Consider the following 115343-nt stretch of genomic DNA (forward strand, 5'->3'; position numbering starts at 1 on the left):
AGGGCCTGCAGGTCTTCGAGGCGAACAAGCAGATCGCCCGCGACCTCAAGGACGCGGGTCTGCTGCTGCGGCACGAGACCTACGACCACCCGTACCCGCACTGCTGGCGCTGCGACAACGCGCTGATCCAGCGGGCGGTGTCGTCCTGGTTCGTGGCGGTCAGCAAGTTCAAGGACCGGATGGTCGAGCTGAACCAGCAGATCAACTGGGTGCCGGGGCACATCCGGGACGGCCAGTTCGGCAAGTGGCTGGAGAACGCCCGCGACTGGAACATCTCCCGCAACCGGTACTGGGGCTCGCCGATCCCGGTGTGGGTCTCCGACGACCCGAACTACCCGCGCACCGACGTCTACGGCTCGCTGGACGAGCTGGAGCGCGACTTCGGCGTGCGGCCGAAGGACCTGCACCGCCCGGAGATCGACGAGCTGACCCGGCCCAACCCGGACGACCCGACCGGGAAGTCCACCATGCGCCGGGTGCCGGAGGTGCTGGACTGCTGGTTCGAGTCCGGGTCGATGCCGTTCGCGCAGGTGCACTACCCGTTCGACAACGCCGAGTGGTTCGAGCACCACTACCCGGGCGACTTCATCGTCGAGTACAACGGCCAGACCCGCGGCTGGTTCTACACGCTGCACGTGCTGGCCACCGCGCTGTTCGACCGACCGGCGTTCAAGAACGTGGTGGCGCACGGCATCGTGCTGGGCCACGACGGGCTGAAGATGTCGAAGTCCAAGCGCAACTACCCGGACGTCAACGAGGTCTTCGACCGCGACGGCTCGGACGCGATGCGCTGGTTCCTGATGGCCAGCCCGATCCTGCGCGGCGGCGACCTCGTGGTGACCGAGCAGGGCATCCGGGAGGCGGTGCGCCAGGCGGTGCTGCCGCTGTGGAACTCCTGGTACTTCCTTGCGCTGTACGCCAACGCCGAGGGCGTCACCGGTGAGTCCAGGGTGGACAGCCAGCACGTGCTGGACCGGTACGTGCTGGCCAAGACGCACGAGCTGGTCGGCGACGTGCAGGCCGCGCTGGACTCGCTCGACCTGGCCGGGGCGTGCAACACCGTCCGGGACTTCCTGGAGGTGCTGACCAACTGGTACGTGCGGCGCTCCCGCGACCGCTTCTGGGCCGGTGACCGCGACGCCATCGACACCCTGCACACCGTGCTGGAGGTGACCTGCCGGGTGATGGCGCCGATGCTGCCGCTGACCGCGGAGGCGGTGTGGCGGGGGCTGACCGGTGGCCGCTCGGTGCACCTGACCGACTGGCCGCTGGTCGACGAGCTGCCTGCGGACGCGGCGCTGGTCTCCGCGATGGACCAGGTCCGCCAGGTGTGCTCGTCGGCGTCCGCGCTGCGCAAGGCCAACAAGCTGCGGGTGCGGTTGCCGCTGGCCAAGCTGGTGGTGGCCACCTCGGAGGCGGAGGCGCTGCGGCCGTTCGCCGACCTGATCCGCGACGAGGTCAACGTCAAGGAGCTGGAGCTGACCACCGACGTGGCCGCGCACGGCCACTTCGAGATCGCGGTGAACGCGCGGGCGGCCGGTCCGCGGCTGGGCCGCGACGTGCAGAAGGTGATCAAGGCGGTCAAGGCGGGCGAGTGGAGCCGCACCCCGGGCGGTGCGGTCGTCGCGGCCGGGATCGAGCTGCAGGAGGGCGAGTTCACCGAGCGGCTGGTGTCCACCGACCCCGGCGCGGCTTCGGCGCTGCCCGCCGACCTGGGGCTGGTCGTGCTGGACACCGAGGTGACCCCGGAGCTGGCCGCCGAGGGCGTGGCCCGCGACGTGGTCCGCGTCGTCCAGCAGGCGCGCAAGGACGCGGGCTTCGAGGTCTCCGACCGGATCACGGTGACCGTCTCGGCGCCGGAGGAGGTGCTGTCGGCGGTGGCGGCGCACCGCGAGTTCATCGCGGCCGAAACCCTCGCCGACGCGGTCGAGTCCGGTGACGTGTCCGGTGGTTCCACCGGATCGGTGGGCGACGGCACCGAGATCCAGGTCTCGGTCACCCGGGTCTGATCTTCGGAGCGGAGGGCACCCCGCGCGCGGGGTGCCCTCCGCGTTGTTGTGACGCAGACCTCTCCCACGCTTCGGGAAGTGGTGTTGCCCGCTGTGCGGGCGCTTTTCTAAGGTGCTGTTCCGAAGGTCATGAGTGCCAGCGCCAAGCCCCGGCTCGCTGGCCGGCAACCCTCCAACCGCGGTGGGGTGCCCCGGGTGAGGACCTGGCCGGTCGCGCAGGGCGACCCGGCAAGCGCGGACCCCTCAGGACGGGTCCGATGAGGCCCTGGGAGGGGCATCATGACGTCTGCCGTCGTCAACATCCCGACGCAATCCACCTCGGACCACCGCGTGCCCGCCGTGGCCGGGAACGCGCTGCGGGTTCCGCTGGTCACCGGGGGCAGCATCGGTTACGCCAACCTCGACCACGGGGCCAGCGCGCCCTGTCTGGAGAGCGTCCGGACGGCCGTCGACCAGCTGCTGCCGTGGTACGCCAGCGTGCACCGCGGCGCCGGTTTCGCGTCGCAGGTGTGCACGCGGGTCTACGAGGGGGCGCGGGACGTCCTGCGCGAGTTCGTCGGAGCCCGCCGCACCGACTCGGTGATCTTCACCCGCAACACCACCGACGCGCTGAACCTGCTGGCCAAGGCCCTGCCGCGCGGCACGTCCGTCGTCGTCTTCGACACCGAGCACCACGCCGCGCTGCTGCCCTGGGGCGGTCCGCGGGTGCGGCGGATCGAGGCTCCGGAGACCCCGGCCGAGGCGGTGGCCGCGCTGGACGCCGCGCTGGCGGAGTGCCCGGAGGGGCCGCGGCTGGCGGTGATCACCGGGGCTTCGAACGTCACCGGTGAGCTGTGGCCGGTCGCCGAGCTCGCCCGCATCGCGCGCCGCCGCGGTGCGCGGACCGTGCTGGACGCCGCGCAGCTCGCCCCGCACCGCCCGGTGCGGATCACCGAGCTCGACGTCGACTACGTCGCCATCTCCGGGCACAAGCTGTACGCGCCGTTCGGCGCGGGCGCGCTGATCGGACGCGCCGACTGGCTCAACGCCGCGGAGCCGTACCTGGCCGGAGGCGGTGCGACGCGGCAGGTGCACGAGCGCGCGGTCAGCTGGACCAGCGGAGCGGAGCGACACGAGGCCGGATCGCCGAACACGGTCGGCGTGCACGCGCTGGCCAAGGCCTGCGCGGAGCTGTCGGCGAACTGGGCGGACGTCGTCGGGCACGAGGAGGCGCTGCTGCGCCGGTTGCGCGCCGGGCTGCGCGGAGTGCCGGGGCTGCGGGAGCTGAGCCTGTTCGGGGCCGACCACGAGCGGGTCGGCGTGGTGAGCTTCACCGTCGACGGCCAGGACCCCGGGCTGCTCGCCGCCGCGCTCTCCGCCGAGCACGGCATCGGCGTCCGCGACGGGCTGTTCTGCGCGCACCTGGCCACCCGGCGGCTGCTGTCGCGGGCGGGGTCGGACGCCGATCGCGCGGTGCGGATCAGCATTGGCCTGGGCACCACGACCGAGCACGTCGACCGCCTGGTGCACGCTCTGCGGAAGCTGGTCGCCGAGGGCCCGGCCTGGCGCTACGCGCAGGTGGACGGCCGCTGGGCCCCGGTCGACGACCCGCGCCCGCTGCCGGACTTCTTGCCCTGACATCGCACGGTTCACCGAGGTTCTTCCGCGGTCGTCGGGGTGTCGACCGGCGATTTCAATGAGGTTTTTCCAACCTCGTTCTGGGTGGCGGTGCCGGTGGCGGAACCTCAGCGCCCGCCTGGACTCCGGGTGCCCAACTTGATGTATGGCCAATACACGGCAGTTGGGCCGTCCTCGCCAGGCGAACGCTGAGAACCCGCGGCGGTGCGAGTTGCGAGGGTGGGTTATGCGCCTGCGGCGCATGCGACCCTCGCCGACCGGTGCCGGTCGCCCTTCGCAGCTGCGGTCCACGGCCAGGATGAAAAAGGCTCAATGGAAATCGGACGTCTGATTTCCATTGAAATCGCGGAGGTCGTCCTCAGGTCGGACGTCCTGGCCGCCCGGGTGCCGGAAATGTCGGGTATCGCAGTTTCAGTTGAAACTGTGGCGGAGTGCACGGCGTGCGGTGGGACTGCCGGAACCCGGTCGGTGCGGTTCAGGGACAATGGGGGCGTGAGCAGCGACCAGTCCACCCCCAGGCAGTCATCCGCGGAGCCCGCCGAGCCGGGGGAAGCCGCCGAGCAGACGCCCGAGACCCCGGCCGCCGAGACGTCCGGCGAAGCCGGTGAGCAGCCGCGCAAGCCGCGCAAGCTGCTGGCGCTGCTGTTCGGGGTGGCGCTGGTCGGCCTGGGGATCGACATCCTCACCAAGGTCGTCGTGGTCGCCGAGCTGGAGGGCGAACCGCCGGTCGAGGTGCTCGGCGGGCTGCTCTACCTCGACGTGCTGCGCAACCCGGGAGCGGCGTTCTCGCTGGCCACCGGCCTGACCTGGCTGCTGGCGCTGCTCGCCATCGCGGTGGTCGGCGTGATCATCTGGCTGGCCCCGAAGCTGCGCTCGCCGGGCTGGGCGATCGGCCTCGGCCTGGTGCTCGGCGGCGCGTGCGGCAACCTCGTGGACCGCATCTTCCGCGCGCCCGGTCCGCTGCAGGGCCACGTGGTGGACTTCCTGTCGGTGCTCGCGCCCGGCGGCGCGGTCTGGCCGGTGTTCAACATCGCGGACAGCTGCATCGTCGTCGGCGGCGTGCTCGTCGTGCTGCTGTCGCTGATGGGTCGCGACTACGACGGCACGGTGCACCGGAAGAAGAAGGCGGCGGGGAACGAGTCGTGAGCGATCTTCGAAACCTGCCGGTGCCCGAGGGGCTGGACGGCATGCGGGTCGACGCGGGCCTGTCGAAGCTGCTGGGCCTGTCCCGCAACGCGGTGGCCACCCTGGCCGAGTCCGGTGACGTGCTGCTCGACGGCAACCCCGCGGGCAAGTCCGACCGGCTGGTGGCCGGTTCGTGGCTGGAGGTGACGCTGCCTGCGGCGCAGCAGCCGCTGCAGGTCGTCGCCGTGCCGGTGGAGGGGCTGAAGATCCTCCACCAGGACGACGACATCGTGGTGGTGGACAAGCCGATCGGCGTCGCGGTGCACCCGAGCCCGGGCTGGGAAGGCCCGACGGTGGTCGGCGGGCTGGCCGCGGCCGGGGTGCGCATCGCGACCACCGGTGCCGCCGAGCGGCAGGGCGTCGTGCACCGGCTCGACGCGGGCACCACCGGGGTGATGGTCGTGGCCAAGAGCGAGCACGCGTACTCGGTGCTCAAGCGGGCGTTCAAGGAGCGCACCGTGGACAAGCGCTACCACGCGGTGGTGCAGGGGCACCCCGACCCGAGCCGCGGCACCATCGACGCGCCGATCGACCGGCACCCCCGCCACGACTACAAGTTCGCGGTGGTCACCGGCGGCAAGCCGAGCATCACGCACTACGAGACGGTGGAGGCGTTCCGCGCCGCCTCGCTGGTGGACGTGAAGCTGGAAACCGGTCGCACGCACCAGATCCGGGTGCACTTCTCGGCGATCAAGCACCCGTGCGTCGGCGACCTGACCTATGGCGCGGACCCGGTCCTCGCGCGCAAGCTGGCCATCACCAGGCAGTGGCTGCACGCCCGGAGCCTGTCCTTCGAGCACCCCTCGGGCGGCTGGGTGACCTTCGAGAGCGAGTACCCGGACGACCTGCAGCACGCGCTCGACGAGCTCCGCGATCAGGACCGCTGAACCAGGTACCGTTTCCGGACGACCTACCGATGGAGGGGGCTTGGATGGCACAGTCGAGATCGTTCGAAGGCTCGGATGCGCCGACGCCGCCCACCGGCATGCCGGTGATCGACCCGGGGGCCGACGCCGAAACCCCGCCCAGCGGGTTCACCAGCCTCGGCGACGTGATCAGCGCCGAGGACGTGGGTTCGGCCGCGCCCTCGGTCTTCGGCGCCCCGGAGCCCGCGCAGTCGCAGGGCGACGCGGGCGACTGGCCGAAGCTGGAGTACCGCAGCCGCAACAAGCCGGAGCGCCCCAAGCGCCCGAGTCCCCTGGACTTCTTCCGCAAGAAGGAGAGCTGAGGCTCGTCATCCGCGATTTCCATTGAAGTCGGGCGTGCGATTTCTATGAGGTTTTTCCAACCTCGTTCTGAGTGGCGGTGCCGGTGGCGGAACCTCAGCGCCCGCCTGGACTCCGGGTGCCCTGACTGATGTATGCCAATACACGGCGTCAGGGCCGTCCTCGCCAGGCGAACGCTGAGAACCCGCGGCGGTGCGAGTTGCGAGGGTGGGCTATGCGCCTGGCGGCGCATGCGGCACCTGCCGATCGGTGCCGGTCGCCCTTCGCGGCTGCGGTCCACGGGCAGGATGAAAAAGGCTCAATGGAAATCGCGGCGGTCACAGGGCTTTGAGCTCTTCGACGATCTCGCGGACCGAGGACTTGGCGTCGCCGAAGAGCATCGCCGTCTTCGGGTCGGTGTAGAGCGCGTTGTCCACGCCCGCGAAGCCCGCGCGCATCGAGCGCTTCAGCACGATCACCGTTCTGGCCTGGTCGACGTTGAGGATCGGCATGCCGTAGATCGGCGAGCTCGGGTCGTTGCGGGCCGCCGGGTTGGTGACGTCGTTGGCGCCGATCACCAGCGCCACGTCGGTGCGGGCGAACTCGTCGTTGATCTCGTCCATCTCCTTGAGCTGCTCGTAGGGCACGTCGGCCTCCGCGAGCAGGACGTTCATGTGCCCGGGCATCCGCCCGGCCACCGGGTGGATCGCGTAGGCCACGCCGACACCCCGGTCCACCAGCAGCTTCGCCATGTCCTGCACCGCGTGCTGGGCCTGCGCCACCGCCATCCCGTAGCCGGGAACCACGATCACCTGCCCCGCGTAGGCGAGCTGGATGGCCACGTCCGCGGCGCTGACCGAGCGCACCGGGCCACCGCTGGTCACCGGGGCGGCCGCGGCGGTCCCGCCGAAGCCGCCCGCGATGATCGACGGGATCGAGCGGTTCATCGCCTTGGCCATCTGGTCGGTCAGGATCGAACCGGAGGCGCCGACGAGCATCCCGGCGACGATCATCGCCGTGTTGCTCAGCGCGAGCCCGGCCGCGGCGGCGGAGAGCCCGGTGAAGGCGTTCAGCAGCGACACCACCACCGGCATGTCCGCACCGCCGATCGGCAGCACCACCGCGATCCCGGCCAGCCCGGCCAGCACCAGCACCGCCACCAGCAGGAGCTCGACGTCGCTGCCCAGCCCGATCACCACGGCGCACGCCACCGCGCCGACCAGCAGCAGCACGTTCAGCGGAAGCTGCAGGCGGCCCACCGCGATCGGGCGGCCGGGCAGGATCTCCTGCAGCTTGCCGAAGGCCACCAGCGACCCCCAGAACGAGATCGAGCCGATGATCGCGGCGAACAGCGTGGCGATCGGCACGAACGCCGGTTCGCCCTGGAACCCGGGGTTCTCCCGGAACTCGACCCACGCGGTGAGCGCCACCGCGCCGCCGCCGACGCCGTTGAACAGCGCCACCATCTGCGGCATCGCGGTCATCTTCACCTGCCGCGCGGCCGGGATGCCGATCACCGTGCCGACCACCAGGCCGAGCGCGATCAGCCCCCAGTTGCCGAGGCCGGGGGTGAGCAGCGTGGCGACCACCGCGACCGCCATGCCCGCGGCCGCGATCGCGTTGCCGCGCACCGCGGTCCGCGGCCCGGTCAGGCCCATCAGGCCGTAGATGAACAGCGCGAACGCCAGGATGTAGAGGACGGACCGCAGCGTGATCACTTCTCGGCGTCCTTCCGCGCGGGTTCCGGCTTGCGCTTGAACATGCCCAGCATCCGGTCGGTGACCAGGAACCCGCCGACCACGTTGATGGTGCCGAAGATGATCGCCACCAGCGCCAGCAGCTGCGACCCGAGGTCGTCCACACCGGACCCGAGCACCAGCACGCCGCCGAGCAGCACGATGCCGTGGATGGCGTTGGTGCCGGACATCAGCGGGGTGTGCAGCGTGTTCGGCACCTTGGAGATCACCGCGAAGCCGACGAATCCGGCCAGCACCAGGATCGCCAGATCGGCCAGGAACATCGCCCCTCCTCCCAGGACGGGGTGAGGGTCACGGGTGCCCCTCACCTGGGTCTGATCGGGTGATGCAGGTGGCGGCCAGCACCTCGTCGGAGAAGTCCGGGGCGAGGCGGCCGTCGACCAGCACCAGCTCCAGCAGGGCTTGGACGTTGCGGGCGTAGAGCTCGCTGGCGTGCTCCGGCATGGTCGCCGGGAGGTTCAGCGGGGCGGCGATGGTGACCTCGTCCTCCACCACGGTCCGGCCCGGCTCGCTGAGCTCGCAGTTGCCGCCCGCCGACCCGGCCAGGTCGACGATCACGCTGCCCGGCCGCATCCGGCGCACCGCCTCCGCGGGCACCAGCCGCGGCGCCGGGCGCCCCGGGACCAGCGCGGTGGTGATCACCACGTCGAAACCGCTGATCGCCGCGTTCAGCCGCTGGGTCTGCTCGGCGCGCTCCTCCTCGGTCAGCTCGCGCGCGTAGCCGCCCTCGCCGACCGCCGAGACGCCCAGGTCCAGCCACTTCGCCCCGACCGAGCGCACCTGGTCGGCCACCTCGGGCCGTACGTCGTAGCCGGTGGTGCGGGCCCCGAGCCGCTTGGCCGTGGCCAGCGCCTGCAGCCCGGCCACCCCGACGCCGAGCACCAGCACCGAGGCGGGCTTCACGGTGCCCGCCGCGGTGGTCAGCATCGGGAAGAAGCGGGTGCACTCGGTGGCCGCGAGCAGCACCGCGCGGTACCCGGCCACGTTGGCCTGGGAGGACAGCGCGTCCATCGACTGGGCGCGGGAGATGCGCGGCACCGACTCCAGCGCGAACCCGGTCACCCCGGCCTCGCGCAGCCGCGCCACCACGTCGGGATCGGTCAGCGGGGCGAGGAAGCCGAGCAGCGTCGACCCGCGGGGCAGCTTGGCGATCTCCGCCGCGCTCGGCGGGGCGACCTTCACCACCACGTCGGCCGACCACGGGTCGCCGAGGTGCGCCCCGGCCTTGGTGAACGCGTCGTCGGGGATCAGTGCGGCCTGCCCGGCGCCGGGCTCGACGACCACGTCGAGACCCTGCGCGCAGAGCCGCTCGACCACGCCGGGGACGAGCGCGACCCGGCGCTCACCCGGCGTCGACTCGCGCGGAACACCGACGCTGGTGCGCTGCGCCTCCTGCGAGGTCATGCCCAGCAGCCCGCCTCTCCGAGTTTTTCTGCGGTGGTTGCGTCCAGGATCGAACTCGCGTTTCGCGGTTTCTCGTGGCTGGGTTGCATCACGGTCCCCTGAGGTGCGGTTGAGCAGGGCTCCGGCACAAGGGGTGTCATGCCTCCAGCAGTCCACAACGCGGTCTGAACCGCAAGGGCACACGCCCGCAGATCACCAGGACAGACGTACGGTCAAGAGGTAATCCCCAGTATTAACACCGGCTGATCAGAGGTCGGTGATGTCCCACAGCAGGGTGCGCTGGGTGTCGCCGGGGCGGGGCGTCCAGCGGACCGCCGTCAGCTCCGTGGACTCCGGGAGCACGTAGACGGTGTGGCCGCCCGCCGTTTCGCCCGGGGCGACGCCGATGCGGTGCGGGGGCCGGGAGGACAGCGAGACCGGGGACTTCGCCACCGCCGAGCCGTCCTTGGCGATCAGCTCCAGGTACAGGTCGGGCAGCGAGGTGAAGGGCGTCTGGCCGCGGTTGGTCAGCTCGGTGTGCACCACCACCGCGCGCTCGCCCTCCTTGAGCTCGTAGCCCGCCGCGGTGAACAGGAAGTCCGCCGGGTCGACCACCTCGACCAGCAGGATCGTGATCCGCTCGCCCTCCAGGCCGTCCACGTCGAGCTTGCTGCCGACCTTGCCGGTGCGCGCCTGCGGCTGCGGTGCCTGCTGCACGGGCTGGTCGCCGCGCGCCCACGCGGCCGACCCCGGCGGTCCCCAGACGTTCATCGGGTCCTGCGGGGCGGCCTGCTGCTGCGGGAACGACGTCGGCGGCGGGCCGGACGGGACGAACTGCTGCGGCCCGCTGGGGCCGCCGTAGCTGGGTGCGGCGTAACCGCCGGTCTGCCCCGGGTAGCCGCCGGGCGGCGGGTAGGAGCCGGAGTGCTGCGGGACCTGGTGCGCGCCGCTGGGCGGACCGGACACCGGGTGCGGTCCGCTGGCCATGTTCTGCGCGGCCCAGTGCTGCGCGGCGGCGACGGCGTTGCGGATCGCCTGCGCGTCGCACTCGACGCCTACGATCAGCGGGAGACCGGTGGTGGAGAGGGCAGCGAGGCGCGCGGCGACGTCGCGCACGTCCATGCCGAGCCGACCGGCGATCTCGGGGACCGCCGCTCGGCCCATCTCGGCGACGACGCTCAGCAGTCGAACGTCCACGGGATCAGGGCCAGCCACGTCGTGCCACGCTACCCGCTCCGCGGTCCCCGTGCGCACACGGCCACGGGGTTTCGCGGGCCCGCACCTGCTCACCGCACGTTCCGGCGGAAACCGCGCGCAACGCCGGGGGAATCGGCGATCACGTCGGGCGCGCGCGTTAGGCTGGCAGCTCTCCCCACAGCTGTCGCGAAGGAGGACTTTCCCGTGCCTGTCGACCCCTTCGTCCACCTGCACGTGCACACCGAGTACTCGATGCTCGACGGTGCGGCGAAGGTGGGGGCGTTGTTCGCCGAGGCCCAGCGGCTCGGGATGCCCGCGGTGGGGATGACCGACCACGGGAACATGTTCGGGGCCGACGAGTTCTACCAGCAGGCGAAGAAGACCGGGATCAAGCCGATCATCGGCATCGAGGCGTACCTGGCTCCGGGGTCGCGGTTCCACAAGAAGCCGGTGTTCTGGGGTGAGGCGAAGCAGCGCGGCACCGACGAGTTCGGTGAGGGCGGTGACGTCTCGGGTGCGGGTGCGTACACGCACATGACGATGGTGGCGCGCAACGCCACGGGGCTGCGGAACTTGTTCACGCTGTCGTCGCGGGCCAGCTTCGAGGGGATGTACCGCAAGCCGCGGATGGACAAGGAGCTGATCTCGGAGTTCTCCGAGGGGATCATCGCCACGACGGGGTGCCCGTCGGGCGAGGTGCAGACGCGGTTGCGGCTGCGGCAGTTCGACGAGGCGTTGCGGGCGGCGGCGGAGTACCAGGAGATCTTCGGCAAGGAGAACTTCTTCCTGGAGCTGATGGACCACGGGCTGCCGATCGAGCGGTCGGTGCGCGAGGGGCTGCTGGAGATCTCCAAGAAGCTGGGGATCCCGCCGCTGGCGACCAACGACAGCCACTACGTGACGGTGGACCAGGCGGAGTCGCACGGGGCGTTGCTGTGCGTGCAGTCGGGCAAGACGCTCAGCGACGAGTCGCGGTTCAAGTTCGACGGCGACGGTTACTACCTGAAGTCCGCGGAGGAGATGCGCGAGTACTGGGACAAGGAGGTCCCGGGGGCGGCGGACAACACGCTGCTGGTCGCGGAGATGGTCGAGTCCTACGAGGACGTGTGGAACTTCCAGGACCGGATGCCGCGCGTGACCGACGGCAGCGGCCGGTCGGAGCGGGAGCTGCTGGCGGCGGAGATCGAGCAGTACCTGCCGACGCGGTACCCGGACGGGCCGACCGAGGAGTGCCGCAAGCGGATCCAGGTGGAGCTGGACGTGCTGGACACCAAGGGGTACTGCGCGTACTTCCTGGTGGTCGGCGACCTGACGCGGTGGGCGAAGTCGCAGGGCATCCACGTGGGGCCGGGTCGTGGTTCGGCCGCGGGGTCGCTGCTGGCCTACATCCTGCACATCACGAACCTGGACCCGCTGGAGCACGGCCTGATCTTCGAGCGGTTCCTGAACCCGGAGCGCGACTCGCCGCCGGACATCGACCTCGACTTCGACGACCGGCGCCGGGACGAGGTGCTGCAGTACGCGATCAACAAGTACGGGCGGGACAAGGTCGCGCAGGTCATCACCTTCGGCAAGATCAAGACGAAGGCGGCCATCAAGGACGCGGCGCGGGTGCACCACGGGCAGCCGGGGTTCGCGATCGCGGACCGGATCTCCAAGGCGCTGCCGCCGCCGATCGCGGCCAAGGACATCCCGCTGTCGGGGATCGTGGACCCGCAGCACGAGCGGTACGCGGAGGCCGCCGAGGTCCGGAGCCTGATCGAGACCGACCCGTCGGTGTCGCAGATCTTCGACACCGCGCGGGGGCTGGAGGGGCTGATCCGCAACGCGGGTGTGCACGCCTGCGCGGTGATCCTGTCCTCGCAGCCGCTGCTGGGCACGGTGCCGCTGTGGGCGCGCGACGACGGGTCGATCATCACCGGCTGGGACTACCCGTCGTGCGAGGCCATCGGCCTGCTGAAGATGGACTTCCTGGGCCTGTCCAACCTCACCATCCTCGGCGACGCCCTGCGCATGGTGAAGGAGAACCACGACCGCGAGATCGACCTGTCCAACCTCGCGCTGGACGACAAGGCCACCTACGAGCTGCTGGCCCGCGGTGAGAGCTTGGGCGTGTTCCAGCTCGAAGGTGGTGGCATGCGCGAACTGCTCAAGCGCATGCAGCCCACCGAGTTCGCCGACATCGTGGCCTGCAACGCGCTGTACCGGCCGGGCCCGATGGAGGTCAACGCGCACAACGACTACGCCGACCGCAAGAACGGCAAGAAGCCGGTCGAGCCGATCCACCCGGAGCTGGACGAGCCGCTCAAGGACATCCTGGCCGAGACCTACGGTCTGATCGTCTACCAGGAGCAGATCATGGCGATCGCGCAGAAGGTCGCCGGGTACAGCCTCGGTCGAGCGGACATCCTGCGGCGCGCGATGGGCAAGAAGAAGAAGGAGGTCCTGGACCAGGAGTTCGAGGGCTTCCGGGACGGCATGCTCGCGCAGGGCTTCTCCGACGAGGCCATCGAGAAGCTGTGGGCGACGGTCCTGCCCTTCGCCGGGTACGCGTTCAACAAGTCGCACGCGGCGGGTTACGCCCTGGTGGCGTACTGGACGGCGTACCTGAAGGCGAACTACCCGGCCGAGTACATGGCGGCCTTGCTGACCTCCAACGGGGACAACAAGGACAAGATGGCGATCTACCTGGCCGAGTGCCGCCGGATGGGCGTGAAGGTGCTCTCGCCGGACGTCAACGACTCCAAGGACACCTTCGCCGCGGTCGGCTCGGACATCCGCTTCGGCATGAGCGCGATCCGCAACGTCGGGTCGAACGTGGTGGCCTCGATCGTCAAGACCCGCGAGGAGAAGGGCCGCTACACCTCCTTCACCGACTTCCTGGACAAGTCCGAGATCCTGGCCTGCAACAAGCGGGTCATCGAGTCGCTGATCAAGGCCGGGGCGTTCGACTCGCTGGGGCACACCCGCATGTCGCTGGTGCAGCACCACGAGGCCGCGGTGGAAGCGGTGATCGGGCTCAAGCGGCAGCAGGCGATGGGCCAGTTCGACCTGTTCGGCGCCGACGACTCGGCCGACAGCGCGGACTCCTCGCCGCTGGCGCACCTGACCTTCACCGCGGAGGAGTGGCCGCGCAAGCAGCTGCTGTCCTACGAGCGGGAGATGCTGGGCCTGTACGTCTCCGCGCACCCGCTGGACGGCGCCGAGCGGCTGCTGGCGCCCTACCAGGACACCGGCATCGCCGAGCTGGTCGGCGGGGAGCGGGAGTTCGGCGGCGGCAAGGAGCAGATCAAGATCGCCGGGATGATCTCCGGCATCCAGCGCCGCATCAACAAGAACGGCCACCCGTGGGCGATCGTGACCCTGGAGGACCTCGACGCCAGCGTCGAAGTGCTGTTCTTCCCCAAGTCCTACGAGATGTTCGCCGACTGCCTGGTCGAGGACACCGCCCTGGCGGTCAAGGGCCGCATCAACGAGCGCGAGGGCACCATCAGCGTCTTCGCCTCCGACGCGGTGCCGGTCGACATCTCCGCGGCGGAGACCGACCCGGGCACCGACCCGGCGTTCGTGATCAAGGTCCCGGTGGGCCGGGTGGACCAGTCGCTGGTGGCGGAGCTGAAGCGGACCCTCCAGGCGCACTCGGGCACCACCCCGGTGCACCTCAAGCTGCAGAGCCCGCGCGGCGTGACCCGCCTGGCCCTGTCCAGCGACTACTTCGTCTCCACGGAGAACGGCCTGCAGGGCGAGCTCAAGGGCCTCCTCGGCGCGGGCTGCTTCGAGACGGTGTGACCCCGCTCGTGAGTGCGAAAACCGGCTGGAGGCGGTTTTCGCACTCACGACCCCCGGGCGTCAGCCGGCTTCGACGGCGGTGCGCAGGCGCAGGTCGTCGAGGCTGCGGCCGGTTTCCGCGGTGTAGGCGCCGGGGATCAGGCGCCAGGTGTTGACCTCCTCGTCCCAGATCTCGGCGGCGCGGCGGGGGAGCACGACGGTCGCTTCGGCGGTCTCGCCGGGTTCCGCGGTCACGGAGGCGAAACCGGCGAGGCGGCGGGCCGGGCGTTCGACGGCGTCGCCCTCCGGGGTGGCGAGGTAGACCTGGACCACCTCGCGCCCCGCCCGGTCGCCGACGTTGCGCACGCGGACGGTGAGCCTGCCCAGCTCGTCCGCGCCCTGCGGTGCGGTGAGCTCGGCGGACTCGTACTGCCAGTCGGTGTAGCCGAAGCCGTGCCCGAAGCAGTACGCCGGGGCGGTCCCGGACCGCTGCCAGGCCCGGTAGCCGATGAAAACGCCCTCGTCGTAGCGGAGTTCGCCGTCGACCGGCGTCACCTGCGCGACCGGCGCGTCCGCCAGCCGCACCGGCCAGGTGGTGGGCAGCCGACCGCCCGGCTCCTCGACGCCGAGCAGGACGTCGGCCAGCGCGGCACCGGCCTCCTGGCCGGGGAACCAGGTGAGCAGGACGGCCGCGACGTCGTCGCGCCACGGCATCTCCACCGGCGAACCCGAGTTGACCACCACGACGGTGTTCGGGTTGACCGCCGCCACCCGCTGCACCAGCTCGTCCTGCCGCCCGGGCAGCTTCAGGCTCGTGCGGTCGAAGCCCTCGCTCTCCACCCGCTCGGTGGTGGCGACCACGACGATCGCCGTCCCGGCGTCGCGCGCGGCGGCGACCGCCTCGTCGAGGAGTTCGTCGGCGTCGCGCCGCGGGTCCAGGTGCGCGAGGCCGACGCCCACCGAGTCCAGCGGCAGCGGCGTCGCGCTCCGGGGGACGACGTTCAGCAGGCTGACCTCGACGGGCTCCCCGGCGGTGAGCTCCACCTTGCCGCGCTCCACCGGTGCCTCGAAGAACGCCTCGAACGGGTCGCCGCCGTCGAGCGAGTGCTCGCCGTCGAAGAGGACCTCGCCGCCCACGGTGAGCTTGAACCCGCCGAGACCCTTGGTGCCGAAGGTGTGCAGGCCGCTCTCGCGCGGGGTGAACGTGCCGACGATCTCGACGCTGTGCAGCTCGTCGTAGCGCACGCCGTCGGGGAAGTCGCCGTGCCACTGCACTAGGCCGTTGGGCAGCTCCTCCTGGCCCAGCACCCGGCCGTCGGCGTCGCGCACGACCGCCCGCAGGGCGAAGCCCGCCCCGGCGATGCCGAGCTCGTCGCTGGTCTCGGTGCCGACGGCGAAGGTCACCCGGTCGCCGAACGCGGCGCGCAGCCCGTCGATCGGGGACACCACCCGCTCCGGGAACACCTGGGCCGAGCCGCCGCCGAGCACCCGGGCGTCCCGCGCGGCCGAACCGATCACGGCGATGCCGGAAGTGGCGGACGGGTCGAGCGGCAGCAGGCGGTTCTCGTTGCGCACCAGGACGAAAGCGCGCCGGGCGATCTCCCGGGCGAGCGCGGGTCCGTCGATCTCGGCGGGCCGGTCCTCGGGCAGGACGGCGGCCGGTACGCCTTCCAGCGCCCCGACGCGGGCGGCCAGCCGCAGGACGTTGCGCACGGCATCGTCCACAATGGACTCCTCGACCTCGCCCGCGCGGACCGCCGCGGCCAGCGCCTCGCCGTAGACCGTGCGCGGACCGGGCATCGCGACGTCCAGGCCGCCCTTGATCGCCCGCACCGTGTCGCGCGCGGCGAACCAGTCCGAGACGATGTAACCGTCGAAACCCCACTCCCCGCGCAGGACCTCGTTCTGCAGCCGGGCGTGCTCGGTCATCGTCGGGCCGTTCACCGAGTTGTACGCGGCCATCACGCCCCACGGGCGGGCCCGCTCGACGATCATCTCGAACGGCGCCAGGTAGAGCTCTCGCAGCGCCCGCTCGCCGACGACGTTGTTCACCGTGAAGCGCTCGGTCTCCGCGTCGTTGGCGACGAAGTGCTTGACCGTGGTGCCGACCCCGCCCTCCTGCACGCCGCGCACGTACCCGGTGCCGATCTCGCCGGTCAGGTGCGGGTCCTCGGAGTAGCACTCGAAGTGCCGCCCGCCCAGCGGCGAGCGGTGCAGGTTCACCGTCGGCGCGAGCAGCACGTGCACCCCCTTGCGCCGCGCCTCCTGCGCCAGCAGGTGACCGGCGCGCCGGGCCAGCTCCGGGTCCCAGGTGGCGGCCAGCGCGGTGGGGCTGGGCAGCGCGATCGACGGGTCGCCGGCGGTCCAGCGCACGCCGCGCACGCCGATCGGCCCGTCGGACATCACCAGCGGCGCGAGCCCGATCTCGGGCAGGCCGGGCAGCGACCACATGCTCTGCCCGGCGAGCAGCCGGGTCTTGGCGTCCAGGTCGAGTTCGGCGAGCGCCGAGGCGATCGCGTCGTCATAGCTGACCACAGTGGACTCCTCCGGTTCGGGGTTGGCGGAACGGTTCAACGGGTGCCCTTGATGCGGGTGACCAGGAGCGCGCCCAGGAGCGCGGCGACGGCGGCGGTGCCGACCAGCCACGGGCGTCGGCGGCCGAAGCGGGACCGGGTGCGGTCGGACAACCGGCCGAACAGCGGGTTCGCGATCATCGCCAGCACCGCGCCCACGCCCAGCACCAGGCCGAGGGTCGATTCCTTGTGCTGCGGCGCGACTTCCGCGACGCGCAGCGCCATGGTGACCACCACCGGGGTCAGCAGCGCGCTGTAGAGGCCGAGGTTGGCCAGGCCCAGGCGGAGCACGAAGCCGCGCGGGGCGCTCCGGGGGACGTCCGGCGGCGCGGTGCGGGTGGGGGCAGTCGGGTCCACTGCCGTACCTCCTCGTTGAGGCAGGGGAAGGGGAGTTCGGGCAGGCCGGGGACCCGCCGTGGGCAGCATCCTGACCGATCTACCTGTAGATCAGTAGGTGTCGTTATCTTTTAGAAATAATTTGTCCTGCTGCGCGTTCGCGGCGACTACGCTCGGCTCCGTGACAGCGGACCGACCAGCACCACGAGGCAGGGCGCTGCGCGGCGAGAACCGGCGCGCCGAGATCCTGCAGGCCGCGATGTCGGTCATCGCCGAGCGCGGCTACCGGGGCGCCTCGCTCAGCGCGGTGGCCGAGCGCGTCGGCATGACCCAGCAGGGCCTGCTGCACTACTTCCCGACCAGGGAAGCGCTGCTCATCGCGGTGCTGGAAGCCCGCGACGAGTGGGACACCGGCGGCACCAAGGACACCGCGCGGGCCTGGCCGCTGGAGATGTGGACCTTCCTGGTCGACTACAACGCGATGCGGCGCGGCGTCGTGCAGACGTTCTCGGCCCTGCTCGGCGAGAGCGTGACCGACAACCAGCCGGCGCGCGAGTACTTCGCCGAGCGCTACGGGATGGTCCGCGAGCGCGCGGCGGCGACCCTGCGCCACGAGTTCGGCGAGCGGCTCCCCGGCGGGCTGACCCCGGAGGAGGCGGCGCCGCTGGTGGTCGCGGTGCTGGACGGCATGCAGTTCCAGTGGCTGCTCGACCCGGACAACGCGGACATGTCCGCCGCTTTCCGCAGCCTGGTCGCGCTGCTGGGCCGGGAGCGCGGCTGAGGCTGTTCTCAGGTCCGTGTGACAGGGCGTGGTGAACGGGGTTCACTGGGCGGCAGGGGTCACAACTGCCTAGTGCGAAGGAATCCGATGTCCACCACCGAGGCGCACACCGAAGTTCCCGTTTTCGACGCCGACTTCGTGCACGACCTGCACGCGCGGTACGCCGAGATCCGCGACGCCACACCGGTCCAGCGGATGGTCACCCCGAACGGCCTGCCGGTCTGGGTGATCACCCGGTACGCCGACGCCCGCGCCGCGCTGGCCGATCCGCGGCTGAGCAAGGAGGTCACCCGCATCCGCGACGTGATCGCCGAGAACCTGCCGCCGGACTCCGACCACCGGGCGTTCGACGAATCGCTGGCCTCGCACATGCTCAACATGGACCCGCCGGACCACACCCGGCTGCGCAAGCTGGTGGTCAAGGCCTTCACCAGCCGCCGGGTGGAGGCGCTGCGCCCGCGGATCGAGCAGATCACCGCCGGGCTGCTCGACGACATGGCCGAGAAGTCCGAAGTGGACCTGCTGGACGCCTTCGCGTTCCCGCTGCCGATCCAGGTCATCTCCGAGCTGGTCGGCGTCGACGAGAGCCGCCGCGACGACTTCCGGGCCTGGACGAACACCCTGCTGGACGCCTCCGACCGCGACGCGGCGGGCGCAGCGGCGGTGGCGATGGCCCAGTACCTCACCGAGCTCATCGAGCACAAGCGCAGGCAGCCCGCCGACGACCTGCTCACCGCGCTGATCGACTCCACCGAGGACCAGGACCGGCTCAGCGACAAGGAACTCATCGCGATGGTGTTCCTACTGCTGGTGGCCGGGCACGAGACGACGGTCAACCTGATCGCCAACGGGGTCCTGCACCTGCTGCGCGACCCCGACCAGTGGGCCGCGCTGCGGGCGGACCCGGACCTGGTGGCCGGTGCGGTGGAGGAGATGCTGCGCTTCGACGGGCCGGTGATGCACGGGACCTTCCGGTTCACCGCCGAGCCGCTGCCGGTCGGCGGCGTGGAGATCCCGGCCGGGCAGATCGTGTGGGTCGGGCTGGCGGCGGCCAACCGCGACCCGGAGCAGTTCCCGGAGCCGGAGCGGTTCGACATCACCCGCGACGCGCACGGGCACCTGGCCTTCGGCCACGGCATCCACTTCTGCCTCGGCGCCCAGCTCGCCCGCCTGGAGGCGCAGATCGCGCTGCGCGGCCTCGTCGAGCGGTTCCCGAACCTCACTGCCGCGGGCTCGCTGGACGACGCGCAGTGGCGCTTCAGCACCCTGATCCACGGCCTCCGGGCGCTCCCGGTCCGCCCCACCGGGGGCTGACCCGGGGCGTCACTCGGGTTCGCCGCGCTCGCCGAACCAGCGGGCGAGCTTGCCGCGGCGGCTGACGGCGCGCAGGCGCCGCTCCGCCGCCGCCCGGTGCTCCACCGTGGTGACCACGAGCAGCTCGTCGCCGATCTCCAGGTAGCTGTCCGGCAGCGGGACGAAGGCGCGGCCGCGCCGCACGATCAGCGGGATCACCGAGGGCTCGGGCAACCGCAGCTCGACCACGGTCGTGTGGTGCAGCCGCGACCCCGGCGGCACGGTCATGGTCAGCAGCTCGGCGCCGACGACGTTGAGTGGCACCGAGTCGACCTGGATCTCGCGGGTGGCCTCGCGCGGGATGATGCCCAGCAGCCGGGCCAGCGGGCGCAGGCTCGGGCCCTGCACCAGGGTGAAGACCACGACCAGCACGAACACGATGTCCAGCACCCGCTCGGCGCCCGGCACGCCCTGCACGACCGGGAACGTCGCCAGCACGATGGGCACCGCGCCGCGCAGCCCCGCCCAGCACAGGAACAGCTGTTCCCGCCACGGGACGTGGAAGCCCAGCAGCGGCAGCACCACCGACAGCGGGCGGGCCACCAGCAGCAGCACCAGGCCGATGACGAGCGCGGGCAGCACCTCGCCGGGCAGCTCGCTCGGCGTGACCAGCAGGCCGAGCAGGACGAACAGCCCGATCTGGGCGAGCCAGCCGAGCCCCTCGGCGAACGACCGCGTCGCCGAGCGGTGCGGCAGCCGACCGGTGTTGGCCAGGGTCACGCCCGCCAAGTAGGCGGCGAGGAACCCGCTGGCGTGCACGGCCCCGCCCGCGGCGAAGGCGATCACGCAGAGCCCGAAGGTCGCCACCGGGTACAGGCCGGAGGCGGGCAGCGCCAGCCGCGGCAGCAGGTGCGCGCCGCCCCAGCCGATGAGCAGCCCGATCAACGCGCCGGTGGTCAGCTGGTAGATCAGGTTCAGCGCGATCTCCAGCGGGGAGAACTCCAGCGGGACGGTGCTGAACAGCAGCACCAGGATCACCGTCGGCGCGTCGTTGAAGCCCGACTCCGCCTCCAGCAGCCCGGCCAGCCGCCTCGGCAGCGGCAGCACCCGCAGCACGGAGAACACCGCCGCCGCGTCGGTGGACGACACGATCGCGCCCACCAGCAGCGACAACTGCCAGTCGATGCCCAGCAGCAGGTGTGCGCCCAGGGCGGTGACCACCAGGCTGATGCCGACGCCGACGGTGGCCAGGATCGTCGCGGGCGCGATGAGCCGCCTGATGTCGGACCACCGGGTGGCCAGCCCGCCCTCGACGAGGATGACCGCCAGCGCCGCGGTGCCCAGGTTCTGGGCGATCTGGGTGTCGTGGAACTCGATGCCGAGCACGTCCTCGCCGAGCACCACGCCCAGCCCGAGGTACAGCAGCAGGCTGGGCAGGCCGAGCCGGGAGGCGAGCAGCGCGGCCACCGCCCCGGCCAGGAGCACCAGCCCGCCGACGAGCAGCACCAGGTACAACTGCTGCAGACTCATCGCCATCCCCGCTCACCCGCGTGCTCCGGTGGCCCCAAGTACAGCAACACCGCCCCCGATGCGCGGGTCGGACGCGCCCGGGGGGGCGGTTCCACAGTGGAGGCGCACCTCGTCCTCGAGGAGGAGGTCCGCGGGCCCGCGGGCGGATACGTTGGCGCGGTGCGGACTTCAACGACCGAACACCGGCTCGTCGTCGACAGCGCGGTGGCGGTGTTCTGCGGCGTACTCGGGGGCTGGGTGTCGCTGGGCACCCTGCGCGGCGCGAGCGCGGTCGAGGTGGGGGCGGTGGTGGCGGTCCTGGTCGGGCTGACCGCCTGCCTGGCCGTGCGCCGCAGCTGGCCGACGGTCGCGTTCGTCGTCGGTTCCGGCCTGATGCTGGGGCTGGTCGCGCTGCCGAACATCGGCGAGCAGGCCGTCCCGCCGATCCTGCTGCCGTTCTCGCTGATCCACCCGGCCCTGCTGTACTCGGTGGTCGCCTACACGGGCCGTTCCGCGCTGCCGGTGGCCTGCGGCCTGCTCGGCGCCGGGATCGCCGTGGTGCGCGGGGTGATCGGCTTCCCGGTCGACCCGTGGGGCACGGCCGGGGTGCTGGCGGCCGCGGCGTTCGGGTCGGTGCTCGCGGCTTGGGCGCTCGGCCGCTACCAGCGGATCCGGGTGGCCTACGTGCAGTCCCTGGAGGAGCGGGCGGCCCAGGCCGAGCTGCTGCGCGAGCAGCAGGTGCGCGAGGCCATCGCTGCGGAGCGGCGGCTGATCGCCCGTGAGATCCACGACGTGGCCGCGCACTCGCTGGCGGTGGTGCTGGCCCAGGCCGACACCGCCCGCCTGGTCTTCGACCGAGACCGGGAGAAGGCGCGGGAGATGATCGGCACGGCGGTCGACGTGGGGCGGCGGGCGATGGGGGAGCTGCGCAGCATGCTCGGCGTGCTGCGCACCGGGGACGAGCCGGAACCAGCTGGTCAGGACCTCGTCGAGCTGGTGGAGACGTTCCGCCGCGCCGGTGCCGACGTCGAGCTGGTGCAGCGCGGGGAGCCGCGGGAGATCGGCACCGCGCAGCGGCACGCCGTCTACCGGATCGTGCAGGAGTCGGTGACCAACGCGCTCAAGCACGTCGGCCCGGACGTGACCTGCCGGGTCGTGCTGGACTGGGCGGACGACCGGCTCACCGTGACCGTCGCGGACGACGGTCCGGGCACCTCGGCGGACCTGACCGCCGGGGGCGGGTTCGGCATCGTGGGGATGGCCGAGCGGATGCGGCAGATCGGAGGGGAGTTCGACGTGCGCAGCGCACCGGGCGAGGGGACCGAGGTGCGGGCCGGGTTCGGCCCGTTGGGGGCGGCGCGATGACGATCCGGGTGGTGGTCGCCGACGACCAGCAGCTCATCCGCTCGGCGTTGACCACGGTGCTCGGGCTGCACGACGACCTGACCTGCGTCGCCGAGGTCGCGACCGGGCGGGCGGCGCTGGCCGCCTGCCGGGCGCACCGGGTGGACGTGGTGCTGATGGACATCCGGATGCCGGACCTGGACGGCATCGCGGCCACCGAGCTGATCACCGCCGAGCTGCCGGACACCCGGGTGCTGGTGCTGACCACCTTCGACCTGGACGAGAACCTGTTCGCCGCGCTGCGCGCCGGGGCCAGCGGCTTCCTGACCAAGGACACCCCGGGCGAGGAGGTGGTGGCCGCGGTGCGCACCGTCCACGAGGGCCATTCGATCGTCTCCCCGCGCGCCACCAGCAGCCTGCTGGAGCTGGCCCGCAAGTCCGCCCCGCAGCCGCCGGAACCGGCCTGGGAGGCGCTGACCGGGCGCGAGCGGGACGTGCTGGTGGAGCTGGCTCGCGGGTCCTCCAACGTCGAGATCGGCGCCGCCCTGCACCTGGCGGAGACCACGGTGAAGACGCACGTGGGCAGCATCCTGCGCAAGCTCGGGGTCCGGGACCGCCTGCACGCGGTGATCTGGGCCTACGAGAACGGCGTCGTGCGGGGCTGATCTCCTCCTCGCGGAGGAGGTGATCGGTCCGCCGCGGAGGAGGCCCGGGGCGGGGGCTCCCGGCCAGCATGGCGGCCATGACTGGAACCGAGGAACACCGCTTCACCCGCTGCGCGGCCGGGATCGTCGGGCTGGCGCTGCTGGTGATCCCGCTGGTGTGCTGGGCCACCGGCGCACCGAACCCGTTGGCCGCGCCGGGCGACACCTCCGGCCGCTCGCTGGCCTTCCTGGCGCAGCCGACCGCGAACCTGGTGATGGCCGGGTGCGGGCTGCTCATCGCCGCTGCCGCGGTGCTGCGGAGCACCGCTGTGCGGGTCGCCGCGCTCGGCGCGTTCGCGCTGCTGCTGGACGCCGGTGCGCTGGCGGCGATCGGCTACCTGCCGTTCATGGTCTTCTCGGCGGTGACCGGCAACGCCGACAACCTGGCCGCCTACCTGTCGATCCCGCTGCTGATGCAGGTGGCAATGGGCGTGGCCGCAGCGGGTCTGCTGTGGACGTTGGTGGACCGGCCGGTGCCCGGCGGCGCGGGCGCCCACGAGCGCGCTCGGGTCCGCACCGCTCGCTGGACGGCGGTCGCCGTGATCGCGCCCCTGGTCTACGCGGCGACGCGGGTGCTGATGGTGCTGGACGTGCCGGGGTTCGCCGTGCCGATGGACGCGACGGGCAAGGCGGCCGGGCTCGGCCTGGCGCTGGCCGCGATCGGCGGTGCGGTGCTGACCTGGGGGCTGGTCCGGCCGTGGGGCGAGCGCTGGCCGCGCTGGATGCCGAGGGTGGCTGGCCGCGAGGTGCCGACCGACCTCCCGGTGGTGGCCGCGCTGTCGGTGTCGGTGCTGGTGATGGCGGCGGCCAAGGCGATCCTGGGCCTCGTCTCCACCACCAGCTCCGAGCTCTCCGCGCACGCCTGGGCCTGGACGCCGATGCTGCTGTGGCCGCTGTGGTCGGTGTCCCTGGCGCTGGCCGCGCTGAACTACCGCACCCGCCGCACCACTAGCCCGCAGCGCGAAGCCGCGGCCGCGTAGCGGGCACCGCTACCGGCTCACCGCAGCGCGATCACCGTGTACGGGCCGACGTCGCGCTTGACGAACGCGGGCGAGTCGAACACCGCGCGGTCGAAGTACACGTCGTAGTCGCGGACGTTCGGCAGCTGCGGGAACGCATCGCCCTTGAGCTGCAGCACCAGCTTGCCCTCCTCGCCCTCCGGCAGCTCCACCGTCGAGTGCGGGCTGTCCGGGTTGGACAGGATGAACACGTTGGGCGTGCGGAACTTGCTGTCGCGCAGCATGCCGAGGAGCTCGTCGGCGGTCTTCGCGGTGGTCCACCGGTGGATCTCGGCGGCCCGCTCGTCGTAGTCGCCCAACGGGTTCGCGTAGTGCGGCGTCTCCTGCTGGAAGCCCCAGTACGGCTTGAAGGACATCAGCTTGTAGTCGGTGCTCAGCAGCAGGTTCTGCTCCGGGGCGCGACCGGACAGCTCGGCGACCGCGCGGATCTCGTCGTCGGTCCACGAACCCAGCTGGTCCGGGTCGCGCTGCCCCATCGCGTTGTCGCCGGTGGGGTAGTAGTCCTGGTAGGCGGCCTTGACCGAGTCCTGCAGCGCCACCCCGATCGCGCCCTGGTTGATGGTGATCGCGCCGAGCAGCCCCAGCGCGCAGGCGACCATGCTGATCTGCAGCGCGTACCGGACGTCCAGCTTGCGCCGCAGGTACCCGATCAGCTCCAGGAGCCCGAACACACCGGCCACGGCCAGCGTCACGTCCAGGATCACGTTCAGCCGGAACGCCAGCAGCGTGGTCTTGGCGACCAGCGCCAGCGTCGAGAGCACGAACCAGCAGTAGACCGCGATCACGATGGTGAGCATCGAGGCCGCGACCTCGTTGCGGCGGCAGCGCACCAGCAGCCACACCAGACCCGCCAGGCACAGCACGCCGAACGCGGTGCCCTGCATCATCGGCACCGGCAGGAAGGCGCCGTCCTCCGGCAGGTAGTGCAGCGCCGCGCTGCGCGGGTTGTTCAGCAGGAAGCTGGTGGCCAGCAGGTAGGGCAGCCAGCCCACCAGCGCGATCACCAGGCTGACCAGCCCGATCGGCAGCAGCCGCAGGAACAGCTGCCGCACCGTCGGCCACAGGCGGTTGCCCTGGTGCACCCGGAACGCGCCGATGAGCACCGCCATCGTCAGCACCATCAGCACCGCGAAGCCGAAGTGGAGGGTGTAGGTGATCGAGGCGAACCCGACGTAGACGCCGATGCACACCAGCGTCCAGCGCGGCGATTCCCGCCGCCGCAGCGCGTGCCAGGCCAGCACGGCGACCGGTGCCAGCCACGCGGCCGACGGCCAGGCGTAGGGCTCCTCGATGCCGTGCAGCATCCCGGCCAGCGCGGTGGCGATCGCGGCCAGCAGCGCGATGCGGCGGCGCACCACCACGCTCCACAGCGTGAACGCGACGACGGTGGTCACCGCGACCCAGGTCAGCGCGTACGGCTTGTACGCGGCCCAGCCCTCCCAGCCGAGCAGGTTGGCGAACCGGCCGCCCAGCCAGAACCAGCCGCCCGGGTAGTAGGGCGGGGTGTCGGCGTAGTTCATGTCGGCCAGGCCGGGCGTGCTGGCCATCCGCGTCATGTACTGCATGCGGAAGCCGTTGTCCACAGAGGACCCGCCGTAGTAGAACCTGGTGGCCTGCAGCGGAACGGCCAGCGCGAGCGTGCTGAACGCGCTCAGCGACACCCAGGTCCCGAACAGCCGCAGCCAGCGCGGCGAGCGGTGGTGCCCGAGGGCCAGCAGCAGGAACAGCACGGTCAGCACCAGCCCGCTGCCCACCGCGGCGAGCGCCTCGGGGGCGAAGCTGGGTTCGCTGATGCTCAGGCGGGTGGCCGCGAACTGCAGGAACAGGCTCACCACGGCGGCCACCGCCGCGCTCAGCAGCAGTTCGACGACGGTGGTGCGCAGCGGCAAGCGGACTGCTGAGTCCCGCCGCGGTTCGTCGATCGGGCTCGGTCCGGTCAACTTCAGGCTCGGCAGGATTCCCGCCACTTCACGCGTCCTTCGGCGTAGCTGACATGGGGGCTCGCGCAGAATAGTTGATGTGCGGCGCGCACCCCGCCATCGGGTGATGCGGGCGGAGCGCGGCGGACCGCTAGGGTGACCGCAACGGCGGGTCGCCGTTGCGGGGTCGCAGTTTCAATTGAAACTGTGGTCCGGTACCCAGGAGGAAGCGCAGTTTCAGTTGAAACTGCGATCTGGCGCCACGAGGAGGTCGGCGGGTGGCGGACAGTGCCCGAGCACCCCGCGGGGAGTCCCACGGCACTCGTGCCGTCCCGGAGCGGGTCGGGGCCGAGGTGGAGCACCTGCTACCGCAGCTCACCGCTCCGCCGGTGCCGCGCGTGGTGGTCAAGGCCGACCTGCTGCCCGCGGTGAGCGCGGTGTCGCTGGTCGCGCTGGTCGGGCTGCCCGTCGGCTGGGTGTGGTCCCGGCTGGCGCCGCCGCAGCAGAGCGTGCTCGGGCCGAACGGTTCGCTGACCCCGCTGCTGGTGGAGAGCTACCACGCCTTCGACGCGATCGCGATCTTCGTGCTGCTGTCGTTCGGCGTCGGGCTGCTCACGTCCTCGGTGCTCTGGTGGGTGCGCCGCCGCCGCGGCCCGGTGCTGCTCATCGCGGGCGTGCTCGGCTCGCTGGTGGCGTCCTGGCTGGGCGTGCAGATGGGCGCCTCGTTCGCCGCCGGGCTGTACGAGATGCCGCCGAACCCGCAGCTGGGCGACCTGATCACGGTGGCCCCCGAGATCAGCACGAGCTGGGTCCTGGTGGCGCAACCGCTCGCGGTCGCCCTCGGCTACGGCCTGGCGGCGTCCTGGAACGGCCTCGACGACCTCGGCCGCCGCCTCCCCTGACGCGGGAGCGCGCCCCTCGTCAGGGGGCGGCGCGCAGGGATCCGGTCAGCTTGTCGAGGTCCTCCGGGCTGAGGGCGCCTTCCACGCCCTGGTCCGCGGTGGCCATGAGGACCACCGAGCTCTGCCCGTCGCTGTTGGTCGCGACCACGCTGGTCAGCGCGGTCGCCGAATCGCACGGTCCCGGCTTGGGCAGCGTCACGCGCGCGGTGACGCGGACCGCGGGGACGTTGCCGGGCAGCTGGATGTGCTCCGGGGCTCCGGTCTCGACGATCGGCGGGACTCCGTCACGGGTGTGGGCCAGCTGGACGAGCTTCGCCAGCGTCTCGGTGGCGACCGCGGTGTCGTCCGGCCCCTTGCGGGCGCTCACCCCCGAGGTCGCGCGGTAGCTGCGGGGATCACCCGGGCAGAAGCCGACCTGGTAGTCGGCCACCCCGGTCATGGTCACCGGGTCCTCCGGCGGGCCGTAGGCCTGGATGTTCTCCGGGTCGGGGTCCAGCTCCCACCCGCTGATCGGCACGTCGTAGAGCGCGGTGCGCTTGGGCACCCGCACCACCTGCCACCCCGGGACGACCGGGGTCAGGTCCGGGTTGGCCGCGCTCGGCGGCGCGGTCGAGGTGGGGGTGCTCCTGGTGGTGGTCGGGGACTGGGGCGGCGGCGCCGCCTCCTCGCGGCCGGTGGGGACCAGCAGGACGACGACCGTGGTCACGATGGCGATCACGGCCACCGCGGCGAGCGCGATCGCGGTGATCAGCGGGCCGCGGTTCTTCTTCGGCGGTGGCGTCGGGAAGCCGCTGACCATGCCCGGGTACTGCGGCTGCTGGTACTGGGCCTGCTGGTACTGGGGCTGCGGCTGGCCGTACGCGCCGAAGCCCTGGTACTGCTGGGCGTCGGGCTGCTGGTACTGCGCGCCGCCCATCGGCTGACCGGTCAGCGGGTCGTACTGCTGACCGTGGGAACCCCAAGGACCACCGGGTGAGGACATGCGGTGATCCTATCCAGCGTCCGGGGGACGATCTGCCCAGGTCGACGCACAACGGGCGTCAGTTCGCGCTGGTGCGCTGGGCGAACTCGGCGAGCGGGGCGGGCACCGCGCGCAGCTCGCGGAGGAACTCCGCCTCGCGCAGCAGCAACCGGCGGACGTTGCGCAGCCGCACCAGCGGATCGGTCTCGGCCAGCAGGTCCTGCCGGTCCTCCACGGTCAGCACGCAGTCGTCGGCCAGCAGGTAGGACAGCGCCGCGGCATCGGCGTCCGCGCCGGGGGTTTCGCGGCTCCCGCCGCGCAGGCCGGTGGCGTGGTAGCGCTGGTGCGCCGCGCGGGCGGCGGTGGTCAGGTGCTCGCGGCGGGCCGGGGAGTCGTCGGCCGGTTCGGTGTCCGGCAGCCACTGGACCTTCGCGACCAGGTACGGCGCGGCGCTGCGGTCGATCTGCAGCAGCCGGAACCGCCGCTCGCCCGCGGCGCTGACGTCGTAGCGCCCGCCGGGCAGCTGGCGGACCTGGTCCAGCACGGCCGAGCACCCGACGTCGTACATCGAGTCCACGTTGTCCTCGCCGACCTCCCAGCCCTGCTTGATGGCGACCACGCCGAACCGGCGGTCCGGCACGGCTTCGCCGACGAGGTCCTCGACCAGCTGCCGGTAGCGCGGTTCGAAGACGTGCAGCGGCAGGTGACCGCCCGGCAGGAGAACCGACCCCAGCGGGAACAACGGCAAGACGTCCAACACGCCCCCAACCTACTTGCCGCGTGAAGCACCGGCCTCGCGAACGCGCCCCGGAGCACCCGCAGCACGAACATCGGAACGCCACGGACCCCGAAAAAGCCCTCCAGAGCGGGGTGGTGCACCACTCTCGCCTACAACTGACCGAGCCCTCTGCGCGTGGTGCAGTGTCAGGCAAAACTGACACGACGCACCACCCGCCCAGACCTCGGCGAGACCCCTGGGGGCAAGGCGAGCACCGAAGGCGCTTCCAGCGGTGACCAGCAACCAGCGCCCCACCCCCGATCGCACGACCGGAGCCACGGTTCAGCCTGCTCAGAACCCGTGACCACTTTCTGGTGCCACAACCCCAGAAAGCACTCACGACCCATGACCAGCCAAAACAACCCACAACCAAAGCAGAAGCGGCGAGGTGAGCGCACAAGCCGACCACCGCCATCACCGGCAGCCGCAAGGCGAGCAGGAGTGGTGAGGGGAAGTTGATGACTGGCCGTCGTCAGGCAAGCGGCGAAGCCGCTTTCGGCGGTGAACAGCGACCGCAGTGGGCGTCCGGCACCGATCGTTAGGTCGTCGCATGCGCCGCAGGCGCATAACCCACCCTCGCAGCTTGCACCGCCGCGGGTTCTCAGCGTTCGCCTGGCGAGGACGGCCCGGCTGCCGTGTATTGGCATACATAAAGTTGGGCACCCGGAGTCCAGGCGGGCGCTGAGGTTCCGCTACCGGCACCGCCACGCAAAACGAGTTCAAGACAGGGTTTCAGCTCGGTGGGCGGAAGACGGCGAAGGGGTCTGTGACCTGGAGGTCCCGGCTGGTGAAGCGGAACAGCGCGGGCGGGCGGCCGCCAGCGGGTCCGGCGGGGACCGTGCGGCCGGTGGGTTCCAGCGCGCCGCGGCGGGTGAGGACGCGCTGCAGGTTGGTCGCCGCGACCTGGTAGCCGAGCGCTGCGGAGTAGATGCCGCGCAGTTCGGAGACGGTGAACTCGGCGGGGGCCAGCGCGAAGCCGATGTTGGTGTAGGACAGCTTGGCGCGCAGCCGGTCCCGGGCGGCCAGCACGATCTGCTCGTGGTCGAAGGCGGTCGGCGGCAGGTCCTCGACCGGGTGCCACCGGGTGTCGGCGGGGACCTCGGGGTCGACGTCGGAGGGCACCAGGCCGAGGAACGCGGTGGCCACCACGCGGCGGTCGGGCACCCGGTCCGGGGCGCTGAACACCGACAGCTGCTCGACGTGGGACAGCTTGTGCACGTCGACCTTCTCCGCGAGCTGGCGGCGGATCGAGGTCTCCACGTCCTCGGTGGTGGCGAGCCGTCCGCCGGGCAGCGACCAGCGGTGCACGTCCGGCTCCCGGGCACGCTGCCAGAGCATCACCTGTAGGTGGTCGTCGCGCACCTGGAGGACCCCGGCGAGCACTTCGTGACCAGCGTCGCTCTCGTTCGGGTGACCAGCGGTGTTAGGATGTGGCACGTTTTCGATTCTAAGGCGAAAACCTCGGAGCGGTTGATCCGGGGTGTACAGCGGAGCTTCCCGGCCAGCCGACCGGGGGATCCGGCGAGGAGGACGACATGGCCGCTACTGCCACCTGGGAGCGGACCGACGCCGGTTACACGGGAGTGCAGGCCGACGCCGACTGGGCCCGCGAGATCCGCGCGCTGGCCGACGAGCGGGACGCGGTGCTGCTGGCGCACAACTACCAGCTGCCCGAGATCCAGGACGTCGCCGACCACACCGGGGACTCGCTGGCGCTGAGCCGCATCGCGGCCAGCAGCAGCGCGAGCACGATCGTCTTCTGCGGCGTGCACTTCATGGCCGAGACCGCCAAGATCCTCGGCCCGGACAAGACGGTGCTCATCCCGGACGAGCGCGCGGGCTGCTCGCTGGCCGACTCGATCACCGCCGAGCAGCTGCGCGCCTGGAAGGCCGAGCACCCGGGCGCGGTCGTGGTGTCCTACGTGAACACCACCGCCGACGTGAAGGCGGAGACCGACATCTGCTGCACCTCGTCCAACGCGGTCGACGTGGTGCGCTCCATCCCGGCCGACCGCGAGGTGCTGTTCTGCCCGGACCAGTTCCTCGGCGCGCACGTCAAGCGCGAGACCGGCCGGGACAACCTGCACGTCTGGGCCGGGGAGTGCCACGTGCACGCCGGGATCAACGGCCCGGAGCTGGCCGAGCGGGCGGCGGCGAACCCGGACGCGGACCTGTTCATCCACCCGGAGTGCGGTTGCGCGACCTCGGCGCTGTACCTGGCGGGGGAGGGCACCGTCGCCGCGGAGCGGGTGAAGATCCTGTCCACCGGCGACATGCTGACCGCGGCGCGCGACACCGGTGCGCGGTCCGTGCTGGTGGCGACCGAGGTCGGGATGCTGCACCAGCTGCGCAAGGCCGCGCCGGAGATCGACTTCCGCGCGGTCAACGACCGGGCCTCCTGCCGGTACATGAAGATGATCACCCCGGCTGCGCTGCTGCGCTGCCTGCGGGAGGGCGCCGACGAGGTGCACGTGCCCAGCGACGTCGCCGACCGCGCGCGGGCCTCGGTCGAGCGGATGATCGCCATCGGCAAGCCCGGGGGCGGCGAATGAGCTGGGAAGCGGGCGCGGACCTGCTGGTCGTCGGCACCGGCGTCGCGGGCATGACCGCGGCGCTGCGGGCCCGCGAGCTGGGCCTGCGGGTGCTGGTGGTCAGCAAGGACTCGGTGGACGCGGGCAACACGACCTGGGCGCAGGGCGGCATCGCCGTGGTCCGGCCCGACGAGCTGGACCCGGGCGACAGCCTGGCCAAGCACGTCGAGGACACGCTGACCGCGGGCGTCGGGCTGTGCTCGCGCCCGGCGGTGCGGGAGATCCTGGCCGGTGGCGCGGCGGCGATCGCCCGGCTGCGCGGGGCCGGTGCCCGCTTCGACGTCGGAGCCGACGGCGAGCTGGCCCGGACCCGCGAGGGCGGGCACAGCGCGTTCCGCGTGATCCACGCGGGCGGCGACGCCACCGGTGCGGAGGTCCAGCGCGCGCTGGCCGACGCGGTGCGCGGCGGCGGGATCCCGGTGCTGGAGCAGCATTGCGTGGTCGAGCTGCTGCGCGGCGAGGACGGCTCCATCGCGGGCGCGCTCGCGATGGACGCGGAGAGCAGGCCGGGAGTGCTGCGCGCGCCTGCGGTGCTGCTGGCCACGGGCGGCCTCGGGCAGCTCTACGCGGCCACCACCAACCCCGAAGTGTCCACTGCGGACGGTGTTGCGCTGGCGCTGCGCGCCGGTGCCACGGTGGCCGACCTGGAGTTCGTGCAGTTCCACCCGACGGTGCTCTACACGCCGGGCGGCCCGCGCGGTCGCCGTCCGCTGATCACCGAGGCCGTGCGCGGTGAGGGCGCGGTCCTGGTCGACGTGCGCGGTCAGCGCGTCATGGCCGGGGAGCACCCGCTGGAGGACCTCGCGCCGCGCGACGTGGTGTCGGCGGCGATCAACCGCCGCGCCGCGGAAACCGGTTCGGAGTACGTGTTCCTGGACGCGACCGGCATCGGTGCCGGGTTCGCCGCGCGGTTCCCGACCGTGCACGCGGCCTGCCGGGCGGCCGGGATCGACCCGGTGCGCGAACCGATCCCGGTGGCCAGCGCGGCGCACTACTCGTGCGGCGGCGTGATGTCCAGTGTGGACGGACGCACCTCGGTGACCGGCCTCTACGCGGCGGGCGAGGTCGCCTGCACCGGCCTGCACGGCGCGAACCGGCTGGCGTCCAACAGCCTGCTGGAAGGCCTCGTCGTCGGGGCGCGCGCCGCCGAGGCGGTGGCCAAGGACCTGTGCTGCGGCCTGCTGAACCGCAAGCCGGTCGGCGAAGTCGTGCCGCCCGCGCTCGCGGTGGTGGACCGCGAGCTGCTGCAGACCACGATGAGCCGCCACGCGGGCATCGGCCGCTCCGAGGAGGGGCTGGCGGCGGCCACGAAGGCGCTGGACGGCGCGGCGATCGTGCGCCCGCTCAAGACCCGGGAAGCGGTGGAGGACGCGTCGCTGCTGATGACCGCGCAGGCGCTGCTCGCCGCGGCCCGGCAGCGCGCCGAATCCCGCGGCTGCCACCGCCGCACGGACTTCCCGGACACCGACGACCTGCGCTGGCGGCGCAGCACGGTGTTCCGGCTGGACGCCTCGGGTTGGCTCATCCACACCACGGCCGGGATTGCGAGGACCGCGGCATGACCATCGACATCGACGACGCGCGCCAGGTGGTGCGCACCGCGCTGGCCGAAGACCTGCGCTACGGCCCGGACGCGACCACCGAGGCCACCGTCCCGGCCGACGCGATCGCCGAAGCGGGCTTCAACACCCGCCGGGCGGGCGTGGTCGCGGGCCTGCCGCTGGTGCGGCTGGTCCTCGACGAGGTGCTGGGCGCGGACGCCTACGCGGTGCTGTCCGAGCGCGCCGACGGCGACGTGCTGGCCCCGGGCGACTGCGCGCTGCGGGTGAAGGCCCCGGTCCGCGGCCTGCTCACGGCCGAGCGCACAGCGCTGAACCTGCTGTGCCACCTGTCCGGCATCGCCACCGCGACGGCGGCGTGGGTCGAGGCGGTGGCGGGCACCGGCTGCCGCATCCGGGACAGCCGCAAGACCCTGCCGGGCCTGCGGGCGCTGCAGAAGTACGCGGTCCGCTGCGGTGGCGGCGTGAACCACCGGATGGGCCTCGGCGACGCGCTGCTGATCAAGGACAACCACGTGGTGGCGGCGGGCTCGGTGGTGGCCGCGGTCCGCGCCTGCCGCGCGCACGCCCCGGACCTGCCGATGGAGGTCGAGGTCGGCACGCTCGACGAGCTCGACGCGGTGCTGGCCGAGGACGTCTCCCTGGTCCTGCTGGACAACTTCACCCCGGACCAGTGCGCGGAGGCGGTCCGCCGAGTCCGCGAGACCTCCCCGAACACGGAGCTGGAGGCCTCCGGAGGCCTCACCCTCGAAGTAGCGGCGGAGTACGCGGAAACCGGGGTCCACTACCTGGCGGTCGGCGGCCTCACCCACTCCTCCCCAGCCCTCGACCTCGGCCTGGACATGTGATCACTCGGTGGTGAATCCGCATCCCACCGCGTGCCGGGGCCGCGGTGGGTGCGGTGCCCCTGGTTGCGGTCCGAGTGGCGGCCGAAGTCGTCTGGATCCAGGGCATCTTCGGCGTAGCGCTTCGTCGCGGGGTCCAAGCGGTAGCGGAATGTCATCGGCTGGCGGTCGCCCTCGACCCGCCAGAAGCGTTCGATGCCCGCGGCGGCGTACTCGGCAGGTTTGTCGATCCGGTCGGCAGTGGCCGAGCACGCGGACACGACCTCGACCACCAGTCGGCAGTGCGCTGGGCGCAGGACCGCGTCGTCCGGCAGGCCGAGGTCGTGCGCGACGATGTCGGGTTTGCGGATCAGGAGCGGTTCGTCGCGCAGCCTGAGGTCCGCGCTGGTGGTGATCGCGAGCGCGGACCCGCAGATCCGCTCCAGCTCGTTCGCGAGGTGTCGGACGGTGTTCTGGTGCCGACGGGTCGGGCCCGGGTGCACGAGTACGGCGCCGTCGATTACTTCGAGGTACTTGCACGTCTCGTCGGGGAGCGCTTCGTAGGTGGCCGCATCCATCCCTGCGGGCGGCAGGAACAGCCAGTCGGGCAAGGAAGTCATCAGGGGAACACCGAGGTCCGGGGTGGGTTGTGCGCTCGTGGTGCGGTGGGAGATTACTGTGCGTGGTGGACAGGTGTCTTTCGCTGGATCGGGGGGAAGCTTGGTGAGCAGCGCGGAGCCGGACCGGGTTGTGCCGTCGCCGTTGTTGGGTGGGATCTACCGGGCTCGGCGGCCCAGCGGGCCGGTCGTCGGGGTGGTTGTGGTCGTGGTGTGCCTGCTGGTGGGGCAGACCGCTGCCGCGCTGGTGCTATTCCCGCTGCTCGGGGCTTCGGCGGCGGCTGCGGTCGGCGGGACCATGACGTTGGTCGACCAGCTCGCGATGCTGCTCAGCTTCCTCGGCGTCGTCGGGATGCTCGCGTTGTGGGTCCGGCTCAAGGAGCGGCGGCCGTTCGGCAGCGTCGGGTTCTTCCCCGCTTCGCGGGTCGGTGTGCACCTGGGGATCGGCGCGGCCATCGCGGTGGTGCTGCTGGGCCTGCCGGTCGGCGTGAACCTCCTCAGTGGACAGTTCGACGTCGGGGCGGTGCACGTCGCGCAGATCGGCGGGGCGTTCGTCGCGCTCGTCGGGTTCGCCGTGCAGGCCAGCACCGAGGAGATCATCACCCGCGGCTACCTGATGCAGGTGACCTACCGGAAGTGGGGCCTGACCGCCGCCGTCGGCCTGCAGGCCGTGGTCTTCTCCCTGCTGCACGGCGCCAACCCGAACGTGACGGTGGTGGCCCTGGTCAACATCCTGCTCATCGCGCTGCTGCTGGCGTTCTGGGCGCTGGCCGAAGGCGGGCTCTGGGGTGTGTGCGCGTTCCACGCGGTGTGGAACTGGTGCCAGGGCAACGTCTACGGCATCGAGGTCTCCGGGATGGACATCAGCACGACGATGCTGACCACGGCGGGGACCCCGGGCAGCGCCCCGCTCCTCACCGGCGGCGCCTTCGGCGTGGAAGGCAGCCTGCTCACCACTGCCGTCCTCGCCATCGGCACGGCCCTCGCCTACCTCGCCCACCGCCGCGCCCGATCAGCAGCGAGGTGAAAGGCGTCAGGGCTTGCGTCCCAGCCCTGCCAGCGTGGTGGTGTCGCGCTGCGCGAGCTCCGAGGCCTCGGCGCGCCACTGGCCGGACCGGACCACCCCCGGGTCCACCAGCTCCAGGCCGGTGAAGTAACCGGCGATCTCCTCCGGCGTGCGGTGGTTGTACGGGATCGCGCCGGACTCCGCGTAGCGCCGGGCCGCGTCCACCGCCACGGGGTCGCTGTCGTCGACGTCGAACAGCGCCAGGTAGGAACCCGACGGCAGCGCCGCGAGCAACGTGTCCACGATGGACCGTGCGCGGGAGTACTCGGGGATCAGGCCCATGATCCCGAACAGGATCAGGGCCACCGGGCGGTCGAGGTCCAGCGCTTCGCGGGCGCCTTCGACGATCGCCTCGGGCTCGCGGACGTCGGCGTGGATGTACCGGGTGGCCCCCTCCGGCGTGCTCGTCAGCAGCGCGCGGGCGTGGGCCAGCACGAGCGGATCGTTGTCGACGTAGACGATCCGGCTCTCCGGGGCCGCCTGCTGCGCGATCTCGTGGGTGTTCTCCGCGGTCGGCAGGCCGGTGCCGACGTCCAGGAACTGCCGCACCCCGCACTCGGTGACCAGGTGCCGGACCATCCGCCCCAGGCAGCCCCGGCTGGCCTGCGCCGCCGCCCGCATCCCCGGGAACACCTGCAGGAACTCCTCGCCAGCGGCGCGGTCGACCGCGTAGTGGTCCTTGCCGCCGAGCCAGAAGTTCCAGACGCGGGCCGCGTGCGGCACGGTCGTGTCCATCTCGTCGGAGACGGACCCCCGTATCTGGACGTCCTCGGAATCGGGCATACCGGCTTCTCCCTGAAAGCGCTCGACGGCTGCTGACGGCTACTGTCTACCGCATCCCCGTCATGCGCTGCAGGGCATCCGGCGGAACCGGCCGGAACTGCGCCCGAACCGCCGCGAGAAGCAGGGGCGCCCTTCGACGAGCTGGTGAAGGGCGCCCCTGCTTCTCGCTCAGAAGCGGCGGTTGGCGAGGACCGGGATGGCCTGGCGGGCCTGCTCGACCGCGGCCGGGTCCACGTCGACGACCAGGACGTCCGGGGCGTCGGCGAGCTGGGCGTGGACCTGGCCGAACGGGGTGGCGACGAGGCTGTGGCCGATGCCGGTCGGGGCCTTGCCGCTCGGCTCGCGGCCGATGCTGCGCGGGTCGGCCTGGCCGCAGGCCACCACCCACGACGTCGAGTCCAGGGCGCGGGCGCGGACCAGGAGCTCCCACTGCTCGCGCTTGCCCTCCCCGGAGCCCCACGAGGCCGAGGTGACGATCACCGAGGCCCCCTGGTCGGCCAGCGCCGCGTACAGGCCGGGGAAGCGGACGTCGTAGCAGGTGGTGAAGCCGACCTTGGTGCCGCCGAGGTCCACCACCACCGGCGAGGTGCCGGGGGCGACCGTGTCGGACTCGGCGAAGCCGAAGGCGTCGAACAGGTGGATCTTGTCGTAGCTGGTGTCCACGCCGCGGCCGGTGATCAGCAGCGTGTTGGTGACCCGGCCGTCGTCAGCGGGGGTGAACATGCCCGCCACCACCGCGATGCCCGCCTCGTCGGCCAGCCGCCGGACCTCGGCGGCCCACGGCCCGTCCAGCGGTTCGGCCAGCGGGCCGAGCTTGACGCCGAAGCACGCCATGGTCGCTTCCGGGAACACCGCGAGGTCGGCCCCGGCCTCGGCGGCCCGCCGGACGCCGTCGGCCACCAGCTCGAGGTTCGCCTTCGGGTCCGGGCCGGTCACGATCTGGCACAACGCGATCCGCATAACCATCCTCCACAACCGTTACCATGTTTGTATACCAGCGATATGCAAGAGGAGCTGTCGGCGGATGCCGTCCGCGCCTTTGGAAGCGGCGTCAGCCGCTTGCATCCACCTACGAAAGATGACCACCGGCGGGTTCTGAGAGCTTTCCTGGCGAGGACGGCCCCTCCGCCGTGTATTGGCATACATCAGGAGGGGCACCCGCAGTCCAGGGAAGCTCTCAGGTTCCGCTGAGGGACCACCTATCCAGACCATCCACCAACCAGCTCTAAGGGGTACTCGTTGCCGTCCGGACGCGAACTCGCCTACGACCACCTCAAGGACACCGTCCTCAGCGACCCGGCCATGCAGGGGCAGTTCGTCAACGAACAGGCCCTGGCCGACGAGATCGGGGTGTCCCGCACGCCGATCCGCGAGGCCCTGCTGCTGCTCGCCGCCGAGGAGCTGGTGCAGCTGGTGCCCAAGCGCGGTGCCTACATCGCGCCCGTCGGCGGCCGGGAGATCCGCGAGCTGTTCGAGATCCGGGCCATGATCGAGTGCTACGCCGCCCGGCGCGCCGTCGAGCTCGGGGCGGTGCCGGTGGTCGAGATGCGCGCCGAGCTCGACGGCCAGCGCGGGCTCACCGGTGATGACGAGGCCCGCGCCTTCATCGACCGCGACCACCGGTTCCACTCGGCGCTGGTCCGCGCGGTCGGCAACGACATGCTGAGCAAGACCTACGACGGGCTGCGCGCCCGGCAGATCCGCGCGGGCATCGTGGCCCTGTTCTCCCACGGCGACCGCCGCAAGGCGGTGCTGGTCGAGCACGAGGCGATCGTGGAGGCGCTCGCCGCGGGGGACGCGGAAGCCGCCGAGGCGGCGATCACCGCTCATCTCCAGGCCACCCAGCAAGTTCTCATCGAGGGTTGAGCGGTTCGGGCCGCCCCGAACCGCTCGCGGACCTCACTGCGCGTCGCGGCGGCCGAGGGCGAGCCCGATCAGCGTCACCACGCACGTCGCCACCAGGTAGGCGGCCGGGGCCACCCAGGTGCCGAAGTAGGCGAACAGCGACGTGAACAGCAGCGGTGCCAGCGCGCCGCCGACGACGCCCGCCAGCGTGTAGGCCAGCGACGACCCGGTGGAGCGCAGCGCCGGGCTGAACTGCTCGGAGACGAAGGCCGCCTGCGGGCCGTACATGAGCGCGTGCCAGACCAGGCCGACGATCACGCCGACGACCAGCAGCGTCGCCGAACCGCCCTGGACCATCGGGAAGAAGATGAACGGCCACACGCCCGCGCCGATCGCGCCCACCGCGTAGATCTTGCGGCGGCCGATCCGGTCGGACAGCGCACCGGCCAGCGGCATCAGCACCAGCTGCAGCGTCGAGCCGAGCATGACCCCGGTGACCGCCCAGCTCTTGGGCATGTCCAGCTGCTGCGTCGCGTAGGTGAGCACGAAGACGGTGAACAGCGCGTAGAGCACGTCCGGGCCGACGCGGGAGAGGATCGCCGACACCAGCGCCCGGGGTTCGCGGGTGAAGACCTCGCGCACCGGCGCACCGGCCTGCTCGCCCTTCTCCTGCAGCTCCTTGAAGACCGGGGTCTCCTCCAGCTTCACCCGGATCCACATGCCGAACAGCACGAGCACGGCCGAGAGCAGGAACGCGACCCGCCAGCCCCAGGACATGAACTGCTCCTGGGTGAGCGTCGCGGCCAGCACCGCCAGCACGCCGTTGGCCATCAGGTTGCCCGCGGGCGGGCCGATCTGCGCCGCCGAGGCCCAGAAACCGCGGTGCTTCTCGCTGCCGAACTCGCTGGACAGCAGCACCGCGCCGCCCCACTCGCCGCCGATGCCGACGCCCTGCGCGAACCGCAGGACCACCAGCAGCACCGCGCCGAGCGCGCCGACCTGGTCGTGCGTCGGCAGCAGTCCGATGAACACCGTGGAGATGCCGGTGACCAGCAGGGTGATGACCAGCACCTGCTTGCGGCCCAGCACGTCGCCGAGCCGACCGAAGACGAAGCCGCCCAGCGGTCGGGAGACGTAGCCGACGGCGTAGGTCGAGAACGCCAGCAGCGTGCCCGAAAGCGGGTCGTGGCTGGGGAAGAACAGCTGGCCGAACACCAGCGCCGAGGCCACCGAGTAGGCGGCGAAGTCGTACCACTCCAGGGACGTCCCGCTCAACGACGCGACGAACGCCTTGATCAGGTCCTTGCGAGGTGGCCGCGCGGTGGCGGGGAGGGCTTGAGTCATCGAGGTCCTTGTCGAGCTTGCCGCGCTGAGGTGCGGTCTGTTGTGATACTAAATGTATACAACCGGTATGCCGCCTTGGAGGGGATTGTGTTTCCACTGCGTTTCGATGTCAACGGCGAGGTCGTCGAGGTGTCGGTGACGACGCTGCTCAACGGCGGCTACGCCGGTCGCAGCCAGGAGGACGTGGCCGCGCACGTCGCCGAGCTGGCCGAGCTCGGGGTGCCCGCGCCGACCAGCACGCCCTGCCTGTACCCGGTCGCGCCGTACCTCGCGATGCAGCCCGACCAGGTGCCGGTGCAGCACGACCGCACCTCCGGCGAGGCGGAGTGGGCGCTGGTCGTCGCCGGGCCGGAGGAGCGCGACGTGCTGCTGACGGTGGCCTGCGACCACACCGACCGGGCGCTGGAGGTGCACGGCGTCGCGTGGAGCAAGCAGGCCGGGCCGGACGTGCTGGGCCGCCAGGCGTGGCGGCTGGTCGACGTCGCCGACCGCGTCGACGAGCTCACCCTGACCGCGTGGGCCGGTGGCGAGCAGATCCAGCGGGGCACCCTCGCGGAGCTGCTCTCGCCCCAGTACTGGCTCGACGACCTGCGGGAACGCGGCCTGCTCAAGCCGGGCACCGTGCTGCTGTCCGGCACCATCCCGATGGACTCGGCCGTCGACCAGTTCGCCGACACCTGGCGGGTGGAGCTCGGCGACCCGAAGACCGGCGCCACCATCGCCTGCGAGTACCGCCTCGACCGCATGCCCGACCCGGTGGCGTGAGCGCGTCCGGGCCCGTGAGCGCTTTCCGGGGTCCTGACACTAGAAAGTGCTCACGGGTCCCACCTGCCACGACCTCTTCCCGGGCCAGAGCATCCGGCGAGGAAGATCTCAGCATTATTGAGAAACATTTGCAGCAGTGCCTAGAGTTCAGGCGTGCTCAATCGTCGTGGTTTGCTCGTCGCTGTCCCGGTCGCGTTGACCCTGCTCGGTGCCGGGTGCGCCGCGCCGACCGCGCCGGGGTCCGGTGATCCCGGATCCATGCTGCTCGCCGACGGGTTCGAGCCGGAGAGCCTGAACCCGCTGCTGGGCTACGGCGCCGAGGGCGCGGCCAAGTTCTACGACGGCCTGCTGGCCTTCGACGGGCGCGCCGAGCTGCGGCCCGCGCTGGCCGCAGAGCCCCCGCAGTCGTCCCCGGACGCCAAGACCTGGACGGTGAAGCTGCGCGACGGTGTGCGCTTCCACGACGGGACCCCGTTCGACGCCGAGGACGTGGTGGCCACCTACAAGGCGGCGGTCGACCCGGCCTACGCCTCCACCATCAGCTCCGACTACGAGATGCTCGCCGACGTGCGCGCGCTCGACCCGCACACCGTGCAGTTCGACCTGAAGATCCCGTACTCGGCCTGGCCGTCGAAGCTGGTGCTGGGCATCGTGCCGAACGAGAAGCTCGCCACCCCGCAGCCGCAGGAGAACTCCGAGCTCAACACCAAGCCGGTCGGCACCGGCCCGTACAAGCTGGTCGAGTGGCGGCAGGGCGACCAGATGACCTGGGAGGGCAACGCCGACTACTGGGGCGGCGCACCGGCCGTCGGCAAGGTCACCGTGGTCTTTGCCAAGGACGACAACACCCGCGCCCAGCGCCTGGCCTCCGGCGAGTTCGACGGCACGGTGCTGCCGCCGGTGCTCGCCGAGAGCGTCGGCCGCGACGGCTACCGCACGGTGCACCACAGCACCGCCGACTACCGCAGCATCGCGCTGCCCAACACCCACCCGGTCGCCGGGGACCGAGCGGTGCGCACGGCGCTGAACCTCGCGGTCAACCGCGAGGGCATGATCAAGGCGCTGCTGGGCGGGCACGGCAAGCCCGCCTACGCGCCGGTCCCGGAGTCGATGGGCGCCAACTTCGAACCCGCCGCCCGGTTCGACTTCGACCCCGAGCGCGCGAAGGAGCTGCTGGACGAGGCGGGCTGGCGGCCCGGCGCGGACGGCATCCGCGAGCGCGGCGGGGTGCGCGCCCAGTTCACCGTCATGTACTTCGCCGACGACAGCCTGCGCAAGGACCTGGCCACCGCGTTCGCCTCGGACGCCAGGGCGATCGGCATCCAGGTCGACCTCGCCGGGGTGGACCGCTCCGCGGTCGCCGCGCGGATCGGCAACGAGGGCATCGTGCTCGGCGGCGGCAACCCGATCGACCCGGACCCGCAGGTCTACAACAGCCTGCACTCCTCGGTGATCGGCACCGGCACCTACAACAACCCCGGCCAGTACCGCAACGCCGAGGTGGACGCCGCGCTCGACGGGGCCCGCCAGGAGCTCGACCCGGCCAAGCGCGCGGAGCTCTACCGGCAGGCCCAGCGCGCCTACGTCGCCGACCCCGGCCTGGTGTACCTGGCGTTCATCGACCACAGCTACGTGATGCGCGACAGCGGGTGGACCGGCTACCAGCCGCCGGTCGAGCCGCACACGCACGGCACCACCTGGGGGCCGTGGTGGAACATCGAGGACTGGAAGCCGCAGGCATGAGCCGTGCGATCGGCCGCCTGGTGCTGCGGCGGATCGGGTTCGCGGTGCCGGTGCTGGTGATCGTGGCGCTCGGGGTGTTCCTGCTCGCCGCGGCCTCGCCGTTCGACCCGATCTACCAGTACTACGGGGTGGAGATCTTCGGCGCGTCGGCCGCCGACGTCGCGCGGGTGCGCGCCGAGCTGGGCCTGGACGACCCCGTGCTGGTGCAGTTCTGGCACTGGTTGACCGGGGTGTTCGGCGGCGACCTCGGGGTGTCCCGGTCGTTCCGGCAGCCCGTCGCGCAGGTCCTCGCCGAGCGGCTGCCGTGGACGGTCCTGCTGGCCGCGACCGGGCTGGCGCTGGCGGTGGTGCTCGCGCTGGTGCTGGGCACGGTCGCGGCGTGGCGGCAGGGCGGCTGGGTGGACCGGTTCGTCACCGCCATCGGCCACGCCCTGGAAGGCCTGCCGCCGTTCGTGCTGGCGCTGCTGTCCATCGCGGTGTTCTCGCTGGGCCTGGGCTGGCTGCCGGTGGCGGGGCTGACCGACGCGGGGCAGCCCGTCTCGTTCGGGCAGGTCGCCGAGCACTTGGCGCTGCCCGCGCTGGTGCTGGGCATCTCGCAGTCGCCGTGGCTGGTGCTGCACGTCCGGCAGTCGATGCTGACCTCGCTGTCGGAGGACCACGTGACCGGCGCGCGGGCGCGCGGGCTCGCCGAGCGGGTGGTGGTGCTGCGGCACGCGCTGCCGACCGCGCTGCTGCCCTTCGTGACGCTGATCGGCGCGCGGATCCCGGAGCTGGTCACCGGCGCGGTGCTGGTCGAGGAGGTCTTCTCCTGGCCGGGGCTGGCCGCCGCCGTGGTCACCGCGGCGACCGCGGTGGACTACCCGCTGCTGGCGGTCCTGACCCTGGTGGCGACCGCGGCGGTGCTGCTCGGCTCGCTGCTCGCCGACATCGCCGCGATCCTGCTCGACCCGAGGGTGGCCGCCGATGGTTGAGACCGCTTGGCGGCCCGCGGGCCGCTCCCGCACCGCCCGGGCGCACCCGCGGGCCCGGTTCTGGGGATCGTCCGCGGCGCTCGCGGTGCTCGTGCTGCTCGCGTTCGCGGTGCCGGTGCTGTTCGGCAGCGAGTCCGTGCGGTACGACTCGATCCGCCTCGCACCCAGCCCGGCGCACCCGTTCGGCACCGACTCCGGCGGCCGGGACCTGTTCGTGCAGTCGCTGACCGGGCTGCGGATCTCCCTGCTGGTGGCCGGGTTCAGCGCGCTGGTGTCCACTGTGCTCGGTTCGCTGGTGGGCGCGGTCGCCGGTGCCCTCGGCGGGTGGCCGGACCGGTTGCTGATGCGCCTGGTGGACATCGTCAACTCGGTGCCGCACCTGCTGCTGGGCATCGTGATCGTCGCGCTGTACCGGGGGAGCCTGGGCGCGGTGATCCTGTCGATCGCGCTGACGCACTGGACGACGGTGGCGCGCATCGTGCGCTCCGAAGTGCTGTCGCTGCGCAGCCGCCCGTACGTCGACGCGGCGATCGCGGGCGGCTCGTCGCGGTGGCGGATCCTGGTGCGGCACCTGCTGCCCGCGATCGTGCCGCAGGCGGCGCTCTCGGCCGTGCTGCTCGTGCCGCACGCGGTGTGGCACGAGACCGCGCTGAGCTTCCTGGGCCTCGGCCTGCCCCCGCACCTGGCCAGCATCGGCAACATCCTCGGCGCGGGCCGCGAAGCGGTGCTGCTGGGCGCCTGGTGGATCGTGCTGTTCCCGTCCCTGCTGCTGGTGGCCACCACCCTGGCGGTCTCCGGCCTGGCCGCGACCTGGCGCGACCGAGTCGTGCCCCGACGCCGATCGGAGCTGGCCCTGTGACGGCCGAGGTACCCGGGCGAACCGCAGTTTCAGTTGAAACTGCGGATCCACGTGCCTGGAGATCGCAGCTTCAACTGAAACTGCGACCCCGGGAGCTCCCACCTCGGCGAGCGCGGGTGCGGCGGGGGACCGAGGTCTCGGCTCAGGCCGAGGACCTGATTTCCGCGGAAAACGCGCGACTCGTCGGTGCGCCGGGCACCCGGCAGGTCGACCGCGCGCCGGGATCCACGCAATTTCAATGGAAATCAGATGTCCGATTTCAATGGAAATCGCGCGACCCGCACCGAGCAGTGGGGGAGAAGGCATGGTCGGGGGGACGGCGATGAACGACCCGCTGCTCGAACTGGAGCGGTTGTCCGTGCGGTTCATGCTGGGGCGGCAGGCGGAGGTGCGCGCGGTGACCGACGCGACGCTGCAGCTGCGGCCCGGGCGGGTGCTGGCGCTGGTCGGCGAGTCCGGCTGCGGCAAGTCCGTGCTGGCCTCGGCGCTGCTCGGGCTGCTGCCCGGAAACGCCGAGGTGCGCGGGAAAGCGCTGCTGCGCGGCGGGATCGAGCTGCTGTCCGCGCCGGAATCGGTGCTGGCCGGGCAGGTCCGGGGGCGGATGGTCGGGTTGGTGCCGCAGTCGGCGAGCACCCACCTGACCCCGGTGCGCACCGCGCGCAGCCAGCTCGTCGAGACCATCCGCGCTCTGGGCGGCGAACTCGACGCGGATGCGCTCGCCGAACGCGTCGGGCTGGAGCCCGCCGCCCTCGACCGGTACCCGCACGAGCTGTCCGGGGGCATGGCCCAGCGGGTCGCGCTCGCGCTGGCGCTGGCCGGGGACCCGCAGGTCGTCCTCGCCGACGAGCCGACCACCGGGCTCGACCGGCCCCTGGTGCACCGCACCGTGGACCTGCTCGCCGAGTCCGCCACCGAGGACCGCGCGGTGCTGCTGATCACCCACGACCTGGCCGCCGCCCGGCGGGTCGCCACCGACATCGCGGTGATGTACGCCAGCCGCATCGTGGAGGCCGGACCGGCCGACGAGGTGCTGGCCGAGCCCTGGCACCCCTACACCGCGGGGCTGCTCGCCGCGCTGCCCGACGGCGGGTTCCGGCCGATCCCCGGCCACCCGCCCGCCCTGACCGAACTGGACCGCATCGAACGGGAGTGGGGTTGCGTGTTCTGCCAGCGATGCCCGGACGTGCCCGGTTTCGCACCGTGCACGGGTGATCCGGAGCTCATCGACCACGGCGGCCGCTGGGTCGCCGCGCACCCGCCGTGCTGAGCGCGACCGGCGTGGTCGCCGGGTACCGGCGCGGCGAACCGGTGCTCGACGGCGTCGGCCTGGACCTGCCCACCGGCGCGGTGGTCGGCCTGGCCGGGCCCAGCGGCTGCGGCAAGTCCACCCTGGCCAGGGTGCTCGGGCTGCTGCACGAGCCGTGGTCCGGGCAGGTCTCGATCGACGGCGAGCCCGTCGGCGGGTACCGGCACGCCACCCCGAAGGCGCAGCGCGCCGCCATCGGCATCGTCTTCCAGCACCCGCGGCCCGCCGTCGACCCGAGGTTCACCCTGCGCGACATCGTCGCCGAGCCGCTGCGCGCCACCGGGACCACCGGCGACGTGGACGAGCTGGCCGACGAGGTCGGGCTGACCGCGGAGCTGCTCTCGCGGCGCCCGCACGAGGTCAGCGACGGCCAGCTGCAGCGGGCGTGCCTGGCGCGGGCCCTGGCGCTGCGCCCCCGGTACCTGATCTGCGACGAGATGACCGCCATGCTCGACGCCTCCACCACGGCGGCGCTGGTGCAGGTCGTGGACCGGCAGGTGCACGAGCGCGGGACCGGGGTGCTGGCGATCAGCCACGACGAGGACCTGCTCGCCCACTGGGCGGTGCACGTGGTGCGCCTGGACGGCTCCTCGGCGGCGGTGTGATCGCGGCGCTCGCCGTCCCCGATCGCTTGCCAGGGCCGCGAGGCGGTGTGACAAGGTGGGGGAGTGCGCGGTCGCGGGGGACCGCTCGGCAAGTGACGACGGACCCGAGGAGTCGACGGTGAGCGAGGGCGAAGGCACCACATTCATGCAGTGGCGCGAACGGGCCCAGTCCGAGGTGCGCGACGACCGCCCGAAGATGCGCGCGGTCATGATCACCGCAGCGGTCGTGGTGGTCATCGGGGTCGTGGTGGGAGCGCTGTTCCTGCTGCTGTCCTGATCCCTTACCGGACACGGCCCCTCCTGCCCAGCACGGGCGGAGGGGCCGTCGTCGTTCCCGGGCACGTGATATCGGGCCGCGTTCTCGACGGAGCCTGCGGTGGCGAGGTCGCCAATTTCAAGCGAAATCGACGAAGCCGAGGACGCGGGTTCGGGTGCGTTGGTGGCGGCGTCAGAGCTGCCGATCTCGCGAGAAATCGCCACCGGAACGCCAGGGGCTGAGCCCGCTCGACGGCACCGCAGGGGACCGTGACGCGACCCAGCCACAAGAAACCCAGAAAACGCAAGATCACCCCCATCGCAACCGTCAGGACTGGTCTTCGAGGGCGCTGATGAGCAGGCGGGACACCCGGTGGCCGTCCATCGCCCGGACGGTGAAGCGGTGGCCGAGGGCCGCCAGCGAGTCGCCCTCCTCAGGGACCCGGCCGAGGCGGCTGATCACGAAGCCCGCCACCGTGTCGAACGGCCCGTCCGGCAGCCGGATGCCGGTCTGCTGCTCGAACTCGCTGCGGTGCAGCAGGCCGTCGACCTCGTAGCTGCCGTCGGCCTTCGCGCGCACCGGCGCCGCGCTCGGGTCGTACTCGTCCCAGATCTCGCCGACGACCTCCTCCACCAGGTCCTCGACGGTCACGATGCCCGCCGTGCCGCCGTACTCGTCGACGACCACCGCCAGGTGCCCGCTGCCGCGGCGCCGCATCTGGGTCAGCGCGGCCAGCACCGGTTTGCTGGCGGGCAGCGCGGTCACCGGCCGGGTCAGGTCGCCGACCGTGCGCGCGCCGTCGCCGCCGCTGTGCGCCGTGGTCAGCAGGTCGCGGACGTGGATGAACCCCACGACGTCGTCGGCGGTCTCCCGGATCACCGGGTACCGGGAGTGCGGTTTGCCCGCCACCTCCTCGATCGCGTCGGCCACCGACGTGGTGCGGTCCAGGAAGTCCACCTCGGTGCGCGGCACCATCACCTCGCCGAGCACCCGGTCGGTGGCCCGGAAGGCGTCGCTGAGCAGCCGCCGCTCCTCCACGGTCAGCTGCTCGTTGGTGCGCACCATGTCGCGCAGCTCCTCCTCGCTGACCTGCTCCTCGCGCGAGCGGGGGTCGATGCCCAGCAGCCGCACCACCGCGTTGGTCGACTTCGACAGCAGCCAGATGACCGGCCGCGACAGGCCCGCCAGCCGGTCCAGCACCCCGGCGGTGACCAGCGAGACCGCCTCGGACTTCTGCAGCGCGAGCCGCTTGGGCACCAGCTCGCCGAGCACCAGCGACAGGTACGACACGAACAGCGTCACCACGATCAGCGCCAGCGACGCGGCCAGCCCGATCGGCAGCCCCCACCCGGCCAGCACCGGCTCCAGGCGCACCGCGATGGTCGCGCCGCCGTAGCTGGAGGCGAAGAACCCGGCGAAGGTGACGCCGATCTGGACCGCGGAGAGGAACCGGTTCGAGTCGGCCCGCAGCTTCGCGACGCGAGCGCCCCGCTTGTCGTGCTCGGCGAGCCTGCGCACCTGGCTGTCGCGCAGCGACACCAGGGCGATCTCCGCAGCGGCGAAGTACCCGCCGACCAGCACGAACAGCAGCACGAGCGCGAGGTTCCAGACAATTCCGTCCACCTCTCGATTCTCACACCCGCGGCGCGTCCGCGAGAGCTCCCGCGGTCGGCGCGCCGCTCGTGGATGATGTGCCGTGACCTGAGCGAAGAGGGGCCCGTGCTGTGACCCCCTTGGTGCCGACCGGGGTGCTGTTCAACCGCGCCTCAGGGGACCGCGACGCAAGCCAGCCACGAGAACCCGCACGACGCGAGATCGGTCCCGGAGGCAACCACCGCTGAATATCGCGGAGAGGCGGGACTGTGCAGCGGACCTACGAGGAGCTGTCGGCCAAGGGCGTGGAGTTCCCGGAGCCGCCGGTGCAGCAGCCGTGGGGCTGGTGGTCGACGTTCCTCGACAGCGAGGGCAACCGCTTCACCCTCCAGCAGGCCGAGGGCTGAGGTCAGCCGACCGAGCGCCAGTACTGCCGCTGCTTCGCATCGCGCACCACGATGCCGCGCTCGGCGAGTTCAGCGCGCAGCAGCGCGGCTTCCTTGTGGTCGCGCTTGCGCAGCGCGCGCTCGCGGTCGGCCATCAGCGCGTTGATCCGCAGCGGCAGCTCGGAGTCCTCGCCGCTCCACAGCCGGTACTCGTGCGGGTCCCCGTCGCGCCACGGGTACCGGTGCGCGGTGAAGGCCTTCCGCAGCTCCTTGCGGTCCAGTTCGGACCGCCTGCGGGCGAGTTCGGCACCGGCGCCGTCCAGCACGACGAAGTCCTTGCCGTCCACGAAGACCGCGTCGACGTCGTCGCGGTCGAGGTGCTGCTCGGACGTCCCGACGGCCAGCGTGATCCGCTCGGCGTCGACGGTCACGGCCAGCCGCTCCTGCGCGAACAACCCGGCGAACCCGAACCCGATGAGCGCGCCGATCGCGATCGCCCCGATCGTCCCCCACGGATCGGGCACCGAGGCGGCCAGCTCGAACACGCCCTGGAACGGTGCCCACGACAACCCGGCGACCCACCCGGACACCAACCGGAGCAGGAGCACCACGAGCGCCCCGAGCAGCGGAAAGATGATCCAGGTGCCCCGCCGCAGCAGCGCGTGCTCGACCACTGTGGTCGGAGCGGATTCGCCAGCCATGCAGCCATTATCACCACGCCCCACCACCCGGGCCGACACCGCGCCTGCGGGGCCCGGACCGTCAGCTTCCCGACCTCTCGCCAGGCCAACGCAGAAGGGCCCGGGATGCCGTGGCATCCCGGGCCCCGATCCCCTCTCGTGCGGGTCAGGCGCCTGCTTCGCGGAGGAGGATGTCCACCGCCGCGTCGTTGCGGGCCGTCTCCTTCTCGATCACGTCCGCGGGCGGGTAGAAGCCGTCCAGGCCGCCGCCGTTGGCCGGGTACATCTCGAAGGTGTAGGCCAGGATCTTGTGCTGGCCCCACATCCAGTCCAGGCTGTCGCCGTCGGTGACGTAGAGGTCGCTGGACTGCTGCGGGGTGTAGCCGTTGGACTGGGCCATCTCCCCGCCGACCCGCGCGAACCGGTCGTACTCCTCCTGCGTCATGCCCTCGGTGACGTCGTCCTGGGTGTGGCCGAACGGCCAGAGCACCAGCTCGGAGTAGGTGTGGAAGTCGATCGCGGCCTTGATCTGCTGGGTGCCGCCGACCACCCGGGAGTTGATGAAGTCGCGCATCGCCGCGGTCTCCGGCGCCGACCACTCGGCCGTGCCGCGGTAGTCCTCGGCGTTCGGGTCGTCGCTGGAACCGCCGCAGCAGCCCCACTTGTAACCCCAGTTGCGGTTGAGGTCGGTGCCGGTGTCCTGCCGGTTCTTCCGCCAGCCCTGGAACTCGCCGGACTCGACGTCGTAGGACGAGCCGTCCGGGTTGACGATCGGGATCACCCAGATCTCCCGGTTGTCCACGGAGTCCTTGACAGCCGGGTCGGAGGCGTAGCCGTCGGTGAACCGGTTCGCGATGCGCAGGCACATCTCGGTGGTCAGGTGCTCGCGGGCGTGCTGGTTGCAGTCGAACAGCACCTCGGGCTCATCCTCGTCCTGCCCGACGTTGTCGCTGATCTTCAGCACCGGGATGTCGCGGCCCTCGAAGGACTTGCCGATGCTGGACTTCGCCGCGATGTCGGGGTGGTCGCTCGCGATCTTGTCGAGCTCGGCGACCGTCTCGTCGTAGGTGTGGTAGCCCTCGTAGCCGGGCGGGAAGTCGCCGGGCGCGGCCTTGCCGCGGTTGATCCGCTGCAGCGCTTCGCCGATCCCGGTGCCCTCGCCGAGCGCGAACCCGGCGGCCCGCAGCCGCTGCGCCTGGTCGGGGGTGGCCTCCACGGTGGCCACGCCGTCGCGGACCGAGAGCACCTGCGCGCCGGTGCGGTTGATCTCGGTGCGGCTGGTGCTGTCGGTGTTCGGGACGGTGTAGATCGCCGGTTCCTGCGCGGCGGGCGTCGGCTCCGCGGACACGCTGGCCGAGATCGGGGCCAGCAGGGCCAGGCACGCGGCGGCCGCCACGGCCGCTGCCTTGCGCCGTGAGCTGAACATCGGGTCTCCGATCGATCACTGGTGGTGACGTGGAGAGGTTCTAGGAGGGCACCGGTGTTGGCAAGCCACTGGCGAACAATGGTCGCCCGTTGACGTTTTCCCGGATGGCGGAACGGTGTGTGACCGCCGACCGGGTTCGGGGACAGCCCCCGGCGGCGGCGATTACCCTGGTTGGTGCAACCTCGAGGCCTTTGGAAGGACGCTCATGCTCACCCGTACCGACCTGCGCGGTCGCGTTCCGTCCACCGTCGAGCTGCGCGCCACGCTGCCGCGCGCCGAGATGGACGTGGAGCACGTGCTGCACCGGGTCCGGCCGCTGATCGAGGAGATCCGCGACCGGGGTGTGCCGGCGGTCCTGGAGTTCACCGAGAAGTTCGACGGAGTTCGACCGGAACGGGTGAGGGTCGGGGCGGCCGAGTTGCGCCGCGCGCTCGACGAGCTCGACCCGGCGGTGCGCGCCGCGCTGGAGGAGTCGATCAGCCGCGCCCGCAAGGTGCACGCCGACCAGCGCCGCACCGACACCACCACGCAGGTCGTGCCCGGCGGCACCGTGACCGAGCGCTGGGTGCCGGTGGCCCGCGTCGGCCTGTACGCGCCGGGCGGGCTGGCGGTGTACCCGTCCAGCGTGGTGATGAACGTGGTCCCGGCGCAGGCCGCCGGGGTGGAGTCGCTGGTGGTGTGCAGCCCGCCGCAGGCGGAGTTCGGCGGCCTGCCGCACCCGACGATCCTGGCCGCCGCGCAGCTGCTCGGCGTCGAGGAGGTCTGGGCGGTCGGCGGCGCGCAGGCGGTGGCGCTGCTCGCCTACGGCGGTGAGGACACCGACGGCGCCGAGCTGGCGCCGGTGGACATGGTGACCGGGCCGGGCAACGTCTACGTGACCGCGGCCAAGCGGCACCTGCGCAGCCTGATCGGCATCGACTCGGAGGCCGGGCCGACCGAGATCGCGGTGCTGGCCGACGGCACCGCCGACCCGGTGCACGTGGCCGCGGACCTGATCAGCCAGGCCGAGCACGACCCGCTGGCGGCCAGCGTGCTGGTGACCTCCTCGCCGGAGCTGGCCGACGCGGTCGACGCCGAGCTGGAGCGCCAGGTGGCGCGGACCAAGCACGTCGAGCGGATCCGCACCTCGCTGACCGGTGAGCAGTCCGGCTGCATCCTGGTGTCCACGGTGGAGGACGGCGTGCGGGTGGTGAACGCCTACGCCGCCGAGCACCTGGAGATCCAGACGGCCGACGCCGAGGCGGTGGCCGCGAAGATCCGCAACGCGGGCGCGATCTTCGTCGGCCCGTACGCGCCGGTGTCGCTCGGCGACTACTGCGCGGGTTCCAACCACGTGCTGCCCACCGGCGGGTGCGCGCGCCACTCGTCCGGCCTGAGCGTGCAGAGCTTCCTGCGCGGCATCCACGTGATCTCCTACGACGAGCAGGCGCTGCGCGACGTCGCGGACAAGGTCGTGGCGCTCGCCGACGCCGAGGACCTCCCGGCCCACGGCCAGGCGATCACCGCCCGCTTCTGAGGAGAGGGTGAGGTCGTCTTGCTCAGGTGGTCACCTAGCGGAACCTCAGACGCCGTCTGGACTGCGGGAGCCCGTTCTGATGTGTGTCCGATACACGGCGAACGGGACTGGCCTCGCCAAGAGCCCAGTTCGGGCGGGCACGGTCTGAGAACCCGCGGGTGGTCGCCCTGCGAGGGTGGGCTAAGCGGCTGGTGCCGCTCTGAAGACAAACGAAGGTTGAACACATGAGTGACGTGCTGGGCGCCGAGACGACGCTGGCCGACCTGCCGCTGCGGGAGGACCTGCGCGGCCGCAGCCCCTACGGCGCACCGCAGCTGGACGTGTCGGTCCGGCTCAACACCAACGAGAACCCCTACCCACCGCCGCAGGAGCTCGTCGACGACGTGACCGCGGCGGTGCGCGAAGCCGCCGCCGAGCTGCACCGCTACCCCGACCGCGACGCCAAGGCCCTGCGCACCGACCTGGCCGCCTACCTGACGCGGGCGACCGGGGTGCCGCTGGCGATGGAGAACGTGTGGGCCGCCAACGGCTCCAACGAGGTGCTGCAGCAGATCCTGCAGGCCTTCGGCGGGCCGGGCCGCACCGCGCTCGGCTTCGAACCGTCGTACTCGATGCACCCGATCCTGTCCGCGGGCACCCGCACCGACTGGGTTCCGGCGCCGCGCCGCGCCGACTTCAGCCTGGACGGCCCCGAGGCCGCTCGGATCGTCGCCGAGAAGCAGCCCAGCGTGGTGTTCGTGACCAGCCCGAACAACCCCACCGGGCAGTCGGTGTCGCAGGACGACCTGCGCGCGATCCTCGACGCCGCGCCCGGTGTGGTGGTGGTCGACGAGGCCTACGCCGAGTTCTCCGCCCGGCCCAGCGCGATCGAGCTGATCGAGCAGTACCCGGCGAAGGTGATCGTCAGCCGCACGATGAGCAAGGCGTTCGCGTTCGCCGGTGGTCGGCTCGGCTACCTGGCCGCCGCACCGGCGATGATCGACGCGCTGCTGCTGGTGCGGCTGCCGTACCACCTGTCGGCGGTCACGCAGGCCGCCGCGCGCGCCGCGCTGCGGCACGCCGAGGCGACGCTCGGTTCGGTGCAGGCGCTCATCGACGAGCGGGAACGGGTGGTCCGCGAGCTGACCGCGCAGGGCTTCTCGCCGGTGCCCAGCGACGCCAACTTCGTCCTGTTCGGACGGTTCGCGGACGCGCACCGCGCGTGGCAGCGCTACTTGGACGCCGACGTGCTGATCCGCGACGTCGGCATCCCCGGACACCTGCGGGTCACCATCGGCACGCCGGCGGAGAACGACGCCTTCCTGGCGGCCGGCAAGGCAGCGAGCGAGGAGATCCAGCAGTGACATTCCAGCCGGGAACCCGCGCGGGCCGGGTCGAGCGCACCACCAAGGAGTCCTCGGTGCTGGTCGAGCTCGACCTCGACGGCACCGGACAGGTCGACATCGACACCACGGTCCCGTTCTACGACCACATGCTCACCGCCCTGGGCACGCACGGCGCCTTCGACCTGAAGGTGAAGTCGACCGGCGACGTGCACATCGACGCGCACCACACGGTGGAGGACACCGCGATCGTGCTCGGCCAGGCGCTGCGCCAGGCGCTGGGCGACAAGAAGGGCATCCGCCGCTTCGGCGACGCCTGGATCCCGATGGACGAAACCCTCGCGCACGCGGCGGTGGACGTCTCGGGCCGCTCCTACTGCGTGATGACGGGCGAGCCGGAGCAGTACAACAGCTTCACCATCGGCGGGAACTACCCGTTCGTCCTCAACCGCCACGTGTTCGAGTCCCTGGCCTTCCACGCCCAGATCAACCTGCACGTCCGGGTGGTCCACGGCCGCGACCCGCACCACATCGCGGAAGCCCAGTACAAGGCGATCGCCCGAGCCCTCCGAGCAGCGGTCGAACCGGACCCCCGCTTCGCCGGAGTCGTCCCCTCCACCAAGGGCGCCCTGTAGCGCGGTCTGACAGCTGGGGGGCGCCTTCCGCCGCGGCGGAAGGCGCCCCTTTTCATCTCCCCGGGATCGGTCAGTCGAGGGCGGGTTGGGGGGTGGCTGCTTCGAGGCGGGCCGTTTCGGCTCGTTGTTGCGGGCCCCAGGTTTCGGCCGTCATGAGGGTGGCGATGAGGCCGAGGAGGCCGTAGGCGCTGAACAGGAGGGCCGGGCCGATCCAGCCGAAGGCGCTGAACAGCGTCGTGGCCAGCAGGGGCGTGAAGCCCGAGACGATCGCCGAGCCCTGGTAGGCCAGGGAGGCGCCGGAGGTGCGGGTCTTCGTGCGGAACAGCTCGGCGAACCAGGCGCCCTGGACCGCCGCCAGCGAGTTCTGGCAGATTGCGAAGCTGATCACGAAGGTCGCCACGACCAGCGCCGCCACGCCCGTGTTGACCAGCAGGAACATCGGGACGCCGAACAGCACCACCAGGGTGCAGCCGAACAGGTACACCGGGCGGCGGCCGAACCGGTCGGCGAGGCGGCCGAAGCCGAGGGTGGTGAACAGGCCGATCCCGGCCGCGGTGACCACCGCGGTCAGCGTCACCGACTTGTCGGTCAGCGGGTCGTCGCCCTGCACCAGGTAGGTGAGCATGAACGTGATCGCCACCGCGTAACCGGCCGTCTCGGTGATCCGCAGGCAGAACGCGCGCAGGACGTTGCGCCAGTCGCTGCGCAGCACCTCGGTGATCGGGTTCTTGACCACTTCGCCGTCGCCCTTGAGCTCCTCGAACTCCGGCGACTCGGCGATCTTGTAGCGGATCACGATGCCGACGAACACCAGCACCGCGCTGAGCAGGAACGGCACCCGCCACGCCCACTGGTCGCCGAGCGGGGTGCTGGCCAGGAACGCGAAGTTGGCCAGCAGCAGGCCCAGCGGGAACCCGGCCTGCGGGATCGCGGTGTACTGGCCGCGCTTGCGCCACGGGGCGTGCTCGTAGGTCATCAGGATCGCGCCGCCCCACTCGGCGCCGAAGGCCAGGCCCTGTACCACCCGCACCAGCACGAGCAGGATCGGCGCCAGCACGCCGACCTGCTGGTAGGTGGGCAGCAGGCCGATGCACACGGTGGCCAGCCCCATCAGCAGCAGCGACCCGACCAGCACCGGCTTGCGGCCGATCCGGTCGCCGAGGAAGCCGCCGAGCACCCCGCCCAGCGGCCGGACCGCGAAGCCGATGCCCAGCGTGGCGAAGGACAGCAGCGTCGCCGACAGGGGATCGGAATCGGGGAAGAACACGTCGCCGAAGTACAGGGCGGCGGCGGTGCCGAATCCGATGAAGTCGTAGTTCTCGATGGTGGTACCGACACCGCTGCCGATCGCTACCCGCAATCGGTCCGGCGTGCCGTGCACCCGGTGCGGCGTTGCCTGGGCGCTGCTCATGCGTTCTCCTGCTCGGCTGACTGTTGACAGTCGACTGTCGGTCGGCTCATGCTCCGGTCGTGCCGAGCCCGTGTCAACCCCCATCACGGACCGGAGTCGCCGAACAGCGCAGCGCTCAGCCGCCGGGGACACCCCACTGTAAGCCTGCTACCAGCGGGAACGGTGTCCGGTCGATGGTGCGGGGCGGCTTCCGCGGAGTCGATCTCCGCACTGCGCCGCGATCCCGCGCGCCGGAGTCGCGCGAATCGCGTCTCCGGCTCTCCGCACTTTGGTATGACGGTGCGGAGCGCGTTGATCGGCGCTGTCGGCGGAGGAGGATCTGGGTGGCGCGTCAGGAACGTCCGCTGCGGGACTTCGCGGTGCTGATCTACGGCGCGGGACTCGGGTTCCTGACGAACCTCGCGACCAACAGCGCCGACGGCTGGGCGCCGCCGTTCACCCTGATCCGCGACCACTCGGAGCTCCTGATCGGAGCGGGGGTCCTGGTGCCCGCGGGCTACTACGCGTGGCGCCAGCGCAAGCTGCGCACCGAGCACGACTGGGACGCCGGGAAGAACCCGTACCCGGGACTGCAGGCCTTCGACCAGGAGCGCGAGTCGGTGTTCTTCGGCCGGGAAGGCGCCAAGCGCGAGCTGCACGACCGGCTGGACGTCTCCGGGGGAGCGCCGGAGGACCGGTTCCAGCTGGTGGCCGGGCCTTCGGGCTCCGGCAAGTCGTCGCTGGTCAACGCCGGGCTGGCGGTCGAGCTGCGGAAGCGGCGGTGGAACCTCACCGCGCCGATCACGTTGAACCGCGACCCGTTCGGCTCGCTGGTGCACGAGCTGCAGGGCGAGCTGCCGAAGCCGGACGCCGACGCGCTGGTCCGGGACCTGCGCGTCGAGGGGCGGCGCGCCCTGGAGCGGTTGCGGCGCACCGACGACCCGCGCTCGGAGCACCCCGAGGTGATCAACGCGGTGTTCCGCGGGCTGGTCGGCGGCAACCGCCCGGCGGCGCTGCTGCTCGACCAGGCCGAGGAGCTCGTGACGCAGGTCGACGCCCAGACCCGGCAGGAGTTCATGGCCGTCCTGCACACCGCCCTCGCCGACCACAAGCGCCTGCACGTGGTCGCCACGATGCGGGCGGAGTTCATCGACGACTTCCTCCCGGAGCCGAGCGGGGCGCTGCTGCGCGACGCGTACTTCGTGACCCGGCTGAACCGCGCGGAGCTCCGACAGATCATCACCGGCCCGGCCCGCAAGGCGGGCGTGGAGATCGACCCCGACGCGGTCGCGGCCATGGTCGACGACGCGACGGAGGCGGGCGCCGACGTCCTGCCGCTGCTGGCCCACCTGCTGCACAACCTCTACGAGGACTACGGCTCCGACGGCCGGATCACGTTGCAGGAGTACGTGAACTCCGGCCGGGTCGAGCAGGCGATCTCGTCCACTGCGGACAAAGTGCTGGCGCGGTTGTCCCGCCAGCACGACGAGGAGAAGGTCCTGCGGACGCTGCTGCGCTTCGTGTCGTGGGCCTCGCACGCCGAGGACCCGACGCGCAACCGCGTGCGGCTCGACGACCTCGACGCCGACGAGAAGCACATCGTCGACGAGTTCCTGGAAGCCCGCCTGCTGGTGGACGACGAGAACGGCCAGCGCGACCTCGCCCACGAAGCCCTGCTCCGGCAGTGGGAACCCCTGCGCAGCCGCCTGGCCGCGCAGCGCCCGCTGCTGCGCAAGCGCACCACCTTCCAGCAACGCGCTCAGGAGTGGGACCAGGCAGACCGCCGTGCGGACCTGCTGCTGCCGGAGAGCCAGGTCGACGAGGCCGTGGCCGTGACGGAGGCGGTCGAGTGCAGCGCGCTGCTCCGCGAGTTCTGCGCGGCATCGGCGGAATCGCGGCGGAAGGCGCGGAGGAGCCGGGCGATCGCGGCTGCCCAGCAGGCCGATCAGGTCAAGAGCGCGAATCCGCAGCTGGCGCTCGCCGTCGCTCGGGAAGTCGTCGAGCTCAGCCAGGACGATGCCACGACGGCCGCGCTCTGGGCCCGCCTGAACGACCCGCTGGTCTGGAGCATGCGGCGGCACGCCGATCGCATCATCACTGTTCGCTGGGACGACGACGGGCGCTTGTGGGCCGTGGATCGCGATGGCGTCCTCATGGTGCACGACATCGCGCAAGAACAACCCGTGCAGGTCCGCCAGCTGCCGAAGGAGGGGCGTCTGTTCACCGCTGAGTGGACGAGCGCCGAGACGTTGGTCTTCGGTGACGCAGCGGGCTTGAAGCGCTGGGACCTGGCGGCCGGTGAGGTCGAGCTGGTGGACCAGCAGGGGCCGGTGCGCCACCCGCTGGCCATGTCTTCGACCGGGTGGCTCGCCTACGACCGCAACGGCCAGCTGGCCGTGCGGGCCCCCGGCGAAGCGGAGCCCTCCGCGCTGCTGGGGAGCTCGGACGACGTCGGGCACGCCGAGTGGGGTCCGACGGGGAAGCTGGCGATCGGCGACGACGAGGGGATCGTCCGCACCTGGGATCCCGGCACCGGCGAAACCGCGGTCGTCCACGAGCACGTCAGCGGGGTGAACTCCCTCTCGTGGTCGGAAACCGGGCTGCTGGCAAGCGTGGACGACCACGCGGTCCGGGTGTGGGATCCCGCGACCGGGGGGACCGAGGTCCTGCGCGACTGGCGGAACGATCTCCTCGGCGCCACCTGGGCGAGCCGGGAGCAGTTGATCATCGGGGTCCGCTCTGGGCTGGGCAGCGCCTACCGGATCGACGCCTGGGACAGCAGGTCCAAGGCGCTGCGCACGCTCCGGTACTGCGCCGACCAGGTGTGGGCGGTCTTCCCCGCCCCGGGCGGGAACTTGCTGATCTGCATGAACTCCGGTTCAGCGGATCTCATCCGCGCCGATCGCGGCCAGCACGTCGAGCAGCGCCGACCGGCTTCGGCCTGCGGTGGTTCCGCGCGCGGAACCGACCTGCTCACCGTCGGCTCGGACGGCAAGCTCTGGCGGATCGGTGCCGAGGACGCCGCGCGGCTCGGCCGCGATGCGCACTCCGGCACCGCCGACCTGCTGGCCTGGTCGGCGGAGGGCTTGCTGGCCAGCGCGAGGTGGAACTACGACGACTACAGCGAAGTGCGGGTGTGGGACCGCCGCGGGGCGGAGACCTCGCTCGTGAGGTGCGGCAGCGGCGCGATCAACGGCCTCGCCTGGTCGCCGACCGGCTTGCTCGCCTGGAGCGAGCGGGACCAGGTGCACGTCTGGGACGCGCGGAGCCGGGAGTCCCGGACCGTGCTGGAATTCGCCGGGGTGGTGGAAGCTCTCGCCTGGTCCAGCACGGGTCTGCTCGCGGCCGGTACGAGCAACGGCGGGCTCAAGGTCTGGGATTCCGCTTCGGACACCGCCAAGGTGCTGAAGCGGGACGACTACCTGCTCAGCGAGATCGAGACGATCGCGTGGTCGCCGGAGGGCAGGCTGGCCACCGGCGACGACAGCGGTGCGGTGCGCATCTGGGACCTCGAATCCGGCCGGTCGACGTTGCTGGCCGTGCACACCAAGGCTGTGCGGGCGGTGGCCTGGTCGCCTGACGGGCTGCTGGCCAGCGGAGGCGATCAGACGGTGCGGTTGTGCAACCCGGAGAACGGGCAGAACCGGATCGTCGACCAGCAGGACGACGAGCTGAAAGTGCTCGCGTGGTCCGAAGACGGTGTGCTCGCCAGCGGGTGGAGCGACGGCGCGGTGCGGGTTCTGGAGCCGGACGCGGCCGAGTCCCGGTTGGTGCACGAGCACGCTTACGGCGTCGAAGTGCTCGCCTGGTCCGGGGCCGGGCAGCTCGCGGCGAGTTCCGGTGCCCTGGCGGAGCCCGCGATCATCTGGGACCAGAGCACGTCCGAGACGCTCCAGCTCGACTCCGGCAGCGGGTCCAGCTGGCTCGCCTGGTCGCCGGACGGCGAACTGACCACTTCGGACTACGACGACCGGATCCGGTTGTGGAACAGCGGTTTCCAGCAGAGCCGGGCCATCCGGCAGCACGACGGCCCGGCCGACGTCGTCGCCGTGTCCGGCACCGGGCTGGTCGCCTCGGTCGGCTTGGACGGCGAACTCCGCGTGTGGGACGGGAGGACGGGCGACAGCCGCGTCATCTCGGTCGGCGAGAACCGCCTCAGCGCGCTGGCGTGGGATTCGGCCGACCGGCTCGCCGCGGCGCGCACCGACCGCGGGGTTTCCCTGTGGGACCCGACGACCGGTGAGTTCGCCGACCTGACGGAGCGGATCACGCGCGTCAGCGCGATGTCCTGGAGCGCGGGCGGTGTGCTGGCGGTGGGTGGGGACGACTTCGTCGTCCGCCTCCTGGAGCCGGGCAGCGGGCAGGTTCGAGAGCTGCGCAGGCACACGGACGTGGTGCGGGCGCTGACGTGGTTGGACGACGATCGGCTGGTCAGCGCCGGGGATGACGGCCTGCTGATCTGGGACGCGCACCAGGGGCGGGTGCTGACCATCGGGCACGCGGTGCAGGTCCGCGTCCTGGCCTGGACGCCGGGGCGGCCGCTGGCCAGCGCCGACGACGACGGGCGGATCAGCTTGTGGGACCCGGGATCAGGCCACGTCATCACGACCTCCCAGGCGCACGAGGGGGCCGTCACCGTGCTCGGTTGGCGGGACGACGGCCTGCTGATGAGCGCCGGGCAGGACCGCCGGGTGCTCACCTGGAACGTCGACACCGACGCGGAGCGTCTCCTGCGCGAGGCCGAGGAGCGGGGCGTGCGGCGGTTGACCGAGCAGGAGCGGGTCCGGTTCGGGCTGGTCTGACACGGAGCGTAGTCCGGTTGACGCCGGTCGTTGCGCCGTTCGGATGACTCGGGTGGTTCACCGATGCGTCACCGCGGGGTCTCCCGGGCGTGGGTTTCGTCGATAACCATGGCCCGTTGTGACTGAGGTTTCTCGACGTCGGGTGCTCGCCGGTGCCGCTGGTGCGGTCGGCGGCGCCGCTGCCGCTTCGCTGTTGCCGCCTTCACTCCACCGGGCTATGGCCCAGCCGGTGCCGGCGGGCGGGCTGGACGCACTCGAGCACGTCATCGTGCTGATGCAGGAGAACCGCTCGTTCGACCACTACTACGGGACGTTGCAGGGCGTTCGCGGGTTCGGGGACCGGCACCCGCTCCAGCAGCCCGACGGCCGCTCGGTGTTCCAGCAGCCCAAGGCGGGCGGCGAGGTGCTGCCGTTCTCGCTGCGGCAGGGCGCCGAGCGCGAGGGGCGGCCGGTGTCGGACATCCAGTACCTCGGCGACCTCGACCACAGCTGGGGCGGCAGCGGCAAGGCCTGGGCGCGCGGCTGGAACAACGACTGGATCGCCGCGAAGACCGCGGCCACCATGACCTACTACGAGCGGCAGGACATCCCGCTGCAGTACGAGCTGGCGGACACCTTCACCATCTGCGACGCCTACCACTGCTCGGTCTTCGGCTCCACCAACCCGAACCGCAACTACCTGTTCACCGGCACCACCGGTTACGAGCCGGGCAGCACCGAGCGCGCCGTCACCAACGCGGCCTACGACTACGGCCACGCCGGTTACGAGTGGACCACCTACCCGGAGCGGCTGGAGCAGGCCGGGGTGTCCTGGCAGATCTACCAGGAGTGGGACAACTTCACCGACAACCCGGTGGAGTACTTCAAGACCTTCAAGGAGATCGGGCGCAAGGTGCTCGGTCCGGTGGACGGCGAGTACCGCACCACCGAGGAGTTCTACACCGCGCTGTTCGACAAGCCCGCCGAGGAGCAGCAGCGGCTGCTCAAGCAGCTGGACGCGGGCCGCGCTTCGCTGACCGCCGCCGAGCGGAGCCTGTTCGACCGCGCGATGTACCGCAGCGAGCCGGGCACGCTGGTCGACCGGTTGCGCGCTGACATCGCCGCGAACCGGTTGCCGCAGGTCGTCTGGCTGGTGCCGTCCTCCACCGACTCCGAGCACCCGGGCAGCTCGACGCCGGTGGGCAGCGCGAACCTGATCTACCGGGTGCTGGACGCGATCGCCGACCCGAAGGTGTGGCCGAAGACCGCGCTGCTGCTCAACTTCGACGAGAACGACGGCTTCTTCGACCACGTGCCGCCGCCGGTGCCGCCGAAGCCGGAGTCGGGGGAGGGCGACGACTACTACGCCGGGCAGCCGATCGGCCTCGGCCCGCGGGTGCCGATGACCGTGGTCTCGCCGTGGACCATCGGCGGTTTCGTCAACTCCGAGACCTTCGACCACACCTCGGTGCTGCGCCTGCTGGAGCGCTGGACCGGTGTGCAGGAGCCGAACATCAGCTCCTGGCGGCGCACCGCGTGCGGTGACCTGACCTCGGTGTTCGACTTCGACAACGCGGCAGAGCCGCCCAAGCCCGCCGAACCGGGCCCGGTGCCCGACCCGATCAAGCGCTGGCATCCGAAACCCCCTGCGGAGCAAGCGCTTCCGGTGCAGGAGCCGGGCCGCCGCCCGGCCCGAGCGCTGCCCTACCAGCCGCAGGTCTCGGGCGCTCTGAACGGGGAAGCCGTGGTGCTGCGGCTCGGCAACGTCGGTGCCGCGTCCGCGCACTTCGCGATCTACCCGTACGCCGGGGAGCTCCCCGAACCGTCCCACGTGGACGTCCTCGGCGAGCAGGTGGTGACGGTGCCGGTCCGCGACGAGTACCGCCTGGCGGTGCAGGGCCCCAACCGGTTCTGGTTCGAGCTGAGCGGATCGCGAGCCGGGAAGGCGGCGGGCGTCGACGTCCAGACCCGCCACACGGTCCGCGGCCTGGCGCTGGAACTGCGCAACGGCGGCCAGCAGGACATCACGCTCCGCCTGCGCTCGGTCGGCTACGTCGTCCACGAGAAGCAGGTCCGCGTCGCGGCGGGCGGTGCCCAACCGATGGAGTGGCCGACCGATCAGGGCTGGTACGACGTGGAGATCACCACCCCGCAGGACAAGACCTACCGCCGCCGCATCACCGGCCGAGCCGAGAACGGCGCCCCCGGGGTCACCGGCTGAACCCGCTCGGGCTCACCGGGCCACCCGGCGAGTCGCGCGTGGTGGGACCACCGCCGGTTCGTGGCGATCGCCCTCCGGGGCGGTCGCCCGCCGGGCGACCGCGCGGGACAGGCGACTTCGCTCCTTCCGCAATCGAACCAACGCCGTCGCCGCCTCCGGGTGCCCGTTGCGCAGGGCCCGCCGGTGACACCGCTCGGCCTCCTCCCGGTCCCAGCCGGTGAACATGATTCCGAGCCGGTACATCGACTCGACGTGCCCCCGGTCTGCGGCCCGCTTGTACTGCTTCAGCGCCGCAACGCGTTCGCCGCCCGCTTCTGCCAGCACGCCCAGCCGGAACGCGGCTTCGACGTCGTCGTCCGCAGCCCGCAGGTACCAGGACCGGGCTTCCGCGGCATCTCCTTCGTCCTCCGCGAGCACGCCCAGGTTGAACGTGGCGACCGCTTCGCCGCGGTTCGCCGCCAGCTCGTACCAGCCGCGGGCTTCCTGGATGCGCTCGTCGTCCTGGCAGAGCACGCCCAGGTTGTTCATGGCGCGGGCGTGGCCGAGCTTGGCCGCGCTCCGGTACCACTGCTCGGCTTCCTGCTGCTGGCCCCTTTCGTGCAGGAACAGGCCGAGCGCGAAGATCCCCTTCACGCTGCCCTTGGCAGCTGCCCCGCGGTAGTGGAACTCGGCCTCGCGCAACTGCCCGGCCTGCTCCGCCAGCCGCCCGAGCTCGGCGCTGGCGTCGGCGTCCCCGGCGTCGGCAGCGTCCCGGAACTGCCTGCTGTTCCTGGTCTCAGCGCGGCTGGTGCGCAAGGACGCGGCGAAGCCGGCGACGGCTCTCGCCCGGTCGTTCGCCTTCTGCGCGGTGTCGGTCCTGGCGTCGATGCGGCTCAGCTGTTGCCTGAGCTTGGTCATCTCCTGCTCGGGGATGTGCCCGGAGGCCTCGGCGCGGTGGAACCAGCGAAGTGCCTGGGCGACGTTGCCGCGTCGCCCCTCGACGATGCCGAGGTGGAGGATCGCGTCGTCGTCGCCGTCGGCCGCCGCCTGCCGGTACCACTCCTCAGCCTCGGTGGGCGAGCCGTTCTCCTCGTGCAGGGCGCCGAGGTGGTACATCGCGCCGGTGCTGCCGGCTGCCGCCGCCCGCTCGAACCACGGCATCGCCTCCCCGTCGCGGTTCTGCGCCCTCAGCAGGATGCCGAGGTTGAACATCGCTTCGGGCAGGCCGTCCTCCGCCGCTTCGCGGTACCAGGACTCGGCTTCTGCGGGTTCGCCTTCGGCCCAGAACTTCTGGGCGAGCCGCAGCATCGCATCGGGGTGGTGAGCTGTGGCGGCTTGGAGCAGCCAGCTGCTCGCCTCGGCTTTGCGGCCGCGTTCGCCCAGGATGATCGCGTACTTGAACATCGCGTCGGTGTCACCGTTGCGGGCGCCCTGCTCGTACCACTGCTGCGGGGTCGTGGTGTCGGCTTCGACCACCGGCTCGGGTGCGGGCTCGGGTTCCGGCGGCGCGTAGGCCGGGTTCGGCGCGAGGGCGAGCATGTCGGATGTCTGCGTGCCCAGCCGTTGCGGCGGTGGCATGCCGCGGCTGACCAGCACCCGCCGCAGGCCGCGGTAGAGGCTGTCCAGCGTCAGCAGGTGCGGTTCGTCGGCGATTCCGTCGCGCAGCAGCGCGAGCAGTTCGCCGGTGAAGGTGGTGTGCTCGGCGCCCTCGGGAGCGGTGGAGGGCGTGTTGGCCGGTGCGGAGGCCAGCGTGTAGGAGCCGTCGATCTCGATCTGGCCGGTCACCACGGATTCCTGCTCGCCCATGGCCGCGAGCGCGCGCCCGGAGAAGCAGCAGTCGAGGATCATCACGCGGTTGCGCGCGGTGGAGTTCGAGATGATCTCGCTGATGTGGCTGAACGGCAGGGCGGTGAACTTCAGCAGGTCGCGCTGGGTTTCCGGCAGTGACAGGTACAGGTGCCCGCTCTTCGGGTCGACCAGGCCGTGGCCCGCGTAGTAGACCAGCAGCATGTCCTGCGCTTGCGCCGCGGCTTCCTGAAGGTGCGCGCCCAGGGCGCCGAGGCTGTCGGGGTCGGGCAGAACCGTGCAGCGTTCCTCGTCGAGCCCCGCGCCCCGGTCGCTCGTCAGCGCGGCGGCGAGGTCCCGGAGGTTGTTGCGGACCGCGGGCAAGTCGGTCAGGTGGGTGAAGGTGCTGGTTCCGATCAGGACCGCGCGCGAGGCGTCCCGGCGGGGTAATCGCACGTCATCCCCCTTGCTCGGGCCGCGCCTCCGATGGCTGCGCTTCGAGCTGCTGGAGCGCGCTGCGCAGCACCTCCTCGGGGTTCTGGATGCGCTTGGCGTCCACCGTCACGCGCCGCTGCGATCCGTCGTCCTCGATCTCCACGGTGATGTCGGAATGCCGCTGCTGGAGCCACACCGACAGCGAACGGGCCAGCACCGTCACCGCACCGCCAGCGCTCAGCGCGACCACCAGCGCGTCCGCCAGCGTGCCCATCTCGCCGGGGCGCGGCGCCGGTTGGTCGAGCGAGACCTGCCCGCGGAGCTCGTCCTCCAAGCTCAGCCATTGGTGCAGCGACCGCAGCTCTTCGTGCTGATCGCGAGCTTCCAGCACCCGAATTCGCACTGCCATTCGTCCCCCAGTGGACCATCGAGTCGATCTCGTGACTGGCGGTGACACTATTGTCGCGGGTCGCGGACGGCAAGGCTCGGGGCGGCGAACCGCGAGCGGTGTCCGGAGTGCAGGAACCGGCTGGGTACGCTGCCGGGTATGGGCGACGTTCTCCCGATCATCCTGCTCGCGCTGGCGGGCTTCCTCGTCGGCGGCGTCTACGCGACGTGGAAGACGGCGCGCGGCTTCTCGATCATGCTCGCCGTCGCCGCGGTCATGGCCGTCGTCGGCGGCATCGGCTGGATGATCTACGGCTGACCCCCCCGAACGGTGAAGGGCACCTCCGGGCCGCGGTGGCCCGGAGGTGCCCTTCGGTCTTGGGTCAGCTCTTGGCCGTTGCCTTCTCGGCCTCGGGCTGGGGTTCGTGGTCGTCCACGAAGGACTGCTCGTTGAACGGGCTCTCGCCCGCGAAGACCTGCTTCATCTGGTCGCGGTCGATCTCCTTGGTCCAGGAGCCGATGAGGACCGTGGCCACCGCGTTGCCCGCGAAGTTGGTCAGGGCGCGGGCCTCGGACATGAAGCGGTCGATGCCGACGATCAGGCCGACGCCGTCGAGCAGCTCCGGGCGGTGCGACTGCAGGCCACCGGCCAGCGTCGCCAGGCCTGCGCCGCTGACCCCGGCCGCGCCCTTCGAGGCGATCATCATGAACAGCAGCAGACCCACCTGCTCGCCCACCGACAGCGGGTCGCCCAGGGCGCTGGCGATGAACAGCGAGGCCATCGTCAGGTAGATCATGGTGCCGTCCAGGTTGAACGAGTATCCGGTCGGCACCGTGATGCCCACCACCGGCTTGCTCACCCCGAGGTGCTCCATCTTCGCGATCAGCCGCGGCAGCGCCGCCTCCGACGACGAGGTGGACACGATCAGCAGGAACTCGCGGCCCAGGTAGCGCAGCAGCGAGAAGATGTTGACCCGCGCGAACATCCACAGCATCGGACCCAGCACCAGGAAGATGAACAGCACGCAGGTCGCGTAGAAGCCGAGCATGATGACCGCCAGGCCCTTGAGCGCTTCCACGCCGGTCGCGCCGACCACCGCCGCGATCGCGCCGAACGCGCCGACCGGGGCCGCCCACATCACCATCGCCAGCATCTTGAACACCAGGCGCTGGACGTGCTCGATGCCGCGCAGGATCGGGGCGCCCTTGTCGCCCATCGCCTGCAGCGCGAAACCGGCCAGCAGCGCGACCAGCAGCGTTTGCAGCACCTGGCCCTCGGTCAGCGAGGACAGCAGGGTCTTCGGGATGATCCCGAGCAGGAACTCCGTGGTGCTCTGGGCCTCCTCGCTGGCCTGCTCCGCGCCCTGGCCGCGGATCTCGTCGCTGATGTGCAGGCCCTCGCCGGGGTGCAGCACGTTGCCCACCAGCAGGCCGATGATCAGGGCGACCACCGACATGACCATGAAGTAGGCGAGGGCGAGACCGCCGACCTTGCCGACCTTCGCGGCCTGCCGGACGCCGCCCACGCCGAGCACGATGGTGCAGAAGATGACCGGCGAGATCATCATCTTGATCAGCTCGACGAAGCCGGTGCCCAGGGGCTTGAGGGCCTTGCCCAGATCGGGGGCCAGGAAACCGACGGCGATACCGGCCAGCACGGCGACGATCACCGCGATGTAGAGGTAGTGCGTCCGGTCCCGGCGACGTGGTGCCGCAGCGTCTTTGCTTGCCACAGTTGTGCTCCTACCTGGGCGGGCCGGGTCATACTCGAGGTCCACCCGTGGCCCAGGTCACGGTGTGGCCGGGAAGAGACTATCTGCGCCGGGCAACACCGTCGTCACGCTTGTGTTCATTGTGTTCACGAATGTCGCGGATGTCGGGAGCGGCCGCGCAGCGCGATCTCGGCCGCGCGCCGCACCACGTCGGAGGTGCTGTCCGGGGTGGCGAGACCGGCGTGCATGACGGCGTCGATCGCGCCGAGCAGGGCGCCGGTGAGGGCTGCGGCGTGCAGCTCGTCGAGCTCGTCGGGGTAGGCCTCGCGCAGGCCGCGCGCGAGCTGCTGCTGCAGGGACGCGTTGCGCAGCAGCGCGCCCGCGCGCAGGGCCGGAACCTCGGCGATGAGGCGGGCGCGGACGCGGGTGAGCTCGTGGTCGAGCGGGAAGCTCCAGGACTCCGCGGTGCTGAGCTGCTCGATCGTGCGCAGCAGCAGGTCTTCCGGGGATTCGTCGGCGGTGCGGTCGGCGAAGGCCTGCGCGAGCAGTTCGCCGTAGATCGCGTCGTCGGCGAAGACGACCTCGTCCTTGGTGGCGAAGTAGTTGAAGAACGTCGCCGGTGACACCTCGGCGGCCGCGGCGATCTCGGCGACCGTGGTGCTGTCGTAGCCCTTGGCGTCGAACAGCCGGAGCGCGGCGTCGATCAGGGCCTGCTTGGTGCGCCGCTTCTTGCGCTCGCGCAGTCCGCTCATGGGCACCGATCCTACAGCGGATACAAAATTAGAGTCGCTCTAAGTTTCTGCTAGCGTGGTGCCCCGACACCCCCTCGTGTCGAGTCCTGCTCAACCGCACCTCAGGGGACCGCGATGCAACCCAGCCACGAGAAACCGCAGAACGCGAGATCACCGCAGACGCAACCACCACTGAAAAACCCGGAGGGGCGGGACTGCGAGGCGGAACAGACCCAGTGCTGCGTGGTCGGCGGCGGCCCGGCCGGGATGATGCTGGGCCTGCTGCTCGCGAGAGCCGGAGTCCGGGTGACGGTGCTGGAGAAGCACCGCGACTTCCTGCGGGACTTCCGCGGCGACACCGTGCACCCCTCGACGCTGCGGCTGCTCGACGAGCTGGGGCTGGGGGAGCGGTTCGCCCGGCTCCCCGCCGGGCACCTGGAGCAGATGCGGATCCAGGTCGGCGGGACGACCGTGGTGATGGCCGACTTCCGGCGGCTGCGCGGCCCGCACCGGCACATCGCGATGGTGCCGCAGTGGGACTTCCTGGACCTGCTGGCCGCGGCCGCCGCCGAGGAACCCTCCTTCGACCTGCGGATGTGCAGTGAGGTAACCGGCCTGCGCACCGGCTCCGGCCGCGTCACCGGCGTGCGCTACCGCGACGTCGACGGGGTGGAGCGCGAGCTCGCGGCCCCGCTGACCGTCGGGTGCGACGGCCGGTGGTCGGTGGTGCGCCGCGCGGCCGGGCTGCGGTCGATCGACTTCGAGCTGCCGATGGACGTCTGGCAGGTGCGCGCGGCCAAGGCGGACGGCGCCACCGACGGCGAGGTGTTCGGGCGCTTCGGCGGCGGGCGGGCCGCGGTGACCATGGACCGCGGCGACTACTACCAGACCGCCTACCTGATCCCGAAGGGTCATGACGAAGCCCTTCGCGCGCAGGACATCTCGGTCTTCCGGGCGCAGCTGGCCGAGCTGTTCGGCTGGTCCGAGGAGCAGCTGGAACCGGTGCGCTCGTGGGACGACGTGAAGCTCCTGAGGACGGAGATGAACCGGTTGCGGCGCTGGTACGGCGAGGGGGTGCTGTGCATCGGCGACGCCGCGCACGTGATGTCGCCGGTCGGCGGCGTCGGCGTGAACATCGCCGTGCAGGACGCCGTTGCCGCAGCGCGCTTCCTCGCCGAGCCGTTGCGGCGCGGGCACGTGCCCACCAGCGTGCTGGCGAAGATCCAGCGGCGGCGGTCGCTGCCCGTGGTGGTCGCGCAGCAGTCGCAGCGCGGCGAGCACGAGATGCTGCTGCGCCCCGCGCTGGACGGCACGCTCGACGAGCGCAAGCTGCCCGTCCTCTTGCGACTCCTGCGGCGATTCCCGGCCCTGCGCGGGCTGACCGGCTACATCGGAGGCATCGGCATCCGCCCGGAACGCGCTCCCGCGTTCGCCCGGCGGAGCCCGGCCCGGGTGTCCTAGCGGCCGATGCGGCTCCGTTTCCGCTGGTCAGGTCCCGTGAGTGTTTTCTGGTGCGATAACCTCGCAAAACGCTCACGGGCCGTCACCTGCGGAAACCGCTGGTCGGCCGGATTTCCGCAGGTCGCGCGTGGTGTAACCTCCGGAGGTCCGCACCAGATTCGTCCCCGGGTCCGTCATGCCTACCGCCGATGCGCGCAACTGGTTCGGCCGCGTCCGACCGCGGTGGAGCCTGGCCCGCCAGCTGTTCGTGCTGCAGGTCGTCGTGGTGGCCGTCGTCGTGCTCGCCGGAACCGCGCTGGCCTGGTACGACGCGCGGCAGCGCACCGAGGACGCGGCCCGGGACAAGGTCGTGGCGGTGGCCCGCACCCTGGCGGCGCAGCCGGACGTCCGCAACGCCCTGGTCGCGCCGAACCCGACCGCGACGCTGCAACCGCTGGCCGAACGGGTGCGCGCCGACACCGGCGTCGACTTCATCACGATCATGTCCCCGCAGGGCATCCGCTACACCCACCCCGACCCGACGCGCATCGGGCAGCCGTTCCTGGGGCACATCGAGCAGGCCGTCGCCGGGCAGGTGTTCACCGAGATCTTCCCCGGCACGCTCGGCTTCTCGGTGCGCGCGGTGGTGCCGGTCCACGACGACGGGCACCGGCTGGTCGGGCTGGTCTCCGACGGGATCACCGTGCGGTCGATCTCGCTGGCGCTGGAGCAGCAGGTCAGCGTGCTGGTGCTGGTCGCCGCCGGGGCGCTGCTGGTCGGCGGGCTGCTGACCTACCTGGTCAGCGCCCGGCTCCGCCGCCACACGCACGGCCTGCGGCCCGCCGAGCTCAGCCGCATGTACGAGTACCACGACGCGATCCTGCACGCGGTCCGCGAAGGGCTGCTGCTGATCTCGCCGACCGGCCGGGTGACGTTGTGCAACGACGGCGCCGGGCTGCTGCTGGGCCTGGACCCGCTGGCCGTCGAGGGGCAGCGGGTGTCCGACCTGGAACTGCCGGAGTCCCTAGTGGACAGCCTCGGCGCGGGGCGGACGGTGCGCGACGAGGTGCACCTGACCGACGAGCGGGTGCTGCTGGTCAACGTCTCGCAGATCCGCAGCGAGGGCCGCGACCTGGGCACCGTGGTGACGCTCCGGGACCACACCGAGCTGCAGGCGCTGAGCGGGGAGCTGGACTCCATGCGCGGCTTCGCGGAATCGCTGCGCTCCCAGGCGCACGAGTCGGCCAACCGCCTGCACACCGTGGTGTCGCTGGTCGAGCTCGGCCGCGCCGACGAGGCCGTCGCGTTCGCCACCGCCGAGCTGGAGCTCGCCCAGCAGCTCACGGACCGCGTGGTCGGGGCGGTCGGCGAGCCGGTGCTGGCCGCGGTGCTGCTGGGCAAGAGCGCCGAGGCGGGGGAGCGCGGGGTGGAGGTCGTGCTCACCGACGACACCGAGATCGACGACGTCGACCTGGCGCACATCGACTCGCGCGACCTGGTGACGATCCTCGGCAACCTGATCGACAACGCGGTGGAGGCCGTGCTGGAGCGCCCGCAGCCGCGGGTGTCGGTGACCGTCCGGTCCACTTCGGACGGAGTGCTGATCCGGGTCGCCGACAACGGCCCCGGGGTGGACCCGGGAACGGCGCAGCGGCTGTTCGAGCGGGGTTGGTCCACGAAGGACGCGAGCCGCGGCCTCGGCCTCGCGCTGGTCGGGCAGAGCGTGCGCCGCTACCGCGGCAGCATCGAGGTGACCAGCGACGGCGGCGCGGTGTTCACCGTGCGGCTGCCGTCCGGAACGGACGTGGCGCGGTGATCTCGGTGCTGGTGGTGGAGGACGACCCGCTGGTCGGCGAGGCGCACGAGGCCTACGTCAACCGGATCGATGGCTTCGCGGTCGCCGGACGGGTCCGCACCGGCCAGGCGGCCCTGCGCTTCGTCGAGCGGACCCCGGTGGACCTGGTCCTGCTGGACCTCCGCCTGCCCGACATGGACGGCCTGCAGGTGGCCCGGGCCCTGCGCACCGCGGGCAGCAACGCCGACGTGATCGCGGTGACCTCGGCCCGCGAGCTGAAGGTGGTCCGGGCCGCGGTGTCCAGCGGGGTGGTCCAGTACCTGCTGAAGCCCTTCACCTTCGCGGCGATGCGCGAGAAGCTGGAGCACTACGCGAAGTTCCGCACGAGCCTCGGCCACGACCGGGAGGTCAGCGGCCAGGCGGAGATCGACCGGGCCTTCTCGGCCCTCCGCGGGGTGGACCGCGCGGCCCTCCCGAAGGGCATGAGCGACGAAACCCTGGCCGCCGTGGTCTCCGCCCTCCGCGCGGCTCCGGAAGGGGCCCCGGCGGGCACGATCGGGGAATCCGCCGGGGTTTCCCGGGTGACGGCCCGCCGCTACCTCGAATACCTGGTGGACAAGGGGATGGCCGAACGCCGCCCCCTCTACGGGGGTGTGGGCCGCCCGGAGATGACCTACCGCTGGATCGGCGAAGCCTGACTCACCCGACCCCGCGTTCCGAGGCGGGGCGGAGCAGCGGGGCACCGGGGCCGAGCTCGGCGAGCCTGTCGTCGGCGTTGTGCAGGGCGCAGGTGCGCAGGGACAGGCAGCCGCACCCGATGCAGCCGGTCAGCCGGTCGCGGAGGCGCTGCAGGCCGTCGATGCGGGCGTCCAGCTCGTCCCGCCAGCGGCGGGACAGGCGTGCCCAGTCCGCCTTGGTCGGGGCGTGGTCGTCGGGGAGCGTGCCGAGGGCTTCCGCGATCTGCTCCAGGCTCAGGCCGACGCGCTGCGCGGAGCGGATGAACGCCAGGCGGCGCAGGACCGACCGGTCGTAGCGGCGCTGGTTCCCGGTGGTCCGGGTGCTGGAGATCAGCCCGCGGTCCTCGTAGAAGCGCAGCGCGGTCTGCGCGACGCCGCTGCGGTGGGCGACCTCACCGATGGTCAGCATCTTCGGTAGCTTCGACACGTCCGCCAGGCTAGCCGAAAAACCTATAGCATGGTGCAGGTATTTCCCGCGGCCGGGGCCTTGACCTCGAGTGAACTCGAAGTTTCACCCTGGGGCGCATGACGATCACGACAACGCGCGGGTACGCCGATCTCCGGCCGCTGATGAGCGCCATGACGGGCGACGAGAAGCACGACGTCGCCGCCACCTCCACCCTCGACGTGCTGTGGGTGCTCTACGACCAGGTCCTGTCGGTCGATCCGCAGCGCACCGACGACCCGGACCGGGACCGCTTCCTGCTGTCCAAGGGCCACGGCCCGATGGCCTTCTACGCGGTGCTGGCCGCCAAGGGCTTCCTGGACCCCGCCGAGCTGTCCTGCTTCGGCGAGTTCGACTCCCGGCTGGGCTTCCACCCCGACCGCGTGCTGGCCCCCGGTGTGGAGATCGGCAGCGGCTCCCTCGGGCACGGCCTGCCCCTCGGGCTCGGCGTCGTGCTGGGCCTGCGCGCCCAGGGCCGCGAGCGGCCGCGGGTCGTCGTGCTGGTCGGCGACGCCGAGCTCGACGAGGGCAGCAACCACGAGGCCATCCAGGTCGCCGGGCGCTGGGGGCTGGGCCAGCTGACCACCGTGGTGGTGGACAACCGCTCCTCCAGCACCGGCTGGCCCGGCGGCATCGCCGACCGCTTCGCCCGCGAGGGCTGGGCCGTGCACACCGTGAACGGCCGCGACCACGGCGAACTCCGCCGCGCCCTCACCGACACCCGCCCGGACCGCCCGCTCGCGGTGGTCGCCGAAGTCGAGCCCAAGGAGCTGTGATGACCGCCCCGACCACCGCCACCACCATGCGCGAGCAGTTCGTGCGGACCACCACCGAAGCCCTCGACACCGATCCGCGGGTGGCCGTCGTGCTCGCGGAGATCTCCGCGGACCGCTTCGAGGACGCCGCGCAGCGCCACCCCCGCCGCGTGCTCAACGTCGGCATCCGCGAGCAGGCCATGGTCGGCGTCGGCGGCGGGCTGGCGCTGACCGGGCTGCGGCCGGTGGTCCACTCGATCACGCCGTTCCTCGTGGAGCGCCCCTTCGAGCAGCTCAAGCTCGACCTCAGCCACCAGGGCGTCGGTGCGATCGTGGTCAGCACCGGCGCCTCGTACGACTACCCGACGGCGGGGCGCACGCACATGGCGCCCGGCGACGTGGCGCTGATCGACACGCTGCCCGGCTGGACCGTGCACGTCCCCGGCCACCCGGCCGAGGTCGACGCGCTGCTGCGCTCGGCGCTGCCCGGCGACGAGCCGGTCTACCTGCGGCTCTCCGAGCGGGTCAACGCCGAACCGCTGGTCACCGGCCCGGGCTGGCACACAGTGCGCAGCGGGAGCCGGGCAGTGGTGCTGGCCGTTGGCCCGATGCTGGACCCGGTCCTGACCGCCACCGCCGCGCTCGACGTGACCGTGCTGTACACGGCCACCATCCGCCCGTTCGACGCCACCGGGCTGCGCGCGGCCGTGCGAGCGGCGAGCCCCGACGTGGTGCTGGTCGAGCCGTACCTGCGCGGCACCTCGACGCACGAGGTCAACGACGCGCTCGCCGACGTCGCGCACCGGACCCTGGCGCTGGGCGTCCGCCGCGACCAGGAGCTGCGCGCGTACGGGACGGCCGACGAGCACGAGGCCGCGCACGGCCTGGGGCCGACCGCGATCGCCGAGTCCATCCGCGACTTCCTGGACGGAGCTGCCCGATGACCTTCACCCCCGGCGAGATCGAGTACCTGGAGAGCCAGAGCTTGGGACGCCTGTGCACGCTCGGGCCGGACGGGGCGCCGCAGGCCCGGCCGGTGGGCGTGCACCTGGGTCCGGACGGGACGATCGACGTCCCCGGCTACCACAACGCGAAGTCGCAGAAGTGGCGCAACGTGCTGCGGGATCCGCGGGTGACGTTCGTGGTGGACGACATCGCCTCGCGGAACCCGTGGCGGGTCCGCGGCATCGAGATCCGCGGGGAGGCGGAGGCGCTGCTCGGCGTCGGGTCGACCGAGGGCGGCCTCAGCGGTGACGTGATCCGCATCCACCCGACGCGCATCCTGTCGTGGGGCATCGACGCAGATCGCCTCGAAGCCCGGAACGTGGGCTGACCGCCCGCGCCGGTAGCCTGGATCCGTGGCACGAGTCGTCATCTTGGACTACGGATCAGGCAACCTCCGCTCCGCCGAACGCGCGCTGCAGCGCGTCGGCGCCGACGTCGAGGTGACCGCCGACCATCGTGCCGCGATGGAGGCCGACGGTCTGGTGGTCCCCGGTGTGGGCGCCTTCGCGGCCTGCATGGAGGGTCTGCTGGAGGTCGGCGGCGACAAGATCATCGACCACCGGCTGGCGGGCGACCGACCGGTGCTGGGCATCTGCGTGGGCATGCAGGTGCTCTTCGAGCAGGGCGTCGAGCACGGCATGCAGGCCAACGGCTGCGGTCAGTGGCCGGGCACCGTCGAGCGGCTGCAGGCCGACGTCCTGCCGCACATGGGCTGGAACGAGGTCGACGCCCCGGCGGACAGCGTGCTGTTCGCCGGGATGGAGCCGGGCACCCGGTTCTACTTCGTGCACTCCTTCGGCGTGCGCCGGTGGGAGCTGGAGCCCGGGGACTCGATCGCGCCGCCGCGGGTGACCTGGGCCGAGCACGGCGAGCGGTTCGTCGCCGCGGTGGAGAACGGTCCGCTGATGGCGACCCAGTTCCACCCGGAGAAGTCCGGGGAGGCGGGCGCCCGGTTGCTGCGCAACTGGCTGGACACCTTGTGACCCGCCGCAACGGGATGCTCGGCCAGCGGGCGATCAAGCTGATCGCCACCGTGCTGGCGTTCGGGATGATCGCCGGTATCGGCGCGCCCTACCTGCTGCAGGCCGGTTTCGCATTGTGGACGGTGCTGCTGCTGGTGCTGGTCGTGCTCGCGGTGCCGGTGGTGGCGGTGCTGTACTCGGAGCGCTCCCGCCGCTGACTTCGCCGTCCTGCTGCAGGTCAGAGATCGTGAGCACGTGGTGGGGCTATAGCCCCGGAAAGTACTCGCGGGACCTGACCAGCAGTACGACCACCTTCCCCTGCGGACCGCGCGTCCGGCGGGTGACGGCGGTGCGGTCGCGGCCGGTCGGGGCCGGGACAGTAGGGTTGGGGCGTGAGCTTCACGTTGCTTCCCGCAGTTGACGTTGCCGACGGGCAGGCCGTCCGCCTCGTGCAGGGCGCCGCCGGTTCCGAGACCTCCTACGGCGACCCGTTGGAGGCCGCGCTGGCCTGGCAGCGCGCGGGGGCGGAGTGGATCCATCTCGTCGACCTGGACGCGGCGTTCGGCCGCGGCTCGAACCGCGAACTGCTGGCCGAGGTGACCGGCAAGCTCGATGTCAAGGTGGAGCTCTCCGGCGGCATCCGCGACGACGCCTCGCTGGAGGCGGCGCTGGCCACCGGCTGCGCGCGGGTCAACCTGGGCACCGCGGCGCTGGAGAACCCGGAGTGGGCGGACCGCGTGGTCGCCGAGTACGGCGAGCGGGTCGCGGTCGGCCTGGACGTGCGGATCACCGAGCAGGGCCACCGGCTGGCCGCCCGCGGCTGGACCAAGGACGGCGGCGACCTCTGGGAGGTGCTGGCGCGGCTGGACGCGGCCGGTTGCCGCCGCTACGTGGTCACCGACGTGAGCAAGGACGGCACCCTGCAGGGCCCGAACACCGAGCTGCTGCGCGAGGTCTGCGCCCGCACCGAGGCGCCGGTGATCGCCTCCGGCGGGGTGTCCAGCGTGGACGACCTGGTGGCGCTGTCGGAGCTGGCTCCGCTCGGCCTGGAGGGCTCCATCGTCGGCAAGGCCCTGTACGCGCAGAACTTCACCCTCGAAGAAGCCCTCGCCGCCGTCCGCTGACCGAGCCGGTTCGGGCGTAGCGGCCCGGGGGTACGCCCAGGATCCGCTTGAAGTGGCGCGCGAGGTGGGACTGGTCGTAGAAGCCTGCCGCGGTCGCGACCTCGCTCGGCGGTCGGCCGTCGAGGAGCAGGCGGCGGGCCAGGTCGACGCGCCGCGCCGTCAGGTACTGGTGCGGCGCGATGCCGAACGCGGTGCTGAAGGCGCGCACCAGATGCGCCGGGTGCGCGTGCAGCAGCTGCGCGGTTTCCGCCAGTGTCGTGCCCGCCACGAGCCGTGAGTCCAGGAGGTCGCGCAGGTCCTGCGCGATGCCGCGGTCGGTCACCGGGCTGGCGACGGCGAGCCGCGGGCGCAGGTGTTCGCGCAGCCGGTGGCTGATGAGGGCCAACCGGCTCTCCGCCTCGAACTCCTCGCCCGGGGTGGCCAGGGCCGCGTGCAGCTGTCCGATGCGGGTGCGCAGGGCGGGGTCGGTGATCTCCGGGCCGTCCACGGCGGGCCCGATGAAGCTCTCGTCCAGCTGCGTCGCGTCGAGGTAGAGCACGCGCTTGCGGAAACCGCGGGGAGTGGCCGAGGTTCCGTTGTGCGGGACGTGGGGCGGCAGCAGGCTGAGCGTTCCGTCCGGGGTGCCGCGCTGGTGGCGGTCCAGGTCGTAGCGGACCGCCCCGTCGTCGACGATCAGCAGCGTCCAGGCGTCGTGGACGTGCAGCGGGTACGCGTGCTCGGTGAAGTGGGCGTGGAAGACCTCCACGACACCCGGGACGGACGGGCGCCACGCCGTGATCTCCTGCTGGGGCGCCATGCAAAGAACGTACAAGACCGCGGCGGTGCCCGGGGCGCAGCATCGGGGCATGGGAACAGAGCGCTTCGACACCAAGATCGCCGTGCTGCTGCGGGACGACCTGGCGACCTGGCAGCGGCTGAACGTGACCGCCTTCGCGGTCAGCGGGCTCGGCACGGCGGAACCGGAGCTGATCGGCGAGCCGTACGCGGACGCCGACGACGTCGAGTACCTGCCGATGTTCCGCCAGCCCGTGCTGGTCTTCGAGGGGGCGAAGGAGGTGCTGACCGCCGCGCACCGGCGAGCGCTGTCCCGCTCGCTGCGGATCTCGGTGTTCACCGCTGACCTGTTCAGCACCGGCAACGACCGGGACAACCGGGCGGCCGTGCGGGCGGTGGGCACCGATCACCTCGACCTGGTGGGGTTGGCCGTGCACGGGCCGCGCAACGCGGTGGACAAGGTGCTCAAGGGCGCCCGGATGCACCCGTGAGGTTCGCGCCCGGCGCAGTGACCATGCCTTCTACCAGCTGAAATGGGGGTCGGCTAAGGGAGAAGCCCCGAGTCGATCGGGGGTGCGCCCCGCCATGATCGCGATCGAGGTCCGAGATGCGGATCTCGATCGCGAACGCGGTCAGCGTCGCCCGCGACATCGACGCGGTCCGGCGGGCGCTCGGCGAGGAGCAGCTCAGCCTCTACGGCATCTCCTACGGCACGCTGGTCGGCCAGATGTACGCGGAGAACTTCCCCGACCGGGTCCGCGCGCTGGTCCTCGACAGCGTCATGGACCACAGCCTCAGCGCCAGCGACTTCCTCGTCACGGAAGCGGAGACGGCCGAGGACTCCTTCGCCGAGTTGGCGAAGTGGTGCGCGGAGGACGCGCAGTGCGCGCTGCACGGCGAAGACGTCGGCGCGGTCTACGACGAGCTCTACAAGCGGGCCGAGAACGGCGAGCTGCACGCGCCGGGCGACCCCAGCACGCCGATCGGGCCGGTGGAGCTGAGCCGCAGCACGCTCGGCCACTTCTACGGGCCGAACTGGCAGTCGCTCGCGGAGCAGCTCAAGGCGCTGCGCGACGACCGGCCGACGCCGACCGCGCAGGCCGCACCCGAGACCATCCCGTACTCGGTGGCCGCGTTCTGCGGCGACTGGAACACCGACGTCGACACCGCCGAGCAGTACGCGCAGGAGTGGCAGCGGCAGAACGACGTCGCGCCGCACATGCGGTTCGGCCTGGGCGGCGGGGTCGCGTGGGGCTGCATCGACTGGCCCTCGCCGGTCCAGAACCCCCAGCACGTGCCGCAGATCCGCACCGAAGCCCCCGTCCTGATCGCCAACGCCCAGCACGACCCGGCCACCGGCTACGCCTGGGCGACCAATGTGGACCGGCAGATCGAGCAGGCCGCGCTGCTGACCTACGACGGCTGGGGCCACGGCGTCTACTCCCGCAGCGGGTGCACCGTCTCGGCCGTCGACCGGTACCTCGTCGACGGCGTCGTCCCGCCGGAGGGCGCGCGCTGCGCGGCGGTGCCGCCGACGGAGAACCCGCCGGTCCGGCCGTACGTCGGCTGGGGCGGCTGAAACGCCGATCTCGCGCGAAACCGCCGTTTCCCGTGGGGCGCGAGTGGCGGTTTCGCGCGAAATCGCCCCATCCGCCGCGCCGCGCGGCCGTGTCTCTACCCTGGGGGCATGGCCGTTGCGGTGCGTGTGATCCCCTGCTTGGACGTCGATCAGGGGCGGGTCGTCAAAGGTGTGAACTTCACCAACCTCCGGGATGCGGGCGACCCCGTCGAGCTCGCCCGCGCCTACGACGCGGAGGGCGCCGACGAGCTGACCTTCCTGGACGTCACGGCCTCCTCCGGCAACCGGGAGACCACCTTCGACGTGGTCCGCCGCACCGCCGAGCAGGTGTTCATCCCGCTGACCGTCGGCGGCGGCGTGCGCAGCCCCGAGGACATCAACCGGCTGCTGCGCGCCGGGGCGGACAAGGTCAGCCTCAACACCGCGGCGATCGCCCGGCCCGAGCTGCTCAGCGAGGCCTCGCAGCGCTTCGGCGCCCAGTGCGTGGTGCTGTCGGTGGACGCGCGCCGGGTGCCCGAAGGCGGGCAGCCGACCGCGTCCGGCTACGAGGTCACCACGCACGGCGGTCGCCGCGGCACCGGGATCTGCGCGGTCGAGTGGGCGGCGAGGGGCCAGCAGCTCGGCGTCGGCGAGATCCTGCTGAACTCGATGGACGCCGACGGCACCAAGTCCGGGTTCGACCTGGAGATGATCCGCGCGGTGCGGGCGGTGGTGGACGTGCCGCTGATCGCCAGCGGCGGAGCCGGGGCCGTGGAGCACTTCGCGCCCGCGGTGCACGCGGGGGCCGACGCGGTGCTGGCCGCCAGCGTGTTCCACTTCGGACAGCTGAAGATCAGCGACGTCAAGGACGCCATGCGGGCGGAAGGGATCACGGTGCGATGAGTCTGGACCCGGCGATCTCGGCTCGCCTCAAGCGCAACGCCGACGGGCTGGTCGCGGCGATCGCGCAGCAGCGCGGCACCGGCGAGGTGCTGATGATGGCGTGGATGGACGACGAGGCGCTGCACCGCACCCTCACCACCCGCCGCGCCACCTACTTCTCCCGCAGCCGCCAGCAGTACTGGGTCAAGGGCGAGACCTCCGGCCACACCCAGCACGTGCACGAGGTCCGCCTGGACTGCGACGGCGACACGATCCTCCTGGTCGTGGACCAGGAGGGCGCGGCCTGCCACACCGGAGACCGAACCTGCTTCGACGCCGACGTCCTGCTGAGCTGAGTCCCAGCGGCTGGCTTCCGCTGCGGTGCCGTTGCCGTTGGCCGTCCGCAGGCGCTCGGTCTCCGGGGTGCACGCGATTTCAATGGAAATCGGACCTCCGATTTCCATTGAAGTCGCAGGAACCCGGACGACCTGCCCACATCCGTCGGCATGTCGGGCGCCGGACGCGCCGACGGGTGCAGTTTCAATTGAAACTGTGATCCCCCGTGGGTGGGAACCGCGGTTTCAACTGAGCCTTTTTCATCCTGTCCGTGGACCGCAGCTGCGAAGGGCGACCGGCACCGGTCGGCAGGTGTCGCATGCGCCGCAGGCGCATAGCCCACCCTCGCAGCTCGCACCGCCGCGGGTTCACGGTGCCCACCCCTCTGGGGTTCCTTCCGGCGAGGACGGCCCAACTGCCGTGTATTGGCATACATAAAGTTGGGCACCCGGAGTCCAGGCGGGCGCTGAGGTTCCGCCACCGGCACCGCCACGCAGAACGAGGTTGGAAAAACCTCACTGAAACTGCGGTCCGGTGCCTCAGCCGAGGTCGCCGGTGAGGTAGCGCTGGAGGTTGGGGGCGATCGCCGCCACCACCGTGTCGTGGTCGGCTGAGGCCAGGGGTTCCAGGCGGACCACGTAGCGGGCCATGCCCAGGCCGACGATCTGGGACCCGCAGAGCGCTCCGCGCAGGTCCGGCTGGTCCACGTCGAGGGCCTTGATCAGCTTCTCGAACATCACGTTCTGGATGAACTCCCGGAGCATCGCCACCGCGTTCTCGTTGGACGCGATGCTGCGCACCAGGGCCGCGAACTGGCCGCCCTCGGCGTTGTCCCACACCGCCAGGAACCGCCGCAGCAACCGCTCGGCCAGGTGCTCCCGGTCCCCGGTCAGCAGCATCGGCACGATCTCGTCCGGGTTCACCGGGATGTGGACCGCGGCGGAGAACAGCCCGGCCTTGCCGCCGAACCAGTGGTTGACCATCGCCGGGTCGACCCCGGCCTGCGCTGCGATGGCGCGGACCGTCGCCGCGTCGTAGCCCTGCTCGGTGAACACCTCGCGGGCCGCCGCCAGCAGCGCGGCCTTGGTGTCGGCGCCGCTGGGGCGCCGCCCGCGCCGCTTGGGCCCGGTGCCGTTCGTTGCACTGCTCACCCGCTCATCCTGGCCGCAGCGGCGGGGTGGGGGCAAAGCGGCCCGGAGGGCGCGCGCGGGCCGGAACGGGTGCGCGGCACAATGACGACATGGTCGGCGACGGTGATATCGGCTCAATCAGTCCCGGACGCGAGGAGTTCCGCGCCCTGGCCGCGGATCGCCGGGTGATCCCGGTGGTGCGGCGGCTGCTCGCGGACGACGAGACCCCGCTCGGGGTGTACCGCAAGCTCGCCGGGGACCGCCCCGGGACGTTCCTGTTCGAATCCGCGGAGAACGGGCGCTCCTGGTCGCGATGGTCCTTCGTCGGTGCCCGCAGCGCCGCCGCGCTGACCGTCCGCGACGGCCAGGCGCACTGGACGGGCACCCCGCCCGTCGGCCTGCCCGAGGGCGGTGACCCGCTGCAGGCGCTGCGCGAGACGGTCCGCCTGCTGCAGACCGACCCGCTGCCGGGGCTGCCGCCGCTGACCGGCGGCATGGTCGGCTACCTCGGCTACGACGCGGTGCGCAGGCTGGAGCGGCTGCCCGAGCTCACCGAGGACGACCTGCAGATCCCCGAGCTGGTCATGCTGCTGGCCACCGATCTCGCCGCGCTGGACCACCACGAGGGCACCATCACCCTGATCGCCAACGCGGTGAACTGGGACGACAGCCCGGAGCGGGTGGACGCGGCCTACGACGACGCGGTGCGCCGCCTGGACGAGATGACCGAGCAGCTGTGCACGCCGTCGGCGCCCACGGTGGCCGCCTTCTCCCGGCCCGCCCCGCAGTTCGTCCGCCGCCGCCAGCCCGAGGAGCACCACGCGGCGGTGGAGAAGGCGAAGGAGGCGATCCGCGCGGGCGAGGCGTTCCAGGTGGTGGTCTCCCAGCGCTTCGAGATGGCCACCACCGCCGACGCGCTGGACATCTACCGCGTCCTGCGCACCACCAACCCCAGCCCGTACATGTACCTGCTGCGGCTGGAGGCGCCGGACGGCGGCACCCCGTTCGACATCGTCGGCTCCAGCCCGGAGTCGCTGGTGACGGTGCGCGACGGCCAGGCCACCACGCACCCGATCGCCGGGACCCGCTGGCGCGGCGCCGACGAGGACGAGGACTCGCTGCTGGAGAAGGAGCTGCTCAACGACGACAAGGAGCGCGCCGAGCACCTGATGCTCGTCGACCTCGGCCGCAACGACCTGGGCCGGGTCTGCAAGCCGGGTTCGGTGCACGTCGTCGACTTCTTCCGCATCGAGCGCTACAGCCACGTCATGCACATCGTGTCGACCGTGACCGGGCAGCTCGCCGAGGACAAGACGGCTTTCGACGCGATCGCGGCCTGCTTCCCGGCGGGCACCCTGTCCGGTGCGCCCAAGCCGCGCGCGCTGGAGCTGATCGAGGAGCTGGAGCCGACGCGCCGCGCCCAGTACGGCGGGGTGGTCGGCTACCTGGACTTCGCCGGGGACGCCGACACCGCGATCGCGATCCGCACCGCGCTGGTCCGCGACGGCACGGCGTACGTGCAGGCCGGTGGCGGGATCGTGGCCGACTCGGACCCGGTTGCGGAGGACCAGGAGTGCCTGAACAAGGCGCGCGCGGTGCTGAACGCGGTCGCGACGGCGGAGACGCTGTCCCGGCCGCGCGGCGAGCAGGTGACGGAGGAGCGGGTTGACCACCGAGCCGGGATCTGAACCGAGCCGGTCCAGAGGGCTGTTGTGGCTGGTCGTGCTGCTGGCGCTGGCCGCGGCCGGGGTCCTGTGGGGCGCCAGCGCGCTGGTCTGGGCCGAGCAGCTGTTCCGCGGTTCGTTCGGCAACGAGGTCCTCGTCGGGCTGACGGGCGCGGACCTGCGCCCGGAGCTCGTGCCGATGGCGCTGGCATCGCTGGCCGCCGTGGCCGCGGTGCTGGCCACCGGCGGCTGGCTGCGGCGGCTGGTGGGCCTGCTGGTGGTCGTCGCGGGCGCCGCGCTGGCCTGGCGCGGCGTGCAGGCGTTCACCGGCGGCCTGACGGTGACGAGCGCGCCGGACGCGCCGCCGGGCAGCACCCCGGTCGGCGAGGTCGCCGCACAGCCGTACGGGCCGCTGCTGGTGCTGGTCGCCGCGGTGCTGCTGGTGCTGGCCGGGGCGCTGGTGCTGCTGCGAGCCGGGCGGATGCCCGCGATGGGCGCGAAGTATTCGGCACCCGGGACGGCGAAGCGGAAATCCCACGATCCGGACCGGCAGATGTGGCAGGACCTGGATGCCGGTCGCGATCCGACCGACGATCAGGATCGCTGAATTTACTTCAAGTTTCCCCGCGAGGCCGGAAAACCCAGTTCGGCACGGTTCCGAACGGTCGCACCGCCTGCGCGCAAGGGTCGAAGGTCCTTGCTGCGCTGGGACGTTCCGGACACCCCTTGGTGGGCCGGACCCCGGGTGAGGTTTAGCATCGGCCATGCGACGGCACGGCGGGAAGGGGAGTGTCGTGATCGAGCGCAATGAGTTCATCTGCGCATCCAACTCGTGGATCGAGGACTTGCGGGTGGCTGTTCGGGGCAGGGCCGGCGAGGTGTTCGCGTGACCGTTCTGGAATCCATCATCGAAGGCGTTCGCGAAGATCTGGCAGTTCGCGAATCCGCGATTCCGTTCGACGAGATCAAGCAGCTGTCCGCGGCGGCGCCGCCGCCGCACGACGTGCTCGCCGCCTTGCGGGCCCCCGGCGTGGGTGTCATCGCGGAGGTCAAGCGGCGCAGCCCGTCCAAGGGCGAGCTGGCCGAGATCGGCGAACCGGCCGAGCTGGCCGCCGACTACGCCGACGCCGGGGCGCGGGTGATCAGCGTCCTCACCGAGGGCCGCCGGTTCGGCGGATCGCTGGCCGACTTCGACGCGGTGCGCGCCCGGGTCACCGGCACCCCGCTGCTGCGCAAGGACTTCATCGTCAGCCCGTACCAGGTGCACGAGGCCCGCGCGCACGGCGCGGACATGGTGCTGCTGATCGTCTCGGCGCTGGAGCAGAACGCGCTGGAAGCGCTGCTGGACCGGGTCGAGTCGCTGGGCATGACCGCGCTGGTCGAGGTGCACACCGCCGAGGAGGCCGACCGCGCGCTCGAGGCAGGGGCGAAAGTGATTGGCATCAACGCCCGCAACCTGCATACGCTCGAGGTCGACCGCGACGTGTTCGGCCGGATCGCGCCGGGACTGCCGCAGGACGTCCTCAAGATCGCCGAGTCCGGGGTTCGCGGACCCAGCGACCTGATGGCCTACGCGGGGTCGGGCGCGGACGCGGTGCTGGTGGGCGAAGGCCTGGTGACCAGCGACAATCCCAAGACGGCCGTCACCCAGCTGGTGACCGCCGGGTCGCACCCCGCATGTCCGCGGCCGAGCCGGTGATCGGGCGGCGCGGGGTCGGCGGAGCACAGGAGGTAGGGCAATGACCGTGGGGGCGGACACCGCGCGCGCACACCGGCAGGGCAAGGCCGTGCCGGAGGGGCACGACCCGGACGAGCGCGGCCACTTCGGGGAGTACGGCGGCCGGTTCATGCCGGAGGCGCTGATCGCGGCGCAGGACGAGCTCGCCGCCGAGTACGCCAAGGCGCAGCGCGACCCCCAGTACCTCGCCGAGCTCGACGACCTGCTGCGCAACTACGCGGGGCGCCCGTCGCTGCTGACCGAGGCCAAGCGGTTCGCCGAGCACGCGGGCGGCGCGCGGATCCTGCTCAAGCGGGAGGACCTCAACCACACCGGCTCGCACAAGATCAACAACGTGCTGGGCCAGGCGCTGCTGGTCAAGCGGATGGGCAAGCGCCGGGTCATCGCCGAGACCGGCGCCGGGCAGCACGGCGTGGCCACCGCCACCGCCTGCGCCCTGCTCGGCCTCGAGTGCGTGATCTACATGGGCAAGGTCGACACCGAGCGGCAGGCCCTCAACGTGGCGCGGATGCGGCTGCTGGGCGCGGAGGTCATCCCGGTCAGCACCGGCTCGGCGACCCTCAAGGACGCCATCAACGAGGCGCTGCGGGACTGGGTCGCCAACGTCGACCACACCCACTACCTGCTGGGCACCGCCGCGGGCGCGCACCCGTTCCCGATGATGGTCCGCAACTTCCACCGGGTCATCGGCGACGAGGCCCGCGAGCAGGTGCTGGAGATGACCGGTCGGCTGCCCGACGCGGTCGCGGCCTGCGTCGGCGGCGGCTCCAACGCCATCGGCATCTTCCACGGCTTCATCGACGACCCGGACGTGCGGCTGGTCGGGTTCGAACCGGCCGGGCACGGCATCGAGTCCGGCGAGCACGGCGCGACCCTCTGCGAGGGCACCCCCGGCACGCTGCACGGCGCCCGCTCCTACCTGCTGCAGGACGACGACGGGCAGGTCGTCGAGGCGTACTCGATCTCGGCCGGGCTGGACTACCCGGGCGTCGGTCCGGAGCACTCGTACCTGAAGGACGTCGGCCGCGCCGAGTACCGGCCGGTGACCGATGACGAGGCCATGCAGGCGTTCAAGCTGCTGTCGCGGACCGAGGGCATCATCCCGGCCATCGAGTCCGCGCACGCGCTGGCCGGGGCGCTGGAGCTCGGCAAGGAGCTCGGCCCGGAGGCGATCATCGTGGTCAGCCTCTCCGGCCGGGGTGACAAGGACATGGACACGGCGGCGAAGTACTTCGGGCTCGTCGACGAGGCTCAGGAGGGTGCGCGGTGAGCCTGCGCGAGGTTTTCCAGGCCTGCCGGGAGGAGCAGCGCGCCGCGCTGATCGGGTACCTGCCCGCCGGGTTCCCGACGGTGGCGGAGTCCAAGGAGCTGTTCCGGGCGATGCTGACCGGCGCCGACGGCTCGGCCGGGTGCGACGTCGTCGAGGTCGGCATCCCGTTCTCCGACCCGGTGATGGACGGCCCCACCATCCAGGCGGCCAGCGACAAGGCGCTGCGCGCGGGCTTCCGGCTCCGCGACGTCTTCGACGTGGTCTCCTCGATCGCCGAGGCCGGTGGGAACGCCGTGGTGATGACCTACTGGAACCCGGTGCACCACTACGGCCCGAACGCCTTCGCCCGCGACCTCAAGGCCGCCGGCGGGCTCGGCGTGATCACCCCGGACCTGATCCCGGACGAGGGCGAGGACTGGATCGCCGCCACCGACGAGCACGGGCTGGACCGGATCTTCCTGGTCGCCCCGTCCTCCACGGAGGAGCGGCTGGCCCTGACCTCGAAGGCGACCAGCGGGTTCATCTACGCGACGTCGGTGATGGGCGTGACCGGCGCCCGCGAGAGCGTCGGCTCCGCGGCGGCGGGCCTGGTCCAGCGCACCCGCGCGCACACGGACCTGCCGATCGGCGTGGGCCTCGGCGTGCGCTCCGGCGAGCAGGCGGCCGAGGTCGCCTCCTTCGCGGACGGCGTCATCGTCGGCTCGGCCTTCGTGACCGCCGCGGAGCAGAACGGCGTCGCCGGGGTCCGAGAGCTCACCGAAGAACTGGCCCGGGGCGTCCGCAGCCGCTGAAGCTGAAGTTCCGCCGTCCGACCGCGATCTCCACCGAGGTTCTGGCGGTGCGGCTGGCGGAACCTCGGCGCCCGTCCGCACCGCAGGTACCAGGCCTCGCGCGTGCCGACGGGACACGCAATTTCCATTGAAATCGGACGTCCGATTTCAATGGAAATCGCGCGTGACCCGGCCCCGGAGCCATCCCCGGTTCGGCTGAACGGGTGATGGCGGTGCGCTGTTCGCCGAGGCGCAACGCGGTGAACGGACCCCCGCCCGGAACCCGAGCGGGGGCCGCGCGCCCCGTGCTGGGGCGACCGATACCGTTAGCGCTGTGAGTGCCCCGGTTGCCGCCACGGCGAATTCGTTCTTGGCCAACATCCCGAGCCCGCCGCAAGGTGTGTGGTACATCGGCCCGGTCCCCCTGCGCGCCTACGCGCTGTGCATCATCGCGGGCATCATCGCCGCGGTCTGGATCGGCAGCCGACGCTGGGTCGCGCGCGGTGGCACCGAAGGCACGGTCATCGACATCGCGGTGTTCGCGGTGCCGTTCGGCCTGGTCGGCGGTCGGCTCTACCACGTGGCCACGGACTGGCACAAGTACTTCGGCCCGGACCGGAACCCGCTGGACGCGCTCAAGATCTGGGAAGGCGGCCTGGGCATCTGGGGCGCCGTCGCCCTCGGCGCGGTGGGCGCCTGGATCGGCTGCCGCCGACGCGGCGTCCCGCTGGCCGCGTTCGCCGACGCCGTCGCGCCCGGCATCATCCTGGCTCAGGCCATCGGCCGCCTGGGCAACTGGTTCAACCAGGAGCTCTACGGCGCGGAGACGACCGTGCCGTGGGGCCTGGAGATCTACCGGCGCGTCGACCCGGCCACCGGCCTCAACGACCCGATCGGCGGGGTCGCGGTCGACTCCACGCCGATGTTCGTCGTGCACCCGACGTTCCTCTACGAGCTGCTGTGGAACCTGCTGGTCTTCGCGCTGGTCCTCTGGGCGGACCGCAAGTTCCGGATGGGGCACGGCCGGGTGTTCGCGCTCTACGTCGCGGGCTACACCCTCGGCCGGTTGTGGATCGAGATGATGCGCACCGACGACGCCACCCTCCTCTTCGGCATCCGCATCAACATCTTCACCTCGCTGATCGTCTTCGCGGGCGCGGTGCTGTACCTGGTGATCGTCCGGGGCGGCCGCGAGGACCCCGAGCAGCTGAAGGGCAAGCCGATGCCGGGCGAAGCCCCGGCGGAGCCGAAGGCGAAGGCGGACGTGGAGGAGCCGAAGAAGCCGGAGGCGGATGAGGCCGAGCCGGAGGCGACCGAGGCGAAAGCCGAGGACGCCGGAGGCGACAGCGGCTCGCAGGCGCGGAGCGCCGAGAAGGACTGACGCTACGCGGCGCCGAGCGCGTGGGAGAGCCGCGCAGCGGCGTCGACCACCGCGGCCGCGGCGCGGTCGAGGTCGTCCGGCGGTAGCCGGAAGACCGGGGCGGAGACGTTGAGCGCGGCGACGGTCGCGCCGCGGAAGTCGCGGACCGGGGCCGCGACGGCGACCAGGCCCGGTTCGGACTCCTCGGCGGCGACGCTGTAGCCCGCGTTCTGCTCGGCGTGCAGGCGGGCCCGGATCTCGTCCGGGGTTCGGGGTGCTCGTTCGGTGCCGGGCAGCCTTTCCGGTTGGGCGTTCAGGATCGCGTCGACCTCGTCGGCGGGGCGGCCGCACAGCAGGGCTCTGCCGCTGGCCGTGCAGTTGAGCGGGGAGAGCCTGCCGATCCACTCGTTGGCCTGGAGCGCTCGTCCCGGGCGTTCGGCCAGCACCGTCACGGCGGCGTTGCCGCTGAGCACCGTCAAGTACGCCGCTTCACCCGTGGTGCGCATGAGGTCGCGGACCACGGGTGAAGCCTGTTGCAGCAGGCGGCTCTCGCTGGCTGCTCCGGCGAGCGCGAACAGCTGCCAGCCCAGCCGGTACTCCAGCGTTTCCGGGTCGCGTTCGACGAAGCCGCCTTCGGCCAGCACCTTCAGCGTGCGCGAGACCTGCGTCTTCTCCTTGCCCAGCGCTTCGGCGACCGACTGCACCCGCAGCGGTCCGGATCCGAGCGCGCGCAGCACGTCCAAAGCTCGCTGGACGCTGCTCAAGCCATCGGTGGTCACCGCACCATTCTCAATCAGGCCGTGCGTATGGAGCAACTTCAGTTGTTTCATGCGCTCGCCGTTCCTACGGTCGAGTTCCATGTGTGGAATTGCGGCTTTGCACCACCCGACGTCCGTCCCGACCGCCGAGGGGGCGCCGATGCTCGACGCGATCGAGCACCGCGGTCCCGACGGCCGGGACCACCGGCAGGTCGGCGGGCACGCGTGGCTCGGGCACGTCCGGCTGTCGATCGTCGACCTCGACGGCGGGCGCCAGCCGCTCGCCGGACCGGGCGGGTGGTCCCTGGTCTGCAACGGCGAGATCTACAACCACGAGGAACTGCGCGACGAGCTCGGCGAGCAGGACTTCCGCACCGCTTCGGACAGCGAGTCCGCGCTGGTGCTCCTGGCGCGGTCCGGGCCCGCCGCGCTGGACCGGTTGCGGGGCATGTGGGCGCTGTGCGCGGCAGCGCCGGACGGCCGGTTCGTCGCGGCCCGGGACCGGCTCGGCATCAAGCCGCTGTACTGGGCCGAGGTCGGCGGGGTCCGCTACTTCGCCTCCGAGCTGCGCGCCTTCCCGACCGCGGTGCAGGCCGCCGTCGAGACCTTCCCGCCCGGGTGCTTCTGGACGCCGGGGACCGGTCTCGTCCGGTTCGCCGACCCGGTGCCGGAGGTGCTGCCGGACTGGTCCGGGCTGCCCACCGAGATCGCCGAGAAGACGACCCGCGAGGTGCTCATCGACTCCGTCCGGCGGCACCTGATGGCCGACGTCGAGGTGGGGGTGTTCCTCTCCGGCGGCCTGGACTCCAGCATCGTCGCCGCCATCGCCGCCGAGGAGCGCGCCGCGGTCGGGCAGCGGCTGAAGACCTTCGCGGTCGGCACCGCCGACTCACCGGACCTGCTGGCCGCCCGCGCCGCCGCGGAGCACCTCGGGACCGAGCACCGCGAAGCGGTCTTCGACGCCGACCGCGCGATCGCCGCGCTCGACGCCGTGGTGGAGTCCGTCGAGTCCTTCGACGCGAGCCTGATCCGCAGCGCGGTCCCCAACTGGTTCCTCGCCGAGCTGGCCGCCCAGCACGTCAAGGCGGTGCTGACCGGGGAAGGCGCGGACGAGCTGTTCGCCGGGTACGGCTACTACCACCGCTCGCACGCCGCCGAGCTGCCCGACGAGCTCGCCCGCACCATCGGCGAGCTGCACGGGCTGAACCTGCAGCGCTGCGACCGAGTCACCATGGCGCACGGTCTGGAAGCCCGCGTGCCGTTCCTGGACGCGGACGTCATCGCGCACGCGATGTCGCTGCCGGACGAGCTGAAGCAGCTCGAGAACGGTGTGGAGAAGGCCCACCTGCGCCGCGCGTTCACCGGCTGGCTGCCCGACGAACTGCTGTGGCGGCGCAAGTCCCAGTTCGGCACCGGCAGCGGTGCGCAGGACCTGCTCACCCCGCACTGGGAATCGCGAGTGACCGACGCGGACCTGGCCACCACCGACGCCCCGGTCCGGACCAAGGAGGAACTGGCCTACCACCGGACCTTCCGCAACGCCCTGCCGAACGTCCGCCCGGAAGCCGTCCTCACCCGCTTCGCCACCGCCTGACACCCCTCCGATCCGACACGACACCCGGGTGCGCGATTTCAATGGAAGTCGGACGTCCGATTTCCATTGAACTTGTTCATCCTGCCCGTGGACCGCAGCTGCGACGGGCGGTCGGCACCGGTCGGCAGGTGTCGCATGCGCCGCAGGCGCATAACCCACGCTGTCAGCTTGCACCGCCGCGGGTTCTCAGCGTTCGCCTGGCGAGGACGGCCCTGACGCCGTGTATCGGGTCATACATAAGTCAGGGACCCCGCAGTCCAGGCAGGCGCTGAGGTTCCGCCACTTGCACCGCCACGCAGAACGAGGTTGGAAAAACCTCAGTGAAATCGCGTCCTCCTCGCGCGGGGCTCAGCCCCGGATCGGGGCGATGACGGGTGAGCCGTCGGGGGTGTGGAGGACCGTGACGCGGGCCGTGTAGCGCTGCTCCAGGGCTTCCGGGGTGAGCACCTCGGCGGGGGTGCCCTCGGCCGCCACCCGGCCGGAGTCCAGCAGGAGGAGGCGCTCCGCGTACTGCGCTGCCAGCGTCAGGTCGTGCAGCGTCATGACCACCGTGGTGCCCAGCTCCCGGCGGAGCTCGTCGACCAGGTCGAGCAGGGCTTGCGCGTGCCCGACGTCCAGACCGGTCGTCGGCTCGTCGAGCAGCAGCACCCCCGCCCGCTGCGCCAGGGCGCGGGCCAGCACGGCGCGCTGGCGCTCGCCGCCGGAGAGCGTGGCCAGGGCGCGTTCCGCCAGTCGCGCGAGGTCGAGGCGGTCGAGCACGGTGCGCACGACCTCCAGGTCGCCCGGGCCTTCACGGCCCAGCAGGCCGAGGTGCGGGGTGCGGCCGAGCAGCACGTAGTCGGTGACGGTCAGGCCGATGGGCAGCTGCGGGATCTGCGGTGCGTAGCCGATCGCGCGGGCCCGTTCGCGGCGGCGCAGCTCGGCCAGCGGACGGCCGTCGACCAGCACTGCGCCCTCGTGGCGCACCAGCCCGGCGATGGCTTTCAGCAGCGTCGACTTGCCCGCGCCGTTCGGGCCGATGATGCCCAGCCAGCCACCGGCGTCCACAGTGGCCGAAACCCCGGAGAGCACCGTGCCCCGCCGGTAGCTCGCCGACAGCTCGCGCACTTCCAACCGACTCACAGTACCGCCTCTCCGCGATTCAAAGTGGTGGTGGCGTTTCGGGGTGATCTCGCGGTTTTCGGGGTTTCTTGTGGCTGGGTCGCGTCACGGTCCCCTGAGGTGCGGTCGGGTGGGTGGTCGGTACGGGTCGGCACAGGTTGAGCGGGGCCCCTCATGCGCGCCTCCGGTGGAGGAGGAGGGCGAAGAACGGGGCTCCGGTGAAGGCCGTGATCACGCCGATCGGGATCTCCGCCGGGGCCAGCAGGGTGCGGGCCAGCATGTCCGCCAGCACCAGGAACGCGCCGCCGAGCAGCAGGGACATCGGCACGATGATCCGGAAGCTGCCGCCCATGCCCAACCGCACCAGGTGCGGCACCACCAGGCCGACGAACCCGATCAGCCCCGCCGTCGACACCGCGGCCGCGGTGGCCAGCGACGCCGCCACGAGCACCAGGAACCGCACCCGTGCCGGGTGCACCCCGAGCGCGGCGGCCTCCTCGTCCCCGGTGCCCAGCAGGTCCAGCAGCCGCGCGCAGACGCACAGCACGACCGCCGAGATCACCAGGTACGGCAGCACGATCAGCACTTCCCGCCAGCCCGTGGTGGACAGCCGCCCGAGGATCCACATGTAGACCTGCTGCAACGACTCCACCCGCAGCTGCTGCACGAAGGTCTGCCCGGCGGTGAGGAACGCCCCGACGGCGACCCCGGCCAGCACCAGCGTGGTGGTCTCCCGGCCCGCCGACCGCCCGACCAGCCAGGTCAGGCCGACCCCGCCCAGCGCCCCGGCGAAGGCCGCGGCCTGCACCGGCACGGACAGCGCGGCCTGCGGCGCACCGGTGAGCACCACGGTGACCGCGAGGCCCGCACCGGCCGCCGCGCCCAGCAGGTACGGATCGGCCAGCGGGTTGCGGAACACGCCCTGGAACGCCGCCCCGGACACCGCCAGCGCCGCGCCCACCAGCACCGCGAGCACCACCCGCGGCACCCGCAGGTACCAGAGGATGGCCGCTTCGCGCTCCGACAGCGGCGACTCGCCGCCGGTGAGCTGCGCGACGACCTCGGCGAGCACCCGCCGCCAGCCCAGCTCGGCCGCGCCCAGCAGCACCGACAGCACCACGCTGGCCAGCAGCACCGCCACCCCGATCACCAGGTGCCGGGGGCGCAGCTTGGTCTGCGGCAGGGCGCGCCCGGTCACCTCTGCTGGGCCTTGGTGATCCCGTCTGCGATGGCGCGCACCATCTCGGTCACCCGCGGGCCCCACCGGCTCGCGACGTCGTCGTCGAGCTCGACGACCAGGCCGTCGCGCACCGCGTCCAGCGTGCCCCAGCCGGGCCGGGCGCCCACCGCGGCGCTGGTGACCTGGCAGCACTTGGTGTCCGCCAGGAAGATCAGGTCCGGGTTGGCCTGCAGGATGTGCTCCTCGGACAGCTGCGGGAAGCTGGTCTCCGCCGGGTCCGCGATGTTGTGCATGCCGAACAGGCTGTAGACGTTGCCCACGAAGCTCGCCGAGGTCGCGGTGTAGAAGTCCGGGCTGATCTCGTGGTAGTAGGTCAGCGGCTCGGCCGGCTTCGGGGTCTTGCGGACGATCTCGTCGATCTCCGCGCGCGTCCGGTTGACCAGCTCGGTGGCCTGCTGGGTGTGCCCGGTGGCCTGGCCCAGCACCTCGATCTGCCGGTAGGTCTCGTCCAGGTTCGCCGCCGCCGGGGTGAGCAGCGTCGGCACGTCGGCCGCCTCCAGGCCCTTGGCCAGCTCGGCCGCGCTGTCCGGGGCGATGACCAGGTCCGGCTCGTTCGCGGCGAGCGACGCGGCGTCGGCCTCGAACGCCGACGCGACCTTCTTCTTGGACCGCGTCGCCTCCACCGGGTAGTTGGACAGCTGGTCGACGGCGATGACCTGGTCCCCGGCGCCGATGGCGAAGAGCGTCTCGGTGGCGGTCGGGGACAGCGAGATGATCCGCTTCGGCTGCTGCGGCAGGGTCACCGGGGGTTGGCCGGGCAGCTCCACCTTGACCGGGAACGCCGAAGCCGGGTCGTCGGCCGGGGCGGTGGTCTGGGAGTGGGGTCGGGTGGCGCACGCCGTGACCCCGATGAGCAGGGCCAGTGCGGCGAGCAGCAGGGTGGCGAGTCGGCGGAGCCCGGTCATGTCTTCCCTACGGTTTCGGCCGGTGCGTGCAGGGCGCGGCCGGGGCGACCGGACACCGCACCCCTGCACCGGGGGTGGCGGACATCGACACCACGCGCAAGGCGACCTGGCTCGTGCCCGGCGGCGGACCGGGCCATCGCAGTTGCGGCACAGCACCGGGTTCGCACCGGTTTCGCTTGGCGCTGGCGTCCCGCGAGCACCCGCGAACGGGTGCTCTGAGCTGGAAAGATATCAGGGACCGATCAAGCCGCCGAGCGGCTGCGGGGTGTCCTCGCGCACGGGGCTACCCTCGCGGCGACCCAGCGGTTAGATTTGGCGACGCATCGTGTCCACCGGCGCCCGGTCCGAACGGTTGGCGGGGCGCACCTCCGCCGGAGGAGAAGCAGCTGGGCCAGGGTGCGGACCGCCATCGTCAGGCAAGCGGCGAAGCCGCTTCCAGCGGTAAACCGCAATCGCGACGCATGACCGGCACCGCGCGGTGGGGGTCGCATGCGCCGCAGGCGCATTGCCCACCCTCGCAACTCGCACCGCCGCGGGTTCTCAGAGATCACCTGGCGAGGGCAGCCCGAACGCCGCGTATTGGACATGCTCAAGTTCGGGATCCCGCAGCCAGGGGCCTCTGAGGTTCCGCTACCCGCACCGCTACGCAGAGGAAGAAGAGCCCAGTTCCGTAACCCACACGGGTGCGTTACAACAAGATGGTCAGCATCACTTCTGGAGTGCTGCTTCCGGGTATCGTGGCTGTTAAAGTTCTCTAAACGCTCCGGTCGCGAGCGGGCTCTCGAAAGCCCGAAAACTTCTGTCGCGACACCGGAAGTCATCTGCGGGCCAGCGTCGTCCCGTGCCCAGAGGTGAAGTCAGACCGGTCCGGCCGTCGGCTTCCAGCACGAGAAATGACGAGGGAGGTCTGCGCAGTGGTCTTCTCCGCCGTCCCAGCAGCCCAGGGCCTGTACGACCCGGCTGCGGAGCAGGATTCCTGCGGTGTCGCCATGGTCGCCGACATCCGCGGGCGCCGTTCCCACGGCATCGTCGCCGATGCGCTGACCGCGCTGGCGAACCTGGAGCACCGCGGGGCCGCCGGCGCCGAGCCGACCAGCGGCGACGGTGCGGGCATCCTGATCCAGCTCCCGGACGAGCTGCTGCGCGCCGACGCCGGGGTCGAGCTGCCGGATGCCGATGCGGCCGGGCAGCGCCGCTACGCCGCGGGCATGGCGTTCCTGCCCGCCGACCCCGAGCAGCGCCGCCGCGCGGTGGAGCTGGTCGAGCGGATCGCCGCCGAGGAGCAGCTGCGCGTGCTGGGCTGGCGCGACGTGCCGATCACCCCGGAGAAGGCGGGCGTGGGCACCACGGCGCTGAAGTGCATGCCGCACTTCGCGACCCTGCTGGTCGCCGGGCTGGGCGACGAGTCCGGGCTGGAGCTGGATCGCCTGGCGTTCTGCCTGCGCAAGCGCGCCGAGCGGACCGCCGCGAAGGAGGGCCTGGAGCTCTACTTCCCGTCGCTGTCCAGCCGGACCATGGTCTACAAGGGCATGCTGACCACCGAGCAGCTGCCCGCGTTCTTCCCGGACCTGACCGACGAGCGGCTGGTCAGCGCCATCGCGCTGGTGCACAGCCGGTTCTCCACCAACACCTTCCCGTCGTGGCCGCTGGCGCACCCGTTCCGCTACGTGGCGCACAACGGCGAGATCAACACCATCCGCGGCAACCGGAACCGGATGCGGGCCCGCGAGGCGCTGCTGGCCTCCGACCTGATCCCGGGCGAGCTGTCCCGGCTGTACCCGATCTGCGCCGAGGACGGCTCGGACTCCGCCTCCTTCGACGAGGTGCTGGAGCTGCTGCACCTGGGCGGTCGCAGCCTGCCGCACGCGGTGCTGATGATGGTGCCGGAGGCGTGGGAGAACCACGCCGAGATGGACCCCAAGCGCAAGGCGTTCTACCAGTTCCACGCCAGCCTGATGGAGCCGTGGGACGGCCCGGCCTGCGTCACCTTCACCGACGGTTCGCTGGTCGGCGCGGTGCTGGACCGCAACGGCCTGCGCCCGGCGCGCTGGTGGCGCACCGCCGACGACCGGGTGGTGCTGGCCAGCGAGACCGGCGTGCTCAACGTCGACCCGTCCGAGGTGGTCGCCAAGGGGCGGCTGCAGCCGGGCCGGATGTTCCTGATCGACACCGCGCAGGGCCGCATCGTCGACGACGAGGAGATCAAGTCCGAGCTGGCCGGTGAGCACGCCTACGAGGAGTGGTTGCACGCCGGGCTGCTGAACCTCGACGAGCTGCCCGACCGCGAGCACGTGGTGCACACCCACGAGTCGGTGGTGCGCCGCCAGCTGGCCTTCGGCTACACCGAGGAGGAGCTGAACCTGCTGCTGGCGCCGATGGCCACCAGCGGTGGCGAGCCGCTGGGCTCGATGGGCGCGGACACCCCGCCCGCCGTGCTCTCGCAGCGCTCGCGGATGCTCTACGACTACTTCGTGCAGCAGTTCGCGCAGGTCACCAACCCGCCGCTGGACGCCATCCGCGAGGAGATCGTCACCTCGGTGGCGCGCGTGATGGGCCCGGAGCAGAACCTGCTGGCGCCGTCGGCGGCGTCCTGCCGCCACATCGTGCTGCCCAACCCGGTCATCGACAACGACGAGCTGGCCAAGCTCATCCACGTCAACGACGACGGCGACCTGCCCGGCTTCGCCTCCGCGGTGCTGTCCGGCCTCTACGAGGTGGACGGCGGCGGCGAGGCGCTGGCCGACGCCATCGAGCGGGTCCGCGAGGAGGCCTCCGAGGCGATCGCCGCCGGTGCGCGCGTGCTGGTGCTCTCCGACCGCGACTCCGACCACCGGATGGCGCCGATCCCGTCGCTGCTGCTGGTCTCCGCGGTGCACCAGCACCTGGTGCGGACCAAGGAGCGGCTGCGCGTGGCGCTGGTGGTGGAGAGCGGTGACGCCCGCGAGGTGCACCACATCGCCACGCTGCTCGGCTACGGCGCCGCGGCGGTCAACCCGTACCTGGCGTTCGAGACCATCGAGGACATGATCGCCACCGGGCAGATCACCGGCGTCCGGCCGAAGGTGGCGATCCGCAACTACGTGCAGGCGCTGGTCAAGGGCGTGCTGAAGGTGATGTCCAAGATGGGCATCTCCACCGTCGGCGCCTACACCGCCGCGCAGGTCTTCGAGGCCGTGGGGCTGTCCGCCGACCTGGTCGGCGAGTACTTCGAGGGCACCACCTCCAAGCTCGACGGCGTCGGGCTGGACGTGCTGGCCGAGGAGGTCGCGCAGCGGCACCGCCGCGCCTACCCGGACAACCCGACCGAGCGGGTGCACCGCAAGCTGGAGATCGGCGGCGACTACTCCTACCGCCGCGAGGGCGAGCTGCACCTGTTCACCCCGGAGACGGTGTTCCTGCTCCAGCACTCCACCAAGACCGGCAAGTACGACGTGTTCCGCAAGTACACCGCGGAGTGCGACCGGCTGTCGGCCGAGGGCGGCACGCTGCGCGGGCTGTTCAAGCTGGACAGCGGCCGGGAGCCGATCGACATCGACGAGGTCGAGCCGATCTCGGAGATCATGAAGCGGTTCTCCACCGGCGCGATGAGCTACGGCGCGATCTCCGCCGAGGCGCACGAGACGCTGGCGATCGCGATGAACCGCATCGGCGGCAAGTCCAACTCCGGCGAGGGCGGCGAGGACGTCGACCGCCTCTACGACCCGGAGCGGCGCTCGGCGGTCAAGCAGGTCGCCTCCGGCCGGTTCGGCGTGACCAGCGAGTACCTGGTCAACGCTACCGACATCCAGATCAAGATGGCGCAGGGTGCCAAGCCCGGCGAGGGCGGCCAGCTGCCCGGCCACAAGGTCTACCCGTGGGTCGCCAAGACCCGGCACTCGACGCCGGGCGTCGGGCTGATCTCGCCGCCGCCGCACCACGACATCTACTCCATCGAGGACCTGGCGCAGCTGATCCACGACCTCAAGAACGCCAACGAGCACGCCCGCGTGCACGTCAAGCTGGTCTCGGAGATCGGCGTCGGCACGGTCGCGGCGGGTGTGTCCAAGGCGCACGCGGACGTGGTGCTGATCTCCGGCCACGACGGCGGCACCGGCGCCGCGCCGCTGACCTCGCTGAAGCACGCGGGCACGCCGTGGGAGGTCGGGCTGGCCGAGACCCAGCAGACGCTGCTGCTCAACGGCCTGCGGGACCGCATCACGGTGCAGGTCGACGGCGGGTTCAAGACCGGCCGCGACGTCGTGGTCGCCGCGCTGCTGGGCGCCGAGGAGTACGGCTTCGCCACCGCGCCGCTGGTGGTCGAGGGCTGCGTGATGATGCGCGTCTGCCACCTCGACACCTGCCCGGTGGGCGTGGCGACCCAGAACCCGGAGCTGCGCAAGCGCTACACCGGCCAGGTCGACCACGTGGTGAACTTCTTCGAGTTCATCGCCCAGGAGGTGCGCGAGTACCTGGCGCAGCTGGGCTTCCGCACCCTGGACGAGGCGATCGGCCAGGTCTCCGCGCTCGGCGTGGACGAGGCGGTGCAGAGCTGGAAGGCCCGCGGCCTGGACCTGACCCCGGTGTTCGCCGAGCCGCAGACCCCGTACTCGCCGGTGCGGCGCCGGGTCCGCGAGCAGGACCACGGCCTGGACCGGGCGCTGGACCGCACGCTGATCCAGCTCGCCGAGGCGGCGCTGGAGGACGCCCGCCCGGTGAAGCTGCAGCTGCCGGTGCGCAACGTCAACCGCACCGTCGGCACGCTGCTGGGCGCCGAGGTCACCCGCCGCTACGGCGGCGAGGGCCTGCCCGCCGACACCATCCACGTCGAGCTGGAGGGCTCGGCCGGGCAGTCGCTGGGCGCGTTCCTGCCGCCGGGCGTCACGCTGGACATGGTCGGCGACGCCAACGACTACGTCGGCAAGGGCCTGTCCGGCGGGCGGATCGTGGTGCGCCCGCACCCGGATTCGGCGTTCGCCGCCGAGGACCAGGTGATCGCGGGCAACGTGATCGGCTACGGCGCGACCAGCGGCGAGATCTTCCTGCGCGGCAAGGTCGGCGAGCGCTTCGGCGTCCGCAACTCCGGTGCGCTGCTGGTGGCGGAGGGCGCCGGTGACCACGCCTTCGAGTACATGACCGGCGGTCGCGCGGTGGTGCTGGGCGGCACCGGCCGCAACGTCGGCGCCGGCATGTCGGGCGGCATCGCCTACGTGCTGGACCTGGACCCGGTGCGGGTGAACACCGCGATGGTGGAGCTGCAGCGGCCCAGCGCCAAGGAGCTGAAGTGGCTGCACGAGATCGTGCAGCGGCACCGCGAGCTGACCGGTTCGGCGGTGGCGGCCTCGCTGCTGGGCGACTGGCCGCGGCGCTCGGCGGCGTTCCGCAAGGTGATGCCGCGCGACTACCAGCGGGTCCTGGAGGCCATGCGGATGGCCAAGATCGAGGGCCGGGACATCGACGAGGCGATCATGGAGGCTTCCCGTGGCTGACCCGAGGGGATTCCTGAAGCACACCCGGGCCGACGCCCCCAAGCGCCCCACCGACGACCGGCTGGGCGACTGGCAGGAGGTCTACGCGGCGCTGTCCGCTGAGGACCGCAACGCCCAGGTCTCCACGCAGGCCTCGCGCTGCATGGACTGCGGCATCCCGTTCTGCCACTCGGGTTCGGCAGGTTGCCCGCTGGGCAACCTGATCCCGGAGTGGAACGACATGGTGCGCCGCGGCCAGTGGCAGGCGGCCAGCGACCGGCTGCACGCCACCAACAACTTCCCGGAGTTCACCGGCAAGCTGTGCCCCGCGCCGTGCGAGGCGGCCTGCGTGCTGGCGATCTCCCCGGAAGCGGGCGGCGCGGTGACCATCAAGCGGGTCGAGGAGACCATCGCCGAGGTCAGCTGGGAGAACGACTACGTCGCCGCGCAGGTGACCGAGGCGCACACCGGCAAGCGGGTGGCCGTGGTCGGCTCCGGCCCGGCCGGGCTGGCGGCGGCCCAGCAGCTGACCCGCGCCGGGCACGAGGTGACCGTCTACGAGCGCGACGACCGCATCGGCGGGCTGCTGCGCTACGGCATCCCCGAGTTCAAGATGGAGAAGTCCGTCCTGGACCGGCGCTTGGCGCAGATGCGCGACGAGGGCACGAAGTTCATCACCGGCTGCGAGGTCGGCGTGGACCTGTCGGTCGAGGACCTGCGGGCCGGTTACGACGCGGTGGTGCTGGCGGTGGGCGCGCTGCGCGGCCGCGACGACACCACCATCCCGGGCCGGGAGCTCAAGGGCGTGCACCTGGCGATGGAGCACCTGGTCCCGGCGAACAAGGAGTGCGAGGGCGACGGCCCGGCGTCGATCACGGCGCAGGGCAAGCACGTCATCATCCTCGGCGGCGGCGACACCGGCGCGGACTGCTACGGCACCGCGACCCGCCAGGGCGCGCTGTCGGTGACCCAGCTGGACAACTACCCGCAGCCGCCGACGTCCCGCGACGACGACCGCTCCCCGTGGCCGACCTGGCCGTACATCCTGCGCACCTACCCGGCGCACGAGGAGGCGGGCGAGCGGAAGTTCGCGGTGGCGATCGAGTCGTTCGTCGGCGACGACGAGGGCAACGTGCGCGCGGTCCGCCTGCGCGAGGTGAAGGTCCAGCGCGACGAGAACGGCCGCCGCCAGGTGGTCCCGATCTCCGACGAGGTCGAGGAGCTGCCCTGCGACCTGGCCCTCCTGGCGATCGGCTTCGAGGGCGTCGAGCACATGCCGCTCCTGGACGGCCTGGGCATCGACCTGACCAAGCGCGGCACGATCGGCTGCGGCTCCAACTGGGAGACCACGGCCCCGGGCGTCTTCGTCTGCGGCGACGCCCACCGAGGAGCCTCCCTGGTGGTCTGGGCGATCGCCGAAGGCCGCTCGGTGGCCAACGCGGTGGACGCCCACCTCACCGGAGCCTCCCAGCTCCCGTCCCCGGTCCACCCGACGGCCTTGCCGCTCGCGGTCTGACCTGCTGACCCGAAGGGCGCCTTCGCCGGAACCACCGGCGTAAGGCGCCCTTCGCGCATCCCGGGCTTTCACACCGGTTGACCGGAAAGAGCGTGCGGTCCGTCCTGTGTGGATCGATGCTCCGGACAGCGAACACCGTGGGGCGTGGAGCTCTGACCGAGCCGTTGGCTCGTCAGGGGGTCACGATGTTGAAGTCGGGGTTTGGTTCGTCGAGGACTTCGGTGAGGGCTCGCAGGCGGGTCAGGTCGCCGTCGTGGTCGATGCCGGTCAGGTCCTGGTTCTTCAGCAGGGCGGGCAGCTGGCGCTTCGTCATCGTCAGCGTCAGCTGGGCGGCGGGGTCTGGCTTGGTGTCGCTGTGGTGGGTCAGGACTCCGTTGGCCAGGCGCAGGTGCCAGATCTTGTTCTCGTCGGTCAGCTCCCAGTCCATCGTGATGGTGCGGTCCCACGCCTTCGGGCCGTTCACGCGGATCGCCACCGAGTCGATGAGCTGGTCCACCGTGAGCGCGGCCAGCATGGTCGGGCTGCTGCTGGACAGGGCCGTCGGCTTCTTGCCCTCGCGGAGCTCCTTCGCCGCGGTCAGGTAGAAGTTGCGCCACACCGCGTTCTCCATGCCGTGGCCGAGCTGGTCGTAGACCTTCGCGAGCTCCTGCTTGGGCTTCTCGTCGTCCGGCTCGGCGAAGACGCAGTGGTTCAGCAGCGTGGCCGCGAAGCGCAGGTCGCCGTTCTCCGCGTAGGAGCGGGCGCGCTTGATCCCGTCCGCGACACCGCCCATCACCTGCACCCAGCGCTTGGACTGCTCGACCGGCGGGTGCTCCCAGAGGTGGGCCGGGTTTCCGTCGAACCAGCCCATGTAGCGCTGGTAGATGCCCTTGACGTTGTGGTTGAGCGATCCGTAGTAGCCGCGGACCGCCCACGCGCTGTTCAGGGCCGGTGGCAGTTCGAGGAGTTCGGCGATCTCGCTGCCGGTGTGGCCCTGGTTGATCAGCCGCAGGGTCTGGTCGTGCAGGTACGCGTACAGGTCGCGCTGCTCGGCGAGCACCCGGTTGAGCTGTTCGGTGCCCCAGGTCGGCCAGTGGTGGCTGCCGAAGAGGACCTCGGCCCGGTCGCCGAACAGCACGAGGGTCTCGCTCAGGTAGCGCGACCACTGCCGGGCGTCGCGCACCTGCGCACCGCGCAGCGTGATGATGTTGTGCATGGTGTGCGCGACGTTCTCCGCCATGCACAGCGCTTCGAGCTCCGGGAAGTAGATGTTCATCTCGGCCGGTGCCTCGGTGCCCGGCGTCAGCTGGAACTCGATCGCGATCCCGTCGACGGTCCGGCGCTGACCGGTCCCGGTGATCGATTCGGTCGGCGGTACGAGGCTGCTCGTCCCGGTGGCCACGGCCTGGCCGAGACCGCAGCCGATCTGCCCGTCGGGTGCGACGTCGAGGTGGTCGCCGTACATGTACGCGGCGCGGCGGCTCATGGCGGCGCCCGCGTAGACGTTCTCGGTGACCGCGTGCTCCATGAAGCCCTCGGGGGCGATGATCGGAACGTTGCGGGCGTCGGGCGGCAGGATCCCCTCGGTGCCGCCGAAGTGGTCGACGTGCGAGTGGGTGTAGATGACCCCGGTGACGGCTCGGTCGCCGCGGTGCGCGCGGTAGAGCTGCAGCGCGGCCGCCGCGGTCTCGTTGCAGGTGAGGGTGTCGATCACGAGCACACCGGTGTCGCCTTCGACGAAGGTCGTGTTCGCCAGGTCCAGGCCGCGGACCTGGTAGATGCGGTCCGAGACCTGGTACAGGCCTTGACGGGACGCGAGCTGGCCCTGCCGCCACAGGCTCGGGTCGGCGGTGTCGGGCGCCTCGCCGGTCAGGAAGGAGTAGGCATCGGCGTCGTGGACCACGGTGCCGTCCTCGGCCGTGACCTTCCCCGGCTCCAGCGCACCGAGGAACCCGCGGTCGGCGTTGGCGAAGTCGGCGCGGTCGGCGTAGGGGAGCCCGGTCGTGTCGGTCGGGAACCGCCTACCGGCGCCGACGGTGCCCGCGGGTCCCGTCGTCGTGCACGAGGTCAGCGTCATCGCTGCGGCGGCCGCCCCGGCGCCGACCACGAACTTCCGCCTGTTCACCGGTTTCACGAAATACCTCCGGATCGCTCGTCTCGGACCCCTCCGCAACCCCCACTGTGCCTGCGGGAAAACAATTAAAGCGACCGTTTTAGACAACTAAAGCGAGTGTTTTACACGACATTGACGAGCGTGTTCCGGCTGATCAGACTGGGTGGGTGGACACGCGCTCGGAACTGCTGCTCGCCGCGGAGCGGCTCTTCGCCCTGCACGGCATCGACGGGGTCTCGCTGCGCCAGATCGCCGCGGCGGCGGGGCAGCGCAACGTGGCCGCGGCGCACTACCACTTCGGGGACAAGGCGAAGCTGATCGGCGCGATCTTCACCAGCCGTCTCGCGCACATCGACCAGCGCCGGGCCGAGCTGCTCGACCAGGCCCGAGCGAGCCGCCAGGACGAGGACCTGTGGTCCCTGTGCGACGTGCTCGCCCGCCCCTTCGCGGAACAGGCGGCGCGGCCGGGCAGCCACTACGCGCGATTCGTCGCCCGGCTCTACGAGCACGCCGGTCACACCATCGAGGCGCTGCCCGAGTACGGGTTGACCGGCAGTGCGGAAGAGGTGGTCGGCCTGCTCGGGAAGCTGCTGGCCGAGCGGCTGCCCGGCCCGGTCGCGCAGTACCGGGTCGAACTCGCCGGACGGCTCCTCATCACCGGGACGGCCGACCTCGAACAGCACGCCGAGCGAACCGGCGGTCTGGACGAACAACGCCTGCTCTGGCTGACCGACGCACTCGCCGGACTGCTCACCGCTCCCGCGAGGTGACCCGCTCGGGCGAATGGGGCACTTCGCCCAATCTCCTTTCGCGGTGCGGTTTTCTCGGTGAACTCGGCCCGAGCGGGGGCTCGGCGGCTTAGGATCTCGCGGGAGCCCGGCTGGGGTTGGGCCAGGTTTGTCCGAAGTGGAATTGTCGTGGGGGAGTTGTGGATTTCCGCAAGAGTTCGGTTGTTCTGATCGCTTCGGTGATCGCTGCGATCATCGCCATCGTGCTCGGTGGGGTGGGGACCGCGCTGGTGATCGGGTGGTTCGACCAGGGCGGCCGGATGCCGGTGCTGTTCCTCGCCTCCCCGGTGCTGGTGGTGTTCGGGATCGTGTTGCTGGTCAACAGCTTCCGGCCGTTCGCGATGCGGATCGACGAGCGCGGGATCCTGCTGAAGCACTCGGCCAAGAAGGTGCGGGTCGCGCTGGGGTGGCAGTACATCGCCCACGTCTCGGTCGAGGAGCTGCCCAAGCCGAAGGGGGAGAAGGGCACCGCGACCTACCTGACGGTGTGGCCGCATGGCGGGGCGAATCCCGGTGTGCCGCAGGACTGGGTGATCCAGCGCAACGGTTGGGTCGGGTACCGGCTGATCGACGTCGAGGACATCCGAGAGGACAAGGAACAGCTCAGCGCTGCCCTGTCCCGTTACGCCGCCCCGATCTTCCGCTGATCCGCTGTCGGCCGTCGTGAGCACTTTCTGGCGATATAACACCAGAAAGTGCTCACGGTTCGTCAGATGCCGCGCAGGACCTCGGGGAGGTCGCCGGTGTGGAGGACGCCGAGGCGTTGTGTCGCTCGGGTCAGGGCCACGTAGAGGTCGTTGAGGCCGCGCTCGGACTCCTCGGCGATCGCCGCCGGTTCCACCAGCAGGACCGCGTCGAACTCCAGGCCCTTGGCCTGCTCCACGGTCAGCAGGGCCACCGGGGAGTCCAGGTCGTCGGGGCGGGTGCCGAGGGTGGCCTCGGGCAGCGATTCCGCCAGCTGCGGGCCGATCTCGGCCAGCACCTGCGGCGGCATCAGCACCGCGAGGCGGCCTTCGCCGATCTCCCGCAGCTCCGCGGCGACCGCGTCCGGCAGCCCGGTCGCCAGGTCCGGAACGCGGCGGGCCCAGGGCTGGTGGCCGCTGGTGCGCACCGAGGTCGGCGCCGCCAGGTCGGTGTCCATCTCGGCCAGGACCTCGGCGGCCACCGCCATGATCTCGGCCGGGGTGCGGTAGTTGACGGTCAGCTCGACCAGCTTCCAGCGGTCCTGCACGTACCGGTGCAGCACCTCGTGCCAGGAGTTCGCCCCGGCCAGCGCGCCGGTCTGGGCGACGTCGCCGACCAGCGTCATCGACCGGCTGGGGCAGCGGCGCATCAGCACCCGCCACGCCATCGGCGACAGCTCCTGGGCCTCGTCCACGATCACGTGCCCGAAGGTCCAGGTGCGGTCCTCGGCGGCGCGCTCGGCGGCGGTCAGGTCGCTGCGGGCGCGGAACCGCTCCGCGAGCAGCTCCGCGTCGAGCACGTCGGAGACCCGCAGCCGCTCCTCGTCGGCGATCTCCTCGTCCTGCTCCATGATGTGCAGAACGCCTTGCGCGTAGGCGAGTTCTTCGCGCTCCTGGCGCTCGCGCTCCGCGCGGGCCTGCGCGTCGTCCTCGCCGAGCAGCTCGGCGAGCTCGTCCAGCAGCGGCACGTCCGCCGGGGTCCACGGCGCACCCGCGGCTCGCTGCAGCTCCGCGCGCTCGTCGTCGTCGAGGTGCTTGCGGGTCGCCGAGGCCAGGCGGTCCGGGGAGCTGAGCAGCTCGTCGAGCAGCTGCTGCGGGGTGATCTCCGGCCAGAGCTCGTCGAGCGCCCGGTCCACCTCCGGGTCGGCGCGCAGCTCCACGTTGATCTCGTCCAGGTCGCGCCGGTCGAGCAGGTCGCGGCCGAGCCGGTCGGCGACCTGCAGGGTCAGCGCGGAGAACATCTCGTTGCGGAAGATCCGGCGCGCCAGGTTGTGCGGCTTGCGGGAGCGGCGGGCGCGGGTGCGGGCCTGCGTCGCGGTCTTGCGGTCGATGCGCAGCGGCTCGCGGTCGAAGATCACCTCGACGTGGTCCGCGGGCACCTGCTCGCGGTCGCGGACCGCCGCGGTGAGCACGTCCACCATGCTCTCGCGGCCCTTGATCTCCGCCGCCCGCGCGGATTCCCCCGCGGTCGCGGTGATCCCCGGGTACAGACCGCCCACAGTGGACAGCAGCACGCCGGTCTCGCCGAGGGAGGGCAGCACCTGCCCGATGTAGCGCAGGAACGTCTCGTTCGGGCCGACGACCAGCACACCGCGCTTGGACAGCTGCTCGCGGAACGTGTAGAGCAGGTAGGCCGCGCGGTGCAGCGCCACCGCGGTCTTGCCGGTGCCCGGCCCGCCCTGCACTACCAGCACGCCGTTCATCCCGGCGCGGATGATCCGGTCCTGCTCGCCCTGGATGGTGGCGACGATGTCCTGCATCTGGCCGGTGCGGCGGGCGTCCAGCCGCGCCAGCAGCGTCGCCTCCCCGGCCAGCCCGAGGTCGCTGCCCTGCTCGGCGGCGTCGAGGTCGAGCACCTCGTCCTCGTAGTCGAGGACCTTGCGCCAGCTGGTGCGCAGGTGCCGTCGGCGGCGCACCCCGTCGCGCGCGGCAGCGGTGGCCAGGTAGAACGGCCGGGCCGCCGGGGCGCGCCAGTCCAGCAGCAGCGGCTCGTACTCGTTGTCCTCGTCGAACAGGCCGAGCCGACCGACGTGGAAGGTCTCACCGCTGTCCATGTCCAGCCGCCCGAAGCACATCCCGTGCTCCACCGCGCTGAGCTGGGTGAGCTTGTCGGTGTACATCCTGGTGGAGATGTCGCGCTCGGTGCGCGCCTGCGGCGGACCGCCGCTGTCGCGGAGCGTGTCCTTCAACCGCTGCGTGGTCTCCTGCCGCAGGGCGTCGAGCTTGTCGTACAGCACGGTGAGGTACTGCTGCTCGGCTGCGATCTCCTGCGCGCGGACGGCGTCCCGATCGGATCGGGCGTTGGACAATTGCGCCACCTCGTACCTGGGGGATGGGAGAAGCCCGGCTCCGGGGCCCGACCCGCCAATATACCGCGCGAGGCAGCGGGGGTCGTGAGTGCGAAAACCGGCTCCAACCGGCTTTCGCACTCACGAGCTCACAGCACCGCGGACAACCCCAGGATCACGCCGAACGAGACCACCGAGAGCAGCGTCTCCATCGCCGACCAGGTCTTCAGGGTCTGCCCGACGGTCATCCCGAAGTACTCCTTGACCAGCCAGAACCCCGCGTCGTTGACGTGCGAGAGGAACAGCGAGCCGGAACCGATGGCCAGCGCGACCAGCGCGCCCTGCGCGGGCGGCAGCCCCATCACCATCGGCGCGACCATCCCGGCCGCCGAGATGGTGGCCACCGTCGCCGAACCGGTGGCGACCCGGATGCCGACCGCGATCAGCCAGCCCAGCACCAGCGGCGAGAGGTGCGCCCCGCTGGCCAGGTCGGTGATCATGGTGTTCACCCCGGAGTCGACCAGGGTCTGCTTGAAACCGCCGCCCGCGCCGACGATCAGGATGATCCCGGCGATCGCGGGCAGCGAACCGCCGACCACCTCGGACAGCCGGTTGCGGCTGAACCGGGCGCCGGTGCCGAGCACCACGATGGCGATCAGCACGGTCAGCATCATGGCCACGACCGGCTTGCCGATGGTGTCCAGCACCCGGTAGCCGAAGGTGTCCTCGGCCAGCAGCAGGTCGGCCACGGACTTGCCCAGCATCAGCACGACCGGCAGCAGCAGCATCGCGACCGCGGCGAAGAAGCTGGGCCGCTTCTCCGGGGCGGTCTCGGTCGAGGACTTGCCGAGCAGGTGGGTGGCCGGGGGCAGCTGCACGCGCTTGGCGATGAAGGAACCGAACACCGGCCCGGCGATGATCGCGGTCGGGATCGAGACCACCACGCCCAGCGCGAGGGTGATGCCGAGGTCGACGTTCAGCGCGTCCACTGCGGCGAGCGGGCCGGGGTGCGGCGGCACGAGGCCGTGCAGGATCGACAGCCCGGCCAGCGCGGGGATGCCGATGCGCAGCATCGGCTGCTCGGCGCGGCTGGCCACCATGACCACCACCGGGACCAGCAGCACGACGCCGACCTCGAAGAACATCGGCAGGCCGAGCAGCGCGGCGATGAACACCATCGCCCACGGCAGGGTCCGGTTGGTGGTGCGGCGCAGGACCGTCTCCACGATCTGCTCGGCGCCGCCGGTGTCGGTGAGCAGCTTGCCGAGCATCGCGCCCAGCGCGACCAGGAGGCCGACGTCGCCGACGGTCTTGCCGAGTCCTTCGGTGAAGGTCGAGACCAGGTCGCCGAACGGCATCCCGGCCACCACGCCGAGCGTGGTCGCGCCGAGGGCCAGCGACAGGAAGGGGTGCAGCTTCGCCCAGCTGATCAGCACGACGATGACGGCGATGCCGGCCAGGGCCGCGGTGAGCAGGCGGGTGTCGTTCGCGGTCCACGCGCCGGCCTGCGGGGCCTGGGCGAGGACGGCGGCGAGGCTGCCGGAAAGGCTGGATGGCATGGGAGGGCTCCTCGTTGAGCAGCTGGTGCGCGGCACAGCCTAAGCAATAAGTATGACTTTATCGCCATGTGGACCGATTAAGTATGTCTGTTGTTCCCGTCACGCGTGCTCGGCGGCCTATGTTTGGGGACGTTCAACGGCGAAAGGGGCGAAATGGGCGGCGGGCTGCACGGCAGGGTCCTGGACGTGCTGGGGCGCGAGATCGCCGCCGGCGCGCACCCGCCCGGAAGCGTCCTGCGCACCGACGAGATGGAGCAGCGGTTCGGCATCTCCCGCAGCGTGGCCCGCGAGGTCGTGCGCAGCCTGGCCTCGATCCGGCTGGTCGTCGGCCGCCAGCGGGTCGGCATCGTGGTCCGCCCCCGCGAGGACTGGAACGCCTTCGACCCGCAGCTCATCCGCTGGCTGCTGGCGGCCGACCGGACCGCGCAGCTGAAGACCCTGGCGGAGCTGCGCACCGCGGTCGAACCGATGGCCGCGGCGGCGGCCGCCCAGCGTGCCGCCGACGAGGACGCGGCCCGGCTGGTCGCGCTCTCCGAGCGGATGGTGGCCACCGCGCGCGCCGGTGACCTGGACACCTTCATGGCCGCCGACGTCGAGTTCCACCGCCTGGTGCTGCGGGCGTCGGGCAACGAGATGTTCGCCCAGCTGCACGAGGTCGTCGAGGAACTGCTGCGCTGGCGGACCGGGCACGGCCTGATGCCGGAGCACCCGCGCCCGGTCGCCGTGCGCCTGCACTGCGAGATCGCCGAGTGCATCCGCAGCGGTGACCGGGCGCGGGCCGAGGGGGCCATGCGCGAGCTGGTCGCCGAGGCGCTGGAGGGAACCCTGTCCGGGCTGTCGGAGACCGCCCGCGGGTAGACCGCACCGGTTCTGGCTCCGGGGCGGGCGGCCGAGCGAGCCGGACGGGGGACGGCTCCGGGGGTGCTGCGGCCGGTCGGGGGCTCCGGGGTCCGTCGTCCGGCATGCCGCGATTTCAATGGAAATCGGACATCTGATTTCCATTGAAATCGCGTTGGCCCGGGGTCAGTAGCCCATGTAGCTGCCGCCGGAGCGGACGCCGGAGACGCCGGGGACGTCGGCGACCGAGCCGTACCGCGAGATCGCGTAGCGGGTCGCCGCGATGATGTTGTCCACCGGGTTGTAGATGTCCTCGTGGCCGGGCAGCGCGAAGGACTGGAAGGTCGGCTCGATGGTCTGCATCAGACCGATCGACGGGGTACCGGCCGCGGCGTTGGAGTCCCAGTTGTTCGTGGCGCTCGGGTCGCCGTTGGACTCGTGCATGATGATCGTCCGGATCGCCTCGGCGTCGACCTGGTCGCGCGAGATCCCGTTCTGCTCCATGACGCGGATCGCCTCGTCGATCCAGGCGCCGATCTGGTCGACCGGCTTCTGCTCGACCGGCTCGACCGGCGGCTGCTCGGGGGCGGGAGCGGCTTCCGGCGCGGGCGCGGCCTCGGGGGCGGGCTGCGCGGCCGGGGCCGGTTCGGCCGCCGGTCGGGGGGCGGCGGCCGGTTCCGGGCGGAGCGGGACGGCCTGGTCGATGGGGGTGACCACGGCCGCGGTCTGCACCGCGGGCTGCTGGGGCTGGGGGCCGCCGACGCCGGCGAGCACGCCCAGCACGCCGAAGGCCGCTGCGGCGGTACCGAGCTGCAGCGCCCGCGTCTTCGGGGGGACGCGGTGCTGGCGGTCGGATTTGTCGCCGAGGAACGCCGCGCGCAGCCAGCTCGCCGTGTTCGGCACCGCCCTCTCCCAACGGTGCCAACCGGTCGGCCGGGGATCTCGGTCGTCGGGGGTTCGGTTGTCGGGGGAAATCGGTTCGGGGGTCACGAGGCACCAGAATCCAGTACGGAGAGTGCACGCGCACCGAGGTTTGCACGTACGCAGGTACCTAGATTCGACCGAACGAGGGACTTAACGCGGGGTTTCGACTACTCAAAGTGAGATTCCATCGTCGAGCGCCGCGAGCGATCTGCGAGGGGTGTGCCGCCCGCCACGACCCTAGTGCCCGGCCGATCAAGCGAGCACGCGGGTACCCGGGTGTCCGAAGGGTGCGTTTTCGCGCGAACTCGGCATCCCGCACGAGGCGGCGATCTCGCGCGAGATCAGCGCGGCGCGGTGTCGCCCGCTTCGCTCGCGGTGCGCTGGGCGGCCACCCACCCGGCGATCTGCGCGCGCGAGGAGAAGTCCAGCTTGGTCAGGATGTTCTGCACGTGGCCCTCCACCGTGCGCTGGGCGATGACCAGGTTCTCCGCGATCTCCTTGTTCGTGCTGCCCTGCGCGACCAGGTCCGCGATCTGCCGCTCGCGCCGGGTCAGCGGCATCGGGTGCACGTTCTCCTCGGTGCGCGCCCGCGCGTGCCGCTTGGCCTCCAGCGCGAAGTCGATGATGTGCGGCACGGACAGCCGACGGCCCCGGTCGAAGGCCTCCTGGAAGGCCTCCTCGCCCAGCGCCGTGCGGGTCTGCGCCTGGTGCTCGTCGTGGTCGGTGGCGAACCGGGCCCAGAAGCCGGGCGCGGCGGACACGACGTCCCAGACCGACGAGGCCGCGCCGAACAGCCGGGCGGCGCGGTCGTGCTTGCCCTGCCGCTGGGCGATCCAGGCGAGGGTGTCGATGCTGAACGCGATGCCCAGCCGGTTGTCCAGCTGCCGCTGCAGCCGGAGCGCCTTCTTCGCCGCGGCCTCGGCCCGCTCCAGGTCCCCGCGCAGCGCCTCGACCTGCGCCGACGCCCACAGCGCGTAAGAGCGCCAGTACAGCTCGCCGTGCTCGGTGGACAGCCGGATGCACTCGGCCAGCAGCTCCAGACCGGCCTCGTGCTCGCCGTTGAGCCCCTTGACCATGCCGAGCCCGAACAGCGCGAACAGCTCACCGGGCAGCGACTCGCGCTTGCGGAACTGCCCCAGCGCGTCCTCGACCAGCGAGGCCGCCCGGGACGCGTCGTTGCCCGCGAACGCCGCGAGCCCGCGCACCAGCGCCAGGTACGGCTTCTCGGCGTCCTCGCCGCGCTGCGTGGCCAGCACCGTCGCCTGCTCCAGCGTCGACTGCACGGTGTCCAGATCGCCGTGCAGCAGCGCGAACCAGGCGCTGACCCGCAGCGCGCGCACCCGTTCGGGCACCTCGCGCGGGGTGCTGGCCAGCACCTGGTCCAGCCAGTGGCGCGCCTCGGCGTTGAGCCCGCGGATGACCCAGTACTGCCACAGGTCGGTGGCCATGCCCAGCGCCGCGCCCGCGGTGTCCGGGTTCGACGCGGCGGTCTGCAGCGCGGTCCGCAGGTTGCTCTGCTCGTTGCGCAGCCGCTGCACCCAGGCGATCTGGTCGGGGCCGATCCAGTCGGCGGCGAAGCGCCCGGCGAGGTCGCTGAACCACGCCAGGTGCCGCTGCCGGACGGCCGCCAGCTCGCCGAACTCCTCCTCGAGCTTGTCCTGCCCGTACTCGCGCAGCGCGTGCGGCAGCCGGAAGCGGGCCTCGCCGCCGTCCTCCTCGCGCAGCAGCACGGACTTGTCCACCAGCGAGTGGACCGCGCTCAGCACGTCGGAGTCGGACAGGCCGTTGCCCGCCACGTGCTCGGCGGCGGCCAGGTCGAAGGTGCCGGAGAACACCGACATCCGCGCCCACGCCAACCGGTCCTGGTCGGAGGCCAGCTCGTAGCTCCAGTCGATCAGCGCGCGCAGCGTCTGCTGCCGCGCCGGGGCGCCGCGGCGGCCCTCGGTGAGCAGGTCGTACCGCTCGGCGAGGCGCTCCTCCAGCTGCTGCAGGGACAGCGAGCGCAACCGCACCGCGGCCAGCTCGATCGCCAGCGGGTTGCCGTCGAGGTGGTAGCACAGCCGCATCAGCGCGGTGGCGTTGTCGGTGGTCACCTCGAACTCGGGCACGGCGGCCCGGGCCCGGTCGATGAACAGGCGGACCGAGGCGAACTGCTCGTAGGCCTCCGGCGGCGGCAGGTGCTCGACGTCGGGCACCTGCAGCGGCGGGACGACCATGGTGGCCTCGCCCGCGACGCCGAGGGACTGGCGGCTGGTGGCCAGCACCCGCACGCCCGGGCACCACCGCACCACCGCGTCCACCAGCAGCGCGACGTCCTCGATCACGTGCTCGCAGTTGTCCAGCACGAGCAGCATCTCGCGGTTCTTGAGCTGCTCGATGACGGTGTCCAGGTCCTCGCCCGTGGTCGGGCCGCCGATGCCGAGCTGCTCGATGACCGCGTCGACCACCAGCGAGCCGTCCCGCACGTCCTCCAGCCCGACGCACCACGCCTTGTCCCGGAACGAGCGGCGCATGTTCCCGGCGACTCGCATGGCCAGCCGGGTCTTGCCGACGCCGCCGGGTCCGGTGAGGGTGACGACCCGGGATTCGGCGAGCAGCCGCTTGGTGAGGGTGATCTCACGGCGCCGGCCGACGAAGCTCGTGACGTCGGCCGGGAGGTTGCCCGCTGGCTCCCGCACACGGGCTCGCGCAGTAGAGACCACGCCCCGAGCTTAACCGTCGAAATGCCCGCTGACCTGCGATCTTGCTCCCGCGCACGCCTCGTCACCCAGAAGGGTGGCGAACGGAACAGGATGCCCCGGACGAGCTAACGGGCCCGCAGCCCGGCGAGCACGATCCGGAGGTTCCGCCGCCACTGGTCGTCGGCGGCGGGCCGGGCATCACCGAGGTCAGCACGACTTGGACGTCCTGCCAGGGCACGTCGTCGAGATCGCCGAAGGCCTGCGGACCGGGGCGCGCCAGCGGTACTCAGCCGAGGCTCGGGCCGACCAGGAAGACCAGCCAGGCCGCCAGCGGGGCCACGCCGATCATCGACATGCCCCAGGCCATCAGGCTGCGGAAGGTCTTGGTGCGCTCGGCCTCCTCGGTGTTGGCCACCACCAGCGCGCCGCCGGTCGAGAACGGGCTGGAGTCCACCGCGGAGGCCGCCACGCACAGCGCCGCGACGAAGCCGAAGACCCCGATGTCGCCGGAGGCCATGAACGGCACCGCCAGCGGCACCAGCGCGCCGAACATCGCGTTGGTGGAGGCGAACGCCGAGACCAGGCCGCCCACCAGCAGGATCAGCAGCGCCGCCAGCAGCGGCTGGCTGATGCCCGCGATCGAACCGCCGAGGCTGTCCACCACGCCGACGTTCTGCAGCATCGTCACGTAGGTCACGATGCCGCCGATCAGCAGCACCACGCTCCAGCCGATCTCCGAAGCCGCGTTCTTGCTCTGCTCCGGGAACACCACGGTCAGGATCACCGCCGCGGCGAGCGCGCTGAAGCCCACGTCGAGGTCGAACCCGAGCGCGCCGACCACCAGCAGCACCAGCAGCACCACGGTGAGGATCTGCGCCCCGGCCCACCGCGGCCGCGCCGCACCGGGCGCCTCCGCCGGTTCGTCGAGCTGCACCCGGCCGCGCCCGAACAGCTTCCAGCCGCCGAAGATGGTGAACGCGGCCAGGTTCAGCACCAGGTTGAACAGGAACGTCGCGAGGAACACCGCTCCGGCGTCGACGTGCACGCCGCTGCGCGCCAGCACGCCGTCGACGATGCTGAAGTAGACGCTGATCGGGGAGAAGCCGCCCGCGTTGGTGCCGTTGAGGATGGACAGGCCCACCAGCATCGGGTGGATCCGGTAGCGCTGCGCGAAGGCCAGCCCGACCGGGGCCAGGATCGCGTTCGTCGCCGCGCTCACCGCACCCGACCCGGTGATCACCGCGGCCAGCAGGAACAGCACCCAGGGGATGAGCACCACCCGGCCGCCCACCGCCTGCACCGAGCGCGCGACGATCCGGTCCACCGTGCCGTTGTGCTTGGCGATGGCGAACAGCCAGGTGACGCCGACCAGGGTGACCAGCAGCGAACCGGGGAAGCCCTTGGCGATGTCGCCGGTGTCCAGCCCGAAGTAGGCGGTGCCCAGCACGAACGCCGCCACGAGCGCCACCGCGCCCATGTTCACCGGGCGCCACATGGCCAGCGCGAACACCGCCACCAGCACCAGCACCGAGAGCAGTTCTGCGGGCATAGCGAAGTACCTTCCCCTGGTTCGTGCGTTGCGGCGGGATCGTCAGCGGATCTCGACGCGGTACCGGAACGTGCTGGCCAGGCCGCGGGACCGGCGCACCTCGACCGGATCACCGGCGTGGGTGCGGGCGACCCGCTCGACGACCACCACCGGTTCGCCGGGCGCGCAGCCGAGCAGCTCGGCGACCTCGGCGTCGGCCAGCTCGACCCACAGCTCCTCGTCGGCCGACCCGATCACCAGCCCGCACAGCTGCTCGTAGACCGGGTAGAGCAGGTCGCCGATCTCGGTCAGCTCGACGTCCCGGACCGGGGCGAACGCGGGCAGCGGCAGCCAGATGTCCTCGACCAGGAACGGTTCGTCGTCGTAGCTGCGGAGCCGGTGCAGCCGCAGCGCCTTGGTGCCGGTGCGCTTGCCCAGCGCGCGGGCGACCTCGGCGGGTGCGGGGCGGGTCTCGCGGGTGAGGATCCGGCCGGTCGGCACGGCGTCGCCCTGCCGGTGGTGGCGGAAGAACCGGAACAGCGAGTTCTGCGCCTGCATCCGGCGCAGGTAGGTGCCGCTGCCCTGGCGGCGTTCCAGCAGGCCTTCGTCGACCAGCTCGGTCAGCACCCGCCGCATCGTGCCGAGCGAAACCCCGTAGTCCTGCGCGAGCTCGGACTCGGCGGGCAGCGGCTCGCTCGGCGTCCACTCCCCGCCGCGCAGGCGGGTGGTGAGCGCTTCGCGCAGCCGCGCGTGCAGCGGCAGCCGCGGATCGAGGGCGGCCAGTGCTTCGCGGGCGTTGCCGGACGACGCTGTCATGCCGCCATCATGACGCGCAGTCCTGTTGTCGTCTAGTCCTCTAGAGGTTTGGAGTTAAAGTGGTGTCGTGCTCGCCTCCACGGACACCCACGCCCACGTCTTCCACCGCGGCCTGCCGCTGGCCGCGCAGCGCCGGTACGCACCGGAGTACGACGCGCCGCTGGCCGACTACCTGGCGCGGCTGGACGACCACGACATCGCCCGAGGTGTCCTGGTGCAGCCGAGCTTCCTGGGCACCGACAACTCCTACTTGCTGGAGTGCGTGGCGCAGCAGCCCGACCGGCTGCGGGCGGTGGTGGTGCTCGATCCGGCGGTGCTCGGCGTCGACGAGCTCGACCGGCTGCACCGGGCCGGGGTGCGCGGGATCCGGCTGAACCTGATCGGCGCGGACGTGCCCGCGATGGCCGCGTGGGAGCCGTTCGCCGAGCGCATGGCGAAGCTCGGCGTGCACCTGGAGATCCAGGCCTGCGGGCCGCAGTGGGCGCAGCTGGCTCCGACGTTGCGGGACTGGCCGGGCCAGGTGGTGATCGACCACGTCGGCCTGCCCCAGGGGCCTGCCGACCCGGGGCGGGAGGTGGTCCGCGAGCTGGCCGGGCGCGCCAACGTGTGGGTCAAGATCTCCGGGCCGTACCGGAGCCCGAACGGCCTGGCGAGCGCCGTCGCGGCGGAGCTGGTGGCAGCCGTCGGCGCGGAGCGCCTGCTGTGGGGCAGCGACTGGCCGTGGACCCGGCACGAGCGGGGCCGCAGCTTCGACGAACTCCTGTCCTGGGGCCGGGCCCTGCTCGGAGCCGGGTTCCAGCAGGTGCTCCAGGACAACCCGGCGCGGCTGCTGGACTGGTGTTGACGCGGGACAATGTCCGGAGGCCCTAGGGGGCGAGAGGCGCATGGAGCTGTCATGACGGCCCAGCACTACCTGGGCGCATCGGGTCTCGCGCGGCAACTCGGCGTGACCCGCCGCGACGTGTCGAAGTGGCTCAGCCAGTACCCGCCGAACTCCGAGCACCCGTTCCCGGAACCCGACGTCGAGGTCGACGGAGCCCCGGGCTGGACCCTCGAACGCGTACCCGAGGTCGAGCTCTGGCTGAGCGGCCTGCCGGGGCGGACCAGCTGATCGCGCCGCGTCTCAAAGCGGCGGTGCTGACGGCTTAGGTCGTGCTGCTGTTCGCCGGTGATTTCGGATCGGAACCGGGCGCCCCATCGCGTGGAGATCTTCCTCAGACCTGGCCGACCACTTGTGCGTCTGGCCGAACTCCAGCCGAACCGGCCCGCCGGTCGTCCCGACCGTGCCGTCCGCACTGGAATGTTGGTTCTGGGCGAGCCCTGGCTAGATCGCCGCAGATGCCGCGGACGTTGCGTCATTGCGGTCACACCGAGGGTGATGGCGCTGGATGTCGTCGCTGACCAGGCTGCGGATAGGGTCGGGGCGTGCGGTTCGAGGGTTTCGGGGATGGGGCTGTCGAGTTCTTCGACGGGTTGGCGGCGGACAACTCGAAGGCGTTCTGGCAGGACAACCTGGCGCTCTACCGGGAGCACGTGCGGGGGCCGATGGAGGCGCTGCTCGCCGAGCTGGAGCCCGAGTTCGGGCCCGGTTTCGGGGTCGGGAAGGTCTTCCGGCCGCACCGGGACGTGCGGTTCAGCCGGGACAAGTCGCCGTACAAGACGCACTGCGGGGCCGTGATCGAGCAGGGCCGCGGCGGCGGCGCGTACTACGTCGAGGTCAGCGCGGCCGGGATGATGGTCGCCGGCGGGTGCTACCACACCGAGTCCGACCAGCTGGCCCGGTTCCGCACCGCCGTGGACACCGAGATCCACGGCGAGCAGCTGCGGCGGCTGCTGGACTCCCTGGCGGCGTCCGGCTGGGAGATCACCGGGGAGCAGCTCAAGAGCCGTCCGCGCGGGTTCGCCGCCGACCACCCGCGACTGGACCTGCTGCGGCACCGGACGCTCTACGCGTTCCAGCTCTGGGAACCCGACGACGCGCTCCACGAGCGCGGGTGCCTGGACCGGGTCCGGCGGGCCTGGGCGCAGGTCCGGGAGCTCAACCAGTGGTGCGCCGACCACATCGGCGTCACCGAGAAGAAGCGCCGCTGACCTTCCGCGCCAGCGCCGCAGCCGCCCAGCCGACCGCCACGCCCGCGACGTCCACCAGCCCGTCGGCCAGCTCGCAGCTGCGACCGATCGGCAGCAGGCCCTGCAGCACCTCCGAAGCCGCCGCGTAGCCGACCAGCGCGGGCAGCAGCTTCGCCGTCGGGAACCCGGCGATCCGGCCGGTGGCGGCCAGGGCCGCGAACAGGGCGAAGTGCACCACCTTGTCGGTGCCGGGCGGCGCGCTCGGCACCCCGGAGGCGGGCATGAACAGCACGAGCAGGCTCACCGCCACCGCGACCCCGAACGGTATCCGGGTGAGCTGCGTTCTGTAATGATCCAGCAACGATCTCCCCGCTGGGCCTGTCGGAGGCATGGCGCGTGCTGCGCACGTCGGTCAACAGAC

At 71.7% G+C, this 115343-nt stretch carries 97 protein-coding genes and 1 riboswitch (1 of these 98 only partly in view); of the genes, 59 read left to right on the top strand and 38 right to left on the bottom strand.

Features of this window, described 5'->3' with window-relative positions; all coding sequences use genetic code 11:
* The 5 genes from ileS to F1721_RS20545 form a co-directional block, all read left to right on the top strand.
* Window positions 1–2009, top strand: partial view of an isoleucine--tRNA ligase gene (gene ileS, locus F1721_RS20525; RefSeq protein ID WP_150068358.1) — the 3' portion only. The gene continues 1147 nt to the left of window position 1, outside the view; 2009 of the gene's 3156 nt are visible here — the last part of the coding sequence; its start codon lies off the left edge, out of view; the stop codon is at window positions 2007–2009.
* A 125-nt stretch (window positions 2010–2134) separates the two neighbouring features.
* Window positions 2135–2250: riboswitch (SAM riboswitch) on the top strand.
* A 38-nt stretch (window positions 2251–2288) separates the two neighbouring features.
* Window positions 2289–3626, top strand: coding sequence for an aminotransferase class V-fold PLP-dependent enzyme (locus F1721_RS20530; protein ID WP_150068359.1), 1338 nt, complete (start codon window positions 2289–2291; stop codon window positions 3624–3626).
* Window positions 3627–4118: 492 nt separating this feature from the next.
* Window positions 4119–4772 carry a signal peptidase II gene (lspA, locus tag F1721_RS20535; protein WP_246155200.1) on the top strand — a complete coding sequence of 218 codons (654 nt, stop codon included), beginning with the start codon at window positions 4119–4121 and terminating at the stop codon, window positions 4770–4772.
* A gap of 41 nt (window positions 4773–4813) precedes the next feature.
* Window positions 4814–5698, top strand: a complete 885-nt coding sequence (locus F1721_RS20540) for an RluA family pseudouridine synthase (protein WP_150068557.1) — start codon at window positions 4814–4816, stop codon at window positions 5696–5698.
* A 44-nt stretch (window positions 5699–5742) separates the two neighbouring features.
* Window positions 5743–6039 carry a hypothetical protein gene (locus F1721_RS20545; protein WP_150068361.1) on the top strand — a complete coding sequence of 99 codons (297 nt, stop codon included), beginning with the start codon at window positions 5743–5745 and terminating at the stop codon, window positions 6037–6039.
* Between the two features lie 315 nt (window positions 6040–6354).
* Here the strand turns inward: F1721_RS20545 and F1721_RS20550 are convergent, their stop codons facing one another.
* From F1721_RS20550 to F1721_RS20565, 4 genes are all read right to left on the bottom strand, one after another.
* On the bottom strand, window positions 6355–7734 hold the full coding sequence (locus F1721_RS20550) for an NAD(P)(+) transhydrogenase (Re/Si-specific) subunit beta (RefSeq protein ID WP_150068362.1): 1380 nt from the start codon (window positions 7732–7734) through the stop codon (window positions 6355–6357).
* Entirely contained in the window at window positions 7731–8036 is a 306-nt protein-coding gene (locus F1721_RS20555) for an NAD(P) transhydrogenase subunit alpha part 2 (protein WP_150068363.1), read from the bottom strand. The genes F1721_RS20550 and F1721_RS20555 overlap by 4 nt, the downstream gene beginning before the upstream one ends.
* 28 nt (window positions 8037–8064) lie before the next feature.
* The gene (locus F1721_RS20560) at window positions 8065–9177 is read right to left on the bottom strand and encodes a Re/Si-specific NAD(P)(+) transhydrogenase subunit alpha (RefSeq protein ID WP_150068364.1); all 1113 of its coding nucleotides are present in this window, start codon (window positions 9175–9177) and stop codon (window positions 8065–8067) included.
* Between the two features lie 246 nt (window positions 9178–9423).
* Window positions 9424–10371: an AsnC family protein gene (locus F1721_RS20565; RefSeq protein ID WP_170301546.1), complete on the bottom strand. Its 948-nt coding sequence runs from the start codon at window positions 10369–10371 to the stop codon at window positions 9424–9426.
* Between the two features lie 186 nt (window positions 10372–10557).
* Between F1721_RS20565 and dnaE the strand changes: the two genes are divergently transcribed.
* The gene (gene dnaE / locus F1721_RS20570; protein ID WP_150068365.1) at window positions 10558–14142 is read left to right on the top strand and encodes a DNA polymerase III subunit alpha; all 3585 of its coding nucleotides are present in this window, start codon (window positions 10558–10560) and stop codon (window positions 14140–14142) included.
* 60 nt (window positions 14143–14202) lie between these two features.
* On the opposite strand, the gene F1721_RS20575 is transcribed toward dnaE, so the two are convergent.
* Together F1721_RS20575 and F1721_RS20580 are read right to left on the bottom strand one after the other, a co-directional pair.
* The gene (locus F1721_RS20575; protein WP_246155201.1) at window positions 14203–16695 is read right to left on the bottom strand and encodes a glycoside hydrolase family 3 protein; all 2493 of its coding nucleotides are present in this window, start codon (window positions 16693–16695) and stop codon (window positions 14203–14205) included.
* On the bottom strand, window positions 16692–17051 hold the full coding sequence (locus tag F1721_RS20580; protein ID WP_211840548.1) for an MFS transporter: 360 nt from the start codon (window positions 17049–17051) through the stop codon (window positions 16692–16694). Before F1721_RS20580 ends, F1721_RS20575 begins: the two co-directional genes overlap by 4 nt.
* 160 nt (window positions 17052–17211) lie before the next feature.
* On the opposite strand from F1721_RS20580, the gene F1721_RS20585 reads away from it, so the two are divergent.
* Entirely contained in the window at window positions 17212–17811 is a 600-nt protein-coding gene (locus F1721_RS20585) for a TetR/AcrR family transcriptional regulator (protein ID WP_246155202.1), read from the top strand.
* Between the two features lie 87 nt (window positions 17812–17898).
* A complete protein-coding gene (locus F1721_RS20590) occupies window positions 17899–19125 on the top strand; it encodes a cytochrome P450 family protein (RefSeq protein ID WP_150068367.1) in 1227 nt (408 codons plus the stop codon).
* 9 nt (window positions 19126–19134) lie between these two features.
* On the opposite strand, the gene F1721_RS20595 is transcribed toward F1721_RS20590, so the two are convergent.
* A complete protein-coding gene (locus tag F1721_RS20595; protein WP_246155229.1) occupies window positions 19135–20628 on the bottom strand; it encodes a potassium/proton antiporter in 1494 nt (497 codons plus the stop codon).
* 165 nt (window positions 20629–20793) lie between these two features.
* On the opposite strand from F1721_RS20595, the gene F1721_RS20600 reads away from it, so the two are divergent.
* The 3 genes from F1721_RS20600 to F1721_RS20610 all read left to right on the top strand — a co-directional run bounded on the left by F1721_RS20600 (window position 20794) and on the right by F1721_RS20610 (window position 23641).
* On the top strand, window positions 20794–21978 hold the full coding sequence (locus F1721_RS20600; RefSeq protein ID WP_150068369.1) for a sensor histidine kinase: 1185 nt from the start codon (window positions 20794–20796) through the stop codon (window positions 21976–21978).
* Entirely contained in the window at window positions 21975–22622 is a 648-nt protein-coding gene (locus F1721_RS20605) for a response regulator transcription factor (RefSeq protein ID WP_150068370.1), read from the top strand. The genes F1721_RS20600 and F1721_RS20605 overlap by 4 nt, the downstream gene beginning before the upstream one ends.
* 77 nt (window positions 22623–22699) lie before the next feature.
* Window positions 22700–23641 (top strand): hypothetical protein, encoded by a 942-nt coding sequence (locus F1721_RS20610; RefSeq protein WP_150068371.1) that lies wholly within the window; start codon window positions 22700–22702, stop codon window positions 23639–23641.
* Between the two features lie 17 nt (window positions 23642–23658).
* Here the strand turns inward: F1721_RS20610 and F1721_RS20615 are convergent, their stop codons facing one another.
* On the bottom strand, window positions 23659–25647 hold the full coding sequence (locus F1721_RS20615) for an arabinofuranosyltransferase (protein WP_246155203.1): 1989 nt from the start codon (window positions 25645–25647) through the stop codon (window positions 23659–23661).
* Between the two features lie 230 nt (window positions 25648–25877).
* Between F1721_RS20615 and F1721_RS20620 the strand changes: the two genes are divergently transcribed.
* Complete coding sequence (locus tag F1721_RS20620; RefSeq protein WP_246155204.1) at window positions 25878–26501, top strand: DUF2567 domain-containing protein; 624 nt, start codon at window positions 25878–25880, stop codon at window positions 26499–26501.
* Window positions 26502–26520: 19 nt separating this feature from the next.
* Here F1721_RS20620 and F1721_RS20625 read toward each other — a convergent pair whose 3' ends face one another.
* The 3 genes from F1721_RS20625 to F1721_RS20635 form a co-directional block, all read right to left on the bottom strand.
* A complete protein-coding gene (locus F1721_RS20625; RefSeq protein WP_150068372.1) occupies window positions 26521–27483 on the bottom strand; it encodes a DUF8017 domain-containing protein in 963 nt (320 codons plus the stop codon).
* Between the two features lie 58 nt (window positions 27484–27541).
* Window positions 27542–28219 (bottom strand): LON peptidase substrate-binding domain-containing protein, encoded by a 678-nt coding sequence (locus F1721_RS20630; protein WP_150068563.1) that lies wholly within the window; start codon window positions 28217–28219, stop codon window positions 27542–27544.
* Window positions 28220–28972: 753 nt separating this feature from the next.
* The gene (locus F1721_RS20635; protein ID WP_150068564.1) at window positions 28973–29623 is read right to left on the bottom strand and encodes an NUDIX hydrolase; all 651 of its coding nucleotides are present in this window, start codon (window positions 29621–29623) and stop codon (window positions 28973–28975) included.
* 152 nt (window positions 29624–29775) lie between these two features.
* Between F1721_RS20635 and nadA the strand changes: the two genes are divergently transcribed.
* The 3 genes from nadA to nadC are packed head-to-tail and all read left to right on the top strand — an operon-like array spanning window position 29776 to window position 33238.
* A complete protein-coding gene (gene nadA / locus F1721_RS20640; RefSeq protein ID WP_150068373.1) occupies window positions 29776–30792 on the top strand; it encodes a quinolinate synthase NadA in 1017 nt (338 codons plus the stop codon).
* The gene (locus F1721_RS20645; RefSeq protein WP_150068374.1) at window positions 30789–32393 is read left to right on the top strand and encodes an L-aspartate oxidase; all 1605 of its coding nucleotides are present in this window, start codon (window positions 30789–30791) and stop codon (window positions 32391–32393) included. Before nadA ends, F1721_RS20645 begins: the two co-directional genes overlap by 4 nt.
* Complete coding sequence (gene nadC, locus F1721_RS20650) at window positions 32390–33238, top strand: carboxylating nicotinate-nucleotide diphosphorylase (RefSeq protein WP_150068375.1); 849 nt, start codon at window positions 32390–32392, stop codon at window positions 33236–33238. The genes F1721_RS20645 and nadC overlap by 4 nt, the downstream gene beginning before the upstream one ends.
* Here the strand turns inward: nadC and F1721_RS20655 are convergent.
* Window positions 33175–33834 carry a Uma2 family endonuclease gene (locus F1721_RS20655; RefSeq protein WP_246155205.1) on the bottom strand — a complete coding sequence of 220 codons (660 nt, stop codon included), beginning with the start codon at window positions 33832–33834 and terminating at the stop codon, window positions 33175–33177. The two genes, nadC and F1721_RS20655, sit on opposite strands and share 64 nt — an antisense overlap.
* A 103-nt stretch (window positions 33835–33937) precedes the next feature.
* Between F1721_RS20655 and F1721_RS20660 the strand changes: the two genes are divergently transcribed.
* A complete protein-coding gene (locus tag F1721_RS20660; protein WP_150068376.1) occupies window positions 33938–34858 on the top strand; it encodes a CPBP family intramembrane glutamic endopeptidase in 921 nt (306 codons plus the stop codon).
* Between the two features lie 6 nt (window positions 34859–34864).
* On the opposite strand, the gene F1721_RS20665 is transcribed toward F1721_RS20660, so the two are convergent.
* The gene (locus F1721_RS20665) at window positions 34865–35680 is read right to left on the bottom strand and encodes an SAM-dependent methyltransferase (protein WP_150068377.1); all 816 of its coding nucleotides are present in this window, start codon (window positions 35678–35680) and stop codon (window positions 34865–34867) included.
* Between the two features lie 168 nt (window positions 35681–35848).
* The gene (locus tag F1721_RS20670; RefSeq protein WP_150068378.1) at window positions 35849–36640 is read right to left on the bottom strand and encodes a carbon-nitrogen hydrolase family protein; all 792 of its coding nucleotides are present in this window, start codon (window positions 36638–36640) and stop codon (window positions 35849–35851) included.
* 279 nt (window positions 36641–36919) lie between these two features.
* Between F1721_RS20670 and F1721_RS20675 the strand changes: the two genes are divergently transcribed.
* Window positions 36920–37546: a GntR family transcriptional regulator gene (locus F1721_RS20675; protein WP_150068379.1), complete on the top strand. Its 627-nt coding sequence runs from the start codon at window positions 36920–36922 to the stop codon at window positions 37544–37546.
* A gap of 33 nt (window positions 37547–37579) precedes the next feature.
* Here F1721_RS20675 and F1721_RS20680 read toward each other — a convergent pair whose 3' ends face one another.
* Window positions 37580–38869, bottom strand: a complete 1290-nt coding sequence (locus F1721_RS20680) for an MFS transporter (protein ID WP_150068380.1) — start codon at window positions 38867–38869, stop codon at window positions 37580–37582.
* Window positions 38870–38956: 87 nt separating this feature from the next.
* Here F1721_RS20680 and F1721_RS20685 point away from each other — a divergent pair, with 87 nt between their 5' ends.
* The 7 genes from F1721_RS20685 to F1721_RS34490 all read left to right on the top strand — a co-directional run bounded on the left by F1721_RS20685 (window position 38957) and on the right by F1721_RS34490 (window position 45395).
* Window positions 38957–39634 (top strand): DUF2848 domain-containing protein, encoded by a 678-nt coding sequence (locus F1721_RS20685; protein ID WP_150068381.1) that lies wholly within the window; start codon window positions 38957–38959, stop codon window positions 39632–39634.
* 153 nt (window positions 39635–39787) lie between these two features.
* Window positions 39788–41377 (top strand): ABC transporter substrate-binding protein, encoded by a 1590-nt coding sequence (locus F1721_RS20690; RefSeq protein ID WP_150068382.1) that lies wholly within the window; start codon window positions 39788–39790, stop codon window positions 41375–41377.
* Window positions 41374–42348, top strand: coding sequence for an ABC transporter permease (locus F1721_RS20695; RefSeq protein ID WP_150068383.1), 975 nt, complete (start codon window positions 41374–41376; stop codon window positions 42346–42348). The genes F1721_RS20690 and F1721_RS20695 overlap by 4 nt, the downstream gene beginning before the upstream one ends.
* Window positions 42341–43207 (top strand): ABC transporter permease, encoded by an 867-nt coding sequence (locus F1721_RS20700; protein ID WP_246155206.1) that lies wholly within the window; start codon window positions 42341–42343, stop codon window positions 43205–43207. Before F1721_RS20695 ends, F1721_RS20700 begins: the two co-directional genes overlap by 8 nt.
* Before the next feature lie 304 nt (window positions 43208–43511).
* Entirely contained in the window at window positions 43512–44474 is a 963-nt protein-coding gene (locus F1721_RS20705) for an ABC transporter ATP-binding protein (protein ID WP_246155207.1), read from the top strand.
* Window positions 44468–45118 carry an ABC transporter ATP-binding protein gene (locus F1721_RS20710; protein WP_150068384.1) on the top strand — a complete coding sequence of 217 codons (651 nt, stop codon included), beginning with the start codon at window positions 44468–44470 and terminating at the stop codon, window positions 45116–45118. The genes F1721_RS20705 and F1721_RS20710 overlap by 7 nt, the downstream gene beginning before the upstream one ends.
* 118 nt (window positions 45119–45236) lie before the next feature.
* Complete coding sequence (locus F1721_RS34490; protein WP_170301547.1) at window positions 45237–45395, top strand: hypothetical protein; 159 nt, start codon at window positions 45237–45239, stop codon at window positions 45393–45395.
* A gap of 306 nt (window positions 45396–45701) precedes the next feature.
* On the opposite strand, the gene F1721_RS20715 is transcribed toward F1721_RS34490, so the two are convergent.
* The gene (locus tag F1721_RS20715; protein ID WP_150068385.1) at window positions 45702–46997 is read right to left on the bottom strand and encodes a hemolysin family protein; all 1296 of its coding nucleotides are present in this window, start codon (window positions 46995–46997) and stop codon (window positions 45702–45704) included.
* Between the two features lie 239 nt (window positions 46998–47236).
* Between F1721_RS20715 and F1721_RS20720 the strand changes: the two genes are divergently transcribed.
* On the top strand, window positions 47237–47374 hold the full coding sequence (locus F1721_RS20720) for a VOC family protein (protein ID WP_387512198.1): 138 nt from the start codon (window positions 47237–47239) through the stop codon (window positions 47372–47374).
* Window positions 47375–47376: 2 nt separating this feature from the next.
* Here F1721_RS20720 and F1721_RS20725 read toward each other — a convergent pair whose 3' ends face one another.
* Window positions 47377–48054, bottom strand: coding sequence for a YqeB family protein (locus F1721_RS20725; RefSeq protein ID WP_150068386.1), 678 nt, complete (start codon window positions 48052–48054; stop codon window positions 47377–47379).
* A 145-nt stretch (window positions 48055–48199) separates the two neighbouring features.
* The gene (locus tag F1721_RS20730; protein ID WP_150068387.1) at window positions 48200–49459 is read right to left on the bottom strand and encodes a M14 family metallopeptidase; all 1260 of its coding nucleotides are present in this window, start codon (window positions 49457–49459) and stop codon (window positions 48200–48202) included.
* A 205-nt stretch (window positions 49460–49664) separates the two neighbouring features.
* On the opposite strand from F1721_RS20730, the gene hisD reads away from it, so the two are divergent.
* From hisD to hisB, 3 genes are all read left to right on the top strand, one after another.
* Window positions 49665–50975, top strand: a complete 1311-nt coding sequence (gene hisD, locus F1721_RS20735) for a histidinol dehydrogenase (protein WP_150068388.1) — start codon at window positions 49665–49667, stop codon at window positions 50973–50975.
* Window positions 50976–51199: 224 nt separating this feature from the next.
* Window positions 51200–52318 (top strand): histidinol-phosphate transaminase, encoded by a 1119-nt coding sequence (locus tag F1721_RS20740; RefSeq protein WP_150068389.1) that lies wholly within the window; start codon window positions 51200–51202, stop codon window positions 52316–52318.
* The gene (gene hisB / locus F1721_RS20745) at window positions 52315–52932 is read left to right on the top strand and encodes an imidazoleglycerol-phosphate dehydratase HisB (RefSeq protein WP_150068390.1); all 618 of its coding nucleotides are present in this window, start codon (window positions 52315–52317) and stop codon (window positions 52930–52932) included. Before F1721_RS20740 ends, hisB begins: the two co-directional genes overlap by 4 nt.
* 70 nt (window positions 52933–53002) lie before the next feature.
* On the opposite strand, the gene F1721_RS20750 is transcribed toward hisB, so the two are convergent.
* The gene (locus F1721_RS20750) at window positions 53003–54343 is read right to left on the bottom strand and encodes an MFS transporter (protein ID WP_150068391.1); all 1341 of its coding nucleotides are present in this window, start codon (window positions 54341–54343) and stop codon (window positions 53003–53005) included.
* 323 nt (window positions 54344–54666) lie between these two features.
* Between F1721_RS20750 and F1721_RS20755 the strand changes: the two genes are divergently transcribed.
* Entirely contained in the window at window positions 54667–59124 is a 4458-nt protein-coding gene (locus F1721_RS20755; RefSeq protein ID WP_170301548.1) for an nSTAND1 domain-containing NTPase, read from the top strand.
* A gap of 142 nt (window positions 59125–59266) precedes the next feature.
* The gene (locus F1721_RS20760; protein ID WP_246155231.1) at window positions 59267–61324 is read left to right on the top strand and encodes a phosphocholine-specific phospholipase C; all 2058 of its coding nucleotides are present in this window, start codon (window positions 59267–59269) and stop codon (window positions 61322–61324) included.
* A 12-nt stretch (window positions 61325–61336) separates the two neighbouring features.
* Here F1721_RS20760 and F1721_RS20765 read toward each other — a convergent pair whose 3' ends face one another.
* Window positions 61337–63544 (bottom strand): caspase, EACC1-associated type, encoded by a 2208-nt coding sequence (locus tag F1721_RS20765; RefSeq protein ID WP_150068394.1) that lies wholly within the window; start codon window positions 63542–63544, stop codon window positions 61337–61339.
* 1 nt (window position 63545) lies between these two features.
* Entirely contained in the window at window positions 63546–63932 is a 387-nt protein-coding gene (locus F1721_RS20770) for an effector-associated constant component EACC1 (RefSeq protein WP_150068395.1), read from the bottom strand.
* 138 nt (window positions 63933–64070) lie between these two features.
* Here F1721_RS20770 and F1721_RS34495 point away from each other — a divergent pair, with 138 nt between their 5' ends.
* Window positions 64071–64229 (top strand): hypothetical protein, encoded by a 159-nt coding sequence (locus F1721_RS34495; protein WP_170301549.1) that lies wholly within the window; start codon window positions 64071–64073, stop codon window positions 64227–64229.
* A 64-nt stretch (window positions 64230–64293) separates the two neighbouring features.
* On the opposite strand, the gene F1721_RS20775 is transcribed toward F1721_RS34495, so the two are convergent.
* Together F1721_RS20775 and F1721_RS20780 are read right to left on the bottom strand one after the other, a co-directional pair.
* Window positions 64294–65643: a cation:dicarboxylate symporter family transporter gene (locus tag F1721_RS20775; protein WP_150068396.1), complete on the bottom strand. Its 1350-nt coding sequence runs from the start codon at window positions 65641–65643 to the stop codon at window positions 64294–64296.
* A gap of 125 nt (window positions 65644–65768) precedes the next feature.
* On the bottom strand, window positions 65769–66374 hold the full coding sequence (locus F1721_RS20780; protein WP_150068397.1) for a TetR/AcrR family transcriptional regulator: 606 nt from the start codon (window positions 66372–66374) through the stop codon (window positions 65769–65771).
* Between the two features lie 114 nt (window positions 66375–66488).
* Between F1721_RS20780 and F1721_RS20785 the strand changes: the two genes are divergently transcribed.
* From F1721_RS20785 to F1721_RS20795, 3 genes are all read left to right on the top strand, one after another.
* The gene (locus F1721_RS20785; protein WP_150068398.1) at window positions 66489–67814 is read left to right on the top strand and encodes an FAD-dependent oxidoreductase; all 1326 of its coding nucleotides are present in this window, start codon (window positions 66489–66491) and stop codon (window positions 67812–67814) included.
* Window positions 67815–67989: 175 nt separating this feature from the next.
* Window positions 67990–69609, top strand: a complete 1620-nt coding sequence (locus tag F1721_RS20790; protein ID WP_150068399.1) for a sensor histidine kinase — start codon at window positions 67990–67992, stop codon at window positions 69607–69609.
* Window positions 69606–70286 (top strand): response regulator, encoded by a 681-nt coding sequence (locus F1721_RS20795; RefSeq protein ID WP_150068400.1) that lies wholly within the window; start codon window positions 69606–69608, stop codon window positions 70284–70286. Before F1721_RS20790 ends, F1721_RS20795 begins: the two co-directional genes overlap by 4 nt.
* A 1-nt stretch (window position 70287) precedes the next feature.
* Here F1721_RS20795 and soxR read toward each other — a convergent pair whose 3' ends face one another.
* A complete protein-coding gene (gene soxR, locus F1721_RS20800) occupies window positions 70288–70734 on the bottom strand; it encodes a redox-sensitive transcriptional activator SoxR (protein ID WP_150068568.1) in 447 nt (148 codons plus the stop codon).
* A gap of 116 nt (window positions 70735–70850) precedes the next feature.
* Between soxR and F1721_RS20805 the strand changes: the two genes are divergently transcribed.
* The 6 genes from F1721_RS20805 to priA all read left to right on the top strand — a co-directional run bounded on the left by F1721_RS20805 (window position 70851) and on the right by priA (window position 74616).
* A complete protein-coding gene (locus F1721_RS20805; RefSeq protein ID WP_150068401.1) occupies window positions 70851–71546 on the top strand; it encodes a thiamine pyrophosphate-dependent enzyme in 696 nt (231 codons plus the stop codon).
* A complete protein-coding gene (locus F1721_RS20810) occupies window positions 71546–72469 on the top strand; it encodes a transketolase family protein (RefSeq protein ID WP_211840549.1) in 924 nt (307 codons plus the stop codon). The genes F1721_RS20805 and F1721_RS20810 overlap by 1 nt, the downstream gene beginning before the upstream one ends.
* Entirely contained in the window at window positions 72466–72858 is a 393-nt protein-coding gene (locus F1721_RS20815; protein ID WP_150068402.1) for a PPOX class F420-dependent oxidoreductase, read from the top strand. The genes F1721_RS20810 and F1721_RS20815 overlap by 4 nt, the downstream gene beginning before the upstream one ends.
* A gap of 25 nt (window positions 72859–72883) precedes the next feature.
* Window positions 72884–73513 (top strand): imidazole glycerol phosphate synthase subunit HisH, encoded by a 630-nt coding sequence (hisH, locus tag F1721_RS20820; RefSeq protein WP_150068403.1) that lies wholly within the window; start codon window positions 72884–72886, stop codon window positions 73511–73513.
* Window positions 73510–73710, top strand: a complete 201-nt coding sequence (locus F1721_RS20825; protein ID WP_211840550.1) for a hypothetical protein — start codon at window positions 73510–73512, stop codon at window positions 73708–73710. Before hisH ends, F1721_RS20825 begins: the two co-directional genes overlap by 4 nt.
* A 174-nt stretch (window positions 73711–73884) precedes the next feature.
* On the top strand, window positions 73885–74616 hold the full coding sequence (gene priA, locus F1721_RS20830; RefSeq protein WP_150068404.1) for a bifunctional 1-(5-phosphoribosyl)-5-((5-phosphoribosylamino)methylideneamino)imidazole-4-carboxamide isomerase/phosphoribosylanthranilate isomerase PriA: 732 nt from the start codon (window positions 73885–73887) through the stop codon (window positions 74614–74616).
* Here the strand turns inward: priA and F1721_RS20835 are convergent.
* On the bottom strand, window positions 74582–75412 hold the full coding sequence (locus tag F1721_RS20835; protein ID WP_150068405.1) for a helix-turn-helix transcriptional regulator: 831 nt from the start codon (window positions 75410–75412) through the stop codon (window positions 74582–74584). The two genes, priA and F1721_RS20835, sit on opposite strands and share 35 nt — an antisense overlap.
* A gap of 49 nt (window positions 75413–75461) precedes the next feature.
* Here F1721_RS20835 and F1721_RS20840 point away from each other — a divergent pair, with 49 nt between their 5' ends.
* The 4 genes from F1721_RS20840 to hisI all read left to right on the top strand — a co-directional run bounded on the left by F1721_RS20840 (window position 75462) and on the right by hisI (window position 78186).
* Window positions 75462–75881, top strand: a complete 420-nt coding sequence (locus tag F1721_RS20840; RefSeq protein WP_246155208.1) for a DUF2000 domain-containing protein — start codon at window positions 75462–75464, stop codon at window positions 75879–75881.
* 116 nt (window positions 75882–75997) lie between these two features.
* The gene (locus F1721_RS20845; protein WP_150068407.1) at window positions 75998–76969 is read left to right on the top strand and encodes an alpha/beta hydrolase; all 972 of its coding nucleotides are present in this window, start codon (window positions 75998–76000) and stop codon (window positions 76967–76969) included.
* Window positions 76970–77077: 108 nt separating this feature from the next.
* Complete coding sequence (gene hisF / locus F1721_RS20850) at window positions 77078–77851, top strand: imidazole glycerol phosphate synthase subunit HisF (protein ID WP_150068408.1); 774 nt, start codon at window positions 77078–77080, stop codon at window positions 77849–77851.
* Window positions 77848–78186 (top strand): phosphoribosyl-AMP cyclohydrolase, encoded by a 339-nt coding sequence (hisI, locus tag F1721_RS20855; protein ID WP_150068409.1) that lies wholly within the window; start codon window positions 77848–77850, stop codon window positions 78184–78186. The genes hisF and hisI overlap by 4 nt, the downstream gene beginning before the upstream one ends.
* A 519-nt stretch (window positions 78187–78705) precedes the next feature.
* Here the strand turns inward: hisI and F1721_RS20860 are convergent.
* Entirely contained in the window at window positions 78706–79317 is a 612-nt protein-coding gene (locus F1721_RS20860) for a TetR/AcrR family transcriptional regulator (RefSeq protein WP_150068410.1), read from the bottom strand.
* Between the two features lie 89 nt (window positions 79318–79406).
* Between F1721_RS20860 and F1721_RS20865 the strand changes: the two genes are divergently transcribed.
* From F1721_RS20865 to lgt, 6 genes are all read left to right on the top strand, one after another.
* Window positions 79407–80984, top strand: coding sequence for an anthranilate synthase component I (locus tag F1721_RS20865; RefSeq protein ID WP_150068411.1), 1578 nt, complete (start codon window positions 79407–79409; stop codon window positions 80982–80984).
* On the top strand, window positions 80962–81567 hold the full coding sequence (locus F1721_RS20870; RefSeq protein ID WP_150068412.1) for a Trp biosynthesis-associated membrane protein: 606 nt from the start codon (window positions 80962–80964) through the stop codon (window positions 81565–81567). The genes F1721_RS20865 and F1721_RS20870 overlap by 23 nt, the downstream gene beginning before the upstream one ends.
* Window positions 81568–81846: 279 nt before the next feature.
* Window positions 81847–82659 (top strand): indole-3-glycerol phosphate synthase TrpC, encoded by an 813-nt coding sequence (gene trpC / locus F1721_RS20875; RefSeq protein WP_150068413.1) that lies wholly within the window; start codon window positions 81847–81849, stop codon window positions 82657–82659.
* A gap of 40 nt (window positions 82660–82699) precedes the next feature.
* Window positions 82700–83968: a tryptophan synthase subunit beta gene (trpB, locus tag F1721_RS20880; RefSeq protein WP_150068414.1), complete on the top strand. Its 1269-nt coding sequence runs from the start codon at window positions 82700–82702 to the stop codon at window positions 83966–83968.
* The gene (gene trpA / locus F1721_RS20885; RefSeq protein ID WP_150068415.1) at window positions 83965–84759 is read left to right on the top strand and encodes a tryptophan synthase subunit alpha; all 795 of its coding nucleotides are present in this window, start codon (window positions 83965–83967) and stop codon (window positions 84757–84759) included. Before trpB ends, trpA begins: the two co-directional genes overlap by 4 nt.
* A gap of 313 nt (window positions 84760–85072) precedes the next feature.
* Window positions 85073–86119 (top strand): prolipoprotein diacylglyceryl transferase, encoded by a 1047-nt coding sequence (gene lgt, locus F1721_RS20890; protein WP_150068416.1) that lies wholly within the window; start codon window positions 85073–85075, stop codon window positions 86117–86119.
* A 2-nt stretch (window positions 86120–86121) separates the two neighbouring features.
* Here lgt and F1721_RS20895 read toward each other — a convergent pair whose 3' ends face one another.
* Window positions 86122–86877, bottom strand: coding sequence for an IclR family transcriptional regulator (locus F1721_RS20895; RefSeq protein ID WP_150068417.1), 756 nt, complete (start codon window positions 86875–86877; stop codon window positions 86122–86124).
* Between the two features lie 79 nt (window positions 86878–86956).
* Here F1721_RS20895 and asnB point away from each other — a divergent pair, with 79 nt between their 5' ends.
* Complete coding sequence (gene asnB / locus F1721_RS20900) at window positions 86957–88450, top strand: asparagine synthase (glutamine-hydrolyzing) (RefSeq protein WP_150068418.1); 1494 nt, start codon at window positions 86957–86959, stop codon at window positions 88448–88450.
* 348 nt (window positions 88451–88798) lie between these two features.
* On the opposite strand, the gene F1721_RS20905 is transcribed toward asnB, so the two are convergent.
* From F1721_RS20905 to F1721_RS20915, 3 genes are all read right to left on the bottom strand, one after another.
* Window positions 88799–89572, bottom strand: coding sequence for an ABC transporter ATP-binding protein (locus F1721_RS20905; protein WP_150068419.1), 774 nt, complete (start codon window positions 89570–89572; stop codon window positions 88799–88801).
* Window positions 89573–89723: 151 nt separating this feature from the next.
* Window positions 89724–90749 carry a FecCD family ABC transporter permease gene (locus F1721_RS20910; protein ID WP_150068420.1) on the bottom strand — a complete coding sequence of 342 codons (1026 nt, stop codon included), beginning with the start codon at window positions 90747–90749 and terminating at the stop codon, window positions 89724–89726.
* Window positions 90746–91696 (bottom strand): ABC transporter substrate-binding protein, encoded by a 951-nt coding sequence (locus tag F1721_RS20915; protein WP_150068421.1) that lies wholly within the window; start codon window positions 91694–91696, stop codon window positions 90746–90748. The genes F1721_RS20910 and F1721_RS20915 overlap by 4 nt, the downstream gene beginning before the upstream one ends.
* Window positions 91697–92610: 914 nt before the next feature.
* Here F1721_RS20915 and gltB point away from each other — a divergent pair.
* Both gltB and F1721_RS20925 read left to right on the top strand, forming a co-directional pair.
* A complete protein-coding gene (gene gltB, locus F1721_RS20920; protein WP_150068571.1) occupies window positions 92611–97161 on the top strand; it encodes a glutamate synthase large subunit in 4551 nt (1516 codons plus the stop codon).
* Complete coding sequence (locus tag F1721_RS20925) at window positions 97154–98656, top strand: glutamate synthase subunit beta (RefSeq protein WP_150068422.1); 1503 nt, start codon at window positions 97154–97156, stop codon at window positions 98654–98656. The genes gltB and F1721_RS20925 overlap by 8 nt, the downstream gene beginning before the upstream one ends.
* A gap of 172 nt (window positions 98657–98828) precedes the next feature.
* Here F1721_RS20925 and F1721_RS20930 read toward each other — a convergent pair whose 3' ends face one another.
* Window positions 98829–100760: an alkyl/aryl-sulfatase gene (locus F1721_RS20930; RefSeq protein WP_246155210.1), complete on the bottom strand. Its 1932-nt coding sequence runs from the start codon at window positions 100758–100760 to the stop codon at window positions 98829–98831.
* Window positions 100761–100915: 155 nt separating this feature from the next.
* Here F1721_RS20930 and F1721_RS20935 point away from each other — a divergent pair, with 155 nt between their 5' ends.
* Window positions 100916–101518 carry a TetR/AcrR family transcriptional regulator gene (locus F1721_RS20935; RefSeq protein ID WP_246155211.1) on the top strand — a complete coding sequence of 201 codons (603 nt, stop codon included), beginning with the start codon at window positions 100916–100918 and terminating at the stop codon, window positions 101516–101518.
* 197 nt (window positions 101519–101715) lie between these two features.
* Window positions 101716–102183: a hypothetical protein gene (locus F1721_RS20940; RefSeq protein ID WP_150068424.1), complete on the top strand. Its 468-nt coding sequence runs from the start codon at window positions 101716–101718 to the stop codon at window positions 102181–102183.
* Between the two features lie 62 nt (window positions 102184–102245).
* On the opposite strand, the gene F1721_RS20945 is transcribed toward F1721_RS20940, so the two are convergent.
* Both F1721_RS20945 and F1721_RS20950 read right to left on the bottom strand, forming a co-directional pair.
* Window positions 102246–104528: a HelD family protein gene (locus F1721_RS20945; RefSeq protein WP_150068425.1), complete on the bottom strand. Its 2283-nt coding sequence runs from the start codon at window positions 104526–104528 to the stop codon at window positions 102246–102248.
* Window positions 104529–104656: 128 nt separating this feature from the next.
* Window positions 104657–106066 (bottom strand): GntT/GntP/DsdX family permease, encoded by a 1410-nt coding sequence (locus F1721_RS20950; RefSeq protein WP_150068426.1) that lies wholly within the window; start codon window positions 106064–106066, stop codon window positions 104657–104659.
* A 153-nt stretch (window positions 106067–106219) separates the two neighbouring features.
* Here F1721_RS20950 and F1721_RS20955 point away from each other — a divergent pair, with 153 nt between their 5' ends.
* On the top strand, window positions 106220–106924 hold the full coding sequence (locus tag F1721_RS20955) for a FadR/GntR family transcriptional regulator (protein ID WP_150068427.1): 705 nt from the start codon (window positions 106220–106222) through the stop codon (window positions 106922–106924).
* Between the two features lie 165 nt (window positions 106925–107089).
* Here F1721_RS20955 and F1721_RS20960 read toward each other — a convergent pair whose 3' ends face one another.
* The 4 genes from F1721_RS20960 to F1721_RS20975 form a co-directional block, all read right to left on the bottom strand.
* Entirely contained in the window at window positions 107090–107806 is a 717-nt protein-coding gene (locus tag F1721_RS20960) for a transglycosylase SLT domain-containing protein (RefSeq protein ID WP_246155212.1), read from the bottom strand.
* A gap of 362 nt (window positions 107807–108168) precedes the next feature.
* Entirely contained in the window at window positions 108169–110529 is a 2361-nt protein-coding gene (locus tag F1721_RS20965) for an ATP-binding protein (protein ID WP_150068428.1), read from the bottom strand.
* A 265-nt stretch (window positions 110530–110794) separates the two neighbouring features.
* Window positions 110795–112057, bottom strand: coding sequence for an SLC13 family permease (locus tag F1721_RS20970; protein ID WP_150068429.1), 1263 nt, complete (start codon window positions 112055–112057; stop codon window positions 110795–110797).
* 42 nt (window positions 112058–112099) lie between these two features.
* On the bottom strand, window positions 112100–112852 hold the full coding sequence (locus tag F1721_RS20975) for a GntR family transcriptional regulator (protein WP_150068430.1): 753 nt from the start codon (window positions 112850–112852) through the stop codon (window positions 112100–112102).
* A 67-nt stretch (window positions 112853–112919) separates the two neighbouring features.
* Between F1721_RS20975 and F1721_RS20980 the strand changes: the two genes are divergently transcribed.
* From F1721_RS20980 to F1721_RS20990, 3 genes are all read left to right on the top strand, one after another.
* Window positions 112920–113696: an amidohydrolase family protein gene (locus tag F1721_RS20980; RefSeq protein ID WP_150068431.1), complete on the top strand. Its 777-nt coding sequence runs from the start codon at window positions 112920–112922 to the stop codon at window positions 113694–113696.
* Window positions 113697–113747: 51 nt separating this feature from the next.
* Window positions 113748–113963 (top strand): hypothetical protein, encoded by a 216-nt coding sequence (locus F1721_RS20985; RefSeq protein WP_150068432.1) that lies wholly within the window; start codon window positions 113748–113750, stop codon window positions 113961–113963.
* Window positions 113964–114277: 314 nt separating this feature from the next.
* A complete protein-coding gene (locus F1721_RS20990; protein ID WP_150068433.1) occupies window positions 114278–114943 on the top strand; it encodes a DUF2461 domain-containing protein in 666 nt (221 codons plus the stop codon).
* Here the strand turns inward: F1721_RS20990 and F1721_RS20995 are convergent.
* Complete coding sequence (locus tag F1721_RS20995) at window positions 114921–115226, bottom strand: VanZ family protein (RefSeq protein ID WP_246155213.1); 306 nt, start codon at window positions 115224–115226, stop codon at window positions 114921–114923. The genes F1721_RS20990 and F1721_RS20995 overlap by 23 nt on opposite strands.
* Window positions 115227–115343 lie beyond the last annotated feature (117 nt).

It is taken from the genome of Saccharopolyspora hirsuta, from assembly GCF_008630535.1.
Taxonomy (GTDB): Bacteria; Actinomycetota; Actinomycetes; order Mycobacteriales; family Pseudonocardiaceae; genus Saccharopolyspora; species Saccharopolyspora hirsuta.

Excerpts from the sequence above, each read along its gene's own strand:
- F1721_RS20530 (WP_150068359.1), top strand. The coding sequence starts at position 2,289 with ATGACGTCTGCCGTCGTCAACATCCCGACGCAATCCACCTCGGACCAC.
- F1721_RS20540 (WP_150068557.1), top strand. The coding sequence starts at position 4,814 with ATGCGGGTCGACGCGGGCCTGTCGAAGCTGCTGGGCCTGTCCCGCAAC.
- F1721_RS20545 (WP_150068361.1), top strand. The coding sequence starts at position 5,743 with ATGGCACAGTCGAGATCGTTCGAAGGCTCGGATGCGCCGACGCCGCCC.
- F1721_RS20555 (WP_150068363.1), bottom strand. The coding sequence starts at position 8,036 with ATGTTCCTGGCCGATCTGGCGATCCTGGTGCTGGCCGGATTCGTCGGC.
- F1721_RS20560 (WP_150068364.1), bottom strand. The coding sequence starts at position 9,177 with ATGACCTCGCAGGAGGCGCAGCGCACCAGCGTCGGTGTTCCGCGCGAG.
- F1721_RS20590 (WP_150068367.1), top strand. The coding sequence starts at position 17,899 with ATGTCCACCACCGAGGCGCACACCGAAGTTCCCGTTTTCGACGCCGAC.
- F1721_RS20605 (WP_150068370.1), top strand. The coding sequence starts at position 21,975 with ATGACGATCCGGGTGGTGGTCGCCGACGACCAGCAGCTCATCCGCTCG.
- F1721_RS20610 (WP_150068371.1), top strand. The coding sequence starts at position 22,700 with ATGACTGGAACCGAGGAACACCGCTTCACCCGCTGCGCGGCCGGGATC.
- F1721_RS20625 (WP_150068372.1), bottom strand. The coding sequence starts at position 27,483 with ATGTCCTCACCCGGTGGTCCTTGGGGTTCCCACGGTCAGCAGTACGAC.
- nadA (WP_150068373.1), top strand. The coding sequence starts at position 29,776 with ATGGCCGCTACTGCCACCTGGGAGCGGACCGACGCCGGTTACACGGGA.
- F1721_RS20645 (WP_150068374.1), top strand. The coding sequence starts at position 30,789 with ATGAGCTGGGAAGCGGGCGCGGACCTGCTGGTCGTCGGCACCGGCGTC.
- nadC (WP_150068375.1), top strand. The coding sequence starts at position 32,390 with ATGACCATCGACATCGACGACGCGCGCCAGGTGGTGCGCACCGCGCTG.
- F1721_RS20655 (WP_246155205.1), bottom strand. The coding sequence starts at position 33,834 with ATGACTTCCTTGCCCGACTGGCTGTTCCTGCCGCCCGCAGGGATGGAT.
- F1721_RS20665 (WP_150068377.1), bottom strand. The coding sequence starts at position 35,680 with ATGCCCGATTCCGAGGACGTCCAGATACGGGGGTCCGTCTCCGACGAG.
- F1721_RS20670 (WP_150068378.1), bottom strand. The coding sequence starts at position 36,640 with ATGCGGATCGCGTTGTGCCAGATCGTGACCGGCCCGGACCCGAAGGCG.
- F1721_RS20680 (WP_150068380.1), bottom strand. The coding sequence starts at position 38,869 with ATGACTCAAGCCCTCCCCGCCACCGCGCGGCCACCTCGCAAGGACCTG.
- F1721_RS20695 (WP_150068383.1), top strand. The coding sequence starts at position 41,374 with ATGAGCCGTGCGATCGGCCGCCTGGTGCTGCGGCGGATCGGGTTCGCG.
- F1721_RS20700 (WP_246155206.1), top strand. The coding sequence starts at position 42,341 with ATGGTTGAGACCGCTTGGCGGCCCGCGGGCCGCTCCCGCACCGCCCGG.
- F1721_RS20705 (WP_246155207.1), top strand. The coding sequence starts at position 43,512 with ATGGTCGGGGGGACGGCGATGAACGACCCGCTGCTCGAACTGGAGCGG.
- F1721_RS20725 (WP_150068386.1), bottom strand. The coding sequence starts at position 48,054 with ATGGCTGGCGAATCCGCTCCGACCACAGTGGTCGAGCACGCGCTGCTG.
- F1721_RS20730 (WP_150068387.1), bottom strand. The coding sequence starts at position 49,459 with ATGTTCAGCTCACGGCGCAAGGCAGCGGCCGTGGCGGCCGCCGCGTGC.
- hisD (WP_150068388.1), top strand. The coding sequence starts at position 49,665 with ATGCTCACCCGTACCGACCTGCGCGGTCGCGTTCCGTCCACCGTCGAG.
- F1721_RS20740 (WP_150068389.1), top strand. The coding sequence starts at position 51,200 with ATGAGTGACGTGCTGGGCGCCGAGACGACGCTGGCCGACCTGCCGCTG.
- F1721_RS20750 (WP_150068391.1), bottom strand. The coding sequence starts at position 54,343 with ATGAGCAGCGCCCAGGCAACGCCGCACCGGGTGCACGGCACGCCGGAC.
- F1721_RS20770 (WP_150068395.1), bottom strand. The coding sequence starts at position 63,932 with ATGGCAGTGCGAATTCGGGTGCTGGAAGCTCGCGATCAGCACGAAGAG.
- F1721_RS34495 (WP_170301549.1), top strand. The coding sequence starts at position 64,071 with ATGGGCGACGTTCTCCCGATCATCCTGCTCGCGCTGGCGGGCTTCCTC.
- F1721_RS20780 (WP_150068397.1), bottom strand. The coding sequence starts at position 66,374 with ATGAGCGGACTGCGCGAGCGCAAGAAGCGGCGCACCAAGCAGGCCCTG.
- F1721_RS20785 (WP_150068398.1), top strand. The coding sequence starts at position 66,489 with ATGCAACCCAGCCACGAGAAACCGCAGAACGCGAGATCACCGCAGACG.
- F1721_RS20790 (WP_150068399.1), top strand. The coding sequence starts at position 67,990 with ATGCCTACCGCCGATGCGCGCAACTGGTTCGGCCGCGTCCGACCGCGG.
- soxR (WP_150068568.1), bottom strand. The coding sequence starts at position 70,734 with ATGCTGACCATCGGTGAGGTCGCCCACCGCAGCGGCGTCGCGCAGACC.
- F1721_RS20805 (WP_150068401.1), top strand. The coding sequence starts at position 70,851 with ATGACGATCACGACAACGCGCGGGTACGCCGATCTCCGGCCGCTGATG.
- F1721_RS20810 (WP_211840549.1), top strand. The coding sequence starts at position 71,546 with ATGACCGCCCCGACCACCGCCACCACCATGCGCGAGCAGTTCGTGCGG.
- F1721_RS20815 (WP_150068402.1), top strand. The coding sequence starts at position 72,466 with ATGACCTTCACCCCCGGCGAGATCGAGTACCTGGAGAGCCAGAGCTTG.
- F1721_RS20835 (WP_150068405.1), bottom strand. The coding sequence starts at position 75,412 with ATGGCGCCCCAGCAGGAGATCACGGCGTGGCGCCCGTCCGTCCCGGGT.
- F1721_RS20840 (WP_246155208.1), top strand. The coding sequence starts at position 75,462 with ATGGGAACAGAGCGCTTCGACACCAAGATCGCCGTGCTGCTGCGGGAC.
- F1721_RS20845 (WP_150068407.1), top strand. The coding sequence starts at position 75,998 with ATGCGGATCTCGATCGCGAACGCGGTCAGCGTCGCCCGCGACATCGAC.
- hisF (WP_150068408.1), top strand. The coding sequence starts at position 77,078 with ATGGCCGTTGCGGTGCGTGTGATCCCCTGCTTGGACGTCGATCAGGGG.
- hisI (WP_150068409.1), top strand. The coding sequence starts at position 77,848 with ATGAGTCTGGACCCGGCGATCTCGGCTCGCCTCAAGCGCAACGCCGAC.
- F1721_RS20865 (WP_150068411.1), top strand. The coding sequence starts at position 79,407 with ATGGTCGGCGACGGTGATATCGGCTCAATCAGTCCCGGACGCGAGGAG.
- trpB (WP_150068414.1), top strand. The coding sequence starts at position 82,700 with ATGACCGTGGGGGCGGACACCGCGCGCGCACACCGGCAGGGCAAGGCC.
- asnB (WP_150068418.1), top strand. The coding sequence starts at position 86,957 with ATGTGTGGAATTGCGGCTTTGCACCACCCGACGTCCGTCCCGACCGCC.
- F1721_RS20915 (WP_150068421.1), bottom strand. The coding sequence starts at position 91,696 with ATGACCGGGCTCCGCCGACTCGCCACCCTGCTGCTCGCCGCACTGGCC.
- F1721_RS20950 (WP_150068426.1), bottom strand. The coding sequence starts at position 106,066 with ATGCCATCCAGCCTTTCCGGCAGCCTCGCCGCCGTCCTCGCCCAGGCC.
- F1721_RS20955 (WP_150068427.1), top strand. The coding sequence starts at position 106,220 with ATGGGCGGCGGGCTGCACGGCAGGGTCCTGGACGTGCTGGGGCGCGAG.
- F1721_RS20970 (WP_150068429.1), bottom strand. The coding sequence starts at position 112,057 with ATGCCCGCAGAACTGCTCTCGGTGCTGGTGCTGGTGGCGGTGTTCGCG.
- F1721_RS20975 (WP_150068430.1), bottom strand. The coding sequence starts at position 112,852 with ATGACAGCGTCGTCCGGCAACGCCCGCGAAGCACTGGCCGCCCTCGAT.
- F1721_RS20985 (WP_150068432.1), top strand. The coding sequence starts at position 113,748 with ATGACGGCCCAGCACTACCTGGGCGCATCGGGTCTCGCGCGGCAACTC.